This window comes from Streptomyces cinnabarinus, from assembly GCF_027270315.1.
Classification (GTDB): Bacteria; Actinomycetota; Actinomycetes; order Streptomycetales; family Streptomycetaceae; genus Streptomyces; species Streptomyces cinnabarinus.
The window spans coordinates 4270678-4384504 of the sequence record NZ_CP114413.1 but is presented as its reverse complement, the minus strand read 5'-3'; the positions used below and the strand labels follow the sequence as shown (position 1 = coordinate 4384504).

General features: G+C 70.0%; 100 protein-coding genes, 5 tRNA genes, 3 rRNA genes and 1 riboswitch (2 of these 109 running past the window's edge). Of the genes, 56 read left to right on the top strand and 52 right to left on the bottom strand.

Features of this window, described 5'->3' with window-relative positions; genetic code table 11:
* The 6 genes from hrpA to STRCI_RS19680 form a co-directional block, all read right to left on the bottom strand.
* Positions 1-2161: the 5' portion of an ATP-dependent RNA helicase HrpA gene (gene hrpA, locus STRCI_RS19705; protein ID WP_269660276.1), read on the bottom strand. The gene continues 1784 nt to the left of window position 1, outside the view; 2161 of the gene's 3945 nt are visible here — the first part of the coding sequence; its start codon is at positions 2159-2161; the stop codon falls past the left edge of the window.
* Positions 2162-2322: 161 nt separating this feature from the next.
* A complete protein-coding gene (locus STRCI_RS19700) occupies positions 2323-2742 on the bottom strand; it encodes a hypothetical protein (RefSeq protein WP_269660275.1) in 420 nt (139 codons plus the stop codon).
* Positions 2743-2994: 252 nt separating this feature from the next.
* A tRNA-Phe gene (locus STRCI_RS19695) sits at positions 2995-3068 on the bottom strand.
* Between the two features lie 24 nt (positions 3069-3092).
* Positions 3093-3167, bottom strand: a tRNA-Asp gene (locus STRCI_RS19690).
* A 37-nt stretch (positions 3168-3204) separates the two neighbouring features.
* Positions 3205-3277 (bottom strand) — tRNA-Glu (locus tag STRCI_RS19685).
* Between the two features lie 80 nt (positions 3278-3357).
* Positions 3358-4917 (bottom strand): metallophosphoesterase family protein, encoded by a 1560-nt coding sequence (locus STRCI_RS19680; protein ID WP_269660274.1) that lies wholly within the window; start codon positions 4915-4917, stop codon positions 3358-3360.
* A gap of 84 nt (positions 4918-5001) precedes the next feature.
* Between STRCI_RS19680 and STRCI_RS19675 the strand changes: the two genes are divergently transcribed.
* The 5 genes from STRCI_RS19675 (at position 5002) to STRCI_RS19655 (ending at position 10170) form a co-directional block, all read left to right on the top strand.
* Entirely contained in the window at positions 5002-5352 is a 351-nt protein-coding gene (locus tag STRCI_RS19675; RefSeq protein WP_041819691.1) for a metallopeptidase family protein, read from the top strand.
* 89 nt (positions 5353-5441) lie between these two features.
* Positions 5442-5996: a hypothetical protein gene (locus STRCI_RS19670; protein WP_269660273.1), complete on the top strand. Its 555-nt coding sequence runs from the start codon at positions 5442-5444 to the stop codon at positions 5994-5996.
* Between the two features lie 209 nt (positions 5997-6205).
* A complete protein-coding gene (locus STRCI_RS19665) occupies positions 6206-8377 on the top strand; it encodes a DEAD/DEAH box helicase (protein WP_269660272.1) in 2172 nt (723 codons plus the stop codon).
* Between the two features lie 105 nt (positions 8378-8482).
* Positions 8483-10009, top strand: a complete 1527-nt coding sequence (locus STRCI_RS19660) for an amino acid permease (protein WP_269660271.1) — start codon at positions 8483-8485, stop codon at positions 10007-10009.
* Positions 10010-10097: 88 nt separating this feature from the next.
* A tRNA-Lys gene (locus STRCI_RS19655) sits at positions 10098-10170 on the top strand.
* A gap of 113 nt (positions 10171-10283) precedes the next feature.
* On the opposite strand, the gene STRCI_RS19650 is transcribed toward STRCI_RS19655, so the two are convergent.
* The 5 genes from STRCI_RS19650 to STRCI_RS19630 all read right to left on the bottom strand — a co-directional run bounded on the left by STRCI_RS19650 (position 10284) and on the right by STRCI_RS19630 (position 14746).
* On the bottom strand, positions 10284-10592 hold the full coding sequence (locus STRCI_RS19650; protein WP_269660270.1) for a hypothetical protein: 309 nt from the start codon (positions 10590-10592) through the stop codon (positions 10284-10286).
* A gap of 102 nt (positions 10593-10694) precedes the next feature.
* Positions 10695-11078 carry a DUF5955 family protein gene (locus STRCI_RS19645; RefSeq protein ID WP_269660269.1) on the bottom strand — a complete coding sequence of 128 codons (384 nt, stop codon included), beginning with the start codon at positions 11076-11078 and terminating at the stop codon, positions 10695-10697.
* Positions 11079-11139: 61 nt separating this feature from the next.
* Positions 11140-13401, bottom strand: coding sequence for a hypothetical protein (locus STRCI_RS19640; protein ID WP_269660268.1), 2262 nt, complete (start codon positions 13399-13401; stop codon positions 11140-11142).
* Between the two features lie 88 nt (positions 13402-13489).
* Positions 13490-14125 carry a GTP cyclohydrolase II gene (locus STRCI_RS19635; RefSeq protein WP_269660267.1) on the bottom strand — a complete coding sequence of 212 codons (636 nt, stop codon included), beginning with the start codon at positions 14123-14125 and terminating at the stop codon, positions 13490-13492.
* A gap of 117 nt (positions 14126-14242) precedes the next feature.
* Positions 14243-14746 (bottom strand): MarR family winged helix-turn-helix transcriptional regulator, encoded by a 504-nt coding sequence (locus STRCI_RS19630; protein ID WP_269660266.1) that lies wholly within the window; start codon positions 14744-14746, stop codon positions 14243-14245.
* A gap of 104 nt (positions 14747-14850) precedes the next feature.
* Between STRCI_RS19630 and STRCI_RS19625 the strand changes: the two genes are divergently transcribed.
* The 5 genes from STRCI_RS19625 to STRCI_RS19605 all read left to right on the top strand — a co-directional run bounded on the left by STRCI_RS19625 (position 14851) and on the right by STRCI_RS19605 (position 20056).
* Entirely contained in the window at positions 14851-15978 is a 1128-nt protein-coding gene (locus STRCI_RS19625; RefSeq protein WP_269660265.1) for a dihydrofolate reductase family protein, read from the top strand.
* 157 nt (positions 15979-16135) lie between these two features.
* Positions 16136-17257 (top strand): alginate lyase family protein, encoded by a 1122-nt coding sequence (locus tag STRCI_RS19620; RefSeq protein ID WP_269664589.1) that lies wholly within the window; start codon positions 16136-16138, stop codon positions 17255-17257.
* Positions 17258-17308: 51 nt separating this feature from the next.
* Positions 17309-17382, top strand: a tRNA-Met gene (locus STRCI_RS19615).
* Between the two features lie 140 nt (positions 17383-17522).
* The gene (locus STRCI_RS19610; protein WP_269660264.1) at positions 17523-18620 is read left to right on the top strand and encodes a PP2C family protein-serine/threonine phosphatase; all 1098 of its coding nucleotides are present in this window, start codon (positions 17523-17525) and stop codon (positions 18618-18620) included.
* 243 nt (positions 18621-18863) lie between these two features.
* A riboswitch (cyclic di-AMP (ydaO/yuaA leader) is annotated at positions 18864-19022 on the top strand.
* An 11-nt stretch (positions 19023-19033) separates the two neighbouring features.
* Positions 19034-20056: a M23 family metallopeptidase gene (locus tag STRCI_RS19605; RefSeq protein ID WP_269660263.1), complete on the top strand. Its 1023-nt coding sequence runs from the start codon at positions 19034-19036 to the stop codon at positions 20054-20056.
* A gap of 81 nt (positions 20057-20137) precedes the next feature.
* On the opposite strand, the gene STRCI_RS19600 is transcribed toward STRCI_RS19605, so the two are convergent.
* The 4 genes from STRCI_RS19600 to STRCI_RS19585 form a co-directional block, all read right to left on the bottom strand.
* Positions 20138-21481 (bottom strand): PrsW family intramembrane metalloprotease, encoded by a 1344-nt coding sequence (locus tag STRCI_RS19600; RefSeq protein ID WP_269660262.1) that lies wholly within the window; start codon positions 21479-21481, stop codon positions 20138-20140.
* Between the two features lie 52 nt (positions 21482-21533).
* The gene (gene trmB / locus STRCI_RS19595; protein WP_269660261.1) at positions 21534-22313 is read right to left on the bottom strand and encodes a tRNA (guanosine(46)-N7)-methyltransferase TrmB; all 780 of its coding nucleotides are present in this window, start codon (positions 22311-22313) and stop codon (positions 21534-21536) included.
* Between the two features lie 144 nt (positions 22314-22457).
* Positions 22458-23672: an L-2-hydroxyglutarate oxidase gene (gene lhgO / locus STRCI_RS19590; protein WP_269660260.1), complete on the bottom strand. Its 1215-nt coding sequence runs from the start codon at positions 23670-23672 to the stop codon at positions 22458-22460.
* 115 nt (positions 23673-23787) lie between these two features.
* A complete protein-coding gene (locus tag STRCI_RS19585) occupies positions 23788-25212 on the bottom strand; it encodes an NsdA family TPR-like regulatory protein (protein ID WP_269660259.1) in 1425 nt (474 codons plus the stop codon).
* Between the two features lie 715 nt (positions 25213-25927).
* Between STRCI_RS19585 and STRCI_RS19580 the strand changes: the two genes are divergently transcribed.
* Positions 25928-28027: an asparagine synthase-related protein gene (locus STRCI_RS19580; protein ID WP_269660258.1), complete on the top strand. Its 2100-nt coding sequence runs from the start codon at positions 25928-25930 to the stop codon at positions 28025-28027.
* Between the two features lie 15 nt (positions 28028-28042).
* Here the strand turns inward: STRCI_RS19580 and STRCI_RS19575 are convergent, their stop codons facing one another.
* Complete coding sequence (locus tag STRCI_RS19575) at positions 28043-30010, bottom strand: sigma-70 family RNA polymerase sigma factor (RefSeq protein WP_269660257.1); 1968 nt, start codon at positions 30008-30010, stop codon at positions 28043-28045.
* 300 nt (positions 30011-30310) lie between these two features.
* Entirely contained in the window at positions 30311-31111 is an 801-nt protein-coding gene (locus tag STRCI_RS19570; RefSeq protein WP_269660256.1) for a TetR/AcrR family transcriptional regulator, read from the bottom strand.
* A gap of 384 nt (positions 31112-31495) precedes the next feature.
* Here STRCI_RS19570 and STRCI_RS19565 point away from each other — a divergent pair, with 384 nt between their 5' ends.
* Both STRCI_RS19565 and STRCI_RS19560 read left to right on the top strand, forming a co-directional pair.
* A complete protein-coding gene (locus tag STRCI_RS19565; protein ID WP_269660255.1) occupies positions 31496-32875 on the top strand; it encodes an NAD(P)/FAD-dependent oxidoreductase in 1380 nt (459 codons plus the stop codon).
* Between the two features lie 217 nt (positions 32876-33092).
* Positions 33093-34736 carry an ATP-binding SpoIIE family protein phosphatase gene (locus STRCI_RS19560; RefSeq protein ID WP_269660254.1) on the top strand — a complete coding sequence of 548 codons (1644 nt, stop codon included), beginning with the start codon at positions 33093-33095 and terminating at the stop codon, positions 34734-34736.
* A 16-nt stretch (positions 34737-34752) separates the two neighbouring features.
* Here the strand turns inward: STRCI_RS19560 and STRCI_RS19555 are convergent, their stop codons facing one another.
* Complete coding sequence (locus tag STRCI_RS19555; RefSeq protein WP_269664588.1) at positions 34753-36030, bottom strand: MFS transporter; 1278 nt, start codon at positions 36028-36030, stop codon at positions 34753-34755.
* Positions 36031-36184: 154 nt separating this feature from the next.
* Between STRCI_RS19555 and STRCI_RS19550 the strand changes: the two genes are divergently transcribed.
* From STRCI_RS19550 to STRCI_RS19530, 5 genes are all read left to right on the top strand, one after another.
* On the top strand, positions 36185-36736 hold the full coding sequence (locus STRCI_RS19550; protein WP_269660253.1) for a MarR family winged helix-turn-helix transcriptional regulator: 552 nt from the start codon (positions 36185-36187) through the stop codon (positions 36734-36736).
* A 623-nt stretch (positions 36737-37359) separates the two neighbouring features.
* Positions 37360-38885 (top strand): 16S ribosomal RNA (locus STRCI_RS19545).
* Positions 38886-39198: 313 nt separating this feature from the next.
* Positions 39199-42324 (top strand): 23S ribosomal RNA (locus STRCI_RS19540).
* A gap of 90 nt (positions 42325-42414) precedes the next feature.
* Positions 42415-42531: ribosomal RNA gene (gene rrf, locus STRCI_RS19535) — 5S ribosomal RNA — on the top strand.
* The 16S, 23S and 5S rRNA genes sit together here, the layout of an rRNA operon.
* Before the next feature lie 79 nt (positions 42532-42610).
* Positions 42611-43183, top strand: a complete 573-nt coding sequence (locus STRCI_RS19530; RefSeq protein WP_269660252.1) for a GNAT family N-acetyltransferase — start codon at positions 42611-42613, stop codon at positions 43181-43183.
* Positions 43184-43216: 33 nt separating this feature from the next.
* On the opposite strand, the gene STRCI_RS19525 is transcribed toward STRCI_RS19530, so the two are convergent.
* The 7 genes from STRCI_RS19525 to STRCI_RS19495 all read right to left on the bottom strand — a co-directional run bounded on the left by STRCI_RS19525 (position 43217) and on the right by STRCI_RS19495 (position 51162).
* Positions 43217-44662 carry a type IV secretory system conjugative DNA transfer family protein gene (locus STRCI_RS19525; protein ID WP_269660251.1) on the bottom strand — a complete coding sequence of 482 codons (1446 nt, stop codon included), beginning with the start codon at positions 44660-44662 and terminating at the stop codon, positions 43217-43219.
* Positions 44663-44675: 13 nt separating this feature from the next.
* Positions 44676-46091 carry an ATP-binding protein gene (locus STRCI_RS19520; protein ID WP_269660250.1) on the bottom strand — a complete coding sequence of 472 codons (1416 nt, stop codon included), beginning with the start codon at positions 46089-46091 and terminating at the stop codon, positions 44676-44678.
* A gap of 6 nt (positions 46092-46097) precedes the next feature.
* On the bottom strand, positions 46098-47657 hold the full coding sequence (locus STRCI_RS19515) for an SCO6880 family protein (protein ID WP_269660249.1): 1560 nt from the start codon (positions 47655-47657) through the stop codon (positions 46098-46100).
* On the bottom strand, positions 47654-48985 hold the full coding sequence (locus tag STRCI_RS19510; protein ID WP_269660248.1) for a hypothetical protein: 1332 nt from the start codon (positions 48983-48985) through the stop codon (positions 47654-47656). The genes STRCI_RS19515 and STRCI_RS19510 overlap by 4 nt, the downstream gene beginning before the upstream one ends.
* A complete protein-coding gene (locus STRCI_RS19505) occupies positions 48975-49784 on the bottom strand; it encodes a hypothetical protein (protein WP_269660247.1) in 810 nt (269 codons plus the stop codon). The genes STRCI_RS19510 and STRCI_RS19505 overlap by 11 nt, the downstream gene beginning before the upstream one ends.
* A gap of 174 nt (positions 49785-49958) precedes the next feature.
* Positions 49959-50267 carry a hypothetical protein gene (locus STRCI_RS19500; protein ID WP_003991275.1) on the bottom strand — a complete coding sequence of 103 codons (309 nt, stop codon included), beginning with the start codon at positions 50265-50267 and terminating at the stop codon, positions 49959-49961.
* Positions 50268-50559: 292 nt separating this feature from the next.
* Entirely contained in the window at positions 50560-51162 is a 603-nt protein-coding gene (locus STRCI_RS19495; protein ID WP_269660246.1) for a TetR/AcrR family transcriptional regulator, read from the bottom strand.
* A 91-nt stretch (positions 51163-51253) separates the two neighbouring features.
* On the opposite strand from STRCI_RS19495, the gene STRCI_RS19490 reads away from it, so the two are divergent.
* The gene (locus STRCI_RS19490) at positions 51254-52195 is read left to right on the top strand and encodes an oxidoreductase (RefSeq protein WP_269660245.1); all 942 of its coding nucleotides are present in this window, start codon (positions 51254-51256) and stop codon (positions 52193-52195) included.
* A 44-nt stretch (positions 52196-52239) separates the two neighbouring features.
* Positions 52240-53001: a PIG-L deacetylase family protein gene (locus STRCI_RS19485; RefSeq protein ID WP_269660244.1), complete on the top strand. Its 762-nt coding sequence runs from the start codon at positions 52240-52242 to the stop codon at positions 52999-53001.
* On the opposite strand, the gene STRCI_RS19480 is transcribed toward STRCI_RS19485, so the two are convergent.
* From STRCI_RS19480 to STRCI_RS19470, 3 genes are all read right to left on the bottom strand, one after another.
* Entirely contained in the window at positions 52998-53351 is a 354-nt protein-coding gene (locus STRCI_RS19480) for a DUF1330 domain-containing protein (protein ID WP_269660243.1), read from the bottom strand. The genes STRCI_RS19485 and STRCI_RS19480 overlap by 4 nt on opposite strands.
* A 138-nt stretch (positions 53352-53489) precedes the next feature.
* Entirely contained in the window at positions 53490-53975 is a 486-nt protein-coding gene (locus STRCI_RS19475; RefSeq protein WP_269660242.1) for a hypothetical protein, read from the bottom strand.
* A 7-nt stretch (positions 53976-53982) separates the two neighbouring features.
* Entirely contained in the window at positions 53983-56082 is a 2100-nt protein-coding gene (locus STRCI_RS19470) for a PrsW family glutamic-type intramembrane protease (RefSeq protein ID WP_269660241.1), read from the bottom strand.
* Between the two features lie 214 nt (positions 56083-56296).
* Between STRCI_RS19470 and STRCI_RS19465 the strand changes: the two genes are divergently transcribed.
* Positions 56297-57319, top strand: coding sequence for a C40 family peptidase (locus STRCI_RS19465; protein WP_269660240.1), 1023 nt, complete (start codon positions 56297-56299; stop codon positions 57317-57319).
* A 214-nt stretch (positions 57320-57533) separates the two neighbouring features.
* Entirely contained in the window at positions 57534-58244 is a 711-nt protein-coding gene (locus STRCI_RS19460; RefSeq protein WP_269660239.1) for a phosphatase PAP2 family protein, read from the top strand.
* A 20-nt stretch (positions 58245-58264) separates the two neighbouring features.
* Here the strand turns inward: STRCI_RS19460 and STRCI_RS19455 are convergent, their stop codons facing one another.
* Positions 58265-59842: an FAD-binding oxidoreductase gene (locus STRCI_RS19455; RefSeq protein ID WP_269660238.1), complete on the bottom strand. Its 1578-nt coding sequence runs from the start codon at positions 59840-59842 to the stop codon at positions 58265-58267.
* A gap of 534 nt (positions 59843-60376) precedes the next feature.
* Here STRCI_RS19455 and STRCI_RS19450 point away from each other — a divergent pair.
* Entirely contained in the window at positions 60377-61201 is an 825-nt protein-coding gene (locus STRCI_RS19450) for an SCO4651 family lipoprotein (protein ID WP_269660237.1), read from the top strand.
* Positions 61202-61299: 98 nt separating this feature from the next.
* The gene (locus STRCI_RS19445; RefSeq protein WP_269660236.1) at positions 61300-61497 is read left to right on the top strand and encodes a hypothetical protein; all 198 of its coding nucleotides are present in this window, start codon (positions 61300-61302) and stop codon (positions 61495-61497) included.
* A 51-nt stretch (positions 61498-61548) separates the two neighbouring features.
* Here STRCI_RS19445 and STRCI_RS19440 read toward each other — a convergent pair whose 3' ends face one another.
* Entirely contained in the window at positions 61549-61887 is a 339-nt protein-coding gene (locus STRCI_RS19440; protein WP_269660235.1) for a metal-sensitive transcriptional regulator, read from the bottom strand.
* A gap of 188 nt (positions 61888-62075) precedes the next feature.
* Between STRCI_RS19440 and STRCI_RS19435 the strand changes: the two genes are divergently transcribed.
* Together STRCI_RS19435 and STRCI_RS19430 are read left to right on the top strand one after the other, a co-directional pair.
* A complete protein-coding gene (locus STRCI_RS19435) occupies positions 62076-62696 on the top strand; it encodes a DUF47 domain-containing protein (protein ID WP_015659485.1) in 621 nt (206 codons plus the stop codon).
* 8 nt (positions 62697-62704) lie between these two features.
* Entirely contained in the window at positions 62705-63703 is a 999-nt protein-coding gene (locus tag STRCI_RS19430) for an inorganic phosphate transporter (RefSeq protein ID WP_269660234.1), read from the top strand.
* 176 nt (positions 63704-63879) lie between these two features.
* Here the strand turns inward: STRCI_RS19430 and pstB are convergent, their stop codons facing one another.
* The 11 genes from pstB to STRCI_RS19375 form a co-directional block, all read right to left on the bottom strand.
* Positions 63880-64656 (bottom strand): phosphate ABC transporter ATP-binding protein PstB, encoded by a 777-nt coding sequence (gene pstB, locus STRCI_RS19425; protein ID WP_269660233.1) that lies wholly within the window; start codon positions 64654-64656, stop codon positions 63880-63882.
* Between the two features lie 81 nt (positions 64657-64737).
* Entirely contained in the window at positions 64738-65796 is a 1059-nt protein-coding gene (gene pstA / locus STRCI_RS19420; RefSeq protein WP_269660232.1) for a phosphate ABC transporter permease PstA, read from the bottom strand.
* Positions 65793-66800, bottom strand: coding sequence for a phosphate ABC transporter permease subunit PstC (gene pstC / locus STRCI_RS19415; RefSeq protein ID WP_269660231.1), 1008 nt, complete (start codon positions 66798-66800; stop codon positions 65793-65795). The genes pstA and pstC overlap by 4 nt, the downstream gene beginning before the upstream one ends.
* A 104-nt stretch (positions 66801-66904) precedes the next feature.
* Complete coding sequence (gene pstS, locus STRCI_RS19410) at positions 66905-68029, bottom strand: phosphate ABC transporter substrate-binding protein PstS (protein WP_269660230.1); 1125 nt, start codon at positions 68027-68029, stop codon at positions 66905-66907.
* A gap of 315 nt (positions 68030-68344) precedes the next feature.
* Positions 68345-68803 carry an NUDIX hydrolase gene (locus STRCI_RS19405; RefSeq protein ID WP_269660229.1) on the bottom strand — a complete coding sequence of 153 codons (459 nt, stop codon included), beginning with the start codon at positions 68801-68803 and terminating at the stop codon, positions 68345-68347.
* A 44-nt stretch (positions 68804-68847) separates the two neighbouring features.
* Entirely contained in the window at positions 68848-70122 is a 1275-nt protein-coding gene (locus tag STRCI_RS19400) for a CHAD domain-containing protein (protein WP_269660228.1), read from the bottom strand.
* On the bottom strand, positions 70103-72334 hold the full coding sequence (locus STRCI_RS19395; protein ID WP_269660227.1) for an RNA degradosome polyphosphate kinase: 2232 nt from the start codon (positions 72332-72334) through the stop codon (positions 70103-70105). Before STRCI_RS19395 ends, STRCI_RS19400 begins: the two co-directional genes overlap by 20 nt.
* Before the next feature lie 296 nt (positions 72335-72630).
* The gene (locus STRCI_RS19390) at positions 72631-73533 is read right to left on the bottom strand and encodes a hypothetical protein (protein WP_269660226.1); all 903 of its coding nucleotides are present in this window, start codon (positions 73531-73533) and stop codon (positions 72631-72633) included.
* A complete protein-coding gene (locus STRCI_RS19385) occupies positions 73530-74528 on the bottom strand; it encodes an ABC transporter permease (protein ID WP_269660225.1) in 999 nt (332 codons plus the stop codon). The genes STRCI_RS19390 and STRCI_RS19385 overlap by 4 nt, the downstream gene beginning before the upstream one ends.
* Complete coding sequence (locus STRCI_RS19380) at positions 74525-75493, bottom strand: ABC transporter ATP-binding protein (protein WP_418953359.1); 969 nt, start codon at positions 75491-75493, stop codon at positions 74525-74527. Before STRCI_RS19380 ends, STRCI_RS19385 begins: the two co-directional genes overlap by 4 nt.
* Positions 75490-75876, bottom strand: a complete 387-nt coding sequence (locus STRCI_RS19375; protein WP_269660224.1) for a GntR family transcriptional regulator — start codon at positions 75874-75876, stop codon at positions 75490-75492. Before STRCI_RS19375 ends, STRCI_RS19380 begins: the two co-directional genes overlap by 4 nt.
* 113 nt (positions 75877-75989) lie before the next feature.
* On the opposite strand from STRCI_RS19375, the gene STRCI_RS19370 reads away from it, so the two are divergent.
* Genes STRCI_RS19370 through STRCI_RS19350 form a run of 5 tightly spaced genes read left to right on the top strand, consistent with a single transcriptional unit; the run spans position 75990 to position 80323 of the window.
* Positions 75990-76532: an RNA polymerase sigma factor gene (locus STRCI_RS19370; RefSeq protein WP_269660223.1), complete on the top strand. Its 543-nt coding sequence runs from the start codon at positions 75990-75992 to the stop codon at positions 76530-76532.
* A complete protein-coding gene (locus STRCI_RS19365) occupies positions 76529-77344 on the top strand; it encodes a cupin domain-containing protein (protein ID WP_269660222.1) in 816 nt (271 codons plus the stop codon). Before STRCI_RS19370 ends, STRCI_RS19365 begins: the two co-directional genes overlap by 4 nt.
* Positions 77341-78201 carry an ABC transporter ATP-binding protein gene (locus STRCI_RS19360; protein WP_269660221.1) on the top strand — a complete coding sequence of 287 codons (861 nt, stop codon included), beginning with the start codon at positions 77341-77343 and terminating at the stop codon, positions 78199-78201. The genes STRCI_RS19365 and STRCI_RS19360 overlap by 4 nt, the downstream gene beginning before the upstream one ends.
* Complete coding sequence (locus tag STRCI_RS19355) at positions 78198-79715, top strand: ABC transporter permease (protein WP_269660220.1); 1518 nt, start codon at positions 78198-78200, stop codon at positions 79713-79715. Before STRCI_RS19360 ends, STRCI_RS19355 begins: the two co-directional genes overlap by 4 nt.
* Positions 79712-80323, top strand: a complete 612-nt coding sequence (locus STRCI_RS19350; protein ID WP_336298809.1) for an ABC transporter — start codon at positions 79712-79714, stop codon at positions 80321-80323. Before STRCI_RS19355 ends, STRCI_RS19350 begins: the two co-directional genes overlap by 4 nt.
* A gap of 70 nt (positions 80324-80393) precedes the next feature.
* Here the strand turns inward: STRCI_RS19350 and mshD are convergent, their stop codons facing one another.
* A complete protein-coding gene (gene mshD, locus STRCI_RS19345) occupies positions 80394-81320 on the bottom strand; it encodes a mycothiol synthase (protein ID WP_269660218.1) in 927 nt (308 codons plus the stop codon).
* Between the two features lie 168 nt (positions 81321-81488).
* On the opposite strand from mshD, the gene STRCI_RS19340 reads away from it, so the two are divergent.
* The 3 genes from STRCI_RS19340 (at position 81489) to STRCI_RS19330 (ending at position 85205) form a co-directional block, all read left to right on the top strand.
* Positions 81489-83291 carry a bifunctional metallophosphatase/5'-nucleotidase gene (locus STRCI_RS19340; protein WP_269660217.1) on the top strand — a complete coding sequence of 601 codons (1803 nt, stop codon included), beginning with the start codon at positions 81489-81491 and terminating at the stop codon, positions 83289-83291.
* A gap of 70 nt (positions 83292-83361) precedes the next feature.
* Positions 83362-84555, top strand: a complete 1194-nt coding sequence (locus STRCI_RS19335; RefSeq protein ID WP_269660216.1) for an LmeA family phospholipid-binding protein — start codon at positions 83362-83364, stop codon at positions 84553-84555.
* The gene (locus STRCI_RS19330) at positions 84552-85205 is read left to right on the top strand and encodes a pentapeptide repeat-containing protein (protein ID WP_269660215.1); all 654 of its coding nucleotides are present in this window, start codon (positions 84552-84554) and stop codon (positions 85203-85205) included. Before STRCI_RS19335 ends, STRCI_RS19330 begins: the two co-directional genes overlap by 4 nt.
* On the opposite strand, the gene STRCI_RS19325 is transcribed toward STRCI_RS19330, so the two are convergent.
* The 7 genes from STRCI_RS19325 to STRCI_RS19295 form a co-directional block, all read right to left on the bottom strand.
* Complete coding sequence (locus tag STRCI_RS19325; RefSeq protein ID WP_269660214.1) at positions 85192-87276, bottom strand: pectinesterase family protein; 2085 nt, start codon at positions 87274-87276, stop codon at positions 85192-85194. The genes STRCI_RS19330 and STRCI_RS19325 overlap by 14 nt on opposite strands.
* 85 nt (positions 87277-87361) lie before the next feature.
* A complete protein-coding gene (locus STRCI_RS19320; RefSeq protein WP_269660213.1) occupies positions 87362-88816 on the bottom strand; it encodes a sensor histidine kinase in 1455 nt (484 codons plus the stop codon).
* Complete coding sequence (locus STRCI_RS19315; RefSeq protein ID WP_269660212.1) at positions 88813-89547, bottom strand: response regulator transcription factor; 735 nt, start codon at positions 89545-89547, stop codon at positions 88813-88815. The genes STRCI_RS19320 and STRCI_RS19315 overlap by 4 nt, the downstream gene beginning before the upstream one ends.
* 85 nt (positions 89548-89632) lie before the next feature.
* Positions 89633-89803 carry a hypothetical protein gene (locus STRCI_RS19310; RefSeq protein WP_269660211.1) on the bottom strand — a complete coding sequence of 57 codons (171 nt, stop codon included), beginning with the start codon at positions 89801-89803 and terminating at the stop codon, positions 89633-89635.
* Positions 89804-89823: 20 nt separating this feature from the next.
* Positions 89824-90828, bottom strand: a complete 1005-nt coding sequence (locus STRCI_RS19305) for a S1C family serine protease (protein ID WP_269660210.1) — start codon at positions 90826-90828, stop codon at positions 89824-89826.
* A 91-nt stretch (positions 90829-90919) separates the two neighbouring features.
* Complete coding sequence (locus STRCI_RS19300; RefSeq protein ID WP_269660209.1) at positions 90920-91942, bottom strand: LacI family DNA-binding transcriptional regulator; 1023 nt, start codon at positions 91940-91942, stop codon at positions 90920-90922.
* 84 nt (positions 91943-92026) lie between these two features.
* Positions 92027-92806, bottom strand: a complete 780-nt coding sequence (locus STRCI_RS19295) for a response regulator transcription factor (RefSeq protein ID WP_269660208.1) — start codon at positions 92804-92806, stop codon at positions 92027-92029.
* 173 nt (positions 92807-92979) lie between these two features.
* Between STRCI_RS19295 and STRCI_RS19290 the strand changes: the two genes are divergently transcribed.
* The 8 genes from STRCI_RS19290 (at position 92980) to STRCI_RS19260 (ending at position 98082) form a co-directional block, all read left to right on the top strand.
* Complete coding sequence (locus STRCI_RS19290; RefSeq protein ID WP_269660207.1) at positions 92980-93843, top strand: alpha/beta hydrolase; 864 nt, start codon at positions 92980-92982, stop codon at positions 93841-93843.
* 36 nt (positions 93844-93879) lie between these two features.
* Complete coding sequence (locus tag STRCI_RS19285; protein WP_269660206.1) at positions 93880-94134, top strand: MoaD/ThiS family protein; 255 nt, start codon at positions 93880-93882, stop codon at positions 94132-94134.
* A 3-nt stretch (positions 94135-94137) separates the two neighbouring features.
* Positions 94138-95256, top strand: a complete 1119-nt coding sequence (locus STRCI_RS19280) for a hypothetical protein (protein WP_269660205.1) — start codon at positions 94138-94140, stop codon at positions 95254-95256.
* A gap of 147 nt (positions 95257-95403) precedes the next feature.
* On the top strand, positions 95404-96141 hold the full coding sequence (locus STRCI_RS19275; protein WP_269660204.1) for an LmeA family phospholipid-binding protein: 738 nt from the start codon (positions 95404-95406) through the stop codon (positions 96139-96141).
* A 218-nt stretch (positions 96142-96359) separates the two neighbouring features.
* The gene (locus tag STRCI_RS43555; protein ID WP_350310325.1) at positions 96360-96440 is read left to right on the top strand and encodes a putative leader peptide; all 81 of its coding nucleotides are present in this window, start codon (positions 96360-96362) and stop codon (positions 96438-96440) included.
* Between the two features lie 127 nt (positions 96441-96567).
* Complete coding sequence (locus STRCI_RS19270; protein ID WP_269660203.1) at positions 96568-97413, top strand: sulfurtransferase; 846 nt, start codon at positions 96568-96570, stop codon at positions 97411-97413.
* A 32-nt stretch (positions 97414-97445) separates the two neighbouring features.
* Complete coding sequence (locus STRCI_RS19265; RefSeq protein WP_015659522.1) at positions 97446-97733, top strand: DUF1416 domain-containing protein; 288 nt, start codon at positions 97446-97448, stop codon at positions 97731-97733.
* An 88-nt stretch (positions 97734-97821) separates the two neighbouring features.
* Complete coding sequence (locus STRCI_RS19260; protein WP_041819727.1) at positions 97822-98082, top strand: DUF3099 domain-containing protein; 261 nt, start codon at positions 97822-97824, stop codon at positions 98080-98082.
* Positions 98083-98089: 7 nt separating this feature from the next.
* Here the strand turns inward: STRCI_RS19260 and STRCI_RS19255 are convergent, their stop codons facing one another.
* Positions 98090-98452 (bottom strand): DsrE family protein, encoded by a 363-nt coding sequence (locus STRCI_RS19255; RefSeq protein ID WP_019758402.1) that lies wholly within the window; start codon positions 98450-98452, stop codon positions 98090-98092.
* Between the two features lie 103 nt (positions 98453-98555).
* Between STRCI_RS19255 and STRCI_RS19250 the strand changes: the two genes are divergently transcribed.
* The 6 genes from STRCI_RS19250 to ygfZ all read left to right on the top strand — a co-directional run bounded on the left by STRCI_RS19250 (position 98556) and on the right by ygfZ (position 103248).
* Positions 98556-99323, top strand: a complete 768-nt coding sequence (locus tag STRCI_RS19250; protein ID WP_336298808.1) for a hypothetical protein — start codon at positions 98556-98558, stop codon at positions 99321-99323.
* Positions 99320-100105: a hypothetical protein gene (locus STRCI_RS19245; protein ID WP_269660202.1), complete on the top strand. Its 786-nt coding sequence runs from the start codon at positions 99320-99322 to the stop codon at positions 100103-100105. Before STRCI_RS19250 ends, STRCI_RS19245 begins: the two co-directional genes overlap by 4 nt.
* Before the next feature lie 2 nt (positions 100106-100107).
* On the top strand, positions 100108-100998 hold the full coding sequence (locus STRCI_RS19240) for a hypothetical protein (RefSeq protein WP_418953468.1): 891 nt from the start codon (positions 100108-100110) through the stop codon (positions 100996-100998).
* A gap of 206 nt (positions 100999-101204) precedes the next feature.
* Positions 101205-101780: a heme-binding beta-barrel domain-containing protein gene (locus STRCI_RS19235; RefSeq protein ID WP_269660200.1), complete on the top strand. Its 576-nt coding sequence runs from the start codon at positions 101205-101207 to the stop codon at positions 101778-101780.
* A gap of 42 nt (positions 101781-101822) precedes the next feature.
* Positions 101823-102272, top strand: a complete 450-nt coding sequence (locus STRCI_RS19230; RefSeq protein WP_269660199.1) for a Fur family transcriptional regulator — start codon at positions 101823-101825, stop codon at positions 102270-102272.
* Between the two features lie 10 nt (positions 102273-102282).
* Positions 102283-103248 carry a CAF17-like 4Fe-4S cluster assembly/insertion protein YgfZ gene (ygfZ, locus tag STRCI_RS19225; protein WP_269660198.1) on the top strand — a complete coding sequence of 322 codons (966 nt, stop codon included), beginning with the start codon at positions 102283-102285 and terminating at the stop codon, positions 103246-103248.
* Here the strand turns inward: ygfZ and dtd are convergent.
* Positions 103245-103670: a D-aminoacyl-tRNA deacylase gene (gene dtd, locus STRCI_RS19220; RefSeq protein WP_269660197.1), complete on the bottom strand. Its 426-nt coding sequence runs from the start codon at positions 103668-103670 to the stop codon at positions 103245-103247. The two genes, ygfZ and dtd, sit on opposite strands and share 4 nt — an antisense overlap.
* 168 nt (positions 103671-103838) lie before the next feature.
* On the opposite strand from dtd, the gene STRCI_RS19215 reads away from it, so the two are divergent.
* The 3 genes from STRCI_RS19215 (at position 103839) to STRCI_RS19205 (ending at position 107035) form a co-directional block, all read left to right on the top strand.
* Complete coding sequence (locus STRCI_RS19215; protein WP_269660196.1) at positions 103839-104450, top strand: RsiG family protein; 612 nt, start codon at positions 103839-103841, stop codon at positions 104448-104450.
* Between the two features lie 136 nt (positions 104451-104586).
* Positions 104587-105831: a GNAT family N-acetyltransferase gene (locus STRCI_RS19210; RefSeq protein WP_269660195.1), complete on the top strand. Its 1245-nt coding sequence runs from the start codon at positions 104587-104589 to the stop codon at positions 105829-105831.
* Between the two features lie 295 nt (positions 105832-106126).
* Positions 106127-107035, top strand: coding sequence for a winged helix-turn-helix domain-containing protein (locus STRCI_RS19205; protein WP_269660194.1), 909 nt, complete (start codon positions 106127-106129; stop codon positions 107033-107035).
* On the opposite strand, the gene STRCI_RS19200 is transcribed toward STRCI_RS19205, so the two are convergent.
* Complete coding sequence (locus tag STRCI_RS19200; protein ID WP_269660193.1) at positions 107030-107218, bottom strand: hypothetical protein; 189 nt, start codon at positions 107216-107218, stop codon at positions 107030-107032. The genes STRCI_RS19205 and STRCI_RS19200 overlap by 6 nt on opposite strands.
* 150 nt (positions 107219-107368) lie before the next feature.
* Between STRCI_RS19200 and STRCI_RS19195 the strand changes: the two genes are divergently transcribed.
* The 5 genes from STRCI_RS19195 to STRCI_RS19175 all read left to right on the top strand — a co-directional run.
* The gene (locus STRCI_RS19195; RefSeq protein WP_269660192.1) at positions 107369-108247 is read left to right on the top strand and encodes a GntR family transcriptional regulator; all 879 of its coding nucleotides are present in this window, start codon (positions 107369-107371) and stop codon (positions 108245-108247) included.
* 26 nt (positions 108248-108273) lie between these two features.
* A complete protein-coding gene (locus tag STRCI_RS19190) occupies positions 108274-108993 on the top strand; it encodes an HAD family hydrolase (RefSeq protein ID WP_269660191.1) in 720 nt (239 codons plus the stop codon).
* 235 nt (positions 108994-109228) lie between these two features.
* Positions 109229-111403 carry a phosphotransferase family protein gene (locus STRCI_RS19185; protein WP_269660190.1) on the top strand — a complete coding sequence of 725 codons (2175 nt, stop codon included), beginning with the start codon at positions 109229-109231 and terminating at the stop codon, positions 111401-111403.
* A gap of 29 nt (positions 111404-111432) precedes the next feature.
* On the top strand, positions 111433-112041 hold the full coding sequence (locus STRCI_RS19180) for a TetR/AcrR family transcriptional regulator (protein WP_269660189.1): 609 nt from the start codon (positions 111433-111435) through the stop codon (positions 112039-112041).
* A gap of 51 nt (positions 112042-112092) precedes the next feature.
* A protein-coding gene (locus STRCI_RS19175; protein WP_269660188.1) for a HelD family protein crosses the window boundary here: on the top strand, positions 112093-113827 show its 5' portion. It continues 272 nt past the right edge of the window; 1735 of the gene's 2007 nt are visible here — the first part of the coding sequence; the start codon lies at positions 112093-112095; its stop codon lies off the right edge, out of view.

Here is a 113827-nt window from a genome sequence, read left to right as displayed (position 1 = left end):
CCGCGGCCTGGTCCTTCTCCCAGTGCGGCTCGGAGTACGTCCGCTTCAGCAGATGCCCGGCCAGCGGCTCGACCCACTCCGGCTCGATCTTCGCGTTGACCCGGGCCCACAGCCGTGAGGTCTCCACCAGCTCGGCGGACATGACGAACCGCGGCTGCTTCTTGAAGAGAGCCGAACCCGGGAAGATCGCGAACTTGGCGCTGCGGGCGCCCAGATACTCGTTCTTGTTGCCGTCCTTCACGTCCTTCATACCGACGTGCGACAGCAGACCGGCCAGCAGGGACACATGCACGCTCTGCTCGGCCGCGTCCTCCTCGTTCAGATGGATGCCCATCTGCTTGGCGACCGTCCGCAGCTGCGTGTAGATGTCCTGCCACTCACGGATCCGCAGGAAGTTCAGATACTCCTGCTTGCACATCCGCCGGAAGGAACTGGAACCCCGCTCCTTCTGCTGCTCGCGGAGATAGCGCCAGAGATTGAGATAGGCGAGGAAGTCGCTGGTCTCGTCCTTGAAGCGGGCGTGCTGCTGGTCGGCCTGCGCCTGCTTGTCGGCGGGACGCTCACGCGGGTCCTGGATGGACAGCGCGGCGGCTATCACCATGACCTCGCGGACACAGCCGTTCCGGTCCGCCTCCAGGACCATCCGGGCCAGGCGAGGGTCGACGGGCAGCTGGGCCAGCTTGCGGCCCGTGTCGGTGAGCCGCTTGCGCACGTCCTTCTGCGCCGGGTCCAACGCGCCCAGTTCCTGGAGGAGTTGGACACCGTCACGGATGTTGCGGTGGTCCGGCGGATCGATGAAGGGGAACTTCTCGATGTCACCGAGACCGGCGGCGGTCATCTGGAGGATGACGGAAGCGAGATTCGTACGCAGGATCTCGGCATCGGTGAACTCGGGCCGGGCAAGGAAGTCGTCCTCGCTGTACAGCCGGATACAGACACCGTCACTCGTACGACCGCAACGGCCCTTGCGCTGGTTGGCGCTGGCCTGGGACACCGCCTCGATGGGGAGCCGCTGGACCTTGGTGCGATGGCTGTAGCGGCTGATCCGGGCGAAGCCGGGGTCGATGACGTACTTGATCCCGGGAACGGTCAGCGAGGTCTCGGCGACGTTGGTCGCCAGAACGATCCTGCGACCCGTGTGCGGCTGGAAGACGCGGTGCTGCTCGGCGTGCGAGAGGCGCGCGTACAGCGGCAGTACCTCGGTGAACCGGTACTTCTTCTTCTCCAGAGCGTCCGCGGTGTCCCGGATCTCCCGCTCACCGGAGAGGAAGACGAGGATGTCGCCCTTGCCCTCGCCCTGAAGCTCCTCCACGGCGTCGCAGATGGCGGTGATCTGATCGCGGTCGGCGTCGTCGGAGTCCTCTTCGAGGAGAGGGCGGTAGCGCACCTCCACGGGGTACGTCCGCCCGCTGACCTCCACGATCGGGGCGTCGCCGAAATGCCGGGAGAACCGCTCGGGGTCGATGGTCGCGGAGGTGATCACGACCTTGAGATCGGGCCGGCGCGGCAGCAACTGCGCCAGATACCCGAGCAGGAAGTCGATGTTCAGGGACCGCTCGTGCGCCTCGTCGATGATGATCGTGTCGTAGGCGCGCAGCTCACGGTCGGTCTGGATCTCGGCGAGCAGGATGCCGTCCGTCATCAGCTTGATGAAGGTGGCCTCCGGATTCACCTGGTCGGTGAAGCGGACCTTCCAGCCGACGGCCTCGCCGAGCGGTGTACGCAGTTCCTCGGCGACCCGCTCGGCGACGGTACGGGCGGCGATCCGGCGGGGCTGGGTGTGCCCGATCATGCCCCGCACACCACGCCCGAGCTCCACACAGATCTTCGGAATCTGCGTGGTCTTGCCGGACCCGGTCTCACCGGCCACGATGACGACCTGATGATCACGGATTGCGGCCGCGATCTCGTCCTTCTTCTGGCTGACCGGCAACTGCTCGGGGTACGAGACGGCCGGCACCCGGGCCCGCCGCTCCCCCATGCGCTCCTCGGCCTTCGCCACCTCGCCCTCGATCTCGGCGAGCACAGCGGCGCGAGCCTCCGGCTTGCGGATCTTGCGCGCACCTTCGAGCCGCCGACCGATCCGATGCGCGTCGCGCAAGGAGAGCTCGGTCAGACGGGGGGCGAGGGCGCCGAGGGCGGGGGCAGGGTGCGTAGACATACGCGACCCAGGATCTCATCCCACAGATTTTTCTGGCGAACGCTTTTGCCCGGGCCCCGCGTCACTATCAGCTTCCGGGCTTCGGCCACAGTCACCACAAGGCCCCGATCCGAATGTCGGGGCCTTGATCGTGTGCTGGGCCTCGGAGTGAGGCTCGCGAGTCAGAAGGTTCCGGGCAGCGAGACGGAGATGCCGTTTCCGATGTCAGTGACTACGACGTTGCTGAACTGCACAGTCATCGGAGGGCTGCACGAAGGCTTGAAGGTGGCCGTCACAGTCACCGTGAACTTGGCCTTGCCGTTCTGCACCGGGAACTGTCCTCCGCCGGCGACACTTTGCTTGTTCGCGGCGTTGGGGTCCTGGCCGCCGGGGTTGATGCATGCGGCGTCGGCGGTCACTCTGATGTCGACGGACTGCTGGTTGCCGAGTCCGGCCTCCTTACCGGAGACCGTGAGGCTGTTGCCCGAGCGGGTGGCAGTCGGTGTGCCCACGAAGTGGGGACTGACCGCCGAGGCCGTCGGGGCGAGAAACGCGATGAGGCCGATGATGGCCATGGGGATGAGGAAGAATACGCGTCGCATGACATTCCACCTTGTGGTGAGCGCGCGGAGTACGTGTGCATAGAGGCGCAGGGGGACTTTCCCGCTGGCCGCCATTTCGGACATTACTCCTATAGCGGTATCCCGCAAGGCAATACAAAGCGCGCTCAGTTGTGCCGTCAACCATTGAAGGCTCGAATGTTCACGGTCGTCCCGCCGCACGACAAGCAACGCACGACAGCGCAACGCCCCCGCCGATGATCTCGACGAGGGCGTTGCGTTGTTCAGCGATTGTGGCTGGGGCCGGGGTCGAACCGGCGACCTATCGCTTTTCAGGCGATCGCTCGTACCAACTGAGCTACCCAGCCACGAGGCTTCCGGGGAAACCTCAGCGGTCCTGACGGGATTTGAACCCGCGGCCTCCACCTTGACAGGGTGGCGAGCACTCCAAACTGCTCCACAGGACCAAGCTTTGCGTGCAACAGTGTCGCACACCGTACTGCGTGCCCCCAACGGGATTCGAACCCGTGCTACCGCCTTGAAAGGGCGGCGTCCTAGGCCGCTAGACGATGAGGGCTATCGGCCCGCCTGCGCGCTTCTCAGCGCGTCGGGGACGTGAGAAGCATATGGGATGGCGGGAGGGATCGCCAAAACGGTTTACGGGGAGGGGGTGGGGGTGGGTGACACACCCGGTTGGTTCTCCTCCGGGAGGTGGCGGCTGACCTCGGCTGTCGTCAGGCCCAGACCGCCCAGTTCGATCTCGTCCCAGGCCTGGAGGCGACGGGTGTCCCGGTCGAAGTAGAGGATCGACGCCTCGATGGGGTCCGGGTAGTCGCCCTCCACCGCGCGCAGGCCGCTGCCGCCCGTCGAGCCTTCGATGCGCAGGCGCGTCCCCTGTTCGAGGATCTCCATCTCGTCGTGGTGGAGGTGGCCGGCGAGGATCAACGGGACCTCGCCGTCCACCTCGCGTGCGGCCGATGGTTCGTGGGCCATGGCCACGTCCACCGGCCTGCCCGCCGCCCGCTGGTCGCGCAGGGCCGAGGCCAGTCGGGCGCCGGCCAGTTCCTGAGTGGCCTCGGCGCCGGTCCTGTTCGTGCGGTCGGGGGTGAACTGGGGGTCGCCGATTCCCGCGAAGCGCAGGCCGGCGATGGTGCGGGCGTGGCCCTCGTCGAGGACGTGGACGTTCTTCAGGTCCTCCAGATAGCGCTGGGTGAGCATCGAGTCGTGGTTGCCGCGGACCCAGACGTAGGGCGCGCCGAGGTCCTCGATCGGGTCCAGGAAGCCGTTCTCCGCCGCCGTGCCGTGGTCCATCGTGTCGCCGGTGTCGGCGATCACGTCGACCTGGTACTGCTCCACCAGTGAGGCGATGATCTTCCAGCTCGCCGGGTTGAGGTGGATGTCGGAGACGTGGAGTACGCGGATCGTCGTCGGGTCGGGCCGGTACGCCGGGAGGGTGGAGGTCGCGTCGTAGAGCTTGGTCACGTTGGTGACCAGGCGCGCCAACTCCTTTTGGTAGACGTCGAATTCGGTGACGATGCTGCGTGCGTCCCCGACGAGGGAGGGGGCCGAGGACAGGAGTCCGGAGAACCTGGGTTCCAGTACCGAGTTCGGGTTCCAGGTGGCCGCCGCCGTGCCGCCGGACGCTGCCAGCAGGGTCAGGGCCAGGCCGCCCGCGGCCAGCGCGCGGCGGGGGCGGCGGTAGACGGCGAGGCCGAGTGCGGTGGCGCCGGTGACGACGGCGACGCAGGAGCGCAGGGCCAGGTCGCGGGTGCCGTGGGCGACGTCGTGGGCGACTTCGTCCTGGAGTCCGGAGAGGCGTTCGGGGTGGTCGACCAGGGCCTGGGCGCGTTCGGGGTCGAGCTGGTCGACGTTGACGTCGAGGCGGACCGGTGCGATGTGGCTGTCGAGCTGGAGTGCGCCGAGCGGTGAGATGTTGATCTTTGTGCCGCCGCTGACCGAGGGGCGCAGGGTCATGGTGGTGTCCATGGGGCCGACGGAGACCCGTACGTTGCCCACGACCAGCAGTCCCAGCCAGGCGCCGAGCAGGACGACGGTGACCAGTCCCAGGGCGCGGATCCAGGGGTTCGGCCGAGGGGTGAGCCGGAGCGTGCTGGGCGGCGCCCGGCGGGTGCGGCGTCGGCGGGCCAGAGTGCGCGGGGTCCTGCGGATGCGGTGGGCTGCGGTCAGTATCCGGTCTGCGGCTGGGACGCGGGACATTGGTCCCGTATGCCCAAGGGTGCGGGTTGATATGCCGGGCGTCGGCGGCTCTCGTACGGGCCTCGCGTACCGGACAATGGCTCTGTGCTGGAGATGACGCGCGAGGAGTTCGAGGAACTGGTCGCCGAGGCGCTGGACCGGATTCCGCCGGAGCTGACGCGGTTGATGGACAACGTCGCGGTGTTCGTGGAGGACGAGCCGCCCGCGGACGATCCCGAGCTGTTGGGGCTGTACGAGGGCACGCCGCTGACGGATCGGGGCGAGTGGTACGCGGGGGTGCTGCCGGATCGGATCACGATCTATCGGGGGCCGACGCTGCGGATGTGCGATTCGCGGGAGGACGTCGTGGCGGAGACCGAGGTGACGGTGGTGCATGAGATCGCGCATCACTTCGGTATCGACGACGCCCGGCTGCATGCGCTCGGGTACGGGTGAGCCCCGGCTGACGCGGGTCGCGTGTCCTCTTGTGGGCGGGGGGAGTTGGGGAGGTTGACTCCTTCATCCTCCACCGGAGGTGGCTGCCCGTGCGCCCCTTGTACGTACCTGTCCGTCTGGTCGCCACCGTCATGGCCGTCGCCGCTGCCGCGGGGTGTATGAGCGTGGGTGACGACGGTGCCGACAAGGGCGCGAAGCCGTCGCACTCGGCGGGGCGGCGTGGTGGGGAGGCGCCGGACGGCGGGTCGGCGGTGTCCGGCGGGGGTGCGGGGTACGGGGCCGCGGTGTCCGACGGCAAGCGGGGCAAGGACGGCAAGGGGGACCGGAAGGGCAAGGGCAAGCGGAAGGGCAAGGGCAAGGACGGGGAGTCGGCGTCGCCGTCGGCACCCGCGTCGGCGGGGCCGAGTGAGGACGCTCACGAGCCGGGCAAGCCGGACCGGACGGAGAAGCCCGGTGGTCCGCCCGCGCCGACGAAGGAGCAGCCGACGCCGACCCGTCCGGCTGAGCCGACCCCGACGCCGACGCAGCCCGAGCCGACGGTCACCGCCTCGCCGACGGTCGCCGAGCCGTCCTCCTCGGCGCACGGGGAGGCGGAGCCGATGCTCCGGCGCGAGCCCGCGCCGGAGGCCGGGGCTCCGGTGTGACGTAGGTCTACCGGACTCGGTTTGCCTTGGGGGGGTGGGGGTGCGTATGGTGGTAGATCGTTTGATCCCATTTGCCCGGCGCCAACGCAGAGCGCGCCGTGTGGCGCGTTCTCTCCCTTGCCGTGGCTGACCGCATAGAGGCGGTCGTATTGCGAATCACGGAGTTGACGGGCGCGTGCCGACGAGACTCCGGAAGGTTTCGCATACGCATGTCCATTTCCAGTTCTGATCACATCGTCCTGCCCGAGAACGACGAGAACGACGTCGTCGTCGAGGGTGGCGCGAGCGACTCCGTCGAGGAGACCCCCGAGGTCACCTTCGCGGACCTCGGTCTCCCCGAGGGCGTCGTGCGCAAGCTCGCGCAGAACGGCGTGACCACCCCCTTCCCGATCCAGGCCGCGACCATCCCGGACGCCCTGGCCGGCAAGGACATCCTGGGCCGCGGTCGCACCGGCTCCGGCAAGACCCTCTCCTTCGGTCTGCCGACCCTCGCCCGCCTCTCCGGCGGCCGTACCGAGAAGCACCGTCCGCGCGCCGTGATCCTCACCCCGACCCGTGAGCTCGCGATGCAGGTCGCGGACGCCCTCCAGCCCTACGGTGACCAGCTCGGCCTGAAGATGAAGGTCGTCTGCGGCGGTACGTCGATGGGCAACCAGATCTACGCCCTGGAGCGCGGCGTGGACGTGCTGGTGGCCACTCCGGGCCGGCTGCGCGACATCATCAACCGGGGCGCCTGCTCCCTGGAGGACGTCGAGGTCGCCGTTCTCGACGAGGCCGACCAGATGTCCGACCTGGGCTTCCTGCCCGAGGTCACCGAGCTGCTGGACCAGGTTCCGGCGGGCGGTCAGCGGATGCTGTTCTCCGCGACGATGGAGAACGAGATCCAGACCCTCGTCTCCCGCTACCTGAACGAGCCGGTCAGCCACGAGGTCGACGCCGCCCAGGGCGCGGTGACGACCATGTCGCACCACATCCTCATCGTGAAGCCCAAGGACAAGGCGCCGGTCACGGCCGCGATCGCCTCCCGCAAGGGCCGCACGATCATCTTCGTCCGCACCCAGCTCGGCGCCGACCGTGTCGCGGAGCAGCTGCAGGACGCCGGGGTGAAGGCGGACGCGCTGCACGGCGGTATGACGCAGGGTGCGCGCACCCGGACGCTGGCGGACTTCAAGGACGGGTACGTCAACGTCCTCGTCGCCACCGATGTCGCCGCGCGCGGTATCCACGTCGACGGCATCGACCTGGTGCTGAACGTCGACCCGGCCGGTGACCACAAGGACTACCTGCACCGGGCCGGCCGTACGGCGCGTGCGGGTCGCACGGGCACGGTCGTGTCCCTGTCGCTGCCGCACCAGCGGCGTCAGATCTTCCGTCTGATGGAGGACGCCGGCGTCGACGCCGGGCGTCACATCATCCAGGGCGGCGCCGCCTTCGACCCGGAGGTCGCCGAGATCACCGGCGCCCGTTCGATGACCGAGGTGCAGGCGGAGTCCGCGGGCAACGCCGCGCAGCAGGCCGAGCGTGAGGTCTCCCACCTCACCAAGCAGCTGGAGCGTGCGCAGCGGCGTGCGGCCGAGCTGCGCGAGGAGGCGGACCGTCTGGTCGCCCGGGTCGCCCGTGAGCGCGGCGAGGACCCGGAGGCCGCGGTGGCCGAGGCGCAGGCGGCGGTGGCCGCGGCCGAGGCGGCCGTGCCGGAGCAGCCGGTGGCGCAGGACGTGGACCGGGCCGAGCGTGCCGAGGGTTCGTACGAGCGTCGTGAGCGCCGTGACGACCGTCGGGACGGCGACCGTGGTGGCCGTTCCTTCGAGCGTCGTGACAACGACCGTGGTGGGTTCCGCCGGGACAACGACCGTGGTGAGCGTTCCTTCGAGCGCCGCGACAACGACCGGGGCGGTTTCCGTCGGGACAGCGACCGTGGTGAGCGTTCCTTCGACCGTCGGGACAACGACCGCGGTGGCTTCCGCCGGGACAACGACCGTCGGGACGGCGACCGTGGTGGCCGTTCCTTCGAGCGTCGTGACAACGAGCGGGGCGGTTTCCGCCGGGACAACGACCGTCGGGACGGTTTCCGTCGCGACGACCGTGGCGGCCGTTCCTTCGACGACCGTGGTGGCCGTTCGTTCGAGCGTCGTGACAACGACCGTGGTGGGTTCCGCCGGGACAACGACCGTGGTGGCCGCTCCTTCGAGCGCCGCGACGAGCGTGGTGGGCACCGTGGCAGCGACCGTCCGTTCAACCGCGACCGCCAGGGTGACCGCCCCGGCTTCCGCTCCGGCGGCCACGAGCGCCCCTACGGCCGCCGTGACGACCACCGCGGTGGCACCGGTTCCTCCTCCTTCGGCCGCCGTGACGACAAGCCGCGCTGGAAGCGCAACGGCTGACCCTGAGCCGTAAGAGCAGTGGCCCGCACGATTTCGGTCGTGCGGGCCTTCTTTTTAGCCAGTTGTGACGCATGTCACGCCCATCAGGCGGGAATTGCTGGGGGCATGACAAGTGACGGACAAGTCTCCGACGAAGAGCGGCTGGCCCAGCTCGGCTACACACAGGTCCTCGCCCGCCGTATGTCGGCGTTCTCCAACTACGCGGTCTCCTTCACCATCATCTCGGTGCTGTCGGGCTGTCTGACGCTGTATCTGTTCGGCATGAACACCGGCGGGCCTGCGGTGATCACCTGGGGCTGGGTGGCCGTAGGTCTGATGACGCTGTTCGTCGGGCTCGCGATGGCGGAGATCTGCTCGGCCTATCCGACCTCGGCGGGCCTGTACTTCTGGGCCCACCGGCTGGCCCCGCCCCGTACCGCGGCGGCCTGGGCCTGGTTCACGGGCTGGTTCAACGTGCTCGGGCAGGTCGCGGTGACCGCGGGCATCGACTTCGGCGCGGCGTCCTTCCTGGGCGCGTACCTGAACCTCCAGTTCGACTTCGAGGTGACGCCCGGCCGCACGATCCTGCTCTTCGCCGGGATCCTGGTCCTGCACGGCCTGCTGAACACCTTCGGCGTGCGGATCGTCGCGCTGCTGAACAGCGTGAGCGTGTGGTGGCACGTCATCGGGGTCGCGGTCATCGTCGGCGCGCTGACCTTCGTACCGGACGAGCACCGGTCCGCGTCGTTCGTCTTCGGCGAGTTCGTCAACAACACGGGCTGGGGCAGCGGGGTCTACGTCGTCGCGCTGGGCCTGCTGATGGCGCAGTACACCTTCACCGGCTACGACGCCTCCGCCCATATGACCGAGGAGACGCACGACGCCTCCACGGCGGGCCCCCAGGGCATCGTGCGGTCCATCTGGACCTCATGGATCGCGGGCCTCGTCCTCCTGCTCGGCTTCACCTTCGCGATCCAGTCCTACGACGGGGCCCTCAACTCCCCGACCGGCGCCCCGCCCGCCCAGATCCTGCTCGACGCGCTCGGCGCGACGGCGGGAAAGCTGCTGCTCCTGGTGGTGATCGGGGCACAGCTGTTCTGCGGGATGGCGTCCGTCACCGCCAACAGCCGCATGATCTACGCCTTCTCGCGCGACGGCGCGCTGCCCTACTCGCACATCTGGCACTCGGTGAGCCCGCGCACGCGGACCCCGGTGGCGGCGGTGTGGCTGGCCGCGCTCGGGGCGCTCGTCCTGGGCCTCCCCTACCTGATCAATGTGACGGCGTACGCGGCCGTGACCTCGATCGCGGTGATCGGCCTCTACATCGCCTACGTCATCCCCACGCTGCTGCGGCTGCGCAAGGGAGAGGAGTTCGAGCGCGGGCCCTGGCATCTCGGGCGCTGGTCGAAGGTGATCGGTGTGGTGGCGGTGGGCTGGGTCGGCGTCATCACGGTCCTCTTCATGCTTCCGCAGGTCTCCCCGGTCACCGCCGAGACCTTCAACTACGCCCCGGTCGCCGTCCTGGCCGTGCTCGGCTTCGCCGCGACCTGGTGGCTGGCCTCGGCCCGGCACTGGTTCCTCAACCCCGAGCACGCCCGCACGATCGCCCGCGAGGCGGCCCGCGCCGGCGCCCCCGAACCGGTCGATCCGTAGCCCCGTACGCCCCGGACGCGGCCGTGTCCCCAATACCCGATCGGAGACCCGGCCACGTCCGGCTATGCTCGTGGGGGCAACATCGCCTGGGCCCTTAGCTCAATTGGCAGAGCAGTGGACTTTTAATCCATTGGTTGTGGGTTCGAGTCCCACAGGGCCTACCGAGTGATCAGCCCCTGGCCTGCGGTGGAGACCGCGGGGCAGGGGCTGATTCGCGTTCAGGCGGGCCTGGCCGGCAGGCCGGTTCGTGCCTGGCGGCGGGCTGCCGCGCCGGTCACGGGGCCGCCGTCTCCAGGTCCTCCAGGGAGTCGTCGAGGCTTGCGTCGAGGTCTCCGAGGGAGTCCTCCATCTGGTCGCCCACGACTTCGCCGGCGATCTTCTCGATCTCCTTGTCGCTGAGGCCGTCGCAGGCACCGGGGCGGCTGCCCTCCTTGCCGCTCTCCATGGCGTCCTTCATCTGCTCGGCCATGGCGGCCTTGCAGGCGGCGGGGTCGGCTTCGTCGCTGCTGCCGCACGCCGTGAGGCCCGCCGTGCCGAGGGCGAGCAGGGTGGCTATGGCGGCGGCGGCTTTACGGGTCTTCATGGGTCCCCCAGAGGATCAAGAACGCTGAGAGGGAATCATGCGCTGCCTCGGCGCCGCGTGGGGGTGCTGTGGCTGTCCTGTGACAGGAAGCCCCGATTCCGGTCAGGGCGAGGGGATCGCCGAGGCCAGCGCGGCCACTGCCGCCGCCAGCGGGGCCACCGGTTCGGCGAAAGCCGTCAGGCGGTCCAGGGCCCGGCGTACTACTCCCGGTTCGGGGGCGGACTCGCCCAGTTCGTCGCGCAGGCGGCGGAGCTCCGCGCGGGGGGAGTCCTGGTCGGGGAGGCCCGCGCGGTGCTCGTCCAGGAGGCGTTCGACCAGGGCCAGGTGGTCGTGGATCTGGGTCCGTTGGTCGGCCGTGAGGGACTGGAAGGAGACCTGGCCGGCCACGGCCCGCGCGCCGGGGCCCACGGCCTGGTTGGCGACCTGGCTCTGCCCGCCGAACTGCTGCACACCGAAGTTCGTTCCCTCGGGCGGCTGCTGGGACATCAGGGCTTCCTTCCTGTCGAGCTGTCGAGCTCCTGAGCTGTCGCGCTTTCGGACTGATGCGCTACTGCGGGGCCGGTGCCGTGGCCGTGGCGTTGTGGGCGGTCGCCTGGGCGGCCTGGCCGACGGCCTGGTTGCCGACGACGCTGACCCCGCCGGTCTGGAGGACACCGTGGTTGAGGATCGTCTGCGTCTGGGTGCGGAAGTCGGTCGTGTCCACCCCGCGCTCGTCCAGGAAGTCCCGCACGGCGGCCAGGGCGTGCCGGTCCAGCGCGGCGAACGCCCGCTCGGCGTCGACGCGTTGGAAGTGGTCCAGGTACTCCGCGCTCATGGCGTGCTCACGGACGCTCAGCCGTGCCCCGCGGTCGAAGGCCGGGTCCGTCTGCGCGGCCGCCCGCTCCCGGCGCCGCCGGCGGGGTCTGCCCCACTCGCGCAGGGCGTCGCCCACGACGGCCCGGGGCGCGCCGAACAGGGCCGCGCCACTGCGCCGCAGGGCCGTCAGCAGCAGGCCCGCCCGGTGCGCGGGGGTGAGCGAGGCGGGGAGCAGGTCCACTCCGCGCAGGTCGGGGCGGAGCGGGGTGAGGACATGGCGGTCGCAGTGCAGGTGCAGGGTCTTGCCCACGACCGCGATGTGCAGCAGCTGACTGGGCACCACCGCGCCGCCCCACAGGGGCAGATGGGCGGCCAGACAGTGCCGGGGCGTGCCCTGCGGGTCCAGCGCGATCTCGCGTACGGCGGCGTCGGAGAGCCGGGTGGTGGGGGCCTTGACGAGGGCGGGCAGCAGGCGGCGGTCCTCGGCCAGCTGGGTGCCGCTGACGAACACCCGGTCCTCGACCTCCAGCGCGGCGAGGCTGGGCCCGCCGTCGACGGGCGGCCGCGCGGCCGCTTCCCGGAGCCGGGCGCGCAGTTGCTCCACCGCGTCCCAGGTGTCGAAGCCGGTGAGCGGGGTGCCGGGCGCGGCGGGCAGCAGCGGCAGGGACAGCGCCCACTGCGACTGCCGTACGCCCTGGCCGATGAAGGGGGAGAAGCCGCTGTAGACGGTGACGTTGCCGGACTGCGACTTGGCCATGGCCCGCACTCCGGCCGTCGCCCACGAGGGCTCGGCGGAGGGCTCGGCGGCGGACTCGGGGCGGGCCTGCGCGTCGAAGGTCTCGCGCCGCAGGCTCGCGCGCATCAGCCGGTCGGTGTTCAGCTCCTCCTGGCTCATGATCCAGAACGCCCACACCCCACTGCCGATCACCGCCAGCAGCGGCGGGACGCCCCGCGCGTACGACCCGGCGAGCCAGCTCCACACCCCGGACAGCGGCAGCGCGGAGAGGAACATGCCGAGCAGCACTCCGGCGAGCAGGATCCCGGCGACCGTAGCGACCAGCCACCGTACGGCCGCCGCGGTGTCCACCGGTTCCCGTCCGCGCACCGCCCGCCGCGGGGCCCGGGAGGCGGCGGCCAGTGCCTTGAAGGAGAGGTGGCCGTAGACCAGCCACAGCGGTCCGAAGGCGGCGATGAGCAGGTACACGGCGGCGAGCCGGTGGTCGCGGGCCCTGTGCAGCCGGCGGGCCGCGAGGCTGTGGCGGACCACCGGTACCAGGTCGACGCCGGGGGAGGGGGCGATCGCGCCGAACTCGTCGCGCAGCACGTCCTCGACGACGCGGCGGGTGAAGCCGGGGTCGGTGTAGGCGGCCGCGCACAGGTGGCGGGTGGTGTCGTCGGGCGCGGTGGAGCCCACGGCACCGCCGGGGACGTCGGACGACCGGGGTGCCGAGGAAGGGGCCATGGTGCTGCTCCGTTCGCGGATACGGGACATGGCTGCGCGGGTACCGGTCCCGCCGGACGCGATCGCCAGGCCGAGGCCCAGCAGCACCCCGAAGACGAGGCCGTCCACCAGGAAGTTGACGATCACCGCGTTCGTGGGGGAGCCGAAGAAGAGCAGGGACTCGTCGCCGTCGGCCTTGACCACGGCCCAGGACGTCACCGCCGCGACGAGCGAGAGGAGTACGCCCGCGCCGAGCGCGGCCAGCCACCGCAGACCGCCGGAGGCCGGGCTCCGGGTCAGCAGCCGGGTCGTGAGCAGAACACCGGCGAGCAGCACGATCAGGGCCGTGTTGCCCGCGAGGTAGAGCGGCTCGGCGAAGCCCTCCGAACTCGGCGACAGATCCCACGTCGGGACGTACAGCGCGCGGTGCACGAAGGACACCACGGGTTTGTCGGGCTGGTACTCGTACAGCGGTTCCCGCAGCCAGGGGCTGCCCAGCAGCACCAGCGCCCCGCCCAGCAGGACGGTTCTCCGCCCCGTACGCCCAAGTCCCGCACGCCCTAATCGCCCCACGGCAACCCCCCAGTCACAGCCCGGCCGCAGCACTGTACGTAGTCGAACAGCTGCGCACCAGACGTCGGAGAGCCAATTCGAAAGCGGTTCAGACCGCCGAACGCTCCGTCAACTCGCCGAGCGGCAGCGTGTGTTGGGTCTGGAGGACCTTGGCGCGCAGATAGCGGACGTTGTGCGCGGTGGTGAAGACGCCGGTGGGGACGCGGTCGCGCACGGCGATGCCGAGGTCGCGCAACTGGGCCGCCTTGTCCGGGTTGTTGGAGAGCAGGTCGAGCTCGTCGACGCCGAGGGCCGCCAGCATCTGGGCGGCGGCCGTGTAGTCGCGGGCGTCCTCGGGCAGCCCGAGGGCGGCGTTCGCGGCGTAGGTGTCGAGGCCCTGGTCCTGGAGGGCGTACGCGTCGAGCTTGTTGTAGAGGCCGATGCCGCGGCCCTCCTGGCGGAGGTAGAGGAGCACTCCGCCGCGCTCGGCGATGCGCTCGACCGCCTCGCGCAGTTGCGGGCCGCAGTCGCAGCGGGCCGAGCCGAAGACATCGCCGGTCAGGCACTCGGAGTGGAGCCGGACGAGCGGGACGGGTCCGGGGTCGCCGAGGACGACGGCCACGTGCTCCTGGCCGTCGGTGAGGCCGTGGAAGGTGACGAGGTCGGCGTCGACGCTGTAGCCGTCCTGGAAGCGCAGCGGGACGCGGACGCGGGAGCGCGTGGTGGCGGCGGGGTGCTCGGACATGCGGGTCTCCGGTCGTCCTGGGTTGCTGCTTCAGATTTGAAGCAGATCCTCGAATCGAGACCCTAGCTCATGCTTTAAGTTTGAAGCAACTGCGATGTGGCGCGGCTCACGCGTGGTTCACTCACCACCGCACGAGGAGCGCCGCAGCCACGGCATGTCGGCCGCGTCCCCGCCCTGGAGCACCCGGGTGACCCCGCTGAAGATCTCCTCCAGCTGGCCCACCTGCTCGGGCGTGAGGTGATCGAAGAGAGCCGCTCGCACGGTCGCCACATGACCGGGCGCCGTCCGCTCCAGGACGGCCATCCCCTCCTCCGTCAGTGCGGCGACACTGCCCCGCTTGTCCCACCGGCACTCCTCGCGCGCCACCAGACCGTCCTTCTCCAGCCGCGTCACGGCGTACGTCAGCCGGCTCCGGGTGATCTTCAGCTGCTCCGCGAGGTCGGTCATCCGCAGCCGGTGGTCCGGGGAGTCGGAGAGATTGGCGAGGATGGAGTAGTACAGGTGCGGCATGCCGGCGTCATGCTGGAGCTGCCGGTCCAGGGTGTCCTCCAGGAGGTGGGCGGCACCGATGTACGCGCGCCAGGCGCGCTGCTCCTCGGGGGTGAGCCAGCGGGTCGTCATGCCTCCAGTGTAGGTTTGCTTAAAACTTGAACCAAGCCCGCCGACCTGACCCTGCTGCCCCACCGCCCCGACCCCGTCGCCCCGCCGGCCCCGATGGAGCACCGATGCCCCTCCCCTACGTCCTGCTGTCGGCCGCCGTCTCCCTCGACGGCTACCTGGACGACACCGGCCCCGAGCGGCTGCTGCTCTCCAGCCCCGCCGACTTCGACCGGGTCGACGAGGTACGCGCCTCGGTCGACGCGATCCTGGTCGGCGCCGGCACCATCCGCGCCGACAACCCGCGGCTGCTGGTGAACTCGCCCGAGCGGCGCGCGGCCCGGATCGCCGCGGGACGGCCGGAGTACCCCCTGAAGGTCACCGTCAGCGGCAGCGGCGACCTGGACCCGGCGGCGAACTTCTGGCACACGGGCGGTGAGAAGGCCGTCTATACGACGGACAAGGGCGCGGAGACGGCCCGTGCCGCCGGCCTCGCGGCGGACGTGGTCTCCCTCGGCGCCGACCTCGACTGGCGCCGCCTGCTCGCGGACCTGCACGCCCGGGGCGTACACCGGCTGATGGTCGAGGGCGGCGGCACCATCCACACCCAGCTCCTCCGGGAGGGCCTGGCGGACGAACTCCAGCTGGTCCTGGCCCCGCTGTTCGTCGGCGACCCGGCAGCCCCGCGCCTGTTCGGCCCCGGCGCATACCAGCAGGGACGACTGCGCCTGGTGGAGACCCGCCGTATCCAGGACGTCGTCCTGATGCGCTACGAGCCGACCGCACCCGGCGAGGGCGATGTCCCGGCCGCCGCCGACCACCACTGGCTGCGGCTCGCCTGCGAGCTGGCCGAGCTGTGCCCGCCCTCCGACACGGCGTTCAGCGTCGGCGCGGTGGTCGTCGCCGCCGACGGCACCGAACTCGCCCGCGGCCACTCCCGCGAGGGCGACGACCCGGTGGTGCACGCCGAGGAGGCGGCCCTCGCCAAGATCGACCCCGAGGACCCGCGCCTGCCCTCCGCGACGGTCTACAGCAGCCTGGAGCCCTGCGCCCACCGCTCCTCCCGCCCCGCCCCCTGCGCCCGGCTGATCCTGGACGCGGGCGTCCGCCGGGTGGTCACGGCGTGGCGGGAGCCGGACACCTTCGTGGTGGCGGCGGACGGCACCGGCCTGCTCACCTCGGCCGGCGTCGACGTACTCGAACTCCCGGAGTACGCGGACCGGGCGAAGGCCCCGAACCGGCACCTTCTGGCGTAACCCCGCGTCAGGTCCGATCGGCCCAACAAACCCTGCGCCCGCCCCCGCACCGGGCCACGCTGCCTGCATGAGGTCTGTTCGTGCGCGTGCCGTCGTGTTCGTGGTGGTCGGTCTTCTCCTCAGCGCCTGTGGAGCCACGGGCGCCGGCAGCAGCACTATGGCCCGTGCCCTCCCGTCCGACGCCGAGTTCACCCACCCCGGTGTGCTCGTCGGCGCCGCCCAGCTGGAGGCCGTGCGCGAGAACGTCACCGCGGGCAGGCAGCCGTGGCTGAAGGCGTATCTCGACATGCGGGACAGTGAGTACGGCGCCTACAAGTACCGGGCCGAGCCGTACGAGGAGGTGCGCTGTCCCGCCGGGAGGACGGCGGGGCAGGGGTGTGCGCAGGAGCGCCGGGACGCCATCGCCGCCTACACCCAGGCCCTGCTCTTCACCGTCACCGGGAAGGCGCCGCACGCCGTCAAGGCCAGGGAGATCATGGACGCCTGGTCGGCGAAGCTGAAGCGGCACAGCGGGGAGAACGCCGGGCTCCAGGCCGGGTGGGCCGGGGCGACCTGGGCGCGGGCCGCCGAGATCGTCCGGCACAGCGACGGCGCCGGATGGCCCGCGGAGCGCGTGCGCCGGTTCGAGACCATGCTGCGGACCGCGCATCTGCCCCAGGTCACCAAGAAGGTCCCGGACGCCAACGGCACCCGGGACCTCGTCACCACCGACGCGGCCATCGGCATCGCCGTCTTCCTCGACGACCACAAGACCTTCGACCACGCCCTGGCCCGCTTCCGCGACCGCGTGCCCGCCTACTTCTACCTCGACAAGGACGGCCGCCTCCCGCTCACCCCGGCCGGGTCCAGCATGAACACCCCGCAGCGCCTGGCGGCGTACTGGTTCCGGCAGACGACGTACAAGCCGGGTGTCACCCAGGAGACCTGCCGGAACTTCGAGCACGTCGGCCACGCGATCGCCGCCACCGCGCACATCGCCGAGACCGCCTGGCACCAGGGCGTCGATCTGTACGGCGAGGCGGAGGACCGGCTCAAGGCCGCGATGGAGCTGCACGCCCGGCACCAGAGCGGCGAGCCCGCCCCGGCCTGGCTGTGCGGCGGCCAGGTCCGGCGGACCATGGGGCCCGACCTGGAGGTCGCGCTGAACCATCTGGAGGACCGGCGCGGCGCCTCCGTCCCGGCCGCCCGCAGGCTCGCCGAGAAGACCCGCCCGGCCGGTACCGACGGCCTCTTCGTCTCCTGGGAGACCCTCACTCACGCGGGCAACCCGGCGGCCTGAGGAAACGGGTGTGCTTCGGGCCCTGCGGATGACGTACACTGGTTTCACCGACGCGGGGTGGAGCAGCTCGGTAGCTCGCTGGGCTCATAACCCAGAGGTCGCAGGTTCAAATCCTGTCCCCGCTACTGAAGGCCGAGGGCCGGAATCCGAAAGGGTTCCGGCCCTCGGTGCATGTCGGCCCACTCATCCACTCGGCCCACCCCGTTCGCCCCGCGGCCCCGCTCCGGGAACCCTGGAGGGACGGCGACGCGGCGGGAGGCGGGCAGTGCGGGCTTCGGTCAGACAGGGGACCCGGCGCTTCCCGTCCGGCCGCACCCTCGCACGGATCATCCCGGCGGCCCTGATCGCGGGCGGCATCCTGTACGACCTCAGCACCCCCCGTGACTTCACCGCGGTCCCCTTCTTCACCGCCGCCCCGCTCGTCGCCGCCCCGCTCTTCTCGCTGCTCGGCACCGTCATCACCGGCGTCGGGGCCCTGATCGCCGCCTACGCCGTCCATGTCCGCTTCGGCTTCGGCGTGGACGCGGACACCGTCACCGAGGTGATCACCGTGGTCACCGTCGCCGTCCTGGCGGCCGTGCTCAACCGCGTGGTGCGCCGCGGCGATCTGCGGCTCGCCTCGCAGCGCGAGATCGCCGAGGCCACGCAGCGCGCCGTCCTGCCCCAACCCGTGGAACGGATCGGCGGCTTCGACATCGCCGCCCGCTACGAGGCCGCCCAGGCCGACGCCTTCATCGGCGGTGATCTGTACGCGGTGGTGGACAGCCCGTGGGGCGTCCGGCTCGTCGTCGGCGATGTGCGCGGCAAGGGCATGGGCGCCGTCGCGGCCGTCGCCGTGGTCATCGGCGCCTTCCGGGAGGCGGCCGAGCAGGAGCCGGACCTGGAGGGCGTCGCACGGCGCCTGGAGCGGGCGCTGACCCGGGAGGGCACACGGCGCGAGGGGATCGACGCCCATGAGGGATTCACCACCGCCGTACTGGCCGAACTCCCGCACGGCGAGGGCGTCGTACGGATCGTCAACCGCGGCCATCCGCCCCCGCTGCTGCTCCACGCGGACCGCACCGTACGCCCGCTGCCCGCCGGGGAGCCCGCCCTGCCGCTGGGCATGAGCGACCTCGGCAACTGGCCCGACCGCGCCGAGGAGGTGCCCTTCCCGCGCGGCGCCACCCTGCTGCTGCACACCGACGGCCTGTCCGAGGCCCGCGACGCGCACGGCGTCTTCTACGACCCCGAGCGTCGGCTCTCCGGCCGCGCCTTCCACGAGCCCGCCGCTCTGATCCGGACCCTCGCCGAGGAGGCGCGTCGGCACTGCGGGGGCGGGATGACGGACGACATGGCCCTGCTCGCCGTACGGCGGCCCTGACCGATGACCCCGATGGTCACCGGGGGTGATCGGACGGAAGCCCTCCGCATAACAACTGACATACCGTCAACAACTGTGTGGCAGGTGAACCTTGGTCAACTCGCCCGATTTAAACCCCTCATGACCCTAAAGTTCCGGCCGGATTCGTTAATGATCAAGCGGAACGGCTTGGAATCCGCACCCCGGGTCTATTAACGTTCGATAACGCAGCGCGGTCGTCCCAGCCGTCACAAGAGTCGGCTCCGTGCGCACGCGCCGAATCCCGTAAGGGAACCGGGGAACCACCAACTTGGGGTGAATCGGGCGTAATCCACCGGGCAAAACCGGTCGGATATACGCGCGTAGGAGACCTTCCTGCTCCGAACCCGTCAGCTAACCCGGTAGGCGAGAAGGAAGGAAAGGAGCACGCCCACGTGGCGTCAAACCGCCCTGCCCCGTTCGTGCCGAGCCAACGCGGGGACGAGACTTTCGGCTACGGCAGCTATCGCAGCGACGAGGGCCCGTTCGAAGAGTGGAACCCCACTGCGGAATCCATTCGCCCGGTGCGCGGCAAGCATCGCGTCGCCAAGAAGGGCGGCGGCGGACTCGCCCGCAGCTCCACGGTTCTCGGCGTCGGTGTCATAGCCGCGGTCGGCGCGGGCGGTATGGCCAGCGCGCAGTCCGGCAAGCCGCCGGTCGCGATCACCATGCCCGACCTGCCGCTGATCTCCGACCACTCCGCGGACGAGGAGACGCCCGAGACGGCGGCCTCCCCGCTCAGCAGCGTCGGCATGACCACGATGGACACCGAGCAGGGCGCCGCCGACGCCGGTGAGGCGCTGCGCGCCCGGATCATGGCCCAGGCCGAGCAGCAGCAGGACCAGGTAGACACCAAGGCCGCCGCGGATGCCGCCGCAGCCGCCGAGAAGGCCGCCGCGGAAGCCGCCGCCGAGGCGGAGAAGGAAGCCAAGGCCAAGGCCGCCGCCGCCAAGGCGAAGGCCGAGGAGGAGGCCCGCAAGAAGGCCGAGGCCGAGCGCCTCGCCGCGCTGGCCAAGCAGTACACGCTGCCGACCTCGTCGTTCACCCTCACCTCGACCTTCGGCCAGGCCGGTTCGATGTGGTCCTCCGGGTACCACACGGGCCTCGACTTCGCCGCTCCCACGGGCACCCTGCTGAAGGCGGTCCACACCGGCACGATCACCAGCGCCGGCTGGGACGGCTCCTACGGCTACAAGACCGTGCTCACCCTGGAGGACGGCACCGAGATCTGGTACGCCCACCAGTCCTCGATCAGCGTCTCCGTCGGCCAGAAGGTCACCACCGGCGACATCATCGGCCGGGTGGGCGCGACCGGCAACGTGACCGGCGCGCACCTGCACATGGAGGTCCACCCCGAGGGGTCCTCCTCCGGCATCGACCCGCTCGCGTGGCTGCGCGACAAGGGCCTCAACATCTGACCCACGCCCCCGCGTGAACCCCGGCGGTCCTGACGACGACCCCCCGACGTCAGGGCTGCCGGTTTCGCATGCCCGCAGGCGCTACGTGCGGTACGGGTTGTAGGCCGGGTACGCCGGATAGGGCTGGTAGCCGCTCGGCTGTGCCGGGTATCCGTACGCCCCGTACATCGGCCAGGGCGCCGCCACCACCGGGACGGGCGGTGCCGTCGCCCGCGCCGCGTGGTCGAGCGCCGGCCGTGCCACCTCCCGGCGCCGCCACAGCTCCCGCAGCAGCTCCGCTTCCCGCACGACGAAGTCGGCGCCCGCACGGCCGCGGCGCCCCCGGTGCCGCAGGAACGCCAGCGAGGTCGCGTACGCCTCGTACTGCGCCACCTCCCGCGCCGCCCGCCGTCCGCCCGCGGTGCGGCGGGCGTACTGCCGGGCCATGCGCCGCGCCCGCATCGAGCCGAGCGCGAAGGGCTCGGCCGGGGTGAGCCAGCCGGCCACGGCGTAGGCGGGCAGCTCCTCCCGCACGGTGCGCAGTTCGCGCTGGCGGGTCCAGATCACGAGCCAGGTCAGCAGGCCGAAGGCGGGCACCATGATCGCCGCGTAGACGGCGAAGAAGCCGAACGGGCCGAAGGACGCGGAGCCGTTCCACAGCGCGTGCATGCCCATCGCGAGCAGCAGCCCGGACAGCGGCAGCAGGATCCGCCGCCAGCGCTGCCGGTCGCCGGAGAGCGCGGCGATGCCGAAGCCGATGCCGGTGAGGACGGTGAACAGGGGGTGCGCGAACGGGGACATCACGATGCGCACGAAGAAGGTTGCGGCGGTGACGGAGGCGATGCCGCTGTCGCCGGTGAGCTGGTCGGTGCCGAAGGCGGTACCGAGGTAGAGGATGTTCTCGGTGAACGCGAAGCCGGTGGCGGTGAGCCCGGCTATGACCACCCCGTCGACGAGCCCGGTGAAGTCCCGGCGCCGGAAGAGGAAGACGAGCAGAACGGCGGCCGCCTTCGCGGACTCCTCCACGATCGGCGCTATCACGGTCGCCCCGAGGGTGTCCGCGCTGGACGGATCCGCCGTGGCCGTGGCTATCCATCTGGTCGCGAAGCTGTTGGCGACGATGGCTATCAGCGCCGCCGCGCAGGCGCCCCAGGCGAAGGCGAAGAGCAGGTTTCGCCAGGGGCCCGGCTCCACCCGGTCCAGCCACCGGAAGGCGGCTATGAGCAGCGGCACCGGCAGTACGGCGAGGCCGAGCCCGACCAGGAAGCCCTGGGTGCCGGTCTGTTCGCGGACCAGGGCGAGGATGACCAGGCCGGAGAGCGTGAGCAGGGTGATCAGCGCGCCGTAGCGCACCCACTTCCGCTGCCACCAGTGCGCGTGCCGAAGTGCGCCGCCGGGCGGGCCGGTGGGGTGCGTCGGGTACGGGGGAACTGGATCGGTGGCCACGGCATTGACCCTAACGAGGGAGGGGCGCAGCCCGCAGAGGAGCGCGGTGGGCTCAGGCGCCGTTGAGGGTTTCGTCTCGGTGTACGCGACGGAAGAGCAGGTCGTTCACGACATGTCCCTTGTCCAGTCCCTGGCCTTCGAAACGGGTCAGCGGCCGGAACTCGGGACGCGGCGCAAAACCGCCGTCGGCCTGCGTGTTCTCGAAGTCCGGGTGCGCGGTCAGGACCTCGAGCATCTGCTCGGCGTACGGCTCCCAGTCGGTCGCGCAGTGCAGCACCGCGCCGGGCCTGAGCCGGGTGGCGGCGAGGCTGAGGAACTCCGGCTGGATCAGCCGCCGCTTGTGGTGCCGCTTCTTGGGCCAGGGGTCCGGGAAGTAGACGCGGAGGCCGTCGAGGGAGTCCGGGGCGAGCATCTCGCGGAGCAGGATGATCGCGTCGCCGTTGGCGACCCGGATGTTGGACAGGCCGTGATGGTCGGCGAGGTTGAGCAGATTGCCCTGCCCCGGGGTGTGCACGTCGACGGCGAGGATGTTGGTCTCCGGGTCGCCGGCGGCCATCTGCGCGGTGGCCTCGCCCATCCCGAACCCGATCTCCAGCACGACGGGCCGGTCGTTGCCGAAGAACTCCCGCAGGTCGAGAACCTCGCTCCCGTCGATGTCCATCCCCCACTTGGGCCACAGCCGCTGCAGCGCGTCCGCCTGCCCGGCCGTCACCCGGCTCCGGCGCGGCTGGAAGCTCCGGATCCGCCGCTCGAAATGCGACCCCGCCGGATCGGCCTTCGGCCCGTCGGGGAACCGTGGCTCCCCCTTGGCCCGCGTATGCCGAACGGACACGCCGGGCTCGTGGCCGGGGGTGGGGGCTGAGGTGGGGAGGGAGTCAGACACAGTGGATCCGATTTTACGGGAGCGGACAGCCCCGCCCGCTGCCGCATCGGCTTCCTCGCCGTTCGAGGACGAGGCCCCGTCAGGGCCGATCGGTCAGGTGCGCGCCAACGCCCCCAGCGCCCGCCGCGCCACCTCTCTCCCGATCGGCAACGACGCCGTCGCCGCCGGGGACGGGGCGTTCAGGACGTGTACCGCCCGTGCCCCCTCCCGGATCAGGAAGTCGTCGACCAGCGTGCCGTCCCGCAGGACGGCCTGCGCCCGCACCCCGGCCGCCGCGGGCACCAGGTCGGCCTCGGACACCGCCGGCAGCAGCCTGCGCACGGCATCCGTGAACGCCCTCTTGGACACCGACCGCCGCAGCTCCCCCGCCCCGTACCGCCAATGCCGCCGCGCGATCGCCCACGCCCCCGGCCACCCCACCGTCGAGGCCAGCTCCCGGGGCCGCACGGTCCCCCACCCGTACCCCTCGCGGGCCAGCGCCGGCACCGCGTTGGGCCCGAGGTGCACCCCTCCGTCGATCCCCCGGGTCAGATGCACCCCGAGGAAGGGGAAGGCCGGATCAGGCACCGGATACACCAGCCCCCGCACCAGCTCGGGCCGCGAAAGCGAGTAGTACTCCCCACGGAAGGGCACGATCCGCATCCCCGGATCGTCCCCGGTCAGGCGGGCGACCTCATCGCAGTAGAGCCCGGCACAGTTCACCAGCACCCGGCCCCGCACGACGTCCCCGCCCGCGGTCCGCACGGCGACCCCCAGCTCCGGCCGCCGATCCACCCGTACGACCTCGGCCCCGTACCGGATCTCCGCCCCCGAGGCCTCGGCCAGTCGCCGGGCGACCCCCACGAAGTCACAGATCCCGGTGGTCCCGACATGTATCGCGGCGAGCCCCCGCACCTCCGGCTCGTACTCGGCGATCTGCGCGGCCCCCAGCTCCCGCACCGGAATGCCGTTCTCCCGCCCCCGCTGCACCAGCGCGTGCAGCCGGGGCAGCTCCGCCCGCTCGGTGGCGACGATCAGCTTCCCGGTGACGGCGTGATCGATGTCGTACTCGGCGCAGAACTTCACCATCTCGGCGGCCCCGCGCACGGCGTACCGGGCCTTCAGCGAGCCGGGCCGGTAGTAGATCCCGCTGTGGATCACCCCGCTGTTGCGCCCCGTCTGGTGCCGGGCGGGCCCGGTCTCCTTCTCCAGCACGGTGACCCGCGTCCCCGGCGCGGCACGCGTGATCGCATACGCGGTGGAGAGACCGACGATCCCGCCGCCGACCACCAGCACGTCACAGTCGTACGCCACGGAACGCACCCGCATCACCTCCCGGCTTCGATAGTGCACTGCGCCACTGACAATGCCCTCAAACCAGGAAGCGCCGGTTCCCCGCCCGGCCTCAGGAGTCCGCTCTCAGGAGCCCGCTCTCAGGGCGGCATCACGCGGGCGTCATCAGCAGCGGCCGGGCCCGCTCCCGCAGCTCCACCACCCGGGGCTCGTCCCCGTACGGCTCCAGCCGGTGCAGAAGATCCTTCACGTACTCCGTCGTACGCGCCGACGAGATCCGCCCCGCCACCTCCACCGCCCGCACGCCCTGCTCGCATGCCGCATCGAGGTTGCCCGACTCCAGCTCGGCGACGGCCGAGACGACCAGCCGCAGCCCGTGCGAGCGCACGAACTCCTCCGTCGGCTTCGACAGCGCCTGCTCCGTGAACCGGCGCACCTGACGCGGCGCCTTCAGGTCGCGGTAGCACTCTGCGGCGTCCGCGCAGAAGCGGTCGTAGGAGTAGAAGCCGAGCCAGGACGGGTCGTGGTCGCCGTCCCGGGAGCGCTCCAGCCAGCCCTCGGCGGCCTTCAGCGCCGCTCCCGCGGCCTGCGCGTCACCCGCGCGCGCGTGCGCGCGTGCCTCGACGAGCCGGAAGAAGCTCATGGTCCGGGCGGTCGCCAGGCCACGGTTGCGCTCCAGGGCGGCCTGCGCGAGGTCGACGCCCTCGTCACCGAAGCCCCGGTACGTCGCCTGCAACGACATGGACGCCAGCACATACCCGCCCAGCGGTACGTCCGCCGCCGCGCGGGCGAGTCGCAGCGCCTGGATGTAGTACCGCTGCGCGGCCTCCTGCTGACCGGTGTCGAAGGCCATCCAGCCCGCCAGCCGGGTCAGTTCGGCGCTGGCGCCGAACAGCGCCCGGCCCACCTCGTCGGAGTACGAGCCGAGCAGCAGCGGCGCCGCCTCCACCCGTAAACACTCGGGCACCATGGACGAACGCCAGTCGCCGCCTCCGTACTTGGAGTCCCAGCGCCTGGCGTCCTCGGCGGCCTCCCGCAGCTTCAGCACATCGCTGTGGCCGACTTTGACCGGTGCGCCGGAACCCTCGGCGGGGTTCACCTCGCGCGCGACCGAGCTGTCGGCCGGGGTTATCAGCCACCGTGAGGCGGGCGTTGCGTATGCGCTCACTGCGAACGACCCGGCCAGCGACTGCCAGATGCCGCCCGAGCCGGCCCGCCGGCCTGCGAGGTCGAGCCGGTACAGCTCGGTCGCCGAGCGCACCGCCTGTCCGACGTCCCGGGGGAAGGCGAGGCCCACCTCCGGTGCGGGATCCGCGTCCGCCAGGCCGATCTCGTGGAGCGGCACCGGGCGGCCGAGCTTCTGGCCGATGGCGGCGGCGATGAGGTGCGGCGCCGCGCCCTGCGGCACCATTCCCTTCGACACCCAGCGCGCCACCGACGTCTTGTCGTAGCGAAGAGTCAACCCGCGTTGAGCGCCAAGGTCGTTGACGCGACGCGCGAGTCCTGCGTTGCTGATTCCCGCGAGGGCGAGAACGGCGCCGAGCTTTTCGTTCGGCCCGCGTTGCTCCCTGGACATGCGCCACCCCTCGACACAGACGGCTGCCGCGCTGGCATAACCACGCGGCATTCGTAAACCCAGCGTAGTTCGCCGCATCCCAAGCGTTAAGGGGCATTCTTCCGGATGGCGGGATTGTGGTCCGTACTGAAGTGCGGTTCAGGTACGGACGGTTGCAACGTGCCCCCGCTGTGTGGCCGTGCGCCTGTGCGTGCGCTCTTCTCCGGCCATCGGGGGAGCGGTTCCATGGATCGTGCGTGGGTCGGCCCGCTGTACTGGATCCAGTGGGCTGGGGGACACCGCCGCCTCCATCCCCGCGGGCGGCGGAACGGTCCGGGGGGCGAGTCCCGCCTCCCGGACTGCGCGCACCCCGAGTGGTGCGCACGGCCTGTACGGAGAGTGGCCAAACCTGTCGTCGTCACGCCGATTTGGCCGAAAACCGACCCCGCCTTTTCCGGGTGATTACCGCTCCCACCATGGAAATTGAGGGCGTGAAGGGCGTTCTCGGGGAGTGAACCGGGGGCGCATTCGCGTCGCCATGGCCGGGCGATCGCCTTGGCCTGCACGGGTGTTGACGCCCCGTCGGGCAGGCGTCGAGGCTCCAAGGGGGCGCCCGCGGGGGCGCATTTCGCGGATCTCAAGCGGTGTCACCGCGTCTCCGGCACGCGTCCTTCATGGCAGCATGGTGAACCGGTTCGTGCGGTGCACTGGTGGTCCACAGCCTGTGGAGGCGTCGATGCGGTGGTTGGTGGGATGGAGCAGCACCGCCGCGGGAGCCGCCGTGATCGGCTCCGCGGGGGCCACCGGGCCCGACGGCGAGACCGTGCACCCGGTCGGGTCCCAACTCCTGTGGGGCGACCCCGATCCGCTGTGGGCGGTCGGCGACTGGCGCCCCGACGAGGTGCGCGTGGTGCAGGCCGACGCCCAGACCCGGATCGCCGTCCTCGGCATCTGCGGGGCGAGCGACGAGCAGCTGCGGGTCGGTCTCTTCGCCGCGCGCGGCGGGGCACTTCGCCATCTGACGGCCTGGCCCGGCAGCTACACGGCCGTCGTCCAGGTCGGCCGCCGGGTGATGGTGTGCGGCGATCTGGCGGGCGCCCGGCCGGTGTTCTACACCCCCTGGGCCGGCGGCACCGCGTACGCGACCGCCGCCCTGCCCCTCGCCGACCTCATCGAGGCCAACCTCGACTTCGGGCACCTGGCCGCCCTGCTCGCGGCCCCCGACGTCCCGGCGGCCCTGGACGACTCCACCCCCTATGACGGCGTCCGGCGCATTCCGCCGGGGCACGCGCTGATCCTGCGCGCCGGGGCCCGCGAGATCGCCGGGTACGAGCCGGTCGCCTCCCTCGCGGTCGCGGCACCCCCCGCCGACCCGGACAGCGCGGTGGACGCCGTACGCGACGCCCTGGTGGAGGCGGTACGCGCCCGGCTCTCCGCACCCCGGCACGTCCCCGGCGACGGCATCGACCCCGGGCCCGTGCCCGGCATGGGCCCCGCCGAACGGCGTGCCGCGCGCGGGATGCCCGTTCCCGGGATCGGCGCCGACCTCTCCGGCGGCCCGGCCTCCGGCACCCTCGCGCTGCTCGCCGCCGGCCTGCCGGGCATGCCGGGCACGGTGCTGGGCCACGGCACGGGCGCGGGGGAGCGGCTGCTGGCGGTCACCTTCAACGACCTCGCCGTGGGCGGCCGGGAGTCCGAGGTGGAGCGGGCGGGCACCCTGGCGGCCAACCCGCGGCTGCACCACGTCGTGGTGGCCGGCGGCGAGGAGAGCCTGCCGTACGCCGATCTGGACGGCCCGCTCACCGACGAACCCGGGCCGTCCCTGGTGACGGCGGCGCGGCACCGGTCCCGGCTCGCGGCGGGCAGCGCGGACCACTTCACCGGCTACGGCGCCCGCCAGGTCCTGGACGCCCATCCGGCCCGGCTGACCGACCTCTTGATGGACCGCAAGCGGCGGCACCTGGTCCGTCCCGTCGCGGCCCTCGCCAAGGCGGACGGCTCGGTGATGGTCCCCGCGCGGGTGTACGGGGCGGCGCGCAAGCTGGCGCGCACGCCCTATCGCACCGGCCTGGAGGCGCTGGCCGAGCGCCTGCTGCAGCGCCGGTTCGACGAACCCGGAGGTGCCGTAGGAGCGTCGCTGGCGGCGCTCACCTGGGCCAGACCCGGCCCGGCGGCGCGCTGGCTGACGGGGGAGGCACTCGCTGAAGTATCGGTTCGCCTGCAGGGGGCGACCAGCCGCTCCGGGGTCGGCCCGGGACAGCGGCCCGGCGACTACCGCGCGCGTGCCGCGCTCGCCCGGCACGCGGCCGACCTGCGCGTCCTGGAACAGGCCGCCGAGATCCGCTTCCAGCGCCTGCACGCGCCGTTCCTCGACAACCAGGTCGTCCGCGCCTGCCGTGCGCTCCCCGAGGCCCTGCGCGTCCAGCCCGGCGCCCGCGCGGCGATCCTGCGTACGGTCCTGGAGGGCTCCGGCGTGGCCGACCTCCCGCCGGGCTGGGGTGCCCCGACCCATGCCCCCGCGGCCGTGGCCGCCCGCACCGGGCTGAGGGTGGCGGCGAACGACCTGATGGCTCTCTTCGGCACACCCCTGCTGGCGCAGGCGGGGCTGGTGGAGGCCCGTGTGGTCCGCAAGGCCCTGCGCGCGGCCGCCGAGGGCGAGCCCCTTCCCCTGGACGGCCTGGCCGACCTGGTCTCCCTGGAGCTCTGGCTCACCCGGCTGCTGGCCCGCCGGGGCACCTGCTGGACCGGCACTCCGGCACGCGCGCGTGCCGTGCCCGCGGGGATCACCCCGCAGCGGGGCGCGCTGGGAGCCGGTGCCGGGGCCCGGCAGGCGTAGGGCCCGCCGGTACCGCTACGCGCAGGCGAACTTCGACTCGGCCCAGTCCGCGAGGAGCACACCGTCGAAGTGGCTGTGCGGCTCCACCACCAGCCGTACGGTCTCGCGCCCGGTGAGGTCGACCGAGACGGGGACCGCCGGGTCACCACCCTTGATCATTCCGGACCGCCACAGCCGTACCCCGTCGGCGTACACCGAGAAGGTGAACTTGCCGAGCATCAGGTTCATGTCGTCGACGCCGACCAGGGCCCGGTAGGTGCTGCACTCCCGGTTGAGGTCGATGGTGACGGAGGACTTGCCGTGCACGGTCACGCCGTGGGCGTACCGCGTGCCGTCGATCGACACGCCGTAGCGCTGCCACACCCAGTTGCTCTCGCCGATCCGCATCTCGGGCCCGGTGCCGTCGCCGTTGACGTCGTACGCCAGCTCGTTCCACTGGTAGTCGGCCGGAGCGGGCGGGGGCGTCGGTGTCGGGGTGGGGGTCGGCTTCGGGGTGGGAGCCGGGGTCGGCGTCGGCTTCGGAGTGGGCGTCGGCTTCGGCTTCGGGGTGGGGGTCGGGCTCGGCGTGGGGGTGGGCGTCGGGGTGGGTGTCGGCTCGGGGGCGAGGACGGGCGGGGCCGGCTGCGGCTCCTTCTTCGGGGGCCTCGGGGTCGGGGACTCCTCGACGACGGGGGCGGGGGAGGAGACCGGCGGCTTGGCGTCCGGCTCCGGCGCCGGATCCTGGTTGGCGACCAGGGCGAGGGCCACCGCGGCGGCGGCCACCGCGACCACACCGGCGGCGATACCGGCCTTCACTGGTGCGCCGAGCCCCTCGGAGGCCGCCGCGCCACCACCGGCACCGGCACTGCCCGAGGAGCCGCCCGCCGCGGCGGCGGCGCCGGCCGCACCCGCGGCGCCCGCTCCGGTGCCGCCCGCGATGAGCGCGGCCGCCTTGGCGTACCCGGCGGCGCCGAACCAGCCGATGACCGCGACCGGGACCACGGCGGGGATACCGCTGGCGACTTCCTTGATCTGGCCCGCGGCCAGCCGGCACTTGGCGCACTCCTCCAGGTGCTTGCGCAGACCCCGCTCCGCGCGGGTACGCAGTCCGCCGCGCGCGTAGGCGCCGAGCCGGTCGGCGTAGCGGGCGCACTCCTCGTCACTGGCGAGGGTGGCGCTGACATGGGCCTGGAGGTAGGCCTGCTTCAGGCCCTCTCGGGCGCGACTGGCCAGCACGCGCGTGCCGTTGGCGTCGAGCCCGAAGAGCGTGGCGACCTCGCTCGGCGACTCGTCCTCGACCTCGGTGTGCCAGAGCACGGCCTGCCAGCGCTCCGGCAGCGACCGGAAGGCCTGCATGGCCATCGACTGCTCGGCCTCGTGCATCGCGCGCACGTCCGCGCCCAGGTCCAGGCCCGCTCCGAAGGAGCTATTGGATGCAGTGTCGTCGGACACCTCCGACCCTCGCGCCGCCTGGGTGGCGAACAGGGCGAAGTCGTCGACCAGTTGCTCCCGCTTCGCGGACTTCGTCCAGGTGGCGGCGACCCGTCGCACGGACGTCAGCAGATAGGCGCGTACGGCGTACTCGGGACCCGAGCCGCCGCGCACCGCCTGGAGCATCCGGGCGAAGACCTCGGCGGTGAGGTCGTCGGCGGTGTGGCCGTCCCGGCAGCAGGTACGGGCGTAGCGGCGTACCGATTCGGCATGCCGACGGTACAAGTCCTCGTAGGCCGAATCGTCGCCCGAGCGCATTCGCCCGATCAGGTCGGCGTCGGACGGGGGCAGATCCCTGGGAGGGGGCAGCACGCCGTCCTCGCGCCGGTCGCGCTGCGCGGGGACGCTGCCCTCCACGGGTTCGCCGCCCTGCGCCGGGATACCGGCCACGGTGGGATCGCCGCCCTGCGGTACGTCCGCGCGCCCGCCCTGACTCGGTACGTGAGGCGAGGCCGGGCCGCCGCCCTCCGCGTCACCGTCATCGAGTGACCCGTCGCGCCCGTCAACGCTCATCGCGGAAAGCCCCCGCCGCCAGCCCAACCAGTCCCGAACACCGGTTCAGAGTGCCATATCGAATTTTGGTCAGTAGCAGGCGATGCTCGCCTTCCACTCGTCCGAGCGGTTTTGACGTGCAGCAGTACTGACCATCACCCGTTCGGGGAAGGGGCAAGTGACGTGTGTGAAGCGGCAGTCGGGGTGAATGTCGGGAATTCCCGGAACATCCGCCGAGGGTTCCCGAGGCGGGATCGCACACGGCTCCCCACGCCTCGAACTCACCCTTTCGAGCCACCCGTCAACACGGCGCCGACCACATCACGACGGCCGTGACCGAAGCCCCTCCAGCAGGATGTCCAGCAGCCGCGCCGAGGCCGCCGCCTGCTGCGCCGCGTCCGGCAGCGAGGGTGCCGCCGTGGCGATCACCAGCAGCACGTCCGCCACCGACACGTCGGTCCGCAGCTCACCCGCCGCCCGCGCCCGCTCGACCAGCTGTCCCACGACGTCCAACAGCGCCGAGGCCCCGGCGTCGTCGTCCGCGGCACCCGAGGCCGCCGGGGTGGTCTCGCCCGGCACCAGCCGCAGTTCGCCCGCGCCCGGCTGCATCCGCTGCTGCGGCACCCGCGCCTCGTCGAACCCGGCGCCCTCGGTCTGCTCCTCGGCGACCCCGACGCGCAGCACCTGCGGCGGCAGCAGCCGCCCGGCACCCGACGCCACCGAAGTGCGCAGGAAGCGCGAGAGCGCCGACCACGGCTCGTCCTCCTGCCCGAGCGCCGCCCGCGCCTGCTCGGTCAGCCGGGAGGTCTCCTCCTCGGCTATCCGGCGCACCAGGACGTCCTTGCTCGGGAAGCGGCGGTACACCGTCCCGACACCGACCCGCGCGCGCCGCGCCACGTCCTCCATGGGCGCGCCGTATCCCAGCTCGCCGAAGACCTCGCGCGCCGCGCGGAGCACATGCTCCAGATTGCGCTGTGCGTCGACCCGCAGCGGAGTCGTGCGCGAGCTGTCCCCGCGTCCGTTCCCCGCCGCGTTCATGGCTCCGCCCATCGTCGCGCCCATCGCTCCGCCACCGGCTGCGATGGCGGACGTGGACGACCAATGAGAGTCCTGAACATGCATAAGCGTTCCCCCGGTAATGACGTCTCCCCCCGGAGACTCTCCCCGTCATTGATAGCCGGAGCGTGGTGAACATGCCCGGACCCGGGCCCGCCCGTCGCGAACCCATTGAGCCCGAGGAGCGCATCCCCCTACACCCCGTCGACACACGAACATAGTTGAGAGGGAGTCAATTCAGAAGGGGCACGTTCCGCACGGAGCGCCCCCCGATCGGCGTACGGGCCGCATAAGTCCTGATTGCACCCCCTGCTACCCCCCGGCGCACACCCGTTGACCTGCGGACCTTCCCCGCACTCCGGTAATTCGGCCAACCCGGCGGCCCGATGACCTCCGGTCACACAAATTGCTGAGGCTGTGGACAAACTCAAGCGCTGGGTGCGTCATGGGATGGTGAAGGAACGTGCGCGCATTCTCGTTGTCGGCGGCGGCTACGTCGGGATGTACACGGCCCTGCGACTGCAGAAAAAGTTGAAACCAGAAATCAAACGGGGAGAAGTCGAGGTCACAGTAGTCACACCCGACCCGTACATGACCTATCAGCCGTTCCTTCCGGAAGCCGCGGCCGGTTCGATCTCCCCCCGCCATGTCGTCGTGCCGCTGCGCCGCACCCTCGGCCTGTGCCGCGTCGTCATCGGCGAGGTCCGCTCCATCGACCACACCAAGCGCACCGCGACCCTCACCACCCTCGCCACCGAGGAGGAGGGCACCGGCGGCCAACAGCTCTCCTACGACGAACTCGTCCTCGCCCCCGGCTCGGTCTCCCGCACGCTCCCGATCCCCGGACTCGCCGAGCACGCCATCGGATTCAAGACGGTCGAAGAGGCCATCGGACTGCGCAACCACGTCATCGAGCAGATGGACATCGCCTCCTCCACCCGCGACCCCGCCATCCGCGACGCGGCCCTCACCTTCGTCTTCGTCGGCGGCGGCTACGCGGGTGTCGAGGCGCTCGCCGAACTGGAGGACATGGCCCGCTACGCCGCGCGGTACTACCACAACGTCCGCCCCGAGGATATGAAGTGGATCCTCGTCGAGGCATCCGACCGCATCCTCCCCGAGGTCGGCGCGGAGATGGGCCGCTACACCGTCACCGAACTGCGCCGCCGCAACATCGACGTACGCCTGCAGACCCGGCTGGAATCCTGCGCCGACCGCGTCGCGGTGCTCAGCGACGGCGCCCGCTTCCCCACCCGCACGGTCGTGTGGACGGCCGGCGTGAAACCCCACCCCCTCGTCGCCGCCACCGACCTCCCGCGCACCGGGCGCGGACGGCTGAAATGCACCGCAGAGCTGAGCATCGAGGGCGCCACGCACGCGTGGGCGGCGGGCGACGCCGCAGCGGTCCCCGACGTCACCGCCGAACGGCCCGACGCCGAGACCGCCCCCAACGCCCAGCACGCGCTGCGCCAGGCCAGGGTCCTCGGCGACAACATCGCGCACTCCCTGCGCGGCGAGCCGCTCCAGACGTACGCGCACAAATACGTCGGCTCGGTGGCCTCCCTCGGCCTGCACAAGGGCGTCGCACACGTCTACGGACGCAAGCTGAAGGGCTACCCTGCCTGGTTCATGCACCGCGTCTACCACCTCAGCAGGGTGCCCACCTTCAACCGCAAGGCGCGCGTCCTGGCCGAGTGGACGCTGTCGGGGCTCTTCAAGAGGGAGATCGTCTCCCTCGGTTCACTCGAACACCCCCGAGCGGAGTTCGAACTCGCGGCCGGTGGAAAGCCTCCTCAGGACACCGGCAACGACCCGAAGGGGTCGTCCTGACCGGACCGAGGAACTCCACCGAGCCGGCGGGCGTCTGACGGATGTCGGCGCGGTCCGCCACACTGCCAGACTGACCCCCGACCCTGGACGGGCAGCCGCCCGCCCTACCTACTCCCACGAGACCGTCCCCACAGTGCTGCATCCCCGGGGAGCCACCCCCCAGACCCCCGGCCGGGGTCCGGAGCTGGCCGAAGACGACGACACGAGGCAAGGATTCGTGAACTTCACGCGTTGGAGCGCCCGGCTCCCCGGAACGCAGCGCCGCGCCGCAGCGCGGACCGACCACGCGGTCACCGCCGAGCGGCGCGGGGAGAGCGCGGGCTCCGTCCCCGCGGCCAGAGCCGAACAGCTCACCGACGAGCCCCCGCCCGTCCCCGCCCTCGACGACCTCCCCGTACGCGAAGTCCTCGACCGCGTACCGGCGCTCGTCGCCCTGGTCCACGGCACCGACCACCGCCTCGCCTACGTCAACGACGCCTACGCCACCGCCTTCGGCGACCGCACGCTCGGCGAACCGGCCCGCGAGGCCCTGCCGGAACTGGACGAACTGGGCCTGCTCCCACTCCTCGACCAGGTCCTGCGCAGCGGCAAGCCCCGCACGGTCAAGTCCCGCAAGGCCCCCGACGGCCGCTCCTACACCTTCACCTGCACCCCGGTCGCCGACGGCGAGAAGGGCGTCCTGGTCTTCGCCACCGACGTCACCGACCACGCCGAGGCCGCCGAGCGGCTGCGCGCCAGCGAACGCCGCCAACGCGAGACCGCGGTCACCCTCCAGAGATCCCTGCTCCCCCAGGAACTCGAACAGCCCGACGACCTGCGCATCGCCGCGACCTACCAGCCGGGCGGCACGGAAGCCGCGGTCGGCGGCGACTGGTACGACGTCATCACCCTCGGCGGCGGCCGTACGGCACTGGTGATCGGCGATGTGATGGGCCGGGGAGTCCGCGCGGCGGCGGTCATGGGCCAACTCCGCACGGCGGTCCGCGCCTACGCCCGCCTGGACCTCCCGCCGCACGAGGTACTGCAACTGCTGGACGGCCTCGCCACGGAGATCGACGCCAACCAGATCGCCACCTGCGTCTACGCCGTCCACGACCCGAACGAGGGGCGGCTGGTGTACGCCTCCGCCGGGCACCTGCCGATCCTGGTCCGCGACGAGAGCGGCACCGTGCTGCGCGCCGACGAGCCGACGGGGCCGCCGCTCGGCACGGGCGGCTGGATGCACGCGTCCGGCTCGATCCCGCTCAGCCCCGGCTCCACGGCGGTGCTCTACACGGACGGTCTGGTCGAGCGCCGGGACGAGGACCTGGACGAGGGCATCGCGTCCCTGGAGCGCGCCCTGGCGGGCGCCACGGGCACACCCCAGGTCGTCTGCGACCGCCTGGTCCGCTCGGCGGGCGTCACGGCGGACCACGACGACGACGTCGCCGTCCTGGTCCTCCAGCACCCGGCCCGCACCGGCTCCGACGCCGAACTGTTCCGCAACGCCGCCCTGGAGCTCCTCGGCGGCGTGGAGGCGGCCCCACGCGCGCGGGCGTTCGCCTCCGGGGTCCTGACGAGCTGGCGCTTCCCGACGGACCTGCACGACCTGGGTGTCCTCGCGGCCAGCGAACTGGTCGCCAACAGCCTCCAGCACGGCACCCCGCCCATGCGCCTACGACTGCGCCGTACCGACCGCCGCCTCATCGTGGAGGTCACCGACGGCGACGAGCACCTGCCCCGCATGCGCCGGGCCGACCCGGCCGACGAATCGGGCCGGGGCATCGCCATCGTCGCGACCATCGCCTCGAACTGGGGCTCTCGCAGAACACCGGGCGGCGGCAAGGCGGTGTGGTGCGAGTTCGTACTGCCCCGCACCTGACAGCCCCGGCGCGGACTCAGGCGTGAGCCGGCGCGGGATCGGCCTGCGCCGCGCCGCCCGACGCCACCACTCGGCTCCTCGCCAGGGCCGGGTGGTCCTGCGCCGTCGTGAGCTGACGGCCCAGACGTAGCGCCAGCAGGGTGATGCCCAGCGAGAACAGCAGGAACGTCACGATGTACGGCGCGTGCAGCGCGGCACCCATGGGGCCGCCGATCGCCGGACCCACCGCCAGCGCGAGCTGCTTCACCAGGGCGAACGCCGAGTTGTACTGACCGGCCATCCCCGTCGGCGCCAGATCCGCCACCAGCGGCGCGACCGTCGGGGAGAGCATCGCCTCACCCAGACCGAACAGGGCGTAGGTCGAGACGAAGGCCGCCGTGGCCATCTCCTGGCTGCCGTTCCCCAGCCCCGCGTACCCGGCCACGACCCAGGCCACGGCCCAGATCAGACCCACCGCGGCGATCACCCGCGACCGACGCCGCCGCTCCACGAACCGCAGCACCACGAACTGCGCCACGACGATCATCGCCGTGTTGGCGGCGAGCGCCGTGCCGAGCGCGGAGGTGGAGATCCCGGCGGCCTCCACGCCGTACGCGGCCAGACCCCCCTCGAACTGCCCGTAGCAGGCGAAGAACAGCACGAAGCCCAGCACACACAGCTGCACCATCGCCCGGTTCCCGAGCAGCTGCTTCCAGCTCCCCTTGGCCGACTGCCCCGGCGCACCCTCGATCCGCGGCGAACGCGGCATGCGCACCGTCGCCATCACCACGACCAGCAGCAGGAACATCGCCGCCTCGATCGCGAACAGCAGAGTGAAGGAGGAGACCTGGGTCGTGTCGACGAGATGGCCGCCGATGAGACCACCCACACCGAGACCGAGGTTCTGCAGGAAGAACTGCATGGCGAACGCCCGCGACCGGGTCTCCGACGGGGAGCAGTCCACGATCATCGTGGCCAGCGCCGGCTGCATCACGGCCTGCCCGGCCCCCAGCGCGGCGGCCGACAGCAGTACGGCCGTGGCGTTCCCCGCGAGCCCGAGGCTCAGCGCGCCCAGCGCGGCGGTGACCAGAGCGGCGAGCAGCACCGGAAGCGGGCCCCGCCGCACGATCGCCCGCCCGGCGAACGGCAGCACGACCAGCGCGGCAACGGCGAACACGGCGAGTACGAGACCCGCCGTCATGGCACCGAGCCCACGCACCTGCGCCACATAGACGTACAGGTACGGGACGGTGAAGCCGAGCCCGAACGCGCTGAGTGCGTTACCCACGTGGATCCGGCGCATCGCTGCGCCCATCGCCCTGGTCACGTTCACCTCTCTCAAGTAGTGAGACCTGAAGTGGTTAGATCTGAAGTGGTTAGATCTGAAGACTTCAAAGCTAAAGTTCGAAGCTAAAGAGTACACATGGAAGGACTTCAACGCCAACTGTCGGCGTGCCATACTCAGCGCCATGGGCGACAACTCCGGCATCAGCGGCGAGCCGACACTCGAAGAGCAGATCGCCGCCTACCAGCGCGAGTTCCAGGACCTCGACCCCCAGGTCGAGAAGATCGTCTCCGCACTGTCCCGGCTGAACCGCCGCATGAACGTCGCCTACGGCCGCCAGACGGCCACGCTCGGCATCAGCAACACCGAGTGGGAGGTCCTGAAGGCCCTCGTGCTCTCCGGTGCCCCGTACCGATTGGGTCCGAGCGAGCTCGCCAAGCGGCTCGGGCTGACCCCGGCCGCGATGACCCACCGGATCGACCGCATGGTCACCGAGGGCCTGGTCACCCGGGAGCGCGACGAGTCCAACCGGGTGCGCGTCATCGTGGAGCTCACCGTCGAGGGCCGGGAGAAGTGGATGGAGGCCATGCGCCTCGCCTCGGTCTTCGAGGAGGACCTCCTCCAGGACCTCTCCCCCGAGGAGCGCACGGCCCTTGGCGAGGTCCTCACCCGTCTGCTGCGCAGGGTGGAGCACGCCCAGCCGGACGCCAGCGGCCGGCTGACCGACCTCGATTAAAGATCTTGACAGGCGACGCTTGACAGCCCCATGCCCGATCCGTAAAGTTCTTCGGGTTGCCGCGGAGCCGTAACGGTTCTTCGACAACACCTCCGCCGCCTGAGCGGCACTTCAAACCACCAGCACGATCTCCCAGCCGGGATGAATTCGGCGTGCCCGAATTCAATTCGAATGGGGCTCGGCAGCCCGATTAGGAACTGCCGGGGGAATCCGCTAAGGTTTGAGACGTCGGAACGGCCCAACAGCCGCGAGGACAAGCCCGGTTGACTGGGCGTCAGACACCGAGAGGATCTGATAGAGTCAACATCGCCGGAAAGGGAAACGCGAGAGCGAGAACCTGGAAAGCACCGAGGAAATCGGATCGGAAAGATCTGATAGAGTCGGAAACGCAAGACCGAAGGGAAGCCCGGAGGAAAACCCGAGAGGGTGAGTACAAAGGAAGCGACCGTTCCTTGAGAACTCAACAGCGTGCCAAAAATCAACGCCAGATATGTTGATACCCCGTCTCTCCCGTTCGGGAGGACGAGGTTCCTTTGAAATAACACAGCGAGGACGCTGTGAACGGTCGGATCATTCCTCCGACTGTTCCGCTCTCGTGGTGTCGTCCCGATTACGGGAAAACATTCACGGAGAGTTTGATCCTGGCTCAGGACGAACGCTGGCGGCGTGCTTAACACATGCAAGTCGAACGATGAAGCCCTTCGGGGTGGATTAGTGGCGAACGGGTGAGTAACACGTGGGCAATCTGCCCTTCACTCTGGGACAAGCCCTGGAAACGGGGTCTAATACCGGATATCACTCTCGCAGGCATCTGTGAGGGTCGAAAGCTCCGGCGGTGAAGGATGAGCCCGCGGCCTATCAGCTTGTTGGTGAGGTAATGGCTCACCAAGGCGACGACGGGTAGCCGGCCTGAGAGGGCGACCGGCCACACTGGGACTGAGACACGGCCCAGACTCCTACGGGAGGCAGCAGTGGGGAATATTGCACAATGGGCGAAAGCCTGATGCAGCGACGCCGCGTGAGGGATGACGGCCTTCGGGTTGTAAACCTCTTTCAGCAGGGAAGAAGCGAAAGTGACGGTACCTGCAGAAGAAGCGCCGGCTAACTACGTGCCAGCAGCCGCGGTAATACGTAGGGCGCAAGCGTTGTCCGGAATTATTGGGCGTAAAGAGCTCGTAGGCGGCTTGTCACGTCGGGTGTGAAAGCTCGGGGCTTAACCCCGAGTCTGCATTCGATACGGGCTAGCTAGAGTGTGGTAGGGGAGATCGGAATTCCTGGTGTAGCGGTGAAATGCGCAGATATCAGGAGGAACACCGGTGGCGAAGGCGGATCTCTGGGCCATTACTGACGCTGAGGAGCGAAAGCGTGGGGAGCGAACAGGATTAGATACCCTGGTAGTCCACGCCGTAAACGGTGGGAACTAGGTGTTGGCGACATTCCACGTCGTCGGTGCCGCAGCTAACGCATTAAGTTCCCCGCCTGGGGAGTACGGCCGCAAGGCTAAAACTCAAAGGAATTGACGGGGGCCCGCACAAGCAGCGGAGCATGTGGCTTAATTCGACGCAACGCGAAGAACCTTACCAAGGCTTGACATACACCGGAAACGTCCAGAGATGGGCGCCCCCTTGTGGTCGGTGTACAGGTGGTGCATGGCTGTCGTCAGCTCGTGTCGTGAGATGTTGGGTTAAGTCCCGCAACGAGCGCAACCCTTGTTCTGTGTTGCCAGCATGCCCTTCGGGGTGATGGGGACTCACAGGAGACCGCCGGGGTCAACTCGGAGGAAGGTGGGGACGACGTCAAGTCATCATGCCCCTTATGTCTTGGGCTGCACACGTGCTACAATGGCCGATACAATGAGCTGCGATACCGCAAGGTGGAGCGAATCTCAAAAAGTCGGTCTCAGTTCGGATTGGGGTCTGCAACTCGACCCCATGAAGTTGGAGTTGCTAGTAATCGCAGATCAGCATTGCTGCGGTGAATACGTTCCCGGGCCTTGTACACACCGCCCGTCACGTCACGAAAGTCGGTAACACCCGAAGCCGGTGGCCCAACCCCTTGTGGGAGGGAGCTGTCGAAGGTGGGACTGGCGATTGGGACGAAGTCGTAACAAGGTAGCCGTACCGGAAGGTGCGGCTGGATCACCTCCTTTCTAAGGAGCACTTCTAGGCTGCCTCGGCAGTCCAGAGGCCAGTACATCGGCGAATGTCCGGTGCTGGTTGCTCATGGGTGGAACGTTGATTATTCGGCACACTTGACCGTCTTCTCCTTCCAGTACTGCTCTTCGGAGCGTGGAACGTTGAGGGAAGCGGGGAGTGTGCCGGGCACGCTGTTGGGTGTCTGAGGGCACGGCCGTAAAGGTCTGTCTTCGGATGCCGGCCCCAGTGCACTCGGACCGTTAAGGGTTCGGGGTGATGGGTGGCTGGTCGTTGTTTGAGAACTGCACAGTGGACGCGAGCATCTGTGGCCAAGTTTTTAAGGGCGCACGGTGGATGCCTTGGCACCAGGAACCGATGAAGGACGTGGGAGGCCACGATAGTCCCCGGGGAGTCGTCAACCAGGCTTTGATCCGGGGGTTTCCGAATGGGGAAACCCGGCAGTCGTCATGGGCTGTCACCCGCTGCTGAACACATAGGCAGTGTGGAGGGAACGCGGGGAAGTGAAACATCTCAGTACCCGCAGGAAGAGAAAACAACCGTGATTCCGGGAGTAGTGGCGAGCGAAACTGGATGAGGCCAAACCTACGACGTGTGAGACCCGGCAGGGGTTGCGTCGTGGGGGTTGTGGGATCTCTCTTTCACAGTCTGCCGGCTGTGAGGCGAGTCAGAAACCGTTGATGTAGGCGAAGGACATGCGAAAGGTCCGGCGTAGAGGGTAAGACCCCCGTAGTCGAAACGTCAGCGGCTTGCTTGAGAGACACCCAAGTAGCACGGGGCCCGAGAAATCCCGTGTGAATCTGGCGGGACCACCCGCTAAGCCTAAATATTCCCTGGTGACCGATAGCGGATAGTACCGTGAGGGAATGGTGAAAAGTACCGCGGGAGCGGAGTGAAATAGTACCTGAAACCGTGTGCCTACAAGCCGTGGGAGCGTCGGACGGAGAGCTTGCTCTTCGTCTCGTGACTGCGTGCCTTTTGAAGAATGAGCCTGCGAGTTTGCGGTGTGTTGCGAGGTTAACCCGTGTGGGGAAGCCGTAGCGAAAGCGAGTCCGAATAGGGCGACATAGTAGCGCGCTCAAGACCCGAAGCGGAGTGATCTAGCCATGGGCAGGTTGAAGCGGAGGTAAGACTTCGTGGAGGACCGAACCCACCAGGGTTGAAAACCTGGGGGATGACCTGTGGTTAGGGGTGAAAGGCCAATCAAACTCCGTGATAGCTGGTTCTCCCCGAAATGCATTTAGGTGCAGCGTCGTGTGTTTCTTGCCGGAGGTAGAGCACTGGATAGGCGATGGGCCCTACCGGGTTACTGACCTTAGCCAAACTCCGAATGCCGGTAAGTGAGAGCGCGGCAGTGAGACTGTGGGGGATAAGCTCCATGGTCGAGAGGGAAACAGCCCAGAGCATCGACTAAGGCCCCTAAGCGTACGCTAAGTGGGAAAGGATGTGGAGTCGCAGAGACAACCAGGAGGTTGGCTTAGAAGCAGCCACCCTTGAAAGAGTGCGTAATAGCTCACTGGTCTAGTGATTCCGCGCCGACAATGTAGCGGGGCTCAAGCGTACCGCCGAAGTCGTGTCATTGCGATATATACCCCCAACGGGGATCGTGATGGGTAGGGGAGCGTCGTGTGCCGGGTGAAGCAGCCGCGGAAGCGAGTTGTGGACGGTTCACGAGTGAGAATGCAGGCATGAGTAGCGATACAAACGTGAGAAACGTTTGCGCCGATTGACTAAGGGTTCCTGGGTCAAGCTGATCTGCCCAGGGTAAGTCGGGACCTAAGGCGAGGCCGACAGGCGTAGTCGATGGATAACCGGTTGATATTCCGGTACCCGCTGTGAAGCGTCAAACATCGAATCCAGTGATGCTAAGCCCGTGAAGCCGCCTGCCCCCAGCTTTGCTGTGGGTGGGAGTGGTGGAGCCGGTGACCCGAGCTGGTAGTAGGTGAGTGATGGGGTGACGCAGGAAGGTAGTCCATCCCGGGCGGTGGTTGTCCCGGGGTAAGGGTGTAGGCCGTGCGATAGGCAAATCCGTCGCACATGAGGCTGAGACCTGATGCCGAGCCGATTGTGGTGAAGTGGATGATCCTATGCTGTCGAGAAAAGCCTCTAGCGAGTTTCATGGCGGCCCGTACCCTAAACCGACTCAGGTGGTCAGGTAGAGAATACCGAGGCGTTCGGGTGAACTATGGTTAAGGAACTCGGCAAAATGCCCCCGTAACTTCGGGAGAAGGGGGGCCATGTCTGGTGAGAGGACTTGCTCCTCGAGCTGGGTGTGGCCGCAGAGACCAGCGAGAAGCGACTGTTTACTAAAAACACAGGTCCGTGCGAAGCCGTAAGGCGATGTATACGGACTGACGCCTGCCCGGTGCTGGAACGTTAAGGGGACCGGTTAGTCCGACTTCGGTCGGGCGAAGCTGAGAACTTAAGCGCCAGTAAACGGCGGTGGTAACTATAACCATCCTAAGGTAGCGAAATTCCTTGTCGGGTAAGTTCCGACCTGCACGAATGGCGTAACGACTTCTCGACTGTCTCAACCATAGGCCCGGTGAAATTGCACTACGAGTAAAGATGCTCGTTTCGCGCAGCAGGACGGAAAGACCCCGGGACCTTTACTACAGTTTGATATTGGTGTTCGGTTCGGCTTGTGTAGGATAGCTGGGAGACTTTGAAACGCGGACGCCAGTTCGCGGTGAGTCGTCGTTGAAATACCAGTCTGGTCGTGCTGGATGTCTAACCTGGGTCCGTGATCCGGATCAGGGACAGTGTCTGATGGGTAGTTTAACTGGGGCGGTTGCCTCCTAAAGAGTAACGGAGGCGCCCAAAGGTTCCCTCAGCCTGGTTGGCAATCAGGTGTTGAGTGTAAGTGCACAAGGGAGCTTGACTGTGAGACCGACGGGTCGAGCAGGGACGAAAGTCGGGACTAGTGATCCGGCGGTGGCTTGTGGAAGCGCCGTCGCTCAACGGATAAAAGGTACCCCGGGGATAACAGGCTGATCTTCCCCAAGAGTCCATATCGACGGGATGGTTTGGCACCTCGATGTCGGCTCGTCGCATCCTGGGGCTGGAGTCGGTCCCAAGGGTTGGGCTGTTCGCCCATTAAAGCGGTACGCGAGCTGGGTTTAGAACGTCGTGAGACAGTTCGGTCCCTATCCGCTGCGCGCGCAGGAATATTGAGAAGGGCTGTCCCTAGTACGAGAGGACCGGGACGGACGAACCTCTGGTGTGCCAGTTGTTCTGCCAAGGGCATGGCTGGTTGGCTACGTTCGGGAGGGATAACCGCTGAAAGCATCTAAGCGGGAAGCCTGCTTCGAGATGAGTATTCCCACCCACTTGATGGGGTAAGGCTCCCAGTAGACGACTGGGTTGATAGGCCGGATCTGGAAGCCCAGTAATGGGTGGAGGTGACCGGTACTAATAGGCCGAGGGCTTGTCCTCAGTTGCTCGCGTCCACTGTGTTGGTTCTGAAACCACGAACAGCCCCACATCCCTGATGTGGTGCGGCATTGTTCGACAGTTTCATAGTGTTTCGGTGGTCATAGCGTGAGGGAAACGCCCGGTTACATTCCGAACCCGGAAGCTAAGCCTCACAGCGCCGATGGTACTGCAGGGGGGACCCTGTGGGAGAGTAGGACGCCGCCGAACAAAACTTGAAGAAAACCCCCGGCCGGGGATACCGGCTGGGGGTTTTCTGCGTTTAAGGGCGGGTACTACGGTGGCGTCCATGAGCGTGAGTAATGGGGAGCGGTACGTCGTCCGGTCCGTGCGGGCCGATGAGTGGTCGGCCGTGCGGGAGCTGCGGCTGGCCGCGCTACGGGATCCGGCGGCGTCGATCGCCTTTCTGGAGACGTACGAGAACGCGGAGGCCCGGCCGGACTCCTACTGGAAGGAGCGGACCGAGGGGGCCGCGGAAGGGGCCGACCGGGCGCAGCAGATCGTGGCCGAGGGGCCGGACGGGGGCTGGGTCGGGTCGCTGACCGTGCTGGTGGAAGAGGCGGGGACGACCGACTGGGCAGGGTTTCCGGTGGAGCGGCGGCAGGGGCATCTCGTGGGGGTGTTCATGCGGCCCGAGCATCGCGGGTGCGGGCTGACCGAGCTGCTCTTCGACGAGGCGCTGGAGTGGTCCTGGCGGCAGGGTCTTGAGCGGGTGCGGCTGATCGTGCACGAGGAGAACGGGCGGGCGCAGGCCTTCTACCGTCGGATCGGGTTCGCGCCGAGCGGGGTGACCGTGCCGTTGGACAGCCAACCGGGCGCACTGGAACACGAGTTCGTGATCGAGAAGAGTTCGGACCGCTAGTGGATAGAACCCGCTGCTCGGACCGTCAGTAGTTCAGACCGGCAGCTCGTCGTGCGGCCACCGCGCACGTGCCTGTTCCCGGGAGCGGAGCAGGGCCAGCGTCGGCAGGCCGCGGGCCGTGCCGTTGGCGAGCAGCTCGGGGAGCTGGGGGAGCGGGGCCACGGCGGCGACGTCGTCGAGGACGAGCGCGAGTGGTGGGTCGAGGCGACCGGAGGATGACCGTTCGGCCATGCGCCGGCCGCGCTCGACCACGCTTGCGGCCAGGGCCGTGAGCAGGGGCATCGCGCCCGGGTTGGTGCGAGGATCCTCGATGGACTCCCCGACCACATAAAGCGTGCCCCCTTCGTTCACGAAGGAATCCAAGGCGAGCGCATCAGTTCGGTTGGGAGTGCATGCCTCGCGGATGTTCACCGTGAACAGGGCGGACAGCGCACGGGTCGTCAACTGCTGGGCCATGTCCCGGCGTTCCGGGTGCGCGGTGAGCGCGGCCTCCAGCTCGCCCGCCGCGCCGGGGGCGGCCTTGGGGCTGGTCCGCAGGATGCGTACGGCGTCCTGGAGCTGGGTGCCCTGGGACCAGCGGTGGACGTGGCGGATGGTGCGGCCGTCTATGGCGGCGGCGTGCAGGGCGCTGCGCAGGAGCGTTTCGGCTACGTCGGCGACGGCCTGGTCGATCTTCGCGGTGGGGCGGACGGGGGCCAGCAGCGCGGCCGCTCTGGCCGCCGCCGTCTGCTTGTCCTCGCAGCCCGTGGTGGGCGACCAGTGGAGGCGGGACGGGGTGTCGCAGAGGTGGGTGGGGTCGTAGAGGTGGACCGGGCCCAGTTTCGCCCGGGCGTCCTTGGTGTCCTGCCAGACGGCCGGGTTGGAGGTGATGACGAGGGCGGGGCCGTCGGCGTCACGTACGGCTTGGGCTGCGGTGGCGTGCCGGGTGTCCTTGGGGCCGTAGACGACCGGGGCGCGGGTGGTTTCCCAGGGGTTCAGCGGCTCGGTGGCTTCGGGCACGGGTGCCGTCGGCGTCTGTCTCGCCGGTTCCCGTGTCACCTGCACCGGCGCCCGCGGCGTAGGCACCTCGTGAACGACCGGTGCCGGCTCCGGCGGTGCCGTCCGCAGCTCCTCCCGCCGCCGTGCCCGTACCGCCCGCCACCGCGCCAGCGTGCCCATCACGAACACGGTCAGCACGATCAGCACCATCAACTGCCCGATGAACAGCCCCCAGAACAGCCCGTACCCGGAGAGCTCCGCCGCGGGTGTCTCCGGCCAGGCGCCGGGGAGGTCGTGCGGGGCGCCGAAGAGGTAGCGCAGGGCGAGCGGGGTGCGGGCGAAGGTGACTCCGGCCGGCCAGGAGCCGTGGGCGAGCAGCCCGGCGAGGCCGGTCGCCGTCCACACCAGCAGGGTCATGCCGAGCAGGAAGGCGAGTATGCCGACCAGCAGCCCGTCGGGGATGCCGCCCGAAGTCTCCTGCCGCCGGTCGTCCGCACGCACCGATCCGCCCCCTTTACGCCACCGTCGACTCGGAGTCGCCGAGGTGCTGTTCCACGAAGGCCGCCGCCCGCTCCTCCGCCTCCAGCTCGGCGGCGCGCAGGGCGTCGTCCGTGAGCTCGGCGTCGGCGGAGGACTCGGTCATGGCGCGGTCGGTGAAGACCAGCGGCCGTTCGGTCTCGGTGACCAGGTGTTTGACCACCTGGACATTGCCGTTGACGTCCCAGACGGCGATACCGGGGGTGAGCGTCGGAATGATCTCCACCGCCCACCTGGGCAGACCGAGCACCCGGCCCGTCGCCCTCGCCTCGTCCGCCTTCTGGGCGTAGATCGTCCTGGTCGACGCCATCTTCAGGATCGCCGCCGCCTCCTTGGCCGCCGCCCCGTCCACCACGTCGGACAGATGGTGCACGACCGCCACGAAGGACAGACCCAACCGGCGCCCGAACTTCAGCAGCCGCTGGAAGAGCTGGGCCACGAAGGGGCTGTTGATGATGTGCCAGGCCTCCTCGACCAGGAAGATGCGCTTCTTCCGGTCGGGGCGGATCCAGGTGTGCTCCAGCCAGACCCCGACGATCGCCATCAGGATCGGCATGGCGATGGAGTTGCGGTCGATGTGGGACAGGTCGAAGACGATGAGCGGGGCGTCGAGGTCGATGCCGACCGTCGTCGGGCCGTCGAACATGCCGCGCAGGTCACCGTCGACCAACCGGTCCAGCACCAGGGCGACATCGAGTCCCCAGGCCCGTACATCGTCTATGTCGACGTTCATCGCCTCGGCCGACTCCGGCTCGGGATGCCGTAGCTGCTCGACGATGTCGGTGAGGACCGGCTGGCGGTCGACGATGGTCTCGTTGACGTAGGCGTGCGCCACCTTGAGCGCGAAGCCGGAGCGTTCGTCGAGGCCATGGCCCATGGCGACCTCGATGATGGTCCGGAGCAGGGCGAGCTGTCCGGTGGTGGTGATCGACGGGTCCAGCGGGTTGAGCCGGATGCCGTGGTCCAGGGCGGCCGTCGGGTCGAGCCGGATAGGAGTTATCCCCAGCTCCTGCGCGATGAGGTTCCACTCACCCACCCCGTCCTCGCCCTGCGCGTCCAGCACGACGACCTGCCGGTCACGGAAGCGCAGCTGCCTGAGGACGTAGGTCTTCTCCAGCGCCGACTTGCCGTTGCCGGACTCGCCGAGGACGAGCCAGTGCGGGGCGGGGAGCTGCTGGCCGTAGAGCTGGAAGGGGTCGTAGATGTAGCCCTTGCCGCTGTACACCTCGCGGCCGATGATCACGCCCGAGTCGCCGAGGCCGGGCGCTGCCGTCGGCAGGTAGACGGCCTGGGCCTGTCCGGTGGACGTCCGTACCGGCAGCCGGGTCGTCTCGACCTTGCCGAAGAGGAACGAGGTGAAGGCGTCGGTGAGGATGGACATCGGATCCCGCATGCGGCCCTACCTTCGAATGCCGGTGGCGAACGGGAGCGTGTTCACGAAGGCCCGGTGGTGCTCGCGGTCGCACCACTCCAGCTTCAGGTACGACTTCCCGGCCGACGCCCGGATGGTCCGCTTGTCGCGGGCCAGGGACTCCGGGGAGCGGGAGGAGACGGTGATCCAGCCGACGAGGTTGACGCCCGCGGCACCGCTGGCCAGGTCCTCGCCACGCTGGTCGAGGCGGTTGTGGGCGGCGATGTCACGGGGGTCGACGGTCCGGTTCATCTTGGCGGCGCGGGAGGCCTCGGCCTCGTCGTTGGTCTTCTCCGTCAGCATGCGCTCGATGGCGATCTCGGTGGGTTCGAGGTCCATCGTGACGGCGACCGTGCGGATGACGTCCGGGGTGTGGACCAGCAGCGGCGCCAGGAAGTTGACGCCGACCGGGGTCATCGGCCACTCCTTCACCCAGGCGGTGGCATGGCACCAGGGGGCGCGGGTGGAGGACTCGCGGGTCTTGGCCTGGAGGTAGGTGGGCTCCATGGCGTCCAGCTCGGCCGGCCAGGCATTACGTTTCGTCATCGCCTGGATGTGGTCGATCGGATGGTCCGGGTCGTACATGGAGTGGATGAGAGAGGCCAGCCGCCCCTGCCCCAGCGGCTGCCGCACCCGGATGTCGGCCTCCTGGAGCCGCGAACAGATGTCCGTCAGCTCACGGGCCATGACCACGGCGAGCCCGGCGTCCTTGTCGACCTTCCGGCCCTGCTGCGGACGCGCGGCCCGCGCCATGGCGTGGCCCTCGGCGGCCAGTTCGCGGTTGTAGTGCATGCACGCGACGAGATACGCCCGGTGCTGCTCGCTGCTGGTCGACACCATCGACTGCAACTGGTCGTACGACTGCTGGAGCCAGCCCAGCGACTTGTCGTCCCCGCGTACGGCGACGTCCTTGGCGTGGGCGTCCGGGTCGGCCGGGAGGGTGCGGGCGAGCATCTGGAGCCGGGTGACGAACCCGTCGCCGTTGGCCACGTGCTTGAGCAGCGTGCCGAAGCGGTCGACGAGGGCTTCCTGGTCCTCGGAGTCCCGCAGTCCCACGCCCGGGCCCTCGATCTCGATGGCGGCGGTGACGGTACGGCGGTCCGCGTGCAGGAGTACGGCGATCTCGTCGGGGCCGAACGGGGCGGCGAGCCAGGTGATCCGGCCGATTCCGGGCGGCGGCCCGACCTCGATCTCGCGCCCGTCGATCCGGGTGCCGGCCTCCATCGCCGCCGAGCGGTAGACGGTGCCGGAGCGCAGGGTGCGCTTGAAGCTGCGGTTGATCTCGAACCACTTGTAGAACGTGCGGCGCTTGTACGGCACGTAGACCGCGGCCAGCGCCAGCATGGGGAAGCCCATCAGCAGCACGATGCGCAGGGACAGGACGGGGACGAGGAGCCCGCACATCATGCCGAGGAACGCGCCGCCGATGATCAGCGCGATCTCGCCGGTCTCACGATTCCGGCCGACGATCGCGTTCGGCCTGGCGCGGCCGATCAGATATGTACGGCGGGGCGTGACCGCATGGGACACGTGGGACTCGGTCGTCAACGCCCTTCACCTCCCGTGCGGTTGGTACTGCTGTTGCGGGTGTTGCTGGCGTGGGGTGTGTTCACCGGGCTGCCGGACCGGGGCACGGGTGCGGCGGAGGGGACAGATCCGCCGCCTCCGTTCGCGGTGCGGGAGCTGTGCGCGGCGACTCCGCCGGCCGCCTGGTTGGCGGGGCGGGGCGTACTGGCGCTCTGACCGCCGTTGTTGTCGGCGCGGGAGCTGTGGGTCTTGATGCCCTGGGCGACGAGGGTCGCGGGGGAGCTGATGACGGCGGCGGCCTTGCCTTCGGCGCCCTGCATGATGCGGTTGCTGCGGGAGCCGGCGATTTCGTCGCCGAAGCCGGGGACGAAGCGGTAGATCATCGCCGACGCGAAGATGGCGAGCAGGATGATGGCGAGGCCGGAGACCACGGCGGAGAAGGCGTCGGGTCCGTCGTCGGCGGAGAGGGCACCGGCGAGCCCGAGGACGATGACGATGACCGGCTTCACCAGAATGACGGCGATCATGATGCCCGCCCAACGGCGGACGTGTCCCCACAGGTTCTTGTCGACGAGGCCCGCGTAGACGACGGTGCCGAGGAGGGCGCCGACGTAGAGGAGGGCGGCGCGGATGACGAGCTCCAGCCAGAGGACTCCGGCGGCGAGGATGGAGACGAGCGACACGACGATCAGCATGATCGGTCCGCCGCCGATGTCCTCGCCCTTCTCCAGGGCGCCGGAGAAGGTGCCGAAGAAGGCGTTTGTCTGGTCGCCCGTGGTCTTGGCGAGCACCTCTGAGACGCCGTCGGTGGCCGATACGACGGTGTAGAGGATGAGGGGGGTGAAGGCCGACGCGAGCACGGTGAGCCAGAGGAACCCGATGGCTTCGCTGATGGCGGTGGTGAGCGGTACGCCGCGGACGGCTCGCTTGGCCACGGCCAGCAGCCACAGCAGGAGGGTGAGGATCGTGGACGCCGCGAACACGACCGCGTACTGCTGAAGGAACTTGGGGTTCGTGAAGTCGACGTTCGCGGTGTCCTTCACGGCCTCACTGAGCTTGTCGACGGTCCACGCGGCGGCGTCCGCGCAGCCCTTGGCCAGGGAGGAGAGGGGGTCGAGGGTGGAGGTGGGGTCGAGGGTCGTGGAGCCGCCGGAGCGGCCAGTGCCGTTGTCCTCTTCGCAGTACTGCTTCGCAGGACCGATGAGCAGGTCGCAAGGGTCATTGCTCGACGACGGCGTAGGAGTGGGGGTAGGGGCTGCGACGGCATGTGGGGCCAGCAGAACGGCAGTTGTCTGTACGGTTGCCACCAGGCCTGCGAGCTTGAGGACGCGATGCGCGCTACCGGGCATACGTGAACCCTCCGTACTCCTCGATGGCCTTGCTGATCTCGTCCGAGCTGGCGGCTCTGTCGTCGCCAGGCACTGGTGCTGGACCGTCCTTCTGAGAGTCCGCGGTGATCTTCCAGTCCCCGGCGGTCCACTGCAGGTCGAAGGTCCACGTCTTCCAGGTCGAGCTCACCGGGTCGGTCGAGGCCTCCCCGGACATGCCGATCAGGCCCATGTACCAGACCGCCACCTTGGCGCTGCTGTCACTGAACTGCTCGACCTTGGTTCCAACGGGGATCGTCCGCGAGACGAAGGTGCTGCCCTCAGGCGCTTGGCCGTTCGCGTCGAGACCGAGCTTGCTGAGGAAGTCTTCCGAATACGCCTGATCCATGGCGCCTTGAAGCTGTGCTGCGGCAGTGGGTGTGTAGAGGTCGGTGACGATGCTGTGCCGGCTGTCCTTGTTGAACATCCCGGTCGAACCCAGCGTCACCGCATAGTTCGCCGCCGCACTCCCCGCCCCCTGCTCATCCCTCGCGAACCCCGCCCCCACGGGCCGCTCTCCGCTCGGTGCGGTGGACTCGGTCTGTGGTTTGTCCGTGGCCGTGTCGTCGGCTGACGAATCGTCTCCCCCACGGTTCGCAAAGGCGATTGCCGCGATGAGGAGGACGACCACGCCGACCACCGTGACCAGGCTTCGGGAAGAGGAGCGGGTGGGGCGCCGGGCGCCGCCGTACGTGTCGCCGCCGCCCTCCGGCAGCCGCGTGCGGGTCTGGCCCGTGCCTCCGTAGCCGCCGGAGGACTCCCGATCGTCGTCGAGACTCATACCGTGTACGCCCCCTCACCGTCGTACCGGAAGCCGTGGAAGCCGTGGAAGTACGACGGTAGCCGTGCTGGTTCCCGCGCGGGCGCGGTGTGGTGACTCGACATCAGGGAAACGCAACCTCAGCCGGTGGGCACGACGGGCGGGTGGGAGGGACGGGGACCGGACCGGGCGCGGCTACACGGCCATGCCGTACACGATGGTGAAGAGCGTGCCGAGCGATCCGATGATGAAGACGCCGGTCAGGCCCGCGATGATGAGACCCTTGCCCTGCTCCGCGCTGAAGGTGTCGCGCAGCGCGGTCGCGCCGATGCGCTGCTTGGCGGCGCCCCAGATGGCGATCCCGAGGCAGAGCAGGATGGCGACGGCCATCACCACCTCGATCATCACCTTGGCCTCGTTGCCCAGGCTGCCGAAGGGGCCCCAGTCCGGAGCGATCCCGCCGATGATGGTGTTGATGTCTCCCTTATCGGCCGCAAAGAGCATGTAAGTCACCGCCCCTGTTGGGTAGTTCCACTTCCTCTGTCGTGGCGCAGAGGTCAGGCCTCATTGTCGCCGACAATGGCGCCGTCGTATGTCGACTTGGCGTCATTGATTGGCGGGTTTCGTACGAACGCCTTGTCTGGAGTCTTATCGTCACTCTGTGTATCACGGCTGGTCACGCCGGGCAACGAAGTGAGAGCGGAACCTGTGTGTGGTTCCGTCGTTGACCCCTCTTACGGGCACGTGTTCCCCGGGTGAAGGCTACGCCCTCGGCGGCGGTCGAAGTCGCTGGCGGTCAGCGGGGCTTCAGGCCGTGCAGCAGCAGGTGGACCAGACCGTCCGCGCCGGCCAGGGCCGCTTCCGGGGTCAGCCAGCCGGCGGAGATGAAGCCGGCGACGCCGTGGAGCGTGGCGCCGGTGACGAGGTTGAGCTGCTCGGGGTCGCCCTGGATGATCTCGCCGCGGCGCTGGGCGTCCGCCAGGACTCGGTCCAGGCTCCCGATCGTCTGCTCGACGGCGTCGGCCATCTGCTCGGAGGCGTCGGGGTCGTGCTTGCGGGCGTACATCAGTTCCAGCAGCTCGGTGTTGTCGATGGCGAAGCCGAGGTAGGCGCGGGCGAGGGCGGTGAGCCGGGGCTCCAGGGGGAGCGCGGGATCCTCGGCCGCCGCCAGGGCGCGGGCGAGCCGCTCGAACCCGGTCAGCGCCAGGGCGTTGAGCAGGGCCTGCTTGTCCTTGAAGTGCCGGCCGGGGGCGGCGTGGCTGACGCCGACCTCGCGCGCCAGTTCGCGCAGTGAGAGGGAGCCGGCGCCCTTCTCCCGCAGGGTGCGTTCCGCTGCCGTGAGCAGGGCGGTGCGCAGGTCTCCGTGGTGGTAGGGGCGGGTCTCGGGCATGCGCACCATCGTAGCTTGATGTTGACTTTGACCACTTTGTTGGCGCCGTCATCATTGTTGTCATTGACAGCATTGTTGGCGACGCCTACATTCGGGAGGCATGACCGAGACGAAGCAGCAGCAGTCGAAGCAACAGCAGACGAAGCGGCGGTGGACCGCGGCCGATCTTCCCGATCTGTACGGCCGTACGGCCGTCGTCACCGGTGCCAACAGCGGTATCGGGCTCACCGCCGCCGACGCGCTGGCCCGCGCGGGCGCGCATGTCGTCTTCGCCGTACGGGATCCGGAGCGCGGCCGGGCCGCCGCCGCGACGGTGAACGGCAGCACGGAGGTACGGCGGCTCGACCTGGCCGATCTGACTTCTGTGAGGGAGTTCGCGGCGGGCTGGGAGGACCGCCCGTTGGATCTGCTGATCAACAACGCGGGCGTGATGATGCTCCCGAAGCAGCGGACCAAGGACGGCTTCGAGATGCAGTTCGGCACCAACCACCTCGGGCACTTCGCCCTGACGAACCTGCTGCTGCCGCACATCACCGGCCGCGTCGTCACCGTCTCCTCCGCCGCCCATCGCTGGGGCGACGGCACGATCCACTTCGACGACCTGAACCGGGACGCGGACTACGACCCGCGCCGCGCGTACGGCCAGTCCAAGCTGGCGAACCTGCTGTTCACGCTGGAACTCCAGCGCCGGCTGACCGAGTCCGGCTCACGGGTGCGCGCCCTGGCCGCCCACCCCGGGTACTCGGCCACCAACCTCCAGAGCCACGCCGCCAGCCCCGTGGCCCGGGTCGGGATGCGGCTCTCCAACCGTTTCATGGCCCAGTCCGACCGCGCGGGCGCCCTGCCGACCCTGTACGCCGCCACCCAGGACCTGCCCGGCGCGAGCTACGTCGGCCCCGACGGCTGGGGTGAGTGGCGCGGCGGCCCCACGCTGGTGAGCCGCTCCCGGGCGGCGAGCGACCCGGGGGTGGCGCGGCGACTTTGGACGGTGTCGGAGGAACTCACGGGGGTGCGGTGTCCGTTGGAGGTGCAAGTGGCCTGAATGTTCCCTGAACGGGCCTGAGCTTCCGTGGAGGTGGTCGCTCGATGCCAAGTCTGCTCGCCGTGTATGCCCACCCGGACGACGAGTCCCTGTTCTCGGGCGGGGTGCTGGCCCGGAACGCCGCCGAGGGCGGACGTACGGCGGTGGTGACGGCCACGTGGGCCGAGGGCACGCATCGGGCCCGCGAACTCGCGGAGGCGCTGACGATATTGGGTGTTCCCGAGAAGCCTCGCCTGCTCGGATACGCCGACTCCCGCGTGCCGTCGTCCGCCCCCGGCAGCCCCCGTCTCTGCGACGCGCCCCTGGACGACTCGGTGGGCCGACTGGTCGCGCACATACGGGAGTTCCGTCCGGAGATCGTGGTCACCCATGACGCGTACGGCGGTGTGACCGGCCACGAGGACCATGTGCACACCCACCGAGTGACCGCATTAGCGGTACAGGCTGCGGGACTTGAGCGCCTGTACCCGGAGGCGGGCGCCCCTTGGCGGGCCGGCGTGCTCTACCTGGCCGCGCACCCGCACTCGGCGATCAGAGCTCTGCGCGAGTTCGAGGAGGCGGGCGAGGACATGTGGACGGTCCCGGACGAACGGATCACGACCACGGTCGACGTACGCCCCTGGTTGGACCGCAAGTGGGCCGCCGTGTCCGCCCATCGCAGCGAGGCGCAGCGCGGGGCGGCACCGGGGCTGCTGGCCACGCTCCCCGCAAAGGCCCGTGAACGGATTCTCGGCACGGAGTGGTACATCCGTCAGGACCTCATGTCAGACACCCGCAAGGGCGAGACGGAACTGACGGGACGCTAGGCGTCGCCGTCCAGGCCGTCCCGGAGCGCCTGCGCGGTGGTGGCCGGGTCGTAGCCCTCGGCGACCCCCTCGACAAGGATGATGTCGCCCTTGATGTGCCGTGACCTGAGCGGGGCGATCTCCTGATAGGCGGCCGAGCCCCACCACTCCCGGGCCTGTCCGATCCCGGGAAACCCGATCATCACCACATCACCGGGCCAATAGCCCTCCACCGTCTCCTGCTCCCTCACCCCATGCACCAGGAACCGCCCGCCATACGGCTCGAAGGTGGCGGTGATCCGCTCGATGTACTCGGCGATCTCGGCGTGCGGGGTGATCTCGCGCAGATGGGCTATGGCGTAGGCGGTCATGACGGGTCCTTCCGATTCCGTGTGCTGCGTCCGGGCTCCTCTTACGCCCACGATCGTGTCAGCGCGTCCGCCCGAGGTCGATGACCTGCCAGGTAATGCGCTGCGGCCGCGGCCGCGGCCGAAGCCGGCATACGGCGATCAGCGTTCACGTCTGATCAGTGACGTGTAGTCGCCGAAAGCCGGAACGGGCTCCCAGTTGGAGGAGACATCGACTCCATGGCGGCTTTCCTTCGATTCGCCGCCGCTTGCCTCGACCTCGCGCTGCACAGAACCGTCAATCGTGAACTCGTACGTCTCGGTGCGGTCCGCGTCTACGTATCCGCCTCGCTCCCGGGAATCGCCGTAATCATGCGAGGTTGCTGTTTCCAAGAAGAAGGATCCACTGATGAGAGTGAATGTGTAGTCCAGGATGTCGCGACCGAATTCGTCCATGAAGATCACCGAGGCGTAGCCCGTCTCCAGTCGCACTTCCACCCGTAGCGCCGGCGCGGACTGCTCAGCAGGGGAGGCGACCGCGGTGTACAACCCGCCGGAGATGTGCCGGGCCTGGGCCTGCTCGGGAGTCAAGGGTTCAATGGGCGCCTCGGTGAGGTTGTTCCACTGCTCACAGTAGGTCCAGATCATGGCTGATTCAGCCCGTGCCCTTCGGTAGCCGGTAGATGAAACCTTGTACGTCACGGATTATCACGCCGTGGTTGGCTGCTTCCTTGAGCGCCCAGTCTGGCACAGGCTTCAACTGGACAGGGACTTCCAGATAGTATTTGCCCTTCAGGGGCTTCCCGATCAGGCTTGGGTATTCTGCTCGCGCCTTTGGTGTATCCGGTATTTTCGTTCCCGCTTTGTACTTCTGCTTGATCTCACGCAAATATTCCTTGAACGACTCCGGCTTGAGCTTCGATATCTGCGTCTGTTTGCGAGAGACGATCTCCTTTCCGGGTCGGTACGAGTCGAGAAACTTCCCGTTCTCGAGGTAGACCTCGTTGGCCGGGTAGCGAGGCCAGTTCTCTTTGTTGAACTCTCGCCCCTGGTTCCACTTGTCACGCAGCCACTGCGGCACCCCGTCGCTCTTGCCGCTGCCCGGTTCGCTCCCGCCCGTTCCCTGTGCACCTACCGCCATCAGTACGACACCGGCAGTGCCAAGCACGCCGGCGTTGAGTGCGGCCTCCGTGGTGAGGGCTCCGACTGCTCCGGTTCCGGCGAGGGCGAGGGTTCCGGGTGGGAACAGGGCCAGGAGGGAGAGCAGGAGGAGGGCGAAGCCTAGGTAGATCAGGAAGGTGTTCAGGGCCTCGAGGAGGTGGAGCGTGCGGACGGCTCTGCCGTCGGGGCCCGCGTCTCCGAGGCCGCGCCAGAGGAGGAGGACGCCGGTGGTTCCCGCTCCGAGCGCGGTTCCGAGGCGGAAGCGGTGGGCCGCCAGTGGTTCGGCCAGTGGCTGTGCGGAGGTCTGTCGCCAGGTGCGTATCAGGGTGGTGAGTTGGTAGGCGATCCAGGCCAGGGCGGCCGCGCCGAAGCCCATGAGGATCTTTGGTCCCGCACCGGTGCTGAAGTACTCCTGGAGGCCGGCGGTGGAGGTGAACGAGCCGACGCCCAGGAAGAGGAGTGCGGGGAGCATGAGCACGCAGGGGATCAGGAGAAGCCATCGCTCCCGGGAGCGGCGGGACCGTCGAACCGCCTTCAGCCAGGCGCGGATGTTCAAGGCCTGCCAGGCGTGTTGGTTGTCGGACGCGTCCATCCGGGTCGTGATGCCCGCGACCAGTCGGTGCACGTCCCTGGTGTCGTCGGGTGGTGCCGACGCGGTGGCGTACAGCAAGCTGCGCCGCAGTCTGACGTAGCGCAGGACGATCAGCAGGCTCCATGGGAGGCGCCAGGCCGCGTAGCGCAGGAGGGCTGCGGGGCTGTCGCCGTCGGTGCGCTCGGAGGCGAGGAGTATGCCGGGCACGGTGCGCTTGCCGCGGTGGAGTTGGCGCAGGTCGATGACCATGGCGAGGGCCAGGCAGACGAGTGGTGCCGCCCAGGCCACGCCGTCCAGGGACTCCAGCCACTGCTCGGCTTTGTCGGAGTGTTCCTGTACCGCGTAGTTGTTCACCGTGTGGTGCGCGGCGGCGGCCGTGATCGGAAGGATCGAGAGCAGGCGTAACGATCCGCGGGTGCGCCAGAGCAGCCCGACGCCGAAACCGGCCGTCGCCGTCCACACCAGGTGCGTGAACGTTTCCGTGACTGCTGGTCCGCCCAGGCTCAGCTGGCTGAATGGTGCCGGTAGCCAGGACGTCAGCACCTGCCCCAGGCCCGGCACGTACGGCGGGGACAAGCTGTCGGGGACGATCCAACCCCCGTCGCGGACCATCGCCCGGTCCGCGTCCAGGCCGAACCGGAGTACCGCCTCCAGCAGCCCGAACCCGGCGCCCAGCGCCGCGCCCACGACCACGAAGTCGGTCAGTCCCCACTGGCGGCGGACCTTCAGGCTCAACCCCGCCAGCAGCAACGGGGTGGCCTTGAGCAACTCCTCCACCCAGGGAGCCACCAGGTAGCCGGTGGTGTTCACCACCGTCACCAGCGACTGCCCCGACTGTTCCGCGTAGCTACGGGTGTAGCCGAGCTGCACCAACGCCGTCGCCACACCGCATCCGTACGCACCCACCGCGAAGGCCAACAGCACGGTCGACAGACGTACCGACCGCGTCGGCCAGGAAATCGCGAACAGCTGCAGCACGCCCCAGATGGCGGCTACCGCCATCACCAACGTCATACCAGGCCCCCGATGCACCGGAACAACATTCGATTCGCGATTGTGAACGCGATGCTAGGCAGTCATCTGCCGGGGCGGCAAGGGAGTTGTGAGACTCGGTGGGCCGGCGACGGGCTCGGAGTGCATGACCCGGTGTCACAGCCGTCCTGGTTGCGGGCGATTCCGCTGGGGAAGCTCCTAGACTGGCGCGGGCGGACTCCCGGTGGGCGAGGGGCGGTTGACGGTGCGTAAGGCATGGGTCGTGGCGGGTGCCGCTGTCGCGGCGGGGCTCAGCTTCGTGATGCTGCTCGTCGTGGGGGTGTACGTCGTTGCCGGGAACCTGGCCAATGGGGTCGGGGGCGGGGCCAAGGCGCTGGCCAAGGGGGCGGTGCCGGCCGCGTATCAGACGCTGGTGCAGAAGTGGGGGAATCTCTGCCCGGCCATCAATCCCGCGCTGCTCGCCGCCCAGCTCTATCAGGAGAGCGGCTTCAATCCCAAGGCCCAGAGTCCGGCGGCCGCGCAGGGGATAGCGCAGTTCATTCCCGGGACGTGGGCCACGCACGGCATCGACGGTGACGGTGACGGGGACCGGGATGTCTGGGATCCGCAGGACGCCATTCCGTCCGCCGCGTCGTACGACTGCGAACTTGCCTCCTACGTCAAGGACGTGCCGGGCGACGCGACGAAGAACATGCTCGCCGCCTACAACGCCGGGGCGTACGCGGTCATCAAGTACGGGGGCGTGCCGCCGTACAGCGAGACCCAGAACTACGTGAAGACCATCACGACGCTGGAGCAGAGCTTCGCCGCGCCCGTCGGGCGGGTCGATCCCTCGGAGCAGGCCGCGGGGGCCATCGCCTACGCGCAGAAGAAGCTCGGCACGCTGTATCTGTGGGGCGGGGACGGGACCGCCGAGGATGGTGGGCGGTTCGACTGTTCCGGGTTGACCAAGGCCGCGTACGAGAGCGTCGGGGTCACGCTGCCTCGGGTGGCCAATGATCAGTACAACGCGGGGCCGCATCCGGCCAGGGACGAACTGCTTCCCGGGGATCTGGTGTTCTTCTCGGACGACCTCACCAACTCCCGGGCCATCCGGCATGTGGGGATTTATGTCGGTGGCGGGTACATGATCGATGCCCCGAGAACGGGTGCTGTGATCCGGTTCGACCCGATCGACACCCCCGACTACTTCGGGGCCACCCGGGTCACCGAGGATGGCGCGAAAGCGCTCCCCACCGAGGTTTAGAAGCCTCGTGCGCCTACCCCCTGAGCTGCGGCGATCTATCTCTCTTCGATAACGTCTGAGTGATCATTCCGTGGAGGGTGGAACGTATCAACGGGGGTCGTGCGTTCCTGTTGACGTACTGACGTAGCCGAGCGCGGATCTACGACCACGGGGGTGGCACAGCGGCGCGCGAGATTGGCGTGCCGGAGAGAGACGACGAAGGGGCCGCAGCATCATGGCTGGACTCGCCGCATCCGGGTCGAACCCCGACGTCGAGCTGCTTTACGACATCAATGGCCTGGCCAAGGACGCGCCCGAGTGGTTCGACCGGGTCATGGAGTTCGTCGGTGAGTACGGGCTGCTGGTCGCCATGGTCCTGGTCGTGGTGTGGTGCTGGTGGTCCGTGCGGCGCAAGGGCGGGGAGGACGCCGCCTCGTCCGTCGCCGCGCTGGTGTGGGCACCGCTCGCCGCCGCTCTTGCCGTACTCGTGAACGTGCCGATACGGGGCTTTGTGGAGCGGCCCCGTCCGTTCCTCGACCATCAAGGTCTTGAAGTCCTGGTCTCCGGCAAGACCGACTTCTCCTTCGTGAGCGATCACGCGACGATCACCATGGCCATGGGCGTCGGGCTCTTCGTCGCCAACCGGAAGTTCGGGCTGCTCGGGATCGGGCTCGCGCTGCTCGAGGGCTTCTGCCGCATTTACATGGGCGTGCACTATCCGACCGATGTCGTCGGCGGGTTCGCGCTCGGCACGGCCGTCACCCTGCTGCTCTCGCCGGTCGCCTCGGCGCTGCTGACGCCCGTCATGAAGGCGGTCGAGCGGTCGCCGCGGGCCGGGTGGCTGGTGCGGTCCCTGAAGGAGTCGTCGTACGACGGGCAGGGCGCCGTCGTTCCCGGGGCGCGCAAGGAGAACGCCGGGGCGGAGGAACGGGATCTGGCGGCCTAGCCGTTTCGGCGGGCCGGGGTTCACAGCGCCTGCGGGAACGTGAAGAAGCCCTTCGGGTCGTACTGCTTCTTCAGCCGGGCCAGGCGGGGCGCGGCGTCGCCGTAGTACGCCTGGCGCCAGTCCTTCAGGGCCGGGTCCGTGTAGTTCTGGTAGGCCGCGCCCGAGGCGTACGGCTTCATCGCCGTGTGGGCCTCGGTCAGCCACGACTGGGCCGTGGTGCCGCTCGTGCCAGCCCGCCAGGCGGCGATGTACTGGGCCAGCATGCGCGAGCGGCGGTGCACGAACGCGGTCGCCGTGGGGTCGACGCGGTTGACGGCGCCGCCGAGTGCGGTGAGCGCGATGCTGCCGGAGCCGCCGCGGACCGACTTCATCTTGGCGAGCAGGGTCTGGATGCCCGCCGCGGAGATCGAACGGTCGAAGAAGTCCGACTTCGCGGCGTACGTCTCGCGGTTCAGGGCGCCCTGCGGGGAGCGGCCCGGGGTGCTGCCGGGGAGGTGGCACTGGGCGTCGGTGGTGAAGGAGGAGCAGCCGGCGTACAGCTCCATCGACTCCTCGTAGGAGCGGCGGCGCAGCGAGACGCTGGTCGCGGGGGCGCCGATGCGGTCGGCGAGGCGGTCCACGGCGTTCTGGAGTTCGCCGTAGGTGCCGAGGGAGAAGGCGGCGACGGAGACGGTGGGGGTGCCGCCGGTCGCGTTCGCGAGGTGGAACGACGACCAGATCTCGTCGGGCTGGGTCGGGCCCCATTCCTGCCATGCCTTCAGTACGGCGGCGGCCTTCGACCAGGGCCAGGACATGTACGCCGTCACGGCCTGCGGGGCCGGGTGGGTCTTGAACTGGAGTTCGGTGACGATGCCGAAGTTGCCGTTGCCGGCGCCTCGCAGGGCCCAGAAGAGGTCCTTGTTCTTGGTGGCGTTGGTGGTGAGTTGCTTTCCGTCCGCCGTGATGATCGTGGCTTGGGTGAGGCTGTCGCAGGTCAGGCCGTAGGCCCTGGAGACGACGCCGTGGCCGCCGCCGAGGGTGAGGCCGGAGACGCCCACGGTGGGGCAGGAGCCGGCGGGGATGGTGACGCCCTTCGCGGCGAGTCCTCGGTAGACGTCGATGAGTTTGGCGCCCGCGCCGATGACGGCTGTGCCGGAGGCTGTGCGGATGCGGTTGAGCTTGGAGACGTCGATGATCAGGCGGCCGTTGCCGGAGGACCAGCCGGCGTAGGAGTGGCCGCCGTTGCGGATCGCTACGCGGAGGTTGTGGGCGCGGGCGTAGGCCAGGGTGGTGCGGATGTCGTCCGGGTGGGCGACGTAGGCGACGGCTGTGGGCTTCAGGGTGTCGAAGCGGGTGTTGTAGAGCTGGTGGGCGCTGGGCCAGGCGGTGTCGCCGGGGCGGATGAGGGGGCCGTCCAGGTCTTGGGCGAGGGCGGACCAAGTGGCGGGGGCGGGGGCGGAGGCGGCGGTGGTGCGGAGGGCTGGGTTGGGGGCGGGGCCGGTGGTGCGGGTGCCTGCCCTGTCCTTGGCGCCTGTGCCGGTGCCTGTGCCTGAGCAGGCGGCGGTGGTGGCCGCCGTGAGCACGGCTGCGCCGCCGGCCATGAAGGTACGCCGTTCCATGTCGCCTCCCGTGGGTTACGTGGAACGAGACGGGGCGGTGGCGATGCGGGTTCCATGCAACCTCCGCACCATTCTTTTCTCGCCCCCGCCGCCCCTACCCGTCCCATCCCTGGAGGCTGCGCCCCCAGACCCCCGCTGTCGGCCCTGAACGGGCCTCGTCCTCAAACGCCGGACGGGCTGGAAGGGCTGGGGTGCCTCGCCGCGAGGGGGATGTGGGCCGGCCCGGATCGGTTCAGGGCTCTGTGTGGGTCTCTGCGTCTCTTCTTGCCTGGCTTCTTGCTCTTCTTGCCGGGCCTCGCCAGCCGCAGGTGCAGTGGGCTGTGCAGAAGGGGCCCTGGTCGGTTGTGGCTGTGCGGTGGGGAGGGGAGGGCGGGGGTGCGGGCTGGACCTGGTCTTGTGCCACGGAAGTAACCGTACCCAAGGGGAAGCAAAGGTTTCCGCGGGTGGTGGCGTGCGTTACGGGGGTGGCCAGTCGTCGTTAAGGGGATCGATGGGGGCCCGTGACGGACGTACCGGCTGGGGGGTAGGCAGGCGATGACGGAGCGGCAGTACAGGCGGAGGGGGGCGGTTGTCGCCGCCGGGGTCGTGGCGTGTGTGGGGGTCGGCGGGTGTGGGGGTGCCCAGGGCGGGGGCGTTCATGGAGGGGAGGGGGCCGACGTGGTGCGGGGGGCCGCTGCCGAGCTCGTCCGGGCCCGTAGTTCCAAGGCCCATACCTCCATGGAGATGGCCGCTGGTGGGACCCGCGTCACCATTCGGGGGGAGGGGATCTACGACTACCGCAAGCAGGTCGGCCGGCTGAAGGTGTTGCTGCCGCAGGATCCGTCGGGGGACTCGCCGCATCGGCCCATCACTGAACTGCTCGCTCCCGGTGCCCTCTTCATGAAGAACCGGGGCGCCGGTGTGCCCGCCGACAAGTGGGTGCGGGTCGAGACGGAGTCCATGGCGGACGGCAATCTCGTCACCGGCGGCGCCACCGATCCCTTCGCCGCCGCCGAACTGCTCCTCGGCGCCCAGGACGTCAGCTTCGTGGGGGAGGAACAGGTGGCGGGTGTCGACGTACGGCACTACCGCGGCACCGCCGATCTGCGGCGGGCCGCCCGGCACGCCTCCAAGGGATCCCGGGACTCGCTCGCCGCCGCGGCGAAAGGGTTCGCCACCTCGCGGGTTCCGTTCGATGTGTACCTGGACGAGGACGGGCGGATCCGCAAGGTGCGGCATCGGTTCAGCTTTGTGAACGGGCAGCAGGACGGACCCGTCGCCGTCGCCTCCACGACCTTGCTGTTCGACTTCGGTGTCGCCGTGGACGTACGGCTTCCGGACCGCGACGACATCTTCGCCGGGCGGATCGCGGAGGAGTGAGGATCCTCGACGGTCGTCAAGGACTAGCCCTTCCGTGCCATGCGCGGTGTGTAGGCCGCTCCCTACTCTAGGAAGTCGGTGACGGCAGAGAAGAGGTGATGCGCGTGGCTCCGGTCGGCGGTACGGCAGTTCAGGACCACGTGGCCCTCGCCGAGATCGAACTGTGCGGTGAGCTGATCATCGCGGCCTCGGCCGCCGAGGAGCGGCTGAGCATGGAGAGTATCGATCAGGTGCTCAGAGTGGCGGAGGAGCGGGACGCCATCGGCATCGACGATCCCGGCTCCGTCACCCGGTGATTTTCGGCCTCCCGCCGCACGCCCTCGGCCTCCCGCCGCACCCCCGAAGACTCAGGTCCGCAGCAGCCGGCCGATCGCCTTCGTCGCCTCTTCCACCTTCGCGTCGATCTCGTCGCCGCCCTTCACGGCCGCGTCCGCGACGCAGTGGCGCAGGTGCTCCTCCAGGAGCTGGAGGGCGAAGGACTGCAGGGCCTTCGTCGACGCCGACACCTGCGTGAGTATGTCGATGCAGTAGACGTCCTCGTCGACCATCCGCTGAAGGCCCCGGATCTGGCCCTCGATCCGGCGCAGCCGCTTGAGGTGCTCGTCCTTCTGTTTGTGGTAGCCGTGCGTGGCGTGATCGTGCCCATGCTCGGAGGGCGCCGTGGCGCCGGCCTCGGTCGTCGTCATCGCGTCCTCCAGACACATACCCCTACTGGGTATATCGTACCGAACTTTGCTGGGTATAGGGCCCTTGGTACGCCCCCGTGCTGATCACCATGCCCGATGGGCGACACTGGGGGACGGCCCATTAGCCGTGGCCGGATGATGCGCCTAGCATCAGCCTGACCGAAACCGAAGCACCCCGAGGACCCCACGTGCGCTTTCGTCTGACCCCCAGGGAGACGAGCTTCTACGACATGTTCGCCGCGTCCGCGGACAACATCGTCACGGGCTCGAAACTCCTCATGGAACTGCTCGGGGCGGACACCGCCGGCCGGGCCGAGATCGCAGAGCGTATGCGGGCCGCGGAACATGCCGGTGACGATGCCACGCACGCGATCTTCCACCAGTTGAACTCCTCGTTCATCACGCCCTTCGACCGCGAGGACATCTACTCCCTCGCGTCGTCCCTCGACGACATCATGGACTTCATGGAGGAGGCCGTCGACCTGGTCGTCCTCTACAACGTGGAGGAACTGCCCAAGGGCGTCGAGCAGCAGATCGAGGTTCTGGCCCGGGCGGCCGAGCTGACCGCCGAGGCCATGCCCAATCTGCGCACGATGGACAACCTCACCGAGTACTGGATCGAGGTCAACCGGCTGGAGAACCAGGCCGACCAGATCCACCGCAAGCTGCTCGCGCACCTCTTCAACGGCAAGTACGACGCCATCGAGGTCCTCAAGCTCAAGCAGATCGTGGACGTCCTGGAGGAAGCGGCCGACGCGTTCGAGCACGTGGCGAACACGGTGGAGACGATCGCCGTGAAGGAGTCCTGAGCTCGTCCATGGACACCTTCGCTCTGGTCGTGACCATCGCGGTCGCGCTCTTCTTCACGTACACCAACGGCTTCCACGACTCGGCGAACGCGATCGCCACGTCCGTGTCGACCCGGGCGCTGACGCCCCGCGCGGCGCTGGCGATGGCCGCCGTGATGAACCTCGCGGGTGCCTTTCTGGGGTCCGGCGTCGCCAAGACCGTCAGTGAGGGGCTGATCCAGACGCCCGAGGGGTCGAAGGGGATGGGGATCCTCTTCGCCGCGCTCGTCGGGGCCATCACCTGGAACCTCATCACCTGGTACTTCGGGCTGCCCTCCTCGTCGTCCCACGCGCTCTTCGGCGGCATGGTGGGGGCCGCGCTCGCGGGTGGTACCACCGTGTACTGGGACGGGGTGCTGGAGAAGGTCGTCATCCCCATGTTCGTCTCGCCGATCGTGGGCATGCTCGCCGGTTATCTGGTGATGACCGCGATTCTGTGGATGTTCCGGCGGGCCAATCCGCACAAGACCAAGCGCGGGTTCCGGATCGCGCAGACCGTCTCCGCGGCCGGTATGGCGCTCGGTCATGGTCTGCAGGACGCCCAGAAGACCATGGGCATCGTGGTGATGGCGCTGGTCATCGCCGATGTCGAGGACTACGGCGATCCGATCCCGGTGTGGGTGAAGATCGTCTGCGCCGTGATGCTGTCGCTCGGTACGTATGCCGGTGGCTGGCGGATCATGCGGACGCTGGGGCGGAAGATCATCGAGCTGGACCCGCCGCAGGGGTTCGCGGCGGAGACGACCGGTGCGTCGATCATGTTCACCACGGCGTTCCTGTTCAAGGCGCCGATCTCCACGACCCATGTCATCACCTCGGCCATCATGGGCGTCGGCGCCACCAAGCGGTTGAACGCGGTGAGGTGGGGCGTCGCCAAGAACATCATTCTCGGCTGGTTCATCACCATGCCGGCCGCGGCGCTGGTGGCGGCGGGGGCGTTCGGGGTCGTGCACCTCGCCTTCCTGTAAGGGGCTGGCGGCGGGCCGTACGGACGCGGGGCGAGACCTCGCAGAAACGTCACTGCAGGACCGGCCGCAGGCACCGGGCACGACATACGACAACGGGCCCGCCCCCTGGGAATCCAGGGGGCGGGCCCTTTATCTGCCTCGCGGTGGCACCGCCATGCAGCACCGCGAGGGGTCTGTCAGCCGAAGCGGCCCGAGATGTAGTCCTCGGTGGCCTGGACCGACGGGTTGGAGAAGATGCGCTCCGTGTCGTCGATCTCGATCAGCTTGCCGGGCTGGCCGACGGCGGCCAGGTTGAAGAAGGCCGTACGGTCCGAGACTCGGGCGGCCTGCTGCATGTTGTGGGTCACGATGACGATCGTGAACCGCTCCTTCAGCTCGCCGATCAGGTCCTCGATGGCCAGCGTGGAGATCGGGTCCAGGGCCGAGCAGGGCTCGTCCATCAGCAGGACCTTGGGCTCGACCGCGATGGCGCGGGCGATGCACAGACGCTGCTGCTGACCACCGGACAGGCCCGAGCCGGGCTTGTTCAGCCGGTCCTTGACCTCGTTCCAGAGGTTGGCGCCCTTGAGGGACTTCTCGACGATGTCGTCGAGCTGGGACTTCTTGTACGAGCCGTTGAGCTTCAGACCGGCCGCGACGTTGTCGTACACCGACATCGTCGGGAACGGGTTCGGGCGCTGGAAGACCATGCCGACCTCGCGCCGCACGGTCACCGGGTCGACCCCGGCGCCGTACAGGTTCTCGTCGTCGAGCATGACCTTGCCCTCGACGCGGCCGCCGGGGGTGACCTCGTGCATGCGGTTCAGGGTCCGCAGGAAGGTGGACTTGCCGCAGCCGGAGGGGCCGATGAAGGCCGTCACCGAGCGGGGCTCGACGGTCATCGAGATGTCGTCGATGGCGCGGAAGTTGCCGTAGTAGGCGCTGAGGCCGCTTACGTCGATTCGCTTGGCCATGGGTATCACTGCTTCTTTCGGGAAAGTCTCTGGGTTCGGTCGCTGTATGGCCTCACGCGGCGGTAGCCGCGTGTCGTCGCTCTAGCGACCGGACTTGGGGGCCTTCCAGCGGGCGATGCCGCGGGCCGCCAGGTTCAGGATCATCACGAAGGCGATCAGGGTGAGAGCCGCGGCCCAGGCGCGGTCGTACGCCGCTTCGGAGCCCGCGCTGTTCGCGTACTGCTGGTAGATGTACAGCGGCAGCGACGCCTGCGCCCCTTCGAAGGGGTTGTTGTTAATGAACGGGTTGCCGAACACCAGCAGCAGGACGGGCGCGGTCTCACCGGCGATACGGGCGACCGCCAGCATCACGCCGGTCGTGATACCACCGACCGCGGTCGGCAGGACCACCTTCAGGATGGTGCGCCACTTGGGCACGCCCAGAGCCAAGGATGCCTCACGCAGCTCGTTCGGGACGAGCTTGAGCATCTCCTCCGTGGAGCGGACCACGACCGGCATCATCAGGATCGCGAGGGCCAGGGCGCCCGCGAAGCCGGAGAAGCTCATGTCGAAGATCAGCATGAGGCTGAGGATGAACAGGCCGGCGACGATCGACGGGATGCCGGTCATCACGTCGACGAAGAAGGTGACGGAGCGGGCGAGGGCGCCGCGGCCGTACTCGACCAGGTAGATCGCGGTGAGCACACCGATCGGCGCGGCGATCAGGGTGGCGATGCCGACCTGCTCCAGGGTGCCGATGATGGCGTGGTAGATGCCGCCGCCGGGCTCGCTGTCCGCGACGACGCCCATGGAGTGGGTCAGGAAGTAGACGTCGAGGACCTTGATGCCGCGGGCGATGGTCGTCCACACCAGGGAGACCAGCGGTACGACGGCCAGCAGGAAGGCGACCCAGACCAGCGAGGTCGCGATGCGGTCCTTGGCCTGGCGCCTGCCCTCGACCTTGCCGGCGATGACGTAGGTGCCGAGGACGAAGAGCAGCGCGGCGATCAGGCCCCACTGGATCCTGCTCTCGACGCCGGTGGCCAGGCACAGGCCGATGGAGACGCCTAGGGAGCCGGCCGCGATGGCCCAGGGGGACCACTTGGGCAGTCGGGCGCCCTGGAGGGAGTTCGGGTGCTGGACGAGAGTCGTGTTGCTCATGCGTTGGCCCCCGAGTACTCCTTGCGGCGGGCGATGATCATCCGGGCCGCGCCGTTGACCAGCAGGGTGATGACGAACAGGACGAGACCGGAGGCGATCAGCGCGTCCCGGCCGAACTCGTCGGCCTCACCGAACTTGCTGGCGATGTTCTGGGCGAAGGTGCCGCCGCCCGGGTTGAGCAGGCTGCCGTGGATCAGGAAGTCCGGGGAGAGCACGGTGGCGACGGCCATCGTCTCGCCGAGGGCGCGGCCAAGGCCGAGCATCGAGGCGGAGATCACGCCGGAGCGGCCGAAGGGGATCACCGCCATGCGGATGACCTCCCAGCGGGTGGCGCCGAGGGCCAGGGCGGCCTCTTCGTGCGTCTGCGGGACCTGGCGGAAGACCTCGCGGCTCACGTTGGTGATGATCGGCAGGATCATGATCGCGAGCAGGATGCCGACCGTGAGCATGGAACGGGCGGGGCCGCCCTCCCAGTCGAAGAGCCCGGTCCAGCTGAAGTAGTCGTTCAGCCAGCCGAACAGGCCGTCCATGTGCGGGACGAGGATCAGGGCGCCCCAGAGGCCGTACACGATGGACGGCACCGCGGCGAGCAGGTCGATCACGTAGGCGATCGGGCCGCTCAGCCTGCGGGGGGCGTAGTGGGTGAGGAACAGGGCGATGGCCACGGCGATGGGGACCGCGATGGCCATGGCGATGATCGAGGAGACGATCGTGCCGTAGGCCAGGACCGCGATGCCGAAGACCGGCTCGTTGCCCGCCGTGTTCCATTCGAAGGTCGTGAGGAAGTTGCCCTCGTCCTTGCTGATGGCCACGGCGGCCCGCCAGGTGAGGAAGACCGCGATGGCGGCCATGATCACCAGCAGGAAGATGCCGGAGCCGCGGGCGAGACCTAGGAAGATCCGGTCGCCGGGACGGGTGGCGCCGCGGGCGTTGCGCTTGTGCTGCGCCACGGACGGCTGTGGTGTGGGAGGAGGCGCTTGAGTGTTCTTGGTCGTTATGTCCATTGAGTTCTCCGGTCTGCGGCGCCCTGGGGGATACAGGGCTCCTGGCGGCGGTGCACCGGACGGTGCGGTCCGGTCCCGCGGGGGAACCGGACCGCACACTCAGGTCAGCTCAGGCCCGCGACGGTCTCGCGAACCTTGGTGATGATGTCGTCGGGCATGGGGGCGTAGTCGTTCTCCGCGAGGATCTTCTGGCCGTCCTCGCTGGCCATGTAGGTCAGGAAGGACTTGACGGTCGGCAGGGTGTCCGCCTTGTTGCCCTTGTCGCAGACGATCTCGTACGTCACCAGGGTGATCGGGTAGGCGCCATCGGCCTTGGTGGCGTAGTTGAGCTCCAGGGACAGGTCCTTGCCGGTGCCGACGACCTTGGCGTCCGCGATGGCGGCGGTGGCGGTGTCGACGGAGGCCTTGACCGGCTCGCTGGCGCCCGTGTCGATGGCGACGACGGAGGAGTCCTTGGCGTAGGAGAGCTCCATGTAGCTGATCGCGCCGGGGGTCTGCTTGACCTGCTGGGCGACACCGGAGGAGCCGGACGCGGACTGGCCGCCGGGGGCGGTCCAGGCCTTGCCGCCCTCGTACTTCCAGTTGTCCGGGGTGGTGGCGATCAGGTACTTGGTGAAGTTGTCCGTGGTGCCGGACTCGTCCGAGCGGTGGAACGCCTGGATCTTGAGGTCGGGCAGCTTGGCGTCGGGGTTCAGCTTCGCGATCGCCTCGTCGTTCCAGTTCTTGATCTTGTCGCTGAAGATCTTCGCCAGGGTCGGCGCGTCCAGGACGAGGCTGTCGACGCCGTCGACGTTGTAGGAGATGGCGATCGGGCCACCGACCATCGGCAGGTCGATGCCCTGGCCGCCCTCGCAGACCTCCTTGGAGGCGGTGACCTCTTCGGGCTTCAGCGCCGAGTCGGAGCCGGCGAAGGCGACCGTGCCCTGCGTGAACGCGGTGACACCGGCGCCGGAGCCGCCGCCCTTGTAGTTGATCTGGACGCCCTTGCAGGCGGCGGTGAACTGCTTCACCCACGCGTCGATCGCGTTCTTCTGCGCGGACGAGCCGTCGGCGAGCAGCTGGCCCTTGGCGTCGTCACACTTGATGTTGCCGGCCTGGGCGCTGGTGGTGGAGTCGCCGCTGCCGGTGTCACCAGTGTCGTCGGAGCCGCACGCCGTGAGGGCCAGGGCGCCGGAGACGGCGAGAGCACCGAGAGCGAGGGCCCGCCGGTTCATGCGCTGAAGCTTCACTTGAGGGAGTTCCTTCCAGGAGCCGCCGTCCTGAATCCGGCGGCGTGCGAAGTCTTGGAGATGCGGGCCCGGTATCGAAACCACGCGCCGCACCGCGTAAGGCCGAAATTAGGCAGAACAGGTGAAGGCGCCGATGGCCGTAAATGAACGAGGGGTGAACCCCTGGGGACGGTGCGGTGAGGTCACGGAACGCTTACGTTGAGGACACGGACCGATGCCGGCCCGGGCCTCGCCTGGTCACTCTATGCATCCGGGTGACTACATCGGCGCGGGGGAGGTCCGGCGTGTGACGGCCCGCCCACGATCGGCGCACCGTCAACCCGGTAAGGGGCCCGGGCCCCGCTCGGCGGGCATGCCCAGCTCGTCCACCAGGTCCCGGTCGCGTGACTGGGTCAGCCTTCGGCGGGCCGCGTCGGGGCGCAGCCAGACGATGCGGTCGACCTCGGTACTGGGGACGAAGGTGCCGGGGCCGGCCTCGGCGGCCCAGTAGCGGACCTGCTTGGGACGGCCGGCGACCATGTACCGCAGGGTGGAGAGCTCGGCGCCGGCGGTGGCCCGGTAGCCGGTCTCCTCCTCGACCTCGCGCAGCGCGGCGACGAGCGGGTCCTCGGCGCGCTTCAGCTTGCCCTTGGGATGCGACCAGTCGTCGTATTTCGGCCGGTGGACCAGGCAGACCTCCAGCTCCCCGTCGACCGGGGAGCGGCGCCACAGCACGCAGCCGGCGGCCTGGACGGGCGAGTCGTTCAGGTGGCTCAAGTCGTTCAGTGATGTCACCGGGTGCCGGCCTCCTTGGTGGGTGGCGCTCCCTTTCGGGGGCGTCAGGAGGTGCTGACCGTCTGTTTCTGCCAGCACTGCTGGAAGGCGAAGCGGGCCGCCTCGACCTCGTGGCGCTGGTCGGCGTGGAGCACGCCGAGGGCGTAGGCCGTGGCCGGGGCGATACGGGGGGTGCGGGCCGCCGCCGCTGCCGCCGCCGCGGCCTCGGAGGCGTCGCGGTGCCGGTCCAGGGACTGGCCGGCGGTGAGCAGGCGTACGTCCAGGGGGGCGTCCTCGCCGAGGAGGGCCTCGCGGGCGTAGCGGTGCAGGCGGAGCAGGAGGCGGACCTGGTGCCAGGGGGCGTCCTGGGGATGGGGGGAGGGGTCGGGGGAGAGGCCGTGGATGAGGGCCTCGGCGTTGTACGGGCTGCCCGCGGTGACGAGGGGGAGGGCGGCTACGGCGTCGGTGAGGCGCTCCTCCGCCGCCGCGGCGAGGGGGTGGAGGTCGGCGGTGGGGGCGGCGGGGGTGAGGGGGACCTCGCTGGCGAGTACGGCGATGCTGTCGGCGACCGCGTGGAAGCGGCTGGAGCCCAGTGCCTGGAGTGCGGTGCTGTGGGCTCGCGTACGGGCGAGGGTGAGTTGGCGGTCGAGCAGGGCGCCTGCTTTTGCCGCGCCTACGGTGAGGTTGCCGCGGTCCGTTGTCGCCGAGGGCCGGCTCGCGGGGCCGTCGGTTGTCGCGGTGCCGTTCGCTGTGGTGGCCGGGGGGTGGGTCGCGGGGCCGGCGCTGCCGGGTGCGCCTTTCCTCGGGACGGGCGCCGCCCCGGCGGTACGACTGCCCGCGGCCAGGTTGGCGCCCGCCGCCACGTCCGCGCGAGAGCCCCCCGCCGCCCCGCCCCGCCCCGGCGTCGTCGCCTGTGTGGTCTGGGTCGGCAGGACCGTTGCTCCGGACAGGCGGTGCAGTGCCAGGAGCAGGCGCTCCAGGCGGGCCGCGTATGCGTGTTCCATCGCCAAGGTGCCCGACAGCCAGGCCAGTTCCGGGCGGATGCGTTCGGACCAGTCGGGGTCCAGGAGGGGGCGGAAGGTGTGCAGGCTGCCGCTGATGCGGCGGGCCGAGCGGCGCAGGGCGCGCGCCGCGTCGACCGAGTCCTGCGCACCGCTTCCGTTCTCCCCCGTCCGTGACTTCGCCCGCCCCGGAGATCCGCCGTCGCCGCCGCCGGTCTCCCGGTGCAGCCGCAGGGCGCGGAGGAACTCCATGGCCTGGGTGCGCAGGTAGGCCTCAAGGGCCTCCCCGGTCACCGGCACGGCCGTGGGGTTCGTCGGGTCAAGGTGTTGCTGTGCCACGCCGGCGCCTCCGGGCGTCTATGAGCATCTCCTGGACGTTCCGCAGGGGCTGGCCTTCGGCGTCGGTCGCGTGCCGGGTCCACTCGCCGTCCGGACCGAGGTGCCAGGAGGCCGTGGTGTCGGACATGCCGGTCTCCAGCAACCGGTTGAGGGCCGCCCGGTGGGCCGGGTCGGTGACCCTGACCAGTGCCTCGATGCGGCGGTCGAGGTTGCGGTGCATCATGTCGGCGCTGCCGATCCACACCTCGGGCTCGCCGCCGTTGCCGAAGGCGAAGACCCGGGAGTGCTCCAGGAAGCGGCCGAGGACGGAGCGGACCCGGATGTTCTCCGACAGGCCCGCCACGCCGGGGCGCACGGCGCAGATGCCGCGCACCCAGACGTCGACCGGCACGCCCGCCTGGGACGCGCGGTACAGCGCATCGATGATGGCCTCGTCGACCATCGAGTTGACCTTGATCCGGATGAACGCGGGACGGCCCGCACGATGGTGCTGGACCTCCTTGTTGATCCGCGAGATCAGGCCGTCGCGCAGGGACTTGGGGGCCACCAGCAGACGGCGGTACGTCTCCCGGCGCGAGTAGCCCGACAGCCGGTTGAACAGGTCCGAGAGGTCGGCGCCCACCTGGGCGTCGGCCGTGAGCAGACCGAGGTCCTCGTAGAGCCGGGCCGTCTTCGGGTGGTAGTTGCCGGTGCCGACATGGCTGTACCGGCGGAGCGTGTCGCCCTCCTGACGGACCACCAGGGACAGCTTGCAGTGGGTCTTCAGACCGACCAGGCCGTAGACCACATGGCAGCCGGCCTCCTCAAGACGCTTGGCCCACTTGATGTTCGCGTGCTCGTCGAAGCGGGCCTTGATCTCGACCAGGACCAGCACCTGCTTGCCCGCCTCGGCCGCGTCGATGAGCGCGTTGACTATCGGGGAGTCGCCCGAGGTCCGGTACAGGGTCTGTTTGATGGCGAGGACGTCCGGGTCCTCCGCGGCCTGCTCCAGGAACGCCTGCACGGAGGTGGAGAAGGAGTCGTAGGGGTGGTGCAGCAGCACGTCCCGGCTGCGCAGCGCGGCGAATATGTCGGGCGCCGACGCCGACTCGACCTCGGCGAGGTCGCGGTGGGTCCCGGCCACGAACTTCGGGTACTTCAGCTCGGGCCGGTCCAGCGAGGCGATCCGGAACAGGCCGGTGAGGTCCAGCGGGCCGGGCAGCGGGTAGACCTCGGCCTCGGAGATCTTCAGCTCGCGCACCAGCAGGTCCAGGACCTCGCGGTCGATGGACTCCTCGACCTCAAGGCGCACCGGCGGCCCGAAGCGGCGCCGCATGAGCTCCTTCTCCAGGGCCTGGAGGAGGTTCTCGGCGTCGTCCTCCTCGACCTCCAGGTCCTCGTTGCGGGTGATGCGGAAGGCGTGGTGCTCCAGCACCTCCATGCCCGGGAACAGCTCTTCCAGATGCGCGGCGATGACGTCCTCGATGGGGACGTAGCGGCCGGGGCTGGACTCCAGGAAGCGGGTGAGCAGCGGCGGCACCTTGACGCGGGCGAAGTGGCGGTGCCCGCTGACCGGGTTGCGCACCACGACGGCCAGGTTCAGGGAGAGGCCGGAGATGTAGGGGAAGGGGTGCGCCGGGTCGACCGCGAGCGGGGTCAGCACGGGGAAGATCTGGTGCCGGAAGAGGGTGAACAGGCGGGCCTGCTCCTTCTCCGTCAGCTCGTTCCAGCGGACCAGGTGGATGCCCTCCTCCGCGAGCGCGGGGGCGACGTCCTCGTGGAAGCAGGCGGCGTGCCGGGCCATCAGCTCGCGCGAGCGGGCCCAGATCATCTCCAGCACCTGGGACGGCTGGAGGCCGGAGGCGGACCGGGTGGCGACGCCGGTGGCGATACGGCGCTTCAGACCGGCCACCCGGACCATGAAGAACTCGTCCAGGTTGCTGGCGAAGATGGCCAGGAAGTTCGCCCGCTCCAGCAGCGGTGTGGTCGGGTCCTCGGCGAGTTCGAGGACCCGCTCGTTGAACGCCAGCCAACTGCGCTCCCGGTCCAGGAAGCGGCCCTGGGGCAGGGGGGCGCCGTCGGTCGGCGCCTCCTCGTAGGCGTCGAGGTCGGCGTCGATGTCCGGTTCGAGATCGGAGACCGAACCGGCCACGGTGCGCGAGCGGTGCGCCGCGATGGAGCCGACCGAGGGCTGCGCGTGCTGGGCCTGTGCCTGGGCGTTCTGCTGACTCATGGACCCATTCTTCCGCCTTCCCAGCGATACGGGCGCGTCGGAGGACGCGGGCGGGAGGGTCGCGGCGAGGCGTCGGGCGTCGCCGTTCCCCGCGATTCCCTCGGGAGGCGGCGACGGCTCGGGCACGGCGGGCTTCATTCGCCGAGCGTCGCAAGCCCGTCTGAACCAATGGTTACGGAGACATGGCGTGTGGATAGCGAGCGGCGGCTCCCGGGCGTCCGACTGCCGGGGCCGTACGTCCCTCCCCCCGTAGGAGGGACGTCCGGCCCCGGAGCTCTGGGTGGCGCCGCGGTGGATCAGGTGGTGCGTCGGCGCAGCAGCCAGTAGGCGCCCGCGACGGCGGCGGCCGCGGTGGCGAGAAGGATGCCGGTCTCGACGTACTGGATCGGCCAGAAGTGGGACGGCGGGTGGTAGCTCAGCTCGGTCCGGCTCGATGTCACCTGGAAGGCCGAGCGGGGTACCTCCCAGCCCGCCGTCGCACGGGTGACCGTGGGCCACAGGTCCTCGCGGTGGCGCTCCAGGAGGTTGAAGAGGAGCAGCGCGGCCCCGAAGGCGGCGCCGGCCGCCGGCAGGGCCCGGCCGAGCACCAGCCCGGCGAGCGCGCCGAGGGCGAGGCCGGTGAGGGCGTAGGCGACGGCCGTGGGTCCCGTGCCGACGAAGACGTCGGGGTAGTACCAGTCCCCGACCAGGTTCGGGTTGTCCGCGCCGCGGGCCCACACGCCCAGCAGGACCAGCACGGTCGTGCCGAGCGTGAGCAGGACGGCCGGGACGGCGAGCTTGGCGGTCAGCCAGCGCGCCGGGGTGACCGACTGGGTCCAGGCCAGGCGCGCGGTGCCGTTCTCCAGTTCGCGTCCGATGAGCGCGCCGCCCGCCCAGGCGGCCACCGGGAAGATCAGCCAGGCCAGGCAGGCGGTGACCAGGGCGATGCCGGTGGAGTAGGTCTCGTCCGCGGTGATCGCGTCGACCGCGGCGCAGGACGGCAGCCCGTCGGCGGCCGGAATGGCGCAGGCGCTGTTGCCGCGCTCGGCCTCGTCCGCGAGCGCGGCCAGCCGGAAGAGGAAGGAGGCCGCGGCGAGCACGGCCAGCCCCCACCCGACGAGCGCGGTGCGGTGCAGCCGCAGCACCGCCCACAGCAGGCCCTTGGGGCGGGGCCGGGAAGGACCGGCCGCGCGTACGGCAGGGGCGGGGATCGCGGTCATACGGCGGCTCCCGTACGGCGCTTGAGCAGCCAGAACGCGGCAAGCACGGCGAGCGTCGCGATGGCGAGGACGATGCCGGTCTCCACGAGCTGGAGGCGCCAGAAGTGGTCGGTGGGGTGGTAGTAGGCGTAGAAGCCGGTGATGTCCCGGTCGGTTAGGCAGCCGGGTTCGCCCGTGCAGTCCGGGATCGGGACGTGGGCGCCCTCGCGGGTGAGGGCGCCGCCCTCGACGATCATGCCGACGGTCTCGGGGTAGTCGTCCTTGGCGGTCGCGAGGTCCGGCGGCCACAGGTGCGGGCGCAGTCGGCCCAGCCAGTTGGACAGGGCCAGCTCGGCCGCGGCGGCGACGGCCAGGGCGGGCAGGGCGCGCGGCAGGAGCAGGCCGGTGAGGGCGCCGATGGCCAGGCCGAGCAGGGCGTAGGCGGTGGCGGCGGTGCCGTTGGCCAGGAAGATGGTGTCGTCGTGCCAGGCGCGCCAGCCCATGGTGTGCCGCAGTTCGCCCTCCGAGGACCACACCAGGCGGTGCACCAGGGTGAGCGTGACCATGCCCGCGGTGAGCAGCGCGGCCGGAACCGCGAGCTTGGCCGCCAGCCAGCGCGCCGGGGAGACGGACTGCACCCAGGCCAGCCGGGCGGTGCCGTTCTCCAACTCGCGGCCGATGAGCGCGCTGCCCGCCCAGGCGGCGGCGAACAGCGGGACGAGCCCCATCACGGCGCCACCGAGGCCGAGGGCGTAGTCGTAGCGCTGGTAGGCGGGGCCACTGACGTCGCAGCCCAGGCTCGGCTGTCCGGAGCCGCAGCCCGTGGCCAGGTACTCGCTCCAGGCGGCGTCCGCGCCGGGGCCGTACGCCCACAGCAGTCCGCCCGCGAACAGGGCGACCAGCATCAGCCAGAACAGCAGGGCCGACCGGTGGACCCGCAGCATCACCCAGACCAGGCCGCGCGGACCGCGAGGGCGCGGTGCGGTGCCGGTGGCCGGTGCGGTCACGGCGGTCATACGGCCGCCTCCCGGGCCTCGCCGAGGGTCAGCGGCGGGGCGTCGGGGGCCCGCAGGTGGGCCAGGACCAGCTCTTCCAGGGTCGGCTCGGTGGGCTGCCAGGACGCGGCGACGGGGCCCTCGGGGCGGATCAGCGCGGTGAGCTGGCGGCCGGTGGTGCGGGACTCCACGACGGTGTGCGGGGCCAGGAAGTCCTCGGCGGTGGGCGGGGCGAGGGAGTCCTCGGCGCGGCCGGTGACCAGGGTGTGCGCGGCGAGCAGGTCCTCCAGGGGGCCGGCGAGGCGGACCCGGCCGGCGCCGAGCAGCAGCAGGTGGTCGCAGGAGCCCTCCAGCTCCGCCACCACGTGCGAGGACATGACAACCGTGGTGCCGTGTTCGGCGGCGTCGGCCATCAGGGTGCCGGTGAGCTGGTGCCGGGCGAGCGGGTCGAGGTCGGCCATCGGCTCGTCCAGGAGCAGCAGTTCGGGGCGCTTGCCGAGGGCCAGCGCGAGGGCCACGCGGGTGCGCTGGCCGCCGGAGAGGGTGCGGATCTTGGCGTTCGGGTCCAACTCGCCCTCGGCGACGATCCGTTCGGCCACGGCGGAGTCCCAGCGGCGGGGGTTCAGTTCGCGGCCGAGGCGCAGGGTGGCGGCGACGGTGAGGTGAGGGTGGAGGGGCTTGTCCTGGGCGACGTAGGCGAGGCGCTCGCGGGCGGCGGCGGGGGTGGTGCCCAGCACGGTGACAGTGCCCTCGCCTGGCCGGGTCAGGCCTGCGGCCAGCGCCAGGAGGGTGGATTTGCCTGCGCCGTTGGGGCCGACTAGTGCGCAAATGCCTCCGGCGGTCAGGCGGAAATCGAGCTGCGTGAGGCCGGTGGGTCGCTGCTGCGCCGTCGTGGCTTGTCGCGCAGTTCCCCGCGCCCCTCTGGGGCGCCTCCAGGCGCCCCAGGACTTGCTCAGCCCTGTCGCCTCCATCGCTATATCACTCACGCCTCGTCCCCCTTGAAGTGTTCTTCCAACACGGCCGTGAACAGCGCCGCTACGTCGTCGTGTTCCAGGCCCGCCTCGCGGGCCCGCACGGCCCAGTCCGTCAGCTCCGTGTGGAACGGCGAATCGGCAGGCGCCGCGCCCAACGACTTGCGGACGAACGTGCCGAGGCCGCGGCGGGCCTCGACCAGGCCCTCGCGTTCCAGCTCGCGATAGGCCTTCAGCACGGTGTTCGGGTTGATGGCCGTCGCTTCCACGACCTCCCGGGCCGTGGGCAGCTTGTCGCCGGGTTCCAGCAGGCCCAGGCGCAGGGCCTGTTTGGTCTGCTGGACGATCTGCAGGTAGGTGGCGACGCCGCTGCGCCGGTCGATGCGGTACTCGACCACTCGCTTCCACCACCCTTTCACTAATTGAGTAGTGAAAGGGTGGTGGAAGTGGAGTGCGAAAGTCAAGCCGTGATTCCGTGAACCGATCAGCCGGGCTCGTCCGATGAGGTGACGTGAGCGAAACGAGAAGCGACGGGGACCTGCTGCGCGCCGTCGCGGCGGACGGGGACCGGCGCGCCTTCGAGGAGCTGTACCGCCGGTTCGCGCCCTGGCTGACCGCACGGCTGCGCAGCCGCTGTGCCGACCCAGGGCTCGTCGACGACGTCGTACAGGAGACGTTCCTCGCGGTGTGGCGGGGGACCGCCCGGTACCGGGAGGACGGGGACGTGGCCGGGTGGCTGTGGCGGATCGGGTCGCGGCGGCTGGTCGACGCGCTGCGCGGCGACGGGGCGCGCGGCCGGCTGCGGCAGGCGCTGGCGCGGCTGCGGCACCGGAACGAGGTGTCCGCCGAGGACCGCGTGCTCGCGGGGGTTGAGCACGGGGACCTGGCGGGCGCCTTGGTCCGGCTGTCGCCGGAACTGCGCGCGGTGCTCCAGGCCACGGTCGTCGACGGGCTGACCACCCGGGAGGCGGCCGTGCTCCTGGGGATTCCGCCCGGGACGGTCAAGACACGGGCGATGCGGGCCCGTAAGCAACTGCGGGAGGCGCTGGCATGACCTGGCACGTATCCGAGGACGACCTGCGGGCCTACGCGCGGGCCGAGCTGGCGGCGCCCCTGCTGTGGTCGGCCGACAGCCATCTCGCCGCCTGCGCGGTGTGCCGCGCGGCCCTCGCCGAGATCAGCGGCCCCGTCGACATCGGCTGGGAGCGCCTCGACGCCGCACTCGACGCGCCCAGGCCGGGCGTGTTCGAGGGGCTGCTGCTGCGGCTCGGGGTCGCCGACCACACCGCTCGGCTGCTCGCGGCCACCCCCGTGCTGCGCCGCTCGTGGCTGGCGTCGGTGGTGCTGCTGCTGGTGACGACGGTGGCCGTGGTGCACACGGCCGGTGCACCGACCCTGTTCCTGGCCCTGGCACCGCTGCTGCCGCTGGCCGGGGTCGCGCTCAGCTACGGACCCGCGCTGGACCCGACGTACGAGATGGCGGTCGTCTCGCCCGTGCACGGGTTCCGGCTGCTGATGATCCGTACGGTCGCCGTGCTCACCGCCGGGCTCGCCCTCAACGGCCTGGCGACACTCGCCCTTCCCTCCTACGGCCTGCGCGCCCTGACCTGGCTGCTGCCCGCGCTCGCCCTCACCGCCACCGGACTCGCGCTGACCCCCCGCTTCGGGCCGGTCCTCGCGCCGTCCCTGGTCGGCGGGGCGTGGCTCGCGGTGATCGCCGCCGCCGACCAGGCCGCGAACGGCGGGCAGCTGGCCCCCTTCACCGCCGCCGGACAGGGCGCCGCCGCCGCGGTCGCCGCCCTCGCGGTCGGCCTTCTCTACTTCGTACGTGACCGATTCGACGTGTTCCACGGGAGCGCCGCATGATCTTCACCGTCTCCGCCTCCGGGCTCAGCCTCCACTACGGCGGCACCCGAGCCCTGGACGAGGCGTCGCTGTCGCTGACGCCGGGCGTCACCGGACTGCTCGGGCCCAACGGCGCCGGGAAGACCACCCTGTTGCGGGTGCTCGCCACCGCCGTGCCCGCCCAGCGCGGATCCTTCACCGTGCTCGGGCAGGACCCCGGCACCGCGCGCGGACGGCAGGAGGTACGCCGGCGGCTCGGCTATCTGCCGCAGACGCCCGGCTTCCACCCGGACTTCACCGCCTTCGAGTTCGTCGACTACGTGGCGATCCTGAAGGAGCTCACCCAGCGCGCCGCCCGCCACCGCGAGGTGCGCCGGGTGCTCGACGAGGTCGACCTGGGCGACGTACGCGGCCGGAAGATCAAGAAGCTGTCCGGCGGTATGCGGCAGCGGGTCGCGCTCGCCGCCGCCCTTGTCGGGGACCCCGGGTTCCTGGTCCTCGACGAGCCGACCGTCGGGCTCGACCCCGAACAGCGCATGCGGTTCCGGGAGTTGATCGCCCGTGCCGGCGAGGGCCGGACCGTGCTGCTGTCCACCCACCAGACCGAGGACGTGGCGATGCTCTGCCACCGCGTCCTGGTGATGGCGGGCGGCCGCATCCACTTCGACGGCACCCCCGCCGAGCTCACCGCCCAGGCCGCCGGCCGGGTGTGGAGCAGCGCCGAACGCGCCCCGCACGCCAAGGCGGGCTGGCGCACCGGCGCCGGGACCTTCCGCAACGTAGGGGATCCGCCGCCCGGCGCCGACCTCCTCGAACCCACGCTGGAGGACGGCTACCTGCTCACCCTCGACGGCCACGGTCTGGCGGTGACGGCATGACCACCCTCGTCCAGCCGGTGCCCGTCGCCGTGTCCGTGCGCCCCCGCGACTCCTGGGCGGCCGTGTTCGCCCTCGCCCGCTTCGAGTCGCGCCGCCTGCTGCTGTCGATGCCGGTGCTGGCCGCCTTCGCGGTCTACATCGCCTGGATCGTGTGGAACGCCCGCGACTCCTACAACGGTTTCCCCGCGCTCCAGGACGCCGACCGCGCCACCCAGAGCACGCCTCTGCTGGTCGGGCTCGCGGTGCTGCTGAGCGTGAACCTGGCCGTGCTGCGCTCCCGGCGCCGGGACACCGAACGCCACTTCGCTGTGCTGGTGGTCAGCACCTGGCGCCGCTCCCTCGCCCATGTGCTCTCCGTGGTGCCCGCCGCGCTGCTGACCGCGGTGTGCGTGGCCGCCCAGTTCGGCTGGGAGGCGCTCCGGCCGGGCGCCGTCGGGCAGGGCTCGCCGGGCGAACTGCTCGTCGGACCGCTGACCGTGCTGCTGTTCGGCGCGCTCGGGGTGCTGCTGGCCCGGCTGCTGAAGTCGGCCTTCGTGGGCCCGCTGCTGGTCGTGTTCTTCCTCTTCTTCCTCGTCCTCGGAGCCGTCCCCAGCGACCCCGAGTCCGGGACCCGCTGGCTGACCCCCGTGGTCGGCGAGGGCAGCTCCGACACGCTCCCCTCCGACCTGCTGGGCCGCCCGGCCGCCTGGCACGCGCTGTATCTGCTGGGCCTCGGCCTGACCGCAGGTGTCCTCGCGGTGCTGGCCGGCGGCGGACGCCGCGTCAAGACCCTCTACCCCGCGCTCGGCGGGGCGGTCGCCCTGGCCCTGATCGGCGCCGTCGCCCAGTCCGGCGGCGAACCGGCCTCCCTGAAGGCCGCCCGGGAGAAGGCCACGGTCGACCCCGAACAGGACTGCGTGCAGCGCGGCGGCTCGACGTACTGCGCCTTCCCGGAGTGGGAGCCCCGGATCGGGACCTGGGCGCACGTGGTGGACGAGGTCTCGGACCTCGCCGCCGGCAGCGCGCACGACCAGCCGCTCCTCGTCCGCCAGCGCATCGAGGCCCGCTACGGCCTGTCCAGCGACGGCGCCGTCGAGCCCTCCGGCACCGCCCACGAGGTCACCGTCGGCACCAGGTGGGGCGGACCCCGGGTCCCCGAGTTCTCCTCCGCCGTGGCCGCGGTGCTGGTGACCGGGAGCGAGCGGGCCGCCGGTGAACTGTGCGACGGGCGGGTGGTCACCGTGATGTGGCTGTCCCTGGGCTGGCAGGACGAACCGATGGACGCGCTGCGCGAGGTGCGCCTCGACGACAGCGTCACCGGCTCCGCGATCGTCCTGTCCCCGACCGACCCGCTGTCCATGTCGGTGGGCCAGACCGATGTCGTGCGCGAGCTGCTGACCCGCCCGAAGGCCGAGGTGACGGCCCTGGTGAAGAAGCACTGGACCGAGCTGACGGCGCCCGGGGTGACCACCGCTCAGACCGCCGAACTGCTCGGGGTCAAGGACATCACCGAGAAGGACGGGTGCGAGGAGTGACCGAGCTGATCCGCCCGGTCTGGCGCACGCTGCCCTGGCCGGCACTCGGCACCGGGGCCGCCGTAGGACTGCTGGTCGCCTGGATGTCCCGGCTGTACGCCGAGAACTTCGACCCCTGGCTGGCCCTCAACACCCTGCGCACCGCGGCCCTGGCCTTCGCCCTCGGCCTGGCCTTCGTCCTGGACGACCCGGCCCGTCACACCACGGCCGCGGTGCCGGTGCCCCGGTTCGTCCGGCAGGGCCTGCGCCTGGCCCTGGTCGCCCCGGTCGCCGTCCTGTGGTGGACGGCGGCGGTCCTCCTGGTCCCCGCCGAACTGCGCCCCCCGGTGGGCGCGACCACCCTGGAGGCGGGCGCCGCGTGCGCGCTCGCGCTGGCGGGGGCGGCGGCCTGGATCCGGCGGTCGCAGGAGCCGGAGCCCGGGGTGAGCGTGGCGGCGGCGGTCCTCACGGCGGCCGTACTGGCGGGGCTGCTGCTGCCGGACGACTGGAAGTTGTTCGTAGCGGCGGACGATCCCGCGTGGGACGCGGCCCATGGCAGGTGGGGGGTGCTGCTGGGGGCAGCCGTGGTGGGCTGGACGATCTGGGCAAGGGAACCCGTACGCAGATAGGGGCGCGGGGCTGTATCGATGTGCGGCTCCGCCGCGTGGGCCCGACCAGCCACGACGGAGCCGCACCCGCTCATGTCTCCGTGCGGTACATCAGGTCCGTCTCGTACGTGGTGAACCCCATCCGCTCGTACACGGACACCGCGGCCTTGTTGTCGGCATCGACATACAACATCGCGGTAGGCAACCCCTGATCCGCCAGATGCCGAAGGCCGACCGCCGTGAGGGCCTTTCCCAGCCCACCCCCCTGCGCACCGGGCCGCACGCCGAGGACGTACACCTCACCGAGACCCTCCTCGGCGTGCACCTTGGTCCAGTGGAAGCCGATCAGCTCGCCCGCCCGCTCGGCGAGGAAGAACCCCGCCGGATCGAACCACGGCTCGGCCTTCCGGTCGTCGAGATCGCGCTGGGTGAGGGACCCCTGCTCGGGATGATGAGCAAAGGCCGCGGCGTTCACGGCGAGCCACGCCGCGTCGTCCTGCCCGGGGACGAAGGTCCGCACCGACACCTCCTCGGGCAGCCCCGGCTCGGAGAGGTCCAGGTCCGCCAACGGCCGCCGCATCTGCCGCAGTTCGCGGAAGAGCGTCAGCCCCAGCACCTGTGCCAGATGCCGGGCCGCCGAGTGCCCGCCGTGCGCCCAGACCCGCAGCCGCTTGCCGGACGCGGCGAGCAGGGCCGCGCCGAGCGCCCGCCCGTGGCCGTGGCCGCGGTGCCCGGGGTGCACGACCAGCTCGGCGGCCGGGGCCTCCACCGGATCGGTGTCCTCCAGCTGGGCGTAACCGATGAGTTCGTCGCCGACGCTGAGCAGCAGATGCGAGACGCCCTCGCGCTCACCGCCGCGCAGTTGCAGCCGTCCCTGTTCGGACACCGCCTGCTGGCCGTCGGTGCGGGCGGCCTCGGCGAGCAGTGCGAGCACGGCTTCGGTCTGGTCGGGGGCGAGTGCGGAATGGGTCTCGATGGAGCGGGCCCCGCCGGGCCGTGCGGTGTCGTCGCTGGTCATGCGTACGAGGGTAAGCCGAGGGCAGGCCGGACCGGCGGCAAAAGGTAAACCAGGATGTAACCCGGAACCACCTTCCGCGCTACGCGCGTTGACTCTAGGCTGCGCCCCTGGGCATTCACTGCCCTCTCATGACTTCTCCTCTGCTCCATACGACTCATAGGGGGGCGTATGCCAGCCATGTCCCAGCAGCCGCAGCACCGCCGCAGACGCCGGACGCAGCTCATCCTCACCGCCGTGGCGGGTCTGACCACCGTGGGCGCCCTGGCCGCCGCGCTGCCGGCGTCGGCGAGCGCGGACGAGGGCGACCGCAAGGGCGGTTACACGTCGGGCCGCTACCAGGACGTCCAGCTGCTGTCCTTCAACGACCTGCACGGCAACCTGGAGCCGCCGTCCGGCTCGTCCGGCCGGGTCACCCACCTCAACGCGGACGGCACCACCCAGACCATCAACGCGGGCGGTGTCGAGTACCTCGCCACCCACCTGCGCCAGGCCCGCGAGGGCAACAAGTACTCCATCACCGCGGCCGGCGGTGACATGGTCGGCGCCTCCCCGCTGATCTCGGGCCTCTTCCACGACGAGCCCACCATCGACGCGCTGAACAAGCTCGACCTGGACGTCACCAGCGTCGGCAACCACGAGTTCGACGAGGGCTCCAAGGAGCTCAAGCGCCTTCAGTACGGCGGCTGCCACGAGACGGCCGGCTGCTATGTCGAGGGCGAGGAGTTCGAGGGCGCCGACTTCCCCTATCTCGCGGCGAACGTGCTGAACGAGAAGACCGGCAAGCCGGTCCTCAAGCCGTACACGGTGTGGAAGAAGAACGGCGTCAAGATCGGCTTCATCGGCGTGACGCTGGAGGACACCCCGGGTGTCGTCTCCGCCGAGGGCGTCAAGGGCCTCAAGTTCAAGGACGAGGTCGAGACGATCAACAAGTACGCCCGGGAGCTCCAGCGCCAGGGCGTGAAGTCGATCGTCGCGCTGATCCACGAGGGCGGTGCCCCGGCCTCGGCGTCGTACAACTACAACTGCGACTCGCCGGGCGCCGGTGACGGCATCTCCGGGCCGATCGTCGACATCGCCAAGAACATCACCCCGCAGGTCGACGCGCTGGTCACGGGCCACACGCACGCGGCCTACGCCTGCACGATCAACGACCCGGCGGGCAAGCCCCGCACGGTCACCTCGGCCGCGTCCTTCGGCCGCCTGTACACGGACACCACGCTGACGTACGACCGTTGGACGGGTGACATCGCCCGTACGGCCGTGAAGTCGACGAACCACGTGGTCACCCGGGACGTCGCCAAGGCGACCGACATGACCGAGCTGATCAGCAAGTGGAACACCCTCGCGGCGCCCATCGGCAACCGTGCCATCGGCTACATCTCGGGTGACATCCCGAACACCGGCACCGAGTCCCCCATGGGTGACCTGATCGCCGACGCGCAGCTCGCCCACGGCAAGCAGCTCGACCCCGAGACCGACCTGGCGCTGATGAACCCGGGCGGTGTGCGGGCCGGTCTGACGTACGGCACCGACGGTGTCGTCACCTACGCCGAGGGCTTCACGGTCCAGCCGTTCTCCAACACGGTCAACCTCCAGGACTTCACCGGCGCCCAGCTCATCCAGGTGCTCAAGGAGCAGGTCAGCGGCTCGAACACGAGCGCGCCGAAGGTCCTGCTGCCGTCCGCCGGACTGACCTACACGCTGGACATGACGAAGACCGGCGCCGACCGCGTCGTCACGGACTCCATTCTCCTGAACGGCGCCGCGATCGACCCGGTGGCCACCTACCGCGTCGCGACGAACAGCTTCCTCGCGGGCGGCGGCGACGGCTTCACCACGCTGGGCCAGGGCACGAACGACCTCGTCGGCGCGGACGACCTGACGGCACTGGAGCAGTACCTGACGGCCAACTCCTCGGCCACGAACCCGATCGCGCCGCCGACGGCGAACCGGATCAAGATAGTCAGCTGAACCGTGAGCTGAGTCGCAAAGGGCCGGTTGAGGTTGCGGGTGGGGCCGGTGCGCATGATCGTATGGATCGATGCGTACCCCCCACCACATAGTGACGCATCCCGAAATCGACCCGTATGAGGAGTTGGCGGAGCTCGACAAACTCGGCATCCGGGCCCTTGAACCCGAGGGCGACGAGGATGACGAGGACGACTGGGCACCCCCCAACCACCGCCGCGGCGGACGTCGTCGACGCCGCCGCGGCCGCCTCGCGGGCCTGCCACGCGCGACGAAGGCGGTGATCGGCTTACTCGCCGTCACCGCCTTTCTCACGCTCGCGGACCGCTGGGCCCTGCTCTACGCCGAACACCGGGCCGCGGACGCGCTCAAGGACCGAATGAACCTGACCGCCGCTCCCGAGGTGGAGATCGGCGGCTTCCCGTTCCTCACCCAACTCGCGGGCGAGCAACTGGAGTCGGTCCGCATCACGGTCCCCGACGTGGCGGCCGACCAGGTCTCCCTGGCCAAGGTGACGGCGACAGCGAAGAACGTACGGCTGAGCACCGACGGCCCGACCTCCCTACGAGGCTTCCGCATCCCCGCGATGGACGGCGACGTCCTGCTCTCCTTCGCCGACCTGAACCGCGAACTGGGCGCCTCCCGGATGAAGTTCACCGCCCAGGGCCGGAACGGCATCCTGGCCCGCGGCACCCTTCCGGTCGCCGGACACGATCTGCGTCTACGCGCGGAGGCCCGGGTCGACCGCGACGGCACCGGAGGCCTGACCACCGAGATCGGCGGAATACGCCTGGACATAGGAGAGTTGGCGACCTACCGCCCCGGCACCCGCCCCTCCCAGGGCCTGCACCTGACCCGAACCTCGGCCACGTTGCTGTCGAAGCAGACGAGCAAGGCGAAGGCACTGCTGTCGGTGCCGTCGGTGGTGCGCAGGCTGGGTGTACCGGAGTCGGCGGTACGCCGGGCCCTGAGCTCGGACACGGAACTGTCAAAACTGACGGGAACGCCGAGCTTCGTACGCCAGGCGATGAGCGTGAACCTCCTCGACCTGGCACTGGAGCACCCAGAGGTCCTGAAGCGCCTCGGCCTGGACCCGGGGCTGCTGAAGGCACTGCCTTCGCTGACCCGCCCCGCCCTGACCGACCGCCTGTCCCTGGCCTTCCGCCTCCCGAAGCCACCGCGGGGCGAACTGCACCTGACGGACGTACGGGTGGAGGAGAACGGGATCAGGGTGCGACTGACCGGGGCGGGGCTGGAGTTCCCGTGACCTCGAAGGACGTAGGACGGATCATCCGGATGATGCCGCCCGACGCGGAAGCCGCCGCCGTGCTCCAGGAGTGGGTCGAGCAGGCTGACGCGCTCCTGGACGCCTCGGCACTCGACCTGTCCGGGGCCGACGTCTCAGGTGCGGACTTCGCGATGGCGCTCCTGACGGAGACCGTCCTCCGCAGCGCCAGGCTCGTCGGCACCGACCTCTATCGCGCCCACCTGGAAGGCGCCGTACTCGACGGGGCCGACCTCTCCGGAGCCTGCCTGGTCAAGACCGAACTCGACGAGGCTTCCCTGCGCGGCGCCACCTTGGACGGCGTGAACCTGGGCAGCACCAGCTGCTGGGCGGTCGATGCCCGGTCGGCTCGCTTCCGCGGGGCGCGGCTCCATGGCGCCGCTCTGCTCGACGTCAGATTGGAAGGCGCCGATCTCACCGACGCGTCCGTGCGCGAGACGTCCCTGAAAGCCGTACTCGACGACGACACGGTCGTACGAGGACTCACCGGCACCCTCTTCGGCCCTGCGGTCGTCGAGGGGGCGGGCGTACGACGTGAGATCGGCGGCCCGGAACTGGAGCGCTGGCTGAACGGCCGGGGGGCGAACGTCCGCGTGCTCAGCCCGCGCTCCAGTGGCGTCAGGAAGCCGTAGGCGTCCAGTCCCCCAGCCAGTCCGCGGTCTCCTGGTCCGACGCCTGGGCGTCGGTCAGGTGCGGGCGGTCGGTGCTCGCGGAACCCGCTCCCGCGCCCGTGTTCTTGTACTCGGCGAAGCGGTCGTTCTTCCAGGAGAAGCCGCCCATGTCCGACCAGGGGGTGGACTTGATCGCGGCGCTGAGGGTGGTGTTACGGACCGTGGTCTGGGGGCGGAGGGAGGCGTCGCCGCCGGCGTGCCAGTTGCGGCCGAGGTAGAAGCTGCCGGCCGTTACGTCTCCGTTGATTGCCGAGCGGTTGATCAGGATGCCCTTGCGCGCGGCCGCCGTGCTCGGCGCCGTGACGTACCCCGCCGACGTGCCGTTCCAGCGCTTCTTCAGAGTGATGACGGACTGGTCGATCACCGCCGTAGCCCGGCCGAAGATGAAGTCGACATTGCCGGTGATGTAGGAGTTCCGGACGTAGACCCGGCCCAGCTTGTCCGCGCCAGACGTGTCCAGCAGCAGGGTGTCCTGGTCGCCGTTGACGATGAGGGAGTCCAGGAAGATCTTGTCGGCCGCCGTGCGCAGGGCTACCGCCTGGTGGCCGGAGAGGGACTGGTTCGCCGCCTCGTCGAAGTCGTTGGTGATGGTGAGGTTGCGGGCCTGGAAGTCGTCCGCCTCCACCGCGACCGTGGCGCTGCCCGAAGTGCCGTAGGTACCCGAGCCGTCCGGCTTCGGCGTCCCGGACGCGTTGTTGTAGACGATCACCGTGTCCTTGCGGCTGCCGCCGGTGCCCTGGATGGTGACATGCGGCTTGTTAAACGGGACCTTCACCAACTCGCGGTACGTGCCCGGCTTCACGGCGATGACAACCCGGGACGGGTTGTTCGCCTGTACGGCATTCACGGCGGCCTGGACGGTCGAGTACTGACCGCTGCCGTCCTTGGCGACCGTGAGGGTGGTCGCCGCGGCGGCGAGGGTGCTGGCCGTCGTACCGATCGAACTGCGCGGTCCCGTCCCCGACTTCAGCAGCGACGGCACGTCCGCGGTCTTGTCCAGCGTGTACGCGTAGTACGTCTTCGGGTCGAAGGCCGTACCGCCGCTCTCGTTGCGGCCGCTGGTGCCGGAGAACGTGTTCCCCCGCTGGACGATCGCCGCCGTGCTGTCCCTGATCACCGGGTTGGTGAAGCCCTGGAAGTAGGAGTTCTCCAGGACCATCTTCGTGGCGCCGCGCGAGTAGTTGCCGTAAGAGGACTTGATCGTCGTCCCGGCCACGTCCTCCAGGAAGTTGTTGTAGAGGTGCGCGTGGGCCGCGTTGTCCGTGGAGGGGTTGCGCTGCTCGGTCTCGCGGAACCAGTTGTGGTGGATCGTGATGTCCGTGACGACGTTCTCGGTCCAGCCGATCCCGAATGTCTTGTTGTTGTCGCTGAGCCTGTTCCAGGAAACGGTGACGTTCGTCGAGTCCTTGCGGACGTCGATCAGACCGTCCGCCATGTGCCGCAGGTCGTTGTGGTCGATCCAGACGTGGTGCGCGCCGTCCATCTGGATCGCGTCGAAGTCGTGGTCCTTGTCGTTCCAGGTGCCCTGGTACGAGTCCCGGATGGTCAGGTTCCGGATGATCACGTTGTGCACGCCGGTGCCCAGGAAGAAGCCGCCGCCGACGATGTGCCCGGAGGTCCCGGAGCCGACGATCGTCTTGTCGCTGGCGACCTTGATCTCCTTGCCGACCGGGTTCATGTCGATCGTCGCCGCCACGACGATGACGTACGGCTCCGCCGCGGTCGCGTACTTCTCCAGGTCCGCGAGCGTCTTCACGGTCACCGTCTTGCCGTCCCGGCCGCCGTACGTGCCGTTCTGACCGAGCGAGTTGACGGAGGCGAAGCCGTCCGCCGTGGCAGTCGCCCAGGCGGGCGCGGTCGCGGCGGAGGCGGTGGGCTGGGCCTCGTCGCCGAGGAGCGGGGTGTAGGCGAGGGCACCGGCGGCGGTCAGGGTCAGCGGGAGGCCGACCGCCAGCGCGGTCTTCCGTCGGCGGTGCCGGGGCTTGCGGCGGGGGTGCTCCGTGGGGGAGGCGTGGGGGGCGGGGGTGTCCATGCGTCGGCTCCGTTTTCGTTCCGTGAGGTACGGGGCGGGTCGACGTGGAGTCGCCACGGAGGGCGGGAAGGTTGCCGCCGTGGCGCTACGGCACCTCCGGCGGGGGCGTCGGGGCCCCCGGCAGGCGTACGGTCGCCACCGTGCCGCCGCCCTCGGCGGGGGCCAGCGTCACCTCGCCGCCCGCCTGTTGGACCGTACGGGCCACGATGGAGAGGCCGAGACCCGAGCCGGGGAGGGCACGGGCGCTCGGGGAACGCCAGAAGCGGTCGAAGACGTGCGGGAGTTCCTCGGCGGGGATGCCGGGGCCGTGATCGCGGACCGTGAGCACGCCGTCGGCCAGCGCGACCTCGATCGTGCCGCCCTCGGGGCTGAACTTCACCGCGTTGTCGAGGATGTTGACCACCGCACGCTCCAGGGCGGTCGGTTCCGCGCGGACGTACCACGGCTGGAGGTCGGCCGTGATCGTCAGTTCCCGTCCGCGCAGGCGGGCGCGGCGGAGGGCGGCCTCCACGGTCTCCTCCAGCGAGACCACCTGGACGCGCTCACCTCGCTGCCCCTCCGAGCGGGACAGCTCCTGCAAGTCCCCTATCAGGGCGGCCAGTTCGGTCATCTGAGCCTTCACCGAGGCGAGCAGGGCCTTGCGGTCGGCCTCGGGGAGAGGGCGGCCGGTCTCCTCGCTGCGGGTGAGGAGTTCGATGTTGGTGCGGAGGGAGGTGAGGGGGGTGCGGAGTTCGTGGCCGGCGTCCGCGATGAGCTGTTGTTGCAGCTCGCGGGAGCTGGCCAGGGAGGACGTCATCGTGTTGAAGGAGCGGGACAGGCGTGCCACCTCGTCCTCGGCGTCCTCCTCCACCGGGATGCGGACGCTCAGGTCCTCGGTCCGGGCCACGTGTTCCACGGCCTCGGTGAGCTTGTCGACGGGGCGCAGGCCTGCGCGGGCGACGGCCAGGCCGGCGGCTCCGGCGCCGATGACTCCGACGCCGGAGACGAGCAGGAGGATGAGGGCGAGTTCGTTGAGGGTGGACTCGGTGCTCTTGAGGGGGACGGCGATGAGCAGGGCGGTGTCCTTGGCGACGTACGGGCCGTTGGCGCTGTTGACGACCAGCGCGGTGGTCAGCACGCGTACGGGGTTGCCGTCATCGTCCGTCCCGTTGCGGAGTACGCCCTCGTCGAGGTGCGGGTCCTTCGCCACCTTCTTGTCGCTGTCGGCCACCTTCACCAGGGCCTCGGAGCCGCCGAACAGACAGGCGGTGCCGTCCGCCTGCACCAACTGGGAGTAGCCCTTGAACCGCGGGCCGAAGAGAGCCGCGTCGGAGGGTGACTGCGCGCAGGTGTCCAGCGCTGCGGCCACCGCGGTCTCCGGCTGTGACCGGCCGACACTCGACTGCAGGTCGTTGTCCAGCTCCTCGTACAACTTGCCCTGCACAATGAACCAACACGTAACCGAAACCGCCGCCACCGCGAACGCCACCGCCGCCGCCACCAGCAGCGCCAGCCGCGACCGGATCGGCAGTGCGCGGAACCGGCGGAACACCTTGCTCACTCCGCGCCGCCCTGTCGGAGGACATAGCCCACACCACGGACGGTGTGGACGAGGCGCGGTTCGCCGCCCGCCTCCGTCTTGCGGCGGAGGTACATGACGTACACGTCCAGCGAGTTCGACGACGGCTCGAAGTCGAAGCCCCAGACGGCCTTGAGGATCTGCTCGCGGGTGAGGACCTGCCGCGGATGGGCCATGAACATCTCCAGCAGCGTGAACTCGGTACGGGTCAGCTCCACCGGCCGCCCGCCCCGCGTCACCTCCCGCGTCGCCAGGTCCATACGCAGGTCGCCGAAGGTGAGCGCCTCGTCCTCCTCGACCGCGCCCGCGCCGGAAGCCGTGTACGAGCTGCGGCGCAGCAGGGCGCGTACGCGGGCGAACAGTTCGTCCAGCTCAAAGGGCTTGACCAGGTAGTCGTCCGCCCCGGCGTCCAGCCCCGTCACCCGGTCGCCCACCGTGTCGCGGGCGGTCAGCATCAGGATCGGAGTCGTGTCGCCCGCCCCGCGGATGCGGCGCGCGGCGGTCAGGCCGTCCATGCGGGGCATCTGGATGTCGAGGATCACCAGGTCGGGGTGGTAGGCCGTGGCCTTCTCCAGGGCGTCCGCGCCGTCGACGGCGACCTCCGTGCCGTACCCCTCGAAGGCGAGGCTGCGCTGGAGTGCTTCACGCACCGCGGGCTCGTCGTCGACGATCAGGATGCGCAGGGGTTCACGGTCGCCATCGGCGGGGCTCATGGGCTTCGGGTTCCTCGGGTGCGGAGGGACGGTTCGTCAACGCCTTCAGCCTCGCATGTCGGCGGCCGGCGCGTTGAGAAGTGGATTACGCGCGGGCCGTCGTACGACCGCGGGCGCGGCGGCGGGCCGTCGTACGGCCGGTGGCCAGCTCCGGGGCGCGAGCGGCGGGGGCATGCAGCTCGTACGCCACCTCAAGGGCCAGCGCGATGCGAGCCGGGTCGGTGTCGGCCACCGTGCGGGAGACCTGCTTGATCATGACGTCCTCCTTGAAGGGGATCAGCTCTGCTCGCCCGCCCGCAGTTTCGCGAGGTCGGACTTGACGGTGTTGACCGGGATGGCGAACCCGAGGCCGACGCTGCCGGCGTCGGAGGAGGACGAGGCCGAGGAGTACATCGCGGAGTTGATGCCGATGATGTTGCCGTTCATGTCGATCAGCGCGCCGCCGGAGTTGCCCGGGTTCAGGGACGCGTCCGTCTGGAGCGCCTTGTACGTCGTGGTGGACGAGCCGGTGTCGCCATTGAACTCCTGGCCGCCGAACTCGAACGGCCACCCGCCGCCGCCCTGCTGTTGCTGCTGCTGGCCCTCGCCGGTGGAGACGGTGACATCGCGGTCCAGCGCCGAGACGATGCCGCTGGTCACGGTGCCGGTCAGCCCCTCGGGCGAGCCGATCGCCACGACCGTGTCGCCGACCTGCACGTTGTCGGAGTCACCGAGGTTCGCCGCGGTCAGGCCGGAGGCGTCCGCCAGCTTGATCAGCGCGAGGTCCTTGCTGCTGTCGGTGCCGACGACCTGGGCGGTGTACTCCTTGCCGTCACTGGTCGTCACCTTGATCGAGGAGGCGCCGGAGATGACGTGGTTGTTGGTGACGATCTCGCCGTCACTGGTGATGATCACGCCGGAGCCGGTGGACTCACCGGAGTTGGAGGTGGCGCTGATCTCCACGATGCTCGGGCTGACCGTTTCGGCGATGGCCGCGATGTCGCCCTTCTTGCTGGAGGGCAGCACGCTGGTGGTGGTGCTCGCGGCGACGGTGTCGCTGCCGCTCAGCTCCTGCACGGCGTAGGCGGTACCGCCACCCACGGCCGCGGCGACGAGCGCGACGGCGGCCAGCAGGGCGATGGGACCCCGGGGCCGCTTCTTGCGCGGAGCTTCGGAGACAGGAGCGGGAGCGGGCTGGTGGGCCGGCGGAGGCGGCCACTCCGGGTTCGCGTACGGGTTCGCGTACGGGTTCTCGTACTGCTCGTACTCGCCGTCACGGCGGAAGCTCTCGGTCATGTCCATGAGCTTGTCGCCCGACCATGAGAGCTCCCTGAGCGCTCCCTGAGAAGCCCGACAGAACCTCGTATGCCCGATATAAGGACGGCAGGTGTGTCTACGCGCAGCCGCAGGACCGCCGCGTCACCAGCCGCGACGGAAACACCTTCAGCCGCTCCCGCCGGGACCCGGCGACCCGCAGCCCGTCGTCCAGGACGAGGTCCACGGCCGCCCGGGCCATCGCCGAGCGGTCCGAAGCGATCGTCGTCAGCGGGGGATCCGCCAGCGCCGCTTCCTTGATGTCGTCGAACCCGGCGACGGCCAGCTCGCCGGGCACCTCGATCCGCAGCTCCCGAGCCGCCCGCAGCACACCCAGCGCCTGGTCGTCGGTGGAGCAGAAGATCGCCGGCGGGCGGTCGGGACCGGCGAGGAGGTCCAGCGCTATGCGGTAGGCGTCGTAGCGGTTGTAGGGCGCCTCGAACAGCCGCCCCTCGGGTGAGATCCCCGCTTCCTCCAGGGCGCGCTTCCAGCCCTCGACGTGGTCGGAGACCGGGTCACCGACGGAGGGGGTCTCGGCCGTGCCACCCATACAGGCGACGTACTCGTAGCCGTGCTCCAGCAGATGCCGCACGGCGAGCTGGGCACCGCCGAGGTCGTCCGTGACGACGGCGACGTCGTCGATCGCCTCGGGGCGCTCGTGCAGCAGCACGACCCGTGCGTCCCAGGCGTCGATCTCCGCCGCGGCCAGGTCGTTCAGCGCGTGGCTGACCAGGATCAGCCCGGAGACCCGCATGCCCAGGAAGGCCCGCAGATAGTGGACCTCGCGCTCGCCGACGTAGTCGGTGTTGCCGACGAGGACCATCTTGCCGCGCTCGGAGGCGGCCTGTTCGACCGCGTGCGCCATCTCGCCGAAGAACGGCTGACGCGCGTCCGGGATGATCAGACCTATGAGGTCCGTCCGGCGCGAGGCCATGGCCTGGGCGACCCGGTCGGGCCGGTACCCCAGCTCCTTGATCGCGGCGAGAACGCGCTCGCGCGTGGCCGGGGCGACCGGCCGGGGTCCGTTGTTGATGACATAGCTGACGACGGCAGTGGACGTCCCTGCCAGCCGCGCCACATCATCCCTGGTTACCTTGGCCACGCGCGGAGTCTACGCGGATGGACCCACTCTGGGCAGGGCGTGAAGGCGCTCGCCCGTGCCCCGCCCGAGCGCGGTCCGAGCGGGTCAGGCATCCGCGCTGACCTCGACGCCGTCCAGGACCGCCGTCTCGTCCGTATCCGCCGCCTTTGGCCGGTCCGCGGCGGCCCGCGTCTCCTCGGCCGCGCGGTCGCCCTTCTCGGGCGTAACGAATCGATAACCCACGTTCCGGACGGTACCGATCAGCGACTCGTGCTCGGGGCCGAGCTTGGCGCGCAGCCGCCGTACGTGGACGTCGACCGTCCGGGTGCCGCCGAAGTAGTCGTAGCCCCAGACCTCCTGGAGCAGCTGGGCGCGGGTGAAGACGCGGCCCGGGTGCTGGGCGAGGTATTTGAGGAGCTCGAACTCCTTGAAGGTGAGGTCGAGGACCCGCCCCTTCAGCTTGGCGCTGTAGGTGGCCTCGTCGACGGAGAGGTCGCCGTTGCGGATCTCCATCGGGGAGTCGTCGTTGACGATCTGCTGCCTGCCCATGGCCAGCCGCAGTCGCGCCTCGACCTCGGCGGGACCGGCGGTGTCGAGCAGTACGTCGTCGATGCCCCAGTCGGCGGTGACGGCGGCGAGACCGCCCTCGGTGACGACCAGGATGAGCGGACAGCCGGGTCCGGTGGAGCGCAGCAGCTGACACAGGCTGCGCACCTGGGGGAGGTCACGGCGGCCGTCGATCAGAATGACGTCGGCGCCCGGGGTGTCGACGAGGGCCGGGCCTTCGGCGGGAGCAACGCGCACATTGTGCAGAAGCAGGCCGAGGGCCGGGAGCACCTCCGTCGACGGCTGGAGGGCATTGGTCAGGAGCAGCAGAGAACTCATACGTCTGGTTCCTCCTCGGTCCCTGCGAGGACGTTTGCAGCACAGCGGATTAGCTCTGCGATCCCGGGGCCCCGTACACCTGCGGTTTCCCGCGTCGTATACAACGCTTCCGAAAGCACAAAAGGACCCGGGGGCTACGCTGCCCGAGTCCTCTGCCCAGCAGAATAGCCCACATGAGCACTGGTCCGGCAGGTCATGTGGCGCGTTCGACGGCTGTTCCGAATTCTGAGACGAGCAGACGCACCCCTATACGGACGTTTCTGCGCACGAAAGACGGAGTGCCGATCGATTCCGTATACGAACCGGGTGCGGTCGTATACGACGCCGGAACTCCATCTTCAAGTGACCTGGTGTTCGTGATCGCGCACGGATTCACCGGCGATGTGGATCGACCGCATGTGCGCCGGGTGGCGACGGCATTCGCGCAGTACGGGGCCGTGGTCACGTTCTCCTTCCGCGGCCACGGACGCTCCGGCGGGCGGTCCACGGTGGGGGACAAGGAGGTGCTCGATCTGGCGGCGGCGGTGGCCTGGGCGCGGGAGCTCGGGCACCCGCGCGTGGTGACCGTCGGTTTCTCCATGGGCGGCTCGGTGGTGCTGCGGCACGGCGCGCTGTACGGCTCGGAGCACGTGGGGCGCACGGAGGCGCGAACGGACGCGGTGGTTTCGGTCAGTGCCCCCGCCCGGTGGTACTACCGCGGCACGGCCCCTATGCGCCGGGTCCACTGGCTGGTAACCCGGCGTGAGGGCCGGCTCGTGACCCGCTACGGCCTGCGGACGCGCATCCACCACCGGAGATGGGACCCGGTCCCGCTCTCCCCGGTGGAGTCGGTCCCGCGGATCGCCCCGACCCCGCTGCTGATCGTGCACGGCGACCGGGACGGGTATTTCCCCGTCGACCACCCCCGGATGCTGGCCGAGGCGGCCGGCGACCACGGCGAACTCTGGCTGGAGGCGGGCATGGGCCACGCCGAGCACGCGGCCGCGGACGAGCTGCTGGCCCGGATCGGTCACTGGGCCCTCGGCCGGGCGGGCTAGCCTGGCCCTGTTGACGGAGAGGTCCGGAGGGACGGGATGGCAAAGGTCACGGTGCGCTACTGGGCCGCCGCGAAGGCCGCGGCCGGGATCGGCGAGGAGTCGTACGACGCGGCCACGCTCGCCGAGGCGCTCGCCGCGGTGCGCGAGCGACACCCCGGGGAACTGACGCGCGTCCTGCTGCGCTGCTCCTTCCTCATCGACGGTGACCCCGTGGGCACCCGCGGGCATGAGACGGTACGGCTGGCCGACGGCGGCACGGTCGAGGTGCTCCCGCCGTTCGCAGGAGGATGAGCGATGACCAACCAGCCGTATCAGGGCGGCTACGACGCCTACGACCCGTACGGGCAGCAGCAGCAGCCGCCCGCCCAGGGGCAGGCGTGGCAGCAGGGGTACGAGGACCCGCAGGCCGCCCAGCAGTACACCCAGCAGTGGCAGGGCCAGACCTGGGAGACGCAGGTGCAGGCACCGGTCTCGGCGGCGGAGACGTCGTACGTGCCGCAGCAGGCGTACGACCCCCAGGCGCACGACCCGCAGGGGCACGAGCCGTACGCGGCCCCGCTGCCCCCGATGGCCCCGGCCGCCCCTGAGGCGCCCGCGCCCGCGTCCGTGCCCACGGACCCGAACACGGCCTACGGCCCGGCCACCCTCGGCGGCAACTCCCGTGTGACCGACGCCCAGCGGGCGCGCCTCGAAGGCCGGTCCCCGGTCATCGAGCCCGGGATGCAGCCGGCGGCGCTGACGGCACTGCTGGGCCTGCTGCTGTCGGGCGCGGCGGCGATCGGCACGTACGCGCTGCTCGTCCCGCTGGTGCTCCTGCAGGCCGTCACCGCGGCCGGCTGGTTCCGGCTGAACGGCATGTGGCCGGCCCGCCAGGGCATCGCGCTGGCCTTCGCGGGCGCGCTCACCGCGGACGTGGCGCTGCTGGCGTCCGACCGGGCCCCCTCGGCGATCCTCGGCACGCTGGGCGTCTGGGTCCTGCTCGCCCTGGTCCTCCAGCTCCGCTCCCACGCCGACCCGGACGAGCGGATGTACGGACTGATGGCCACGGTCGCCTCCGCGGCCCTGTCCATCGTGGCGGCGGGCTACCTCGCGGCGAAGGCGGACGCGGTCACCGTGGGCGCGGCGGCCGTGGCGGTGGCCCTGCTGGCCCGGGCGCTCCCGCTGCCGACCCCGGCGTCCGTGGTCGTCTCCCTGCTCGCCGCGGCGGGTGCGGGCATCGCGGTCGGCGGCATGACCGACGTGGGCGCCGAGGGCGCCCTGCTCGGCGCGGCGGCAGCCGCCTGCGCCCTGATCGGCCACCGCGTGGCGAGCTACGACTACCCGTCGAAGTTCGTCCACTTCACGGCGGGAGTCGCCCTGCCCCTGGCCGCGGCGGCCCCGGCGGTGTACGTGCTGGGCCGGGCGCTGGGCTAGCCGCCACGGCGGCGACCCCTGGCCCAGCCCCCAGCCCCCTGTCACAGCTGATCGACAATTCCGGGGCCCCCGGACACCGCAGGGTTACGCTCCCCGGATGGCGGCCACTCGGTCGTCGTGACCGCCTAGGTGGGGGAACACCGGAACATGCGCGCACTGCGGATATCGCTGATCGTCGTCGTCATCCTCGGCGGGCTGTTCGTGCTCGCCGACCGCCTTGCCGTGGGTTTCGCCGAGGACGAGGCCGCGGAGAAGCTGAGGACCACGGAGAACCTCGCCGCCACTCCGGACGTGTCGATCAAGGGCTTCCCCTTCCTGACCCAGATGGCCAGCGGTGAGCTGGACGACGTGGAGGTCGGGATAGAGGACTACGAGGCCAGTGCGGGCACCGGCGGCGAGACCATCCGCATCGCCGGGCTGAAGGCGAACATGAAGGGCGTGCAGTTCTCCGGCGACTACAGCTCCGCCACCGCCGCCTCCGCCACCGGCACCGCCTCCATCACCTACGCCGAGCTGCTCAAGACCGCACAGTCCGAGCCCACCGAGGTCGGCCCCGGGGTCACCGCCCATGTCGTGGGCCTCTCCGACGGCGGCAACGGCCGGATCAAGGTCGCCGTGGAGGCCACCGTCCTCGGCGTGAAGCTGCCCAACCCGGTCTCCGTGCTCAGCTCCGTGACCACCGAGGGCGACATCGTCAAGGTGCACGCCGACTCCCTGCCCTCCTTCGGCGGCGTGGACATCGCCGAGTCCAGGGCCCGCGACATCACCGACTTCGAGCAGCGCATCGACGGTCTCCCCGGAGGCATCCAGCTGGACAAGGTCGAGGCGGCGAAGGACGGCGTGGAGATCAGCGTGAAGGGTTCGAACGTCCGGCTCGCGGGGTAATCACCCCCTCGGTCCCCTCTCGACCCCCTCGGTGAACACCGGGTGTCCGACAGGCGAGACGACGCCGTCCGCACCGTAGATGTGACGGCCGATACAGCACCCCGGAGGCCGTGCGGGACCGGCCTCGACGGCTCGCTCATCCCGCATCCCGGACGATCGCGTCTCAGCATGCGACACGCCGGTGACATGCGCGCCCGTCCCTCCCTACGATCGCAGCTATGAAGCGACAGGCGGATCTCACGAAGCGGCGGGCAGTAGACCTGTGCCGCGTCGCCGCCATGCTCTGTCGCACCTTCTGAGCGAAGAGCACCGACTCCTCGCATTCCCCGCCGCCCTGTTTTCGGGCACCCGTGCGCCGTCCGCACCCGGACCGCGCGCACCCATCTCACTTGCACGCCCCGCCGCAACTGCCCCGGAGGAGAAAGCATGAGCCGCAGCGACGTCCTGGTCGACGCCGACTGGCTCCAGGAGAACCTGGACGACAGCAACATCGCGATCGTGGAGGTGGACGAGGACACGTCCGCCTACGAGAAGAACCACATCAAGAACGCGATCCGGATCGACTGGACCAAGGACCTGCAGGACCCGGTCCGCCGCGACTTCATCGACCAGGAGGGCTTCGAGAAGCTCCTGTCGGCGAAGGGCATCGCCAACGACACGCTGGTGATCCTTTACGGCGGCAACAACAACTGGTTCGCGTCCTACGCCTACTGGTACTTCAAGCTCTACGGCCACGAGAACGTCAAGCTCCTCGACGGCGGCCGCAAGAAGTGGGAGCTGGACGCCCGCGAGCTGGTCGACGGCACCGAGGTGCCCGCCCGCCCGGCGACCGAGTACAAGGCCAAGGCGCAGGACACCTCGATCCGTGCCTTCCGTGACGACGTCGTGGCGGCCATCGGCGCCCAGAACCTCGTCGACGTGCGGTCTCCCGACGAGTTCTCCGGCAAGCTCCTCGCCCCGGCCCACCTGCCGCAGGAGCAGTCGCAGCGCCCGGGCCACGTGCCCAGCGCCCGCAACATCCCGTGGTCGAAGAACGCCAACGACGACGGCACCTTCAAGTCGGACGACGACCTCAAGGCCCTCTACGCCGAGGAGCAGGTGGACCTGGCGAAGGACACCATCGCCTACTGCCGTATCGGTGAGCGCTCCGCGCTGACCTGGTTCGTCCTGCACGAGCTGCTGGGCGTGGAGAACGTCAAGAACTACGACGGCTCCTGGACCGAGTACGGCTCCCTCGTCGGCGTGCCGATCGAGCTCGGCGCCAACAAGTAAGACCACCGACCTTACCCCTCAAGGAGTTCAACATGTGCGGAGCGAAGGCCGGCGGCCCCGACGCCTCGACGATCAAGCCCGGTGAGACCACGATCCAGGGCCAGGTGACCAAGGACGGCGAGCCCATCGTCGGCTACGTCCGTCTGCTCGACTCGACCGGCGAGTTCACCGCGGAGGTCCCCACCTCCGCCACGGGCCAGTTCCGCTTCTACGCGGCCGAGGGCACGTGGACCGTCCGTGCGCTGGTTCCCGGCGGCACGGCCGACCGTACCGTCGTCGCCCAGCAGGGCGGCCTGGCGGAGGTCGCCATCGCCGTCTGAGGCACCTCGCAGACCGGCCGAAGGGCCGCACCCCCGGGTTGGACGCCTGGGTGCGGCCCTTCGGCCTGTCCGGACCTACTCTGGACATATGTACGCACGGCGACGTCATCAGTACTTCGCCATGATGGGCATCTGCATCACGCTGTTCGTCCTGGCCTGGGCCGTCGTACGCCTCTGGTCGGTCCCGGTGGCGGTGGGCATGTGCGTGGTCGCCATGCTGATCCCCCCGCTGGCCGCGATGGTCGCCAACCGACGGGGACCGGACGACCGCTGGTGGGACGATCCGTCCGGCGACCCGAAGTCCGACGAGTGGTGGGACGAACTGGACGGCAAGAAGCGCCGGTTGTAGCCGCGTCTCAGTAGACGAGCGCCTGCGTCCCGTCCCCGAGCGCCTCCTGTACGAAGACCTGCGCGCCCGCGATCCGTACGCCCTCGATGACGTCCTTCTCGGTGATGTCCCGGCGTGCGGCGCACTGGGTGCACAGGGTCACCCTGCCGCCCGCGAGGAGCGAGTCGAGCAGGTCGGGCAGCGGGGCGGCATGCGGCAGTTCGAACTCGGCGGCCCGGCCCGGGAGGGCGAACCACGCGGACTCCCCGGTCAGCCACAGCGAGACCTCGACCCCACTGGCCACGGCCACCGCCGCCACCGTGAACGCCTGCGAACACCGCTCGGGCGCGTCGGCCCCGGCAGTCACCTTGATCACGAGCTTCTTCGCCATGGCTGAATCGTAATCAACTCGCTGGCAACCTTGAGCTTTGACCATGGGTCTCCTGTGAGCGCGCATACGGAATGCGTGCTTCACGTTCCGTGGGGGGACGATTTTGGAAGTACCCGAAGAGACAGCGGCTCCGAGACGCCGGCGCGGGCGTACGGCGCTGCTGCTCACCGGCGCGGCCGTGCTCGGCCTGGTGGCGGGCACCTGTGCCGGCTACCTCGTCCAGGCCGACCGCGAGCCGACGCGACTGCCCTCGCTGTCCCAGCCGGAGCTGACGCGGTCCCGGGGCAAGGCGCCGGAGCCCCTCCCGGCCTCCCTCGACCGCCAGGTCAGGACCGAGGGCGACCTGCGCAAGCTGCTGCTGAAGAAGCCGGCCGGAACGAAGGAACCCGCGTGGTTCACCGGCACCGACGGCTGGTTCGACCTGGCCGACTACACCAGCACCTATGACGACCCGGCCGAGATGTTCGACGCCATGGCCCACGGCTTCCGCCGCGCCGCCGTCACCGGCTGGGAGACCGGCACGTACTCCGTCGAGATCCGGCTGGTGCAGTTCCGGCAGGAGGAGTCGATCGCGGCCGCGGACTCCGCCGAGAACCACCAGTTCTGGGCGACCTTCGACGGCAAGGAGTGGGACAGCCCCTGGACCGACGGCGACAAGAACACCAAGAGCTGGACCGTGCCCGGGACCGAGGACGGAATGGCCTATGTGCACACCGTTCCGGTGGCCGAACCGGGCTATGAGCCGGTGTACAGCGCGGAGGCGCACGCCTGGCGCGGTGACCTCGCCATGGAGATCTGGATCTACAGCACCGAGCCCGTCCCCAGGAAGACGGTCCTGGGTCTGGCCGAGCGGCAGATGGAGCGGCTGTGAGCGAGATCGAGAACCCGGGTGCGGACACCCCGGCGCCGCCCGCGAAGAAGCCCGTACGGCTGCGTCGGGTCGCCGCCGTGGCCGGGGTCCTGCTGCTGGCCGGTGCCCTGGTCGCCGGGGTCGGCCACACCGTGGTGACCGTGCGGGACGCCGACCGGGACGCGGGCGCCCCGCGCTGGAAGTTCCCGCAGGACCGGTCCGACGAGGAGACCGGGGCCGCCCGGCCGACAGGGCTCGCCGGCCTGCTCGTGCCGTACGGCACCTACGGCTGGACCCGGGGGCCCGACGTCACGGAGTTCGGCTCCGACGTGTCCTTCAGCGGCGCCCAGGCCACCGCCCTGCGCAAGGAGTCCCTGCGCAACCTGCCCCGCACCCAGCGTCGGCAGGTCGAGAAGCAGATCGACAAGGCGCGGATCACCGGCATGGCGATGCGCAGCTTCGTGACCTCGGAGCCCGACGAGACCTTCACCGCGAGCGTCGTGCTGTCCCGGATGGAGAACCGGTCGGTCGTCCGGAACATCTCGACGTACCAGAACGATCTCCTCGACTCCCTGGACGTCTTCCGCGACGGTCCGAAGATCAGGGGGTACGACAATGCCTGGTGCTTCCTGTCGCCCAAGGAGGCGGACGAGAACCTGGACTCCCTGATCTGCTCCGCCCACCAGGGCGACATCCTGATCACCGTCATGGCGGACGGCGTCAGGCCACTGGACACCTTCGGGGTCGCGGAGCTGCTGCGCGTGCAGCTCGGCCGCATCGCCGAGCCGGGAGAAGCGGTATGACCATGAACGAACAGCAGGAGACGGCGGCGGCGACGGCGACGGTCCCCGAGACACCGGAAGCACCGGAGGCTGAGGCACCGGAGGCACCGGAGGTCTTGGAGACACCGCAGGCGCCGGAAGCACCCCGCAAGGACCGCCGGGCCCTGCGGGCCGCCCTTCGCTGGACCGCCGTCGTCGCCGTCTTCGCGGCCATCGGCGCGGCCTCGGCGTACGGCGTCACGCGCCTGGAGCGGACCGACGTACCGGGGCTCGCGACCGAGTCGGACGGGCGCTGGGACTACCCCACGCTCACCCTGCCGCCGCTGCCGTCCGGCAGCCCGGGGCCGTTCGACGAGTCGAACCCGGCCGGTACCCACCACGCCGACCTGCGCGCTCTGGTCCTGCCCGCGCCCGAGGGCGCGACGCAGGACAAGGCGCTGCGCGGGGACGACGGCTGGCTCGCGACGAAGGACTTCCTGTCACTGTTCCCCGACCGGACGCAACGGGACGAACTCCGGCAGAAGCTCGTCGACCACGGACTGCGGCACATCGCGGCCCGCGGCTGGACCACCGACGACGGCACCCGGACCCGCGTCTACCTGCTGCGGTTCGGTACCGCGGCGGTGGTCGACGAGCTCACCTCCGGCACCCTCGCCCCGTTCGGCGGCCCGGCCTACCAGGTGCGCGGCGACGTCATCTCCGCGTTCGACGACACGTTGGCGGGGATCAGGGGACCGCAGAACGTCAACCGGTACGCGTACCGGGAGGAGAAGCCGTACGGCGCCCAGCAGGTCCGGCAGGCCTATCTGACCGCGGGTGACGTCCTGGGGCTCGTCGTCCAGTCCCGCAAGGGAAAGGCGCTCGCCGTCCCCTTCCGGCAGACGGTCGTCCTCCAGAGCCAGCTGCTCGGCTGACCTCCGAAAGTGGGCCGGGCCCCGGCCGCGTAAGCTGGGGCCCGGCCTTGTGCAATCGCCCTTACGCTCACCAAGGAGCACCCTGTGATCGTCTTCTTCGAGACCCTGCTGGTCCTGGTCGCCGTCGGCGTCCTCGCCTTCGCCGGACTGACCGTGAAGAAGCTGTACCAGGGCCAGCGCTGACCGACGTCTAGGAAACGCCTCCCATGATCGAGATCCCGTCCGACCTCCACAAGGACCTCGTCCCGCTCGCCTTCCTGCTCGGCAACTGGGCCGGAGCGGGCGTGCACGACTTCCCCGGCGCCGAGAAGTGCAACTTCGGCCAGGAGGTCACCTTCACCCATGACGGCCGGGACTTCCTGGAGTACCACTCCCACACCTGGGTGCTGGACAACGACGGGAACAAGGTCAGGCCGCTGGAGTCGGAGCACGGCTTCTGGCGCATCGACGCCGACCGCAAGGTCGAGATCACGATGACCCGGGACACCGGTGTGATCGAGATCTGGTACGGCGAGCTGGCGGCCAAGAAGCCGCAGATCGACCTGGTCACGGACGCGGTCGCACGCACGGCCGACGCCGCCCCCTACACCGGCGGCAAGCGCCTGTACGGCTACGTCAAGAGCGACCTCATGTGGGTCGGCGAGAAGCAGACCCCCGAGGTCGAGCTGCGCCCCTACATGTCGGCCCACCTCAAGAAGGTTGTCACCCCCGAGGAAGTCGAGCGCTGGGCGAAGGCCCTGCCGGACGACATGCCCGACGACGGGATCGCCTTCTTCAAGTAGGTTCCAGTAGGCCTTTCGCGAAGTGGCTCTAGACTCGTCGGTGTGGTGAGCACCGACTGGAAGAGTGATCTCAGGCAGCGCGGCTACCGGCTGACGCCGCAGCGGCAACTTGTGCTCGAAGCCGTGGACACCCTGGAGCATGCGACCCCCGACGACATCCTCGTGGAAGTGAGGAAGACGGCGTCGGGGGTCAACATTTCCACGGTGTACCGGACCCTGGAGCTCCTGGAGGAGCTCGGTCTGGTCAGCCACGCCCACCTGGGGCACGGGGCGCCGACGTACCACCTCGCGGACCGGCACCATCACATCCACCTCGTGTGCCGGGACTGCACGAACGTGATCGAGGCCGATGTGTCGGTGGCCGCGGAGTTCACCGCCAAGCTGCGGGACACCTTCGGCTTCGAGACCGATATGAAGCACTTCGCGATCTTCGGGCGCTGCAAGGACTGCGCGCGCAAGAGCTCGCTGAAGACTTCAACTACCGAGTCGTAGGCTTGCTCCCATGAAGAGCCCTCTGCTGACCCTGCCCGGTGCCGTCCCCGCCGAGGGCGTGGACGAAGGTGTCGCCGCCCACTACGGCGAACTGTTCCGCGAGCAGCGCGCGCTCGCCGACGGCTCCGGTTTCGTCGACCTCTCGCACCGCGGGGTCGTCGCCGTGACCGGCCCGGACCGGCTGAGCTGGCTGCATCTGCTGCTCACCCAGCACGTCAGCGAGCTGCCCGCGGGCGAGGCCACGGAGGCGCTGATCCTCTCCGCGCACGGCCACATCGAGCACGCGCTGTACCTGGTGGACGACGGCACGACGGCCTGGGCCCATGTCGAGCCCGGCACCCAGGACGCGCTGATCGCCTACCTGGAGTCGATGAAGTTCTTCTACCAGGTCGAGGTCACCGACCGGACCGCCGACATCGCCGTGGTGCATCTGCCCGCCGGGTCCATCGCCGAGGTCCCCGAGGGGGTCGTCGTACGCGAGACGGCATACGGCCGTGATCTCTTCCTCCCGCGCGCCGACCTGGAGTCCTACGCCGAGAAGGCCGGGCCCGCGGCCGGGCTGCTCGCCTACGAGGCGCTGCGCGTCGAGCACCACCGCCCGCGGCTCGGCTTCGAGACCGACCACCGCACGATCCCGCACGAGCTGGGCTGGATCGGTACCGCGGTCCATCTCCAGAAGGGCTGCTACCGCGGCCAGGAGACCGTTGCCCGGGTGCAGAACCTCGGCAAGCCGCCGCGGCGGCTGGTCTTCCTGCACCTCGACGGCAGCGAGGTGCACCTCCCGGTCGCCGGGACGGAGATCCGGCTCGCGGAGGAGGGGCCCGACGGGCGGAAGATCGGGTTCATCACGACGTCGGTACGCCATCACGAGCTGGGGCCGGTCGCCCTCGCGCTGGTGAAGCGGAACGTGCCGACGGACGCGGCGCTGGTGGCGGGGGAGACGGCGGCGGCGCAGGAAGTCGTCGTAGAGCCCTAGATTTCCAGCTGGACCGTGAACGGGCCGTCATTCGTCAGCGAGACCCTCATCTTCGCGCCGAAGCGGCCCGTCGCCACGGTCGCGCCGAGGGAGCGGAGTTGGGCCACCACCTCGTCGACCAGCGGCTCGGCCACATCGCCCGGGGCGGCGGCGTTCCAGGTGGGGCGGCGGCCCTTGCGGGCGTCGCCGTAGAGCGTGAACTGGCTGATGACCAGGAGCGGGGCGTCGATGTCGCTGCACGACCGCTCGTCGTTCAGCATGCGGATCGACCAGAGTTTGCGGGCGAGTTGGGCCGCCTTCTCCTTGGTGTCGTCATGGGTGACGCCGACGAGGACGCACAGTCCCTCGCCGGTGATCTCCCCTACGGTCTCCCCGTCCACGACGACGCTCGCGCCGTCCACTCTCTGCACCACTGCACGCATGCGGACCATCATGCCGTGCGCCGCGGGCCGGTCCGTAAGGGAGTTCCGGGAATTCTTTTTTGATCCTTAACCCCCCATCTGGGGCCGATCGGGGGCACTCGGTCACATAGCGACCACTTGGGGTGGCACGATGCTTCCACACGCCGGTCGAGGGGACGGTAGAGGCACATGAGCACACCGAGTACCGGGCGGCCGCCCGGGGCTGTCTCGTTGACCCACGTGGGCCAGCGAAGTCAGCCGCGGCCGCCCGCGCAGCGCACCGCGACGGAGGCGTCGGCGTGGCTGCCGGCCGTTCCGCCCGAGCACGAACTGACCGTACTGAGGCTGCCCGAGTTGCGCACGCTGCGGCGGGACGCGCAGCGCGACGAGGCGGATCTGAGCTATGTGCGGCGGCTGCTGCAGGGGCGGATCGACATCCTGCGGGCGGAGCTGGCGCGGCGGTCGCCGGTCGGGGCGGCGTCGGTGGTCGAACGGCTCCCGGAGATCCTGCGGGACGCTCCCGCGCGGCAGCGGTCCTCGGCTCGGCATGTCACGCTCGGGACGCCGCACAGCGAGGAGTACCGGCGGCTGGCGGCGGAGATGCTGGCGGAGGTCGAACTGTCCGACCTCGGCGCCCGCACGGACGCGGAACTGACCGAGGCGATGGCCCGCCTGGTCCGCTACGAGCAACAGGTCTCGGTCCGCCGCCAATCCCTGCAGCGCACGACGGACGACTGCAGCGCGGAAATCGCCCGCCGCTACCGGGAGGGCGAGGCCCAGGTGGACGACTTGCTGCTGTGACCTTTTCGCGCCCACCCAGGGGGCTCTCGGGGCGGAGCCCCCAGTGGGGGCCCCTCTGGGGGAGGGACGGGTAGGGGCGGCGGGGGCGAGGGAAATCGTCGCGACACCCCCCGCGGCCCCGGCCTACCGTGAGTCCATGACCCGCGCCGCTGACATCGACGTCCGACCGACCACCGAAGCCGAGCTCGCCGACTGGCACCGCGCCGTGAACACCGGGTTCCTGCGGGAGCCGACACTCACCGAGGAGCAACTGGCCGCCAGGGAACCCTGGTTCGTCCCCGGCAGACTCCTCGGCGCCTTCGACGGCGACCGCTGCGTCGCCACCTTCCGGTCCTTCGACCAGCGGCTCACGGCCGTCGGCGGCACCGCCGTCCCCGCCGACGCGATCACCAACGTCACCGTCTCCCCCACTCACCGCCGCCGCGGCCTCCTCAGCCGCATGATGGAGCGCGACCTCGCCGCCGCGAAGGAGCGCGGCGACGCCGTCGCCACCCTCATCGCCGCCGAGTACCCGATCTACGGCCGCTACGGCTTCGGCCCCGCCACCACCATGGCCGAGTGGACGATCGACGTACCCCGCACCGGCCTCGACCCCCGCTGGTCCGGCCCCGAGGACGGCGGAAGGATCGACCTGATCGACGCCCCGGACGTCCGCAAGCTCGGCCCGGAACTGCACGAGCGCCTGCGCCGTACGCTCCCCGGCGCCGTCAGCCGGGACGATCTGTGGTGGCAGGTCACCACCGGCGCGGTGCTGTTCTTCCACAGCTTCAAGGAACCCCACTACGCCGTGTACCGCTCGAAGTCCGGCGAGGTCGAGGGCATGGTGGCGTACACCTCCGACGACCACTGGGGCGACGGCAAGCAGCCGCTCAACACGGCGACTGTGAAGTGGCTGATCGGGGTGACCCCGGCCGCGGAGCGCGCCCTGTGGCGGTACCTGTGCTCCATCGACTGGATCGCCACCGTCAAGACCGGCTGGCGCGCGCCCGACGATCTGCTCCCGCACTTCCTCCCCGACCCCCGAGCCGCCCGGCTGACCTCCCAGGCCGACTGGATGTGGGTGCGGATCCTCGATGTCGTCCGGGCCATGGAGGCGAGGACGTACGCGGGCGCGGGGTCGCTGGTGCTGGACGTCGTGGACGGCGGCGGGCGGTACCGGCTGGAGGCCGCCGCGGACGGCACCGGGGCCTGCGCGGCCACCACCGACACCGCCGATCTCGGCATCACGCTCTCCGACCTCGCCACGCTCTGGCTCGGCGACGAGACCGCCGTACGGCTCGCCGCGCTCGGCCGGGTCCGGGAAGAACGAGCGGGCGCCGCCCGTGTGGCCGACGCCCTGCTGCGTACGTCCAGGCGGCCTTGGTGCCCGGACCTGTTCTGAGCTCCTCCCGCCGACGACAGGCCTTGTCCTCCGTACTCATCCGTAGCGTGCTCTTCAGTTGTGGATGAAGTTGTAGTTGTGGTTGTTGTGCGTCGTGCTGACTGAACCGGGCTCCCGGCTCCCCTCCGGAAGGGAGCCCGGCCAGTCGTGTCCGGTGCCTCAGATCGCCAACCCCCTGAAAGTTTGACCATGTTGCGCAAGTTGGCGACCAACTTCACTGTACTTATGACCGCGTGGAAGCGTCTCATAACCACCTTTCAGTGAACTGCCCAAAGATGGCGGGAAGTTGTACTGTTTGGCCGTGGACCCGAAACACGCCTCCGTCAATGGACGGAAGAGGTCACCGCGGCCACAGAAGTCACATCGCGAGGTGGCCGACGAGCTGCGCGCCCGGATCCGCTCCGGCGAGCTCCAGCCCGGCCAGCGCATGCCGACCCAGGCCCGGCTGGCCGACGAGTTCGGCGTGGAACGGGGAGCCGTACGGCAGGCCCTGCGCATCCTGCAGTCCGAGCATCTGCTCATCAACGTGTCCAAGGGCAGCCCCGCCACCGTCGCCCCGGACCTCGGCAGGGCCCTGACCGGCCCCGGAGCCCGGCCGCTGCCCACCATGGTGGCGCTCGCACCCCGTACGGCGTCCGCCTTCGCCGCTCCGCACGTCGAGATCGACGCCCTGTGTCTGACCGCCGTCTCGCTCACCCTCGCCCTCGGCGAACCGCTGCGCCAGATCCACGCCGGACGGCTGAAACCGGCCAAGGTCGACGTCCGGGTCCTGTTGCCGAGCCGTCATATCGATCTCGCCTTCCCGGCCCCCGTGGACGCCACGGCCGCGGGTCGGCTGCGCCGCCGCTGGCTGGCCCAGCGCAATGCCCAGGGCCAGGTGCTCCAGCACAATCTGCTGGCTCTGCGGGCGACGCACGGCATCGATGTGCAGGTCACCTTTCGCGCCCTGCCTTTCACGCCTCCGGTGAAGCTGTACCTGCTCAACGGCGTGGAGGCGCTCTTCGCCTACTACACGGTGACGCGTCGCGAGGAGGAGATCGACCACGAGTTCCTGGAGCTCTACGACGCCGAGGGGACCCGGTCCATGCTGTTCGCCTTCGAGCAGGGCACCGGGCTGCGCGACACCACCTTCGTGGAGCAGTCGCATCTGTGGTTCAACTCGCTGTGGGAAACGATCAGTTCGGAGCTGGAGCTGACGTCATAGGGCGGGCCCCGAGACCAGCAGGGCCAGCACCACGGCGCCGGCGGAGCTGATCGCGGGGCTCTTGGCCTTGATGCCTATCGTGAGCAGCAGCAGTCCGACGATGCCGGTGGTGCCGTACTTGACTTCGATACTCTGTTCGATGCCGACGACGACGATTGCGGCGAGGAGGGCGATGACAGGCACGGTGTTCCCCCTTCTGGTGTTCCAACCCGAGGTAAAGCTTCCGCCAACTCGGCCAAGTTGGTACCAACTCTGCTTATGTTGTCCCCACTTGGTTACTAGTCATAAACAAGTTCCAAACAACTCCCCGTAGATGGAGTGGAGTTGTAGCGTTTGGTCGTGACACAGGAGAACGTGGCAGTGAACGGCAGCAGAAGGCTCTCCCCCCAGGAGATCGCCGACATCCTGCGGGAGCGGATCCGCGCCGGCGAGCTCAAGGCGGGCGACCGCCTGCCCACGCAGGCGGAACTCGCCGAGGAGTTCAACGTCGAGCGCGGCACCGTCCGGCAGGCCCTGCGCGCGCTCCAGGAGGACGGCCTGCTCAGCAATGTCAGCAAGGGCAGCCCGCCGCGGATCGCCGCCCCCGCCCCCACCCGCGGCGAGCCCAAGCCGACCATGGTCGGACTCGCCCCCCGCCTGGCCGAGGCGTTCGCCGCCCGCCAGGTGAAGGTGGACGTCGTCTGTCACACCGCCGAGACCCTGATGCTGGCCCTCGGCGAGCCGCTGCGCCGGATCCACGCCGGCTCCGTCCGCCCGGAGTCCATCGACGTCCGCATCCTGCTCCCGTCCCGCGAGATCACCCTCGCCTTTCCGGTGCTGGTCGAGGGCGACGCCGAGGACGACTCGGTCCACAAGCGCTGGCTGGAGATGCGCAACGCCCAGGCGCGGGTCCTGCGCCACAACCTCGAAGCGATCCGCAGCACCCACGGCGTCGACGTCCGCGTCACCTTCCGCGCCCTGCCCTTCACGCCCCCGGTGAAGCTGTATCTGCTCAACGGCGACGAGGCGCTGATCGGGTACTACGTGGTCACCGAGCGGGCGGAGGAGTACGAGAGCCGGACCCTGGAGATGTACGACGTACTGGGCACCCAGTCCCTGCTGTTCTCCTTCGCCAGGCAGGCCGAGGAGCGCGACGGAGCCTTCGTGGAGGAATCCCAGAAGTGGTTCGACGCCCTCTGGGAAACGATCTCCACTGAGCTGACACTCTCCTAGTGACCTCTGAGACGCAGGCTGAAGCAGTGACCGAGCGGACCGAGAACGACCCCGAAGAACTCCGGAACCTGATCAGCGACGCCCGCGTGGTGCTCTGGGACTTCGACGGGCCCGTCTGCCGGCTGTTCGCCGGGCACAAGGCGGAGCGGGTGGCGACCGACCTGGTGGAGTGGCTGGAAGGGCGCGGTCTGCACAGTCTGCTCACGGCCGACGAACGCAAGTCCCTCGACCCGCAGGTCGTGCTGCGCGCCGTGGACCGCCGGCACCCGGGCAGCGACCTGGTCGCCGAGCTGGAGGAACGTTTGACCAAGGAGGAGCTGCGGGCCGCCGGCTCCGCCATGCCGACCCCGTACGCCGATCCGCTGATCCGCACCTGGACCGCGGTCGGCTCCCGGCTGGCCGTCGCGACCAACAACTCCCCGCGCGTGGTGCGCAGTTACCTCGCGAGCCGAGGGCTCACGTCCTGCTTCACCCCGCACTTCTACGGCCGCACCCAGCAGTTGAACCACCTCAAGCCCCATCCGCACTGTCTGAACCGCGCCCTGAACGCCATGGGCGCGGCCCCCAGGGCGGCGCTGATGATCGGCGACACCCCCTCCGACTACCTCGCCGCCCGGAACGCCGGGGTTCCGTTCCTGGGCTACGCGCGTAACGGCCGCAAGGAGCGGCTGCTGCGGGAGGCGGGGGCGACGGCGGTCGTCGGCTCGCTGTGGCCGGTGCTTCGAGTGGTTCGGGGCCTGAGCTGACCCCCGCGTACGCTACGCTTCGCGCACCGCCTGAGCGGACGCTCTGTTTCGCTCGTATACAGGGTCATGGAGCGGCGAGAACAAGCCAGTCTCCGACAGCCCGGCCGACCGGTGCGTGAACAGCCGCAAACCACCCGATGCGGCTACTCAAGCCCGCCTCCGGTCGCGCCTGCTACAACGCGCACTTACTGTCTGCCATACCTTCCGTGTCCTGCGTGAACATCCGGAGCGGCCCGTGGGCGCACCACCTCTTCCCGGCCCCTTCCCCGGGGAACGCCCAGCGTCCGCCGCCGTCCGGGCCTTCGTCGCGCAGGCCGCCCGGCGGGGCCGCGCCACCAGCGGCCACCACAACCGGAACTACGTCCTTCCGCTCACCACGGACATGGCCCGCAGACTCGGCCGGGAGCCCGGTACCCAGGTCACCGTGCGGATGCGGCGTCCCGGGGCGCTGCCGGTCGTGGTCCGGACCTGGCCGGTCGAAGCGGAGATCCTGGCGGCCGTGGGCAAGCAGCTGCCGCATGTGCCGCAATGCCTGGCCAAGGGACCGGACTTCGCCGTCCACAGCTATGTGGAGGGCACCACGCTCGCCCGTGTCTGCGCCGACGGCAAGCCCCTCGACACCCTGCTGGTGAAGGCCCTGGCCGAGGTGTTCGCCGGGATGGCGCAGGTGCGGCGGGAGGCACTGCCCCGGCTGCCCGCGGCCTGGCCGCGCAACGACAAGGACAGCCAGGGGTTCCTGCGGACGCTGGCCCATCTCGCCGACCGGCAGGTCCGGCAGCCCAACTGGCGTGAGTTCGGCGGGCTGTTCGCCGCCCTCGGCATCCCCGAGGACGCCATGGCGCGGCTCGCCGACCGGGTCCCCGCGATGGCCAGACGGCCGTACGCCCTGCTCCACACCGATCTGCACCGCGAGAACCTGATCCTGCCGTTCGAGGCCGAGCCGCCGCTGTTCTGCGTTGACTGGGAGCTGGCCTCCTACGGCGATCCGCTGCACGACCTCGCCACGCATCTGGTGCGCATGCGCTACCCCGAGCACCAGTGGGACGAGGTCATCGGGGCGTGGGCCGAGGCGATGCGGCAGGCCCGGCCCGGTGCCGTCAACGGCCTGCGCCGGGACCTCGACCACTACCTTGACTTCGAACGCGCGCAGTCCGTCTACCCGGACGTCATGCGGGCCGCGGCCTCCCTGCGGGACCGGACCGACGACGAGAGCCTCGCCGAGGCGACGGCACGGGTGTGCCGCGCGCTGGAGGCGGCGGCCCGGCCGCTGGGGCTCGGGAACCTCCCCGGTGAGCCGGAGATCGGACGGATCCTGTTCCGCTGGCGCGAGGCGAGGGACGCGAGCCGCAGGCCACAGGCCCGGATCAGGGACTGGGATCCCGAGCGCCGTGTCCCGGAGCACCCCCGGTTCCCGAGCGCGGCCGTGTTCGAGGCCCTGCACGCGGAGGGCGCCGCCCCCGCCGGGCGGGTCTTCAAGGGCACCGGCCATCTGAACTCTGTGGTCCAGGTGCCCGGAGTGGACTTCCCGGTGGTGGTCCGGCGCAAGGTGGCCGACGCCTGCCGCCGTGAGCGGGGCTTCCTGACCGAGCACGCCGTGCTGCGGGCCATCGAGCGCTCGGGGCTGCCGATCGCGGCCCCGAAGTTCCTGGCGCTGGGCACGAGTTATCAGAGTGAACCTTTCGCCATTCACACCTACGAGGGCCCGCAGGACATCGGGCGGCCGCCCGGCCACCCCGTGCACGGCCTGCTGCCGCACGAGGCCGACCGGCTCGTCGACCAGCTCGGCGCGCTGACCCGGGTCAACTTCCGCGAGGTCGACCCGGCCGCCGGAGAGGGCCGCTTCTACACCTGGCTCAGCGAGCAGCTCGTCCAGCTCGTGGCCGAGCTGCCGAAGGAGTCCCAGCGGCTCGCCCGGCTGCTCGGCCTGCCGGACGCCCCGCGTCTCAGACAGATCCTCGCCCGGCACCGGGTCAGCGAGCGCCGCCCCGCCCTCCTCCACGGCGACCTCAACCCGTGGAACCTGGTGCGCCGCTCCGACGAGCTGGCGCTGACCCTCATCGACTGGGAGATGGCGGTCGTCGGCGATCCGCTCTACGACCTGGTCCGGCACATCCATCTCACCCCGACCCGCCCGGAGATCCGGGACCGGATGTTCGAGCGCTGGTCGAAGCGGCTGGACGCGGAGTTCACGGTCGACTGGTGGCGGGACTGGCGGGTCTACCGCTGGATCGAGATCGTCCGCTCGGCCTACATCGACCTCGACCGCCTGGTCACGGGGGCCAGCCTGGATGCCCCCAACGTCCGGCGCGCGGTGGACTCGTACGGCATGACCCTGGCCGCGGCGATCGGCTCGCTCGGCCTGCCGACCCGCCCGACCGCGAACCCGCACCTGGCCCGTGCCCTGGCCTGACCGCGTCCGGGCCTGCGTACGCTCGACGTATGAGTGAGACCGGGTTGCGGGAGCGGAAGCGGCGGCGGATGTACGAGGCCGTTTCGGAGGTGGCGATCCGGCTCTTTCTGGAGAAGGGGTTCGACGCGGTGTCGGTGGCCGAGGTGGCGGCCGCGGCGGAGATCTCCAAGCCGACGCTCTTCCGGTACTTCCCGGCCAAGGAGGATCTGGTGCTGTATCGGATCTCCGACCATGAGGACGAGTCGGCTCGGGTGGTCAGGGAGGCGGAGGCGGTCGGGGGGTCGCCCGTGGAGGCGTTGCTGCGGCATTTCCTGGCGGGACTTGATCGGTGCGATCCCGTCACCGGGCTCAACGACCACCCCCAGGTGCTCGCCTTCCACTCCCTGCTCTACGGCACTCCGGCCCTGGTCGCCCGCGCGTACACGCATCAGCAGCGGTCCGAGACCGCCCTCGCCGAGGCGCTCGGCGGCGATCTGGACGCGCGGCTGGCCGCCGGGCAGATCATGGCCGTCCAGCGGATCCTCGCGCTGGAGAACTGGCGGCGGATCTCGGAGGGGGAGCGGGTGGAGGACGTGCGGGGGGACGCGGTGGCGGCGGCTCAGCGGGCGTTCGGGCGGTTGGTGCCCCAGCTGGGTTGAGTCTGGGTTAAAAATTTAACTCGGTTACGTTTTTCGCGTACGCTCGGTGGAATGACGGCCGACGACCCTGCCCTGCGCGATCTTCTGCGCACCGAACGAGCCCACCACGACCGCTGCCGTGCCGCCCTCGACGCGATGGTCACCGGCGCCGATGAACAGGTCGTCGTCGGTGCGGACGTCTCCGCCTCCGGGGCCGACGCCGAGGTCCTCGGGTACCGGCTGCGCAGTCGGGCCAAGGCGATGCGGGAACTGCCCGAGGGGCCGCTGTTCTTCGGGCGGCTGGACTTTCGCGGGGGAGAACACGCCGGTGCGCATGCCGGTGAGAGCTACCACGTCGGCCGGCTGCGGATCACCGAGGACCCGGCCGCCCCGCCGCTCGTCGTGGACTGGCGGGCGCCCGTCTCCCGGGCCTTCTACCAGGCGAGCGCCCGCGCACCCCAAGGCGTGGCCGTGCGGCGGCGGTTCGGGTGGGCGCCCGGCAGCCGGGGGGCCTCCGCCGACCTCACCGGACTGGAGGACGAGCGTCTGGAGCGGGGCGAGTCGCAGGTCAGCGAGATCGTCACGCGGGAGATAGAACGGCCGCGGGTCGGGCCCATGCGGGACATCGCCGCGACCATCCAGCCCGAGCAGGACGACCTGGTCCGCGCCGGTCTCACCGTCTCGGTCTGTGTGCAGGGCGCCCCGGGCACCGGCAAGACGGCGGTGGGGCTGCACCGGGCCGCGTATCTCCTCTACACCCACCCCCAGCGCGTCCAGCGCTCCGGGCTGCTGATCCTCGGCCCCAACCGGACCTTCCTCGCCTACATCTCCGAGGTGCTGCCCGCGCTCGGCGAGACGGGTGTCCGCCAGTCGACCCTGCTGGAGGAGATCGCGCGGGGTCCCGCCACGGGCGCCGACCCGGAGCGGGCGGCCGTCGTCAAGCACGACGTCCGGATGGCGGAGGTGCTGCGGCGGGCCCTGTACGCGCGTGTGGTGGAGGGCGCGGGGGAGCTGGTCGTGCCGGACGGTTCGTACCGCTGGCGGGTCGGCGAGGACGAACTCGCGGGGATCGTCCGGGAGGTGCGCGCCGAGGAACCGCTGTACGGGGTCGGCCGGGAGCGGGTGCGCACCCGGATCGTGGCGGCACTGCGGCGGCGGGCCGAGCGGCGGGCCGGGCCGCGGCCGAACGCCTGGGCGCGCCGGATGGCGGGGGCGCGGGGCGCGGGTCCGTACGTCGACGCGGTGTGGCCGAGGGTGTGGCCGGAGGAGGTGCTGGCCGAACTGCTCACGCGGCAGGAGGTGTTGGCGCGGGCGGCCGGTGAACTGCTGGACGCCGACGAGCAGCGGGCGATCCTGTGGACCCGGCCGCCGCGCTCCTGGAAGTCGGCGCGCTGGTCCCCGGCCGACCTGGTCCTCCTCGACGAGCTGTCCGGCCTGATGGAACACCCACGGGGCTACGGCCATGTCGTCGTCGACGAGGCCCAGGACCTCTCCGCCATGGAGTGCCGGGCGATCGCCCGCCGGGCGCCCTTCGGCTCGCTCACGGTGCTGGGCGACCTGGCGCAGGGAACGACACCGTGGGCGGCCCGCTCGTGGCGCCCCCTGCTCACCCACCTGGGCAGGCCGGACGCCACCCTGGTCCCCCTGACCACGGGTTTCCGTATGCCCGCGGCCGTGGCGGAACTCGCGAACCGCCTCCTCCCGCACCTCGACGTGGACGTGCCCGCGGCGCGTTCCCTGCGCGCGGACGGCGAACTGACCCTGCACCGGACCCACCCGGTCGAGATGGCGGAAACGGTCGCGAAGG

Excerpts from the sequence above, each read along its gene's own strand:
- STRCI_RS19700 (WP_269660275.1), bottom strand. The coding sequence starts at position 2,742 with ATGCGACGCGTATTCTTCCTCATCCCCATGGCCATCATCGGCCTCATC.
- STRCI_RS19680 (WP_269660274.1), bottom strand. The coding sequence starts at position 4,917 with ATGTCCCGCGTCCCAGCCGCAGACCGGATACTGACCGCAGCCCACCGC.
- STRCI_RS19665 (WP_269660272.1), top strand. The coding sequence starts at position 6,206 with ATGTCCATTTCCAGTTCTGATCACATCGTCCTGCCCGAGAACGACGAG.
- STRCI_RS19660 (WP_269660271.1), top strand. The coding sequence starts at position 8,483 with ATGACAAGTGACGGACAAGTCTCCGACGAAGAGCGGCTGGCCCAGCTC.
- STRCI_RS19650 (WP_269660270.1), bottom strand. The coding sequence starts at position 10,592 with ATGAAGACCCGTAAAGCCGCCGCCGCCATAGCCACCCTGCTCGCCCTC.
- STRCI_RS19645 (WP_269660269.1), bottom strand. The coding sequence starts at position 11,078 with ATGTCCCAGCAGCCGCCCGAGGGAACGAACTTCGGTGTGCAGCAGTTC.
- STRCI_RS19635 (WP_269660267.1), bottom strand. The coding sequence starts at position 14,125 with ATGTCCGAGCACCCCGCCGCCACCACGCGCTCCCGCGTCCGCGTCCCG.
- STRCI_RS19630 (WP_269660266.1), bottom strand. The coding sequence starts at position 14,746 with ATGACGACCCGCTGGCTCACCCCCGAGGAGCAGCGCGCCTGGCGCGCG.
- STRCI_RS19625 (WP_269660265.1), top strand. The coding sequence starts at position 14,851 with ATGCCCCTCCCCTACGTCCTGCTGTCGGCCGCCGTCTCCCTCGACGGC.
- STRCI_RS19620 (WP_269664589.1), top strand. The coding sequence starts at position 16,136 with ATGGCCCGTGCCCTCCCGTCCGACGCCGAGTTCACCCACCCCGGTGTG.
- lhgO (WP_269660260.1), bottom strand. The coding sequence starts at position 23,672 with ATGCGGGTGCGTTCCGTGGCGTACGACTGTGACGTGCTGGTGGTCGGC.
- STRCI_RS19585 (WP_269660259.1), bottom strand. The coding sequence starts at position 25,212 with ATGTCCAGGGAGCAACGCGGGCCGAACGAAAAGCTCGGCGCCGTTCTC.
- STRCI_RS19580 (WP_269660258.1), top strand. The coding sequence starts at position 25,928 with ATGCGGTGGTTGGTGGGATGGAGCAGCACCGCCGCGGGAGCCGCCGTG.
- STRCI_RS19575 (WP_269660257.1), bottom strand. The coding sequence starts at position 30,010 with ATGAGCGTTGACGGGCGCGACGGGTCACTCGATGACGGTGACGCGGAG.
- STRCI_RS19570 (WP_269660256.1), bottom strand. The coding sequence starts at position 31,111 with ATGCATGTTCAGGACTCTCATTGGTCGTCCACGTCCGCCATCGCAGCC.
- STRCI_RS19565 (WP_269660255.1), top strand. The coding sequence starts at position 31,496 with ATGGTGAAGGAACGTGCGCGCATTCTCGTTGTCGGCGGCGGCTACGTC.
- STRCI_RS19555 (WP_269664588.1), bottom strand. The coding sequence starts at position 36,030 with ATGGGCGCAGCGATGCGCCGGATCCACGTGGGTAACGCACTCAGCGCG.
- STRCI_RS19550 (WP_269660253.1), top strand. The coding sequence starts at position 36,185 with ATGGGCGACAACTCCGGCATCAGCGGCGAGCCGACACTCGAAGAGCAG.
- STRCI_RS19530 (WP_269660252.1), top strand. The coding sequence starts at position 42,611 with ATGAGCGTGAGTAATGGGGAGCGGTACGTCGTCCGGTCCGTGCGGGCC.
- STRCI_RS19520 (WP_269660250.1), bottom strand. The coding sequence starts at position 46,091 with ATGCGGGATCCGATGTCCATCCTCACCGACGCCTTCACCTCGTTCCTC.
- STRCI_RS19510 (WP_269660248.1), bottom strand. The coding sequence starts at position 48,985 with ATGCCCGGTAGCGCGCATCGCGTCCTCAAGCTCGCAGGCCTGGTGGCA.
- STRCI_RS19505 (WP_269660247.1), bottom strand. The coding sequence starts at position 49,784 with ATGAGTCTCGACGACGATCGGGAGTCCTCCGGCGGCTACGGAGGCACG.
- STRCI_RS19500 (WP_003991275.1), bottom strand. The coding sequence starts at position 50,267 with ATGCTCTTTGCGGCCGATAAGGGAGACATCAACACCATCATCGGCGGG.
- STRCI_RS19495 (WP_269660246.1), bottom strand. The coding sequence starts at position 51,162 with ATGGTGCGCATGCCCGAGACCCGCCCCTACCACCACGGAGACCTGCGC.
- STRCI_RS19490 (WP_269660245.1), top strand. The coding sequence starts at position 51,254 with ATGACCGAGACGAAGCAGCAGCAGTCGAAGCAACAGCAGACGAAGCGG.
- STRCI_RS19485 (WP_269660244.1), top strand. The coding sequence starts at position 52,240 with ATGCCAAGTCTGCTCGCCGTGTATGCCCACCCGGACGACGAGTCCCTG.
- STRCI_RS19480 (WP_269660243.1), bottom strand. The coding sequence starts at position 53,351 with ATGACCGCCTACGCCATAGCCCATCTGCGCGAGATCACCCCGCACGCC.
- STRCI_RS19475 (WP_269660242.1), bottom strand. The coding sequence starts at position 53,975 with ATGATCTGGACCTACTGTGAGCAGTGGAACAACCTCACCGAGGCGCCC.
- STRCI_RS19470 (WP_269660241.1), bottom strand. The coding sequence starts at position 56,082 with ATGGCGGTAGCCGCCATCTGGGGCGTGCTGCAGCTGTTCGCGATTTCC.
- STRCI_RS19460 (WP_269660239.1), top strand. The coding sequence starts at position 57,534 with ATGGCTGGACTCGCCGCATCCGGGTCGAACCCCGACGTCGAGCTGCTT.
- STRCI_RS19455 (WP_269660238.1), bottom strand. The coding sequence starts at position 59,842 with ATGGAACGGCGTACCTTCATGGCCGGCGGCGCAGCCGTGCTCACGGCG.
- STRCI_RS19450 (WP_269660237.1), top strand. The coding sequence starts at position 60,377 with ATGACGGAGCGGCAGTACAGGCGGAGGGGGGCGGTTGTCGCCGCCGGG.
- STRCI_RS19445 (WP_269660236.1), top strand. The coding sequence starts at position 61,300 with ATGCGCGTGGCTCCGGTCGGCGGTACGGCAGTTCAGGACCACGTGGCC.
- STRCI_RS19440 (WP_269660235.1), bottom strand. The coding sequence starts at position 61,887 with ATGACGACGACCGAGGCCGGCGCCACGGCGCCCTCCGAGCATGGGCAC.
- STRCI_RS19430 (WP_269660234.1), top strand. The coding sequence starts at position 62,705 with ATGGACACCTTCGCTCTGGTCGTGACCATCGCGGTCGCGCTCTTCTTC.
- pstB (WP_269660233.1), bottom strand. The coding sequence starts at position 64,656 with ATGGCCAAGCGAATCGACGTAAGCGGCCTCAGCGCCTACTACGGCAAC.
- pstA (WP_269660232.1), bottom strand. The coding sequence starts at position 65,796 with ATGAGCAACACGACTCTCGTCCAGCACCCGAACTCCCTCCAGGGCGCC.
- pstC (WP_269660231.1), bottom strand. The coding sequence starts at position 66,800 with ATGGACATAACGACCAAGAACACTCAAGCGCCTCCTCCCACACCACAG.
- STRCI_RS19395 (WP_269660227.1), bottom strand. The coding sequence starts at position 72,334 with ATGAGTCAGCAGAACGCCCAGGCACAGGCCCAGCACGCGCAGCCCTCG.
- STRCI_RS19390 (WP_269660226.1), bottom strand. The coding sequence starts at position 73,533 with ATGACCGCGATCCCCGCCCCTGCCGTACGCGCGGCCGGTCCTTCCCGG.
- STRCI_RS19385 (WP_269660225.1), bottom strand. The coding sequence starts at position 74,528 with ATGACCGCCGTGACCGCACCGGCCACCGGCACCGCACCGCGCCCTCGC.
- STRCI_RS19365 (WP_269660222.1), top strand. The coding sequence starts at position 76,529 with ATGACCTGGCACGTATCCGAGGACGACCTGCGGGCCTACGCGCGGGCC.
- STRCI_RS19360 (WP_269660221.1), top strand. The coding sequence starts at position 77,341 with ATGATCTTCACCGTCTCCGCCTCCGGGCTCAGCCTCCACTACGGCGGC.
- STRCI_RS19355 (WP_269660220.1), top strand. The coding sequence starts at position 78,198 with ATGACCACCCTCGTCCAGCCGGTGCCCGTCGCCGTGTCCGTGCGCCCC.
- mshD (WP_269660218.1), bottom strand. The coding sequence starts at position 81,320 with ATGACCAGCGACGACACCGCACGGCCCGGCGGGGCCCGCTCCATCGAG.
- STRCI_RS19340 (WP_269660217.1), top strand. The coding sequence starts at position 81,489 with ATGCCAGCCATGTCCCAGCAGCCGCAGCACCGCCGCAGACGCCGGACG.
- STRCI_RS19335 (WP_269660216.1), top strand. The coding sequence starts at position 83,362 with ATGCGTACCCCCCACCACATAGTGACGCATCCCGAAATCGACCCGTAT.
- STRCI_RS19325 (WP_269660214.1), bottom strand. The coding sequence starts at position 87,276 with ATGGACACCCCCGCCCCCCACGCCTCCCCCACGGAGCACCCCCGCCGC.
- STRCI_RS19315 (WP_269660212.1), bottom strand. The coding sequence starts at position 89,547 with ATGAGCCCCGCCGATGGCGACCGTGAACCCCTGCGCATCCTGATCGTC.
- STRCI_RS19310 (WP_269660211.1), bottom strand. The coding sequence starts at position 89,803 with ATGATCAAGCAGGTCTCCCGCACGGTGGCCGACACCGACCCGGCTCGC.
- STRCI_RS19305 (WP_269660210.1), bottom strand. The coding sequence starts at position 90,828 with ATGGACATGACCGAGAGCTTCCGCCGTGACGGCGAGTACGAGCAGTAC.
- STRCI_RS19295 (WP_269660208.1), bottom strand. The coding sequence starts at position 92,806 with ATGAGTTCTCTGCTGCTCCTGACCAATGCCCTCCAGCCGTCGACGGAG.
- STRCI_RS19290 (WP_269660207.1), top strand. The coding sequence starts at position 92,980 with ATGAGCACTGGTCCGGCAGGTCATGTGGCGCGTTCGACGGCTGTTCCG.
- STRCI_RS19285 (WP_269660206.1), top strand. The coding sequence starts at position 93,880 with ATGGCAAAGGTCACGGTGCGCTACTGGGCCGCCGCGAAGGCCGCGGCC.
- STRCI_RS19280 (WP_269660205.1), top strand. The coding sequence starts at position 94,138 with ATGACCAACCAGCCGTATCAGGGCGGCTACGACGCCTACGACCCGTAC.
- STRCI_RS19275 (WP_269660204.1), top strand. The coding sequence starts at position 95,404 with ATGCGCGCACTGCGGATATCGCTGATCGTCGTCGTCATCCTCGGCGGG.
- STRCI_RS43555 (WP_350310325.1), top strand. The coding sequence starts at position 96,360 with ATGAAGCGACAGGCGGATCTCACGAAGCGGCGGGCAGTAGACCTGTGC.
- STRCI_RS19270 (WP_269660203.1), top strand. The coding sequence starts at position 96,568 with ATGAGCCGCAGCGACGTCCTGGTCGACGCCGACTGGCTCCAGGAGAAC.
- STRCI_RS19265 (WP_015659522.1), top strand. The coding sequence starts at position 97,446 with ATGTGCGGAGCGAAGGCCGGCGGCCCCGACGCCTCGACGATCAAGCCC.
- STRCI_RS19260 (WP_041819727.1), top strand. The coding sequence starts at position 97,822 with ATGTACGCACGGCGACGTCATCAGTACTTCGCCATGATGGGCATCTGC.
- STRCI_RS19255 (WP_019758402.1), bottom strand. The coding sequence starts at position 98,452 with ATGGCGAAGAAGCTCGTGATCAAGGTGACTGCCGGGGCCGACGCGCCC.
- STRCI_RS19240 (WP_418953468.1), top strand. The coding sequence starts at position 100,108 with ATGAACGAACAGCAGGAGACGGCGGCGGCGACGGCGACGGTCCCCGAG.
- STRCI_RS19235 (WP_269660200.1), top strand. The coding sequence starts at position 101,205 with ATGATCGAGATCCCGTCCGACCTCCACAAGGACCTCGTCCCGCTCGCC.
- ygfZ (WP_269660198.1), top strand. The coding sequence starts at position 102,283 with ATGAAGAGCCCTCTGCTGACCCTGCCCGGTGCCGTCCCCGCCGAGGGC.
- dtd (WP_269660197.1), bottom strand. The coding sequence starts at position 103,670 with ATGCGTGCAGTGGTGCAGAGAGTGGACGGCGCGAGCGTCGTCGTGGAC.
- STRCI_RS19215 (WP_269660196.1), top strand. The coding sequence starts at position 103,839 with ATGAGCACACCGAGTACCGGGCGGCCGCCCGGGGCTGTCTCGTTGACC.
- STRCI_RS19210 (WP_269660195.1), top strand. The coding sequence starts at position 104,587 with ATGACCCGCGCCGCTGACATCGACGTCCGACCGACCACCGAAGCCGAG.
- STRCI_RS19180 (WP_269660189.1), top strand. The coding sequence starts at position 111,433 with ATGAGTGAGACCGGGTTGCGGGAGCGGAAGCGGCGGCGGATGTACGAG.